Raw genomic sequence first — 107,873 nt, forward strand, 5'->3', positions numbered from 1 at the left:
GCGAAATCAAGGAGGAGGCCGAAGGCCGGGGGACATTCGCGGAGGGAAGTACCCGCTGTCCTGTGCACGCGCCCCGGCCTACCTCAAAAGAACAAGGACGAAACATGGCAAATCCAGCGAGCTTCTCCGTAGCCATAGGCAACACCGGCGAACGCTACCCTTGCAAACCCGACCAGACCCTGCTCGGCGGCATGGAGCAACTGGGCCGCAAAGGCATCCCCGTCGGCTGCCGAGGCGGCGGCTGCGGCGTCTGCAAGGTCCGCATCGAGTCGGGCCATGTGCGCCACGACCGCATGAGCCGCTGCCACGTCAGCGCCGCGGAAGAAGCCCAGGGCTACGTGCTCGCCTGCAGGGCCTATCCGCAAAGCGATCTCGCCCTGCGCGCCGTCGACAAGTTGGCCCGCTGCATCGAACGGCATGCAGCAACGGCTTCCAGAAATCCCAGTTCCCCCACCTGAAACCTTTTCAACCACCAAGGAGACTCTCATGGCAATCACCGGCGTCATCCGTCCCGGACACGTGCAACTGCGCGTGCTCGACATCGAGGCCGCGCTCAAGCACTACCGCGACGTGCTGGGCCTGATCGAAACCGCGCGCGATCCGCAAGGCCGCATCTACCTCAAGGCCTGGGACGAGCACGATCACCACAGCGTGGTGCTGCGCGAGGCCGACGAGGCCGGCATGGACTTCATGGGCTTTCGCGTCGATTCGCCCGCCACGCTCGAGAAGCTCGCGGCCGACGTCAAGGCCAGCGGCCTCGCGACCGAGCCGCAGTGGATCGAGGCCGGCGAGCATCTGCGCACCGGCCGGCGCTTCCGCTTCACCGTGCCCACCGGCCATGCGATCGAACTGTTCGCCGAGAAGGAGAAGGTCGGCAACGGCATGTCCTACGAGAACCCCGAGGTCTATCCCGACGACCTCAAGGGCATGGCGCCCTCGCGCTTCGACCATTGCCTGCTGTACGGCGACGACCTCGACGGCACCATGAAGCTGTTCATCGACGTGCTGGGCTTCCAGCTCGCCGAGAGCGTGGTGGCTGGTCCCGAGCGCATGTACATCGCGGCCTTCCTGACCTGCTCGACCAAGCCGCACGACATCGCGTTCATCCGCCATGCCGAGAAGAACAAGTTCCACCACGCATCGTTCCTGCTCGACAACTGGGGCGAGGTGCTGAAGGCGGCCGACATCATCTCGAAGAAGCGCGTGTCGCTCGACATCGGCCCCACGCGCCACGGCATCACGCGCGGCGAGACCATCTACTTCTTCGACCCGAGCGGCAACCGCAACGAGGTGTTCTCGGGCGGCTACATCTACTACCCCGACAAGCCGCCGCTGGTGTGGACCGACGACGAGCTCGGGCGCGCGATCTTCTATCACGACCGCAAGCTCAACGAGAACTTCCTGAGCGTGCTGACCTGAGGAGCGCTCGATGAAGCAGTTCATGAACTTCATCGGCGGCGAGTTCGTCGCCGGCGCGAAGACCTTCGAGAACCGGGCGCCGGTCGACAACCGCCTGATCGGCCTCGTGCACGAGGCCGGCGCGGCCGAGGTCGATGCCGCCGTGCGCGCGGCCCGCGCCGCGCTCGACGGCGAGTGGGGCCGCATGAGCGTCGCGCGCCGCGTCGAGCTGCTGCATGCGGTGGCCGACGAGATCAATCGGCGCTTCGACGACTTCCTCGCCGCCGAGATGGCCGACACCGGCAAGCCGCATGCGCTGGCCTCGCATGTCGACATCCCGCGCGGCGCGGCCAACTTCAAGGTGTTCGCCGACATCGTGAAGAACGTGCCCACCGAGAGCTTCGAGATGGCCACGCCCGACGGCGGCCAGGCGCTCAACTACGCAGTGCGCTCGCCGCTGGGCGTGATCGGCGTCGTCTGCCCCTGGAACCTGCCGCTGCTCCTGATGACCTGGAAGGTCGGCCCCGCGCTGGCCTGCGGCAACACCGTCGTCGTCAAGCCCTCGGAGGAAACGCCCGCCACCGCCACCCTGCTCGGCGAAGTGATGAACGCCGTCGGCATTCCGGCGGGCGTCTACAACGTCGTGCACGGCTTCGGGCCCGACTCGGCCGGCGAGTTCCTGACCCGGCATCCGGGCGTGAACGGCATCACCTTCACCGGCGAGACCCGCACCGGCGAGGCCATCATGGCCGCGGCCGCCAAGGGCGTGCGGCCCGTATCCTTCGAGCTCGGCGGCAAGAACGCCGGCATCGTGTTCGCCGATGCCGACTTCGACAAGGCCGTGGCCGGCATCACGCGCTCGGCCTTCGAGAACTGCGGCCAGGTTTGCCTGGGCACCGAGCGGGTCTATGTGCAGCGGCCGATCTTCGAGAAGTTCGTCGCGGCGCTCAAGGCCAAGGCCGAGGCGTTGAAGCCAGGTCCTTCGGAAGAACCCGGCGTCGGCCTCGGCCCGCTGATCTCGCGCGAGCACCAGCGCAAGGTGCTGTCGTACTACGAGAAGGCCGTGCAGGAGGGTGCCACCGTCGTCACAGGTGGCGGCGTGCCGGCCATGAAGGGGGCGTTGGCCGAAGGCAACTGGGTGCAGCCCACCATCTGGACCGGCTTGCCCGAGACGGCCGCGGTGATCCGCGAGGAGATCTTCGGCCCCTGCTGCCACATCGCGCCCTTCGACACCGAGGAGGAAGCGATCGCGCTCGCCAACGCCACCGACTACGGCCTCGCCACCACCGTATGGACCGAGAACCTCGGCCGCGCGCACCGCGTCGCCAAGCGCGTCGAGGTCGGCATCTGCTGGGTCAACAGCTGGTTCCTGCGCGACCTGCGCACCGCCTTCGGCGGCGCCAAGGCCTCGGGCATCGGCCGCGAGGGCGGCGTGCATTCGCTGGAGTTCTACACCGAGCTCCGCAACGTCTGCATCAAGCTCTGAGGACGCCGCGGTGACCAACCCCGAGATCGCCCACAGCGTGCGCACCGGCGGCTTCGCCACCAACGTGCACGACCTGGGGCAGGGCGCGCCCGTGCTGCTGATCCACGGCTCGGGCCCGGGCGTCAGCGCCTGGGCCAACTGGCGGCTCGTGCTGCCGGTGCTGGCTGCGAGCCGGCGCGCGATCGCGCCCGACATGGCCGGCTTCGGCTTCACGGAGCGCGTGTCGGGCGCGCGTTACGACATGGACGGCTGGGTGCGCCAGGCGCTCGACCTGCTCGATGCGCTCGACATCGAACGCACCGACCTGATCGGCAACTCCTTCGGCGGCGCGCTCGCGCTGGCGCTGGCCATCCGCGCGCCGCAGCGCGTGCGCCGGCTGGTGCTGATGGGCAGCGTGGGCGTCCCTTTCGCGATCACGCCGGGCCTCGACGCCGTCTGGGGCTACACGCCCTCGTTCGAGAACATGCGCCGCATCATGGACGTGTTCGCCTTCGACCGCACGCTGGTCAACGACGAACTCGCGCAGCTGCGCTACGAGGCCAGCATCCGGCCCGGCTTCCAGGAGTCCTTCGGCGCCATGTTCCCGGCACCGCGCCAGCGCTGGGTCGATGCGCTCGCCAGTCCCGAGGCCGACATCCGCGCGCTGCCGCATCGCACGCTGCTGATCCACGGCCGCGAGGACCGCGTGATCCCGCTCGCCACCTCGCTGACGCTGTCCCAGTGGATCGCCGACAGCCAGCTCCATGTGTTCGGCCGCTGCGGCCACTGGACCCAGATCGAGCATGCCGCGCGCTTCGCGCGGCTGGTCGGCGACTTCCTGGCCGAGGCCGACTGATTTCTTCCATTCCAACGCAAAGAGAGACCATGGACCCCACACTGATCCAGCAGCTCGGCGACGAGCTCTACGAGGCGCTGCGTGCGCGCAGCGTCGTCGATCCGCTCACCAGCCGCCACGAGGGCATCACCGTGGCCGATGCCTACGGCGTGCAGCAGCGCATGATCGCGCGCCGCCTCGAGGCCGGCGAGCGCATCGTCGGCAAGAAGATCGGCGTGACCTCGCGCGCCGTGATGAACATGCTCGGCGTGTTCCAGCCCGACTTCGGCTACCTGCTCGACGGCATGATCGTCGGCGAGGGCGAGTCGATCGACAGCACCACGCTGATCCAGCCCAAGGCCGAGGGCGAGATCGCCTTCATCCTCAAGCGCGACCTGATGGGCCCGGGCATAGTCAACGCCGACGTGCTGGCCGCCACCGAATGCGTGATGCCCTGCTTCGAGATCGTCGACTCGCGCATCCGCGACTGGAAGATCAGGATCGCCGACACCGTGGCCGACAACGCCTCGTGCGGCGTGTTCGTGCTCGGCGACAGCGCGGTCGATCCGCGCCGCGTCGACCTCTCGACCTGCGGCATGGTGGTCGAGAAGAACGGCGAGATCATCGCCACCGGCGCGGGCGCCGCCGCGCTCGGCTCGCCGGTCAACGCGGTCGCGTGGCTGGCCAACACCCTCGGCGCGCTCGGCATCGGCCTCAAGGCCGGCGAGGTGATCCTCTCGGGCGCGCTCGCCGCCATGTTCCCGGCCCAGGCCGGCGACAACTTCCGCGTCTCCATCGGCGGCCTCGGCGGCTGCTCGGTGCGCTTCCATTGACGGAGAAAAACCCATGACGAACAAGATCAAGTGCGCGCTGATCGGCCCGGGCAACATCGGCACCGACCTGCTTGCGAAGCTGCAGCGCAGCCCGGTGCTCGAGTCGGTGTGGATGGTGGGCATCGACCCCGAGTCCGACGGCCTGAAGCGTGCCCGCGAGATGGGCCTGAAGACCACTGCCGAGGGCGTGGACGGCCTGCTGCCGCACGTGAAGGCCGACGGCGTGCGGATCGCCTTCGATGCCACCAGCGCCTACGTGCATGCCGAGAACAGCGCCAAGCTCAATGCGCTCGGCGTGCTGATGATCGACCTCACGCCCGCGGCCATCGGCCCGTTCTGCGTGCCACCGGTCAACCTGCAGGCGCTGATGGCCGATGCCGGCGAGCGGCCCGCCAACGTCAACATGGTCACCTGCGGCGGCCAGGCCACCATCCCGATGGTGGCGGCGGTGTCGCGCGTGCAGCCCGTGGCCTACGGCGAGATCGTGGCCACGGTGGCCAGCCGCTCGGTCGGCCCGGGCACGCGCAAGAACATCGACGAGTTCACCCGCACCACGGCCGACGCGGTCGAGCGCGTGGGCGGCGCCGCGAAGGGCAAGGCCATCATCATCGTCAACCCCGCCGAGCCGCCGCTGATCATGCGCGACACGGTGCACTGCCTGACCGAGGACACGCCCGACGAGGCGCGCATCACCGCCTCGGTGCACGCCATGATCGCCGAGGTGCGGCGCTACGTGCCGGGCTACAAGCTGGTCAACGGGCCGGTGTTCGACGGCAAGCGCGTGTCGATCTACCTCGAGGTCGAGGGCCTGGGCGACTACCTGCCCAGGTACGCCGGCAACCTCGACATCATGACCGCCGCCGCGGCGCGCACCGCGGAGATGTTCGCCGAGGCGATGCTCGCTGGCGCCCCGCAACCCGAAGCCGTCGCGGCATAGGAGCACCCACCCCATGAACACCACCACCCTCAAGGGCCGTCGCATCACCGTGCACGACATGACCCTGCGCGACGGCATGCATCCCAAGCGCCACCTGATGACGCTCGAACAGATGAAGCACATCGCCACCGGCCTCGACGAGGCGGGCGTGCCGCTGATCGAGGTCACGCATGGCGACGGCCTGGGCGGCAGCTCGGTCAACTACGGCTTTCCGGCCCACTCCGACGAGCAGTACCTCGGCACCGTGATCCCGCTGATGAAGCGCGCCAAGGTCTCGGCGCTGCTGATCCCGGGCATCGGCACCGTCGACCACCTGCGCATGGCGCACGGCCTGGGCGTGCACACGGTGCGCGTGGCCACGCACTGCACCGAGGCCGACGTGTCGGAGCAGCACATCGCGATGGCGCGCAAGCTCGGCCTCGACACGGTCGGCTTCCTGATGATGGCCCACATGGCCTCGCCCGAACTGCTGGTGCGCCAGGCGCTGCTGATGGAAGGCTATGGCGCCAACTGCATCTACGTGACCGACTCGGCCGGCCACATGCTGCCCGAAGACGTGAAGGCGCGGCTGGGCGCGGTGCGCGCGGCATTGAAGCCCGACATCGAGCTGGGCTTCCATGGCCACCACAACCTCGCGATGGGCATCGCCAACTCGATCGCCGCGGTGGAGGCGGGCGCGAACCGCATCGACGCCGCCGCCGCGGGGCTGGGCGCTGGCGCGGGCAACACGCCGATGGAGGTGTTCGTCGCGGTCTGCGACCGCATGGGCATCGAGACCGGCGTCGACGTGTTCGGCATCCAGGACGTGGCCGAGGACCGCGTGGTGCCGATCATGGACCACGCGATCCGCGTCGACCGCGACTCGCTGACGCTGGGCTACGCGGGCGTGTACTCGAGTTTCCTGCTGTTCGCCAAGCGCGCCGAGAAGAAGTACGGCGTGCCGGCGCGCGAGATCCTGGTCGAGCTGGGCCGGCGCGGCATGGTCGGCGGGCAGGAGGACATGATCGAGGACACGGCGATCACGCTGGCGCGCTCGCGTCAGGAGGTGGCGGCATGAAGCTCGATGCGAAGACCATCGCCGCGCTCGCCGAGCACCTCGAGACCTGCGAGCTCGAGGCGCGCGACACGCCCAAGATCACCGACGAATACCCGCAGATGGACTGGGACGACGCCTATGCGATCCAGGACGAGATCCGCCGCCGCAAGACCGCGCGCGGCCTGCGCATCGTCGGCCTCAAGGCCGGCCTGACCTCGCACGCCAAGATGAAGCAGATGGGCGTGACCACGCCGGTCTTCGGCTTCATGGCCGAGAACTACGCCGTGCCCGAGGGCGGCGAGTGCCGGGTGAGCGAGCTGATCCATCCGAAGGTCGAGCCCGAGATCGCCTTCGTGACGAAGCGCGCGCTCAGGGGTCCGGGCTGCCACATCGGCGCGGTGCTCACGGCCACCGACTTCGTGCTGCCGGGCATCGAGGTGATCGACAGCCGCTACCGCGACTTCAAGTTCGACCTCAAGAGCGTGGTGGCCGACAACACCTCGGCCTCGCGCTTCGTGGTCGGCGGCCGGGCCGTGCCCGCGAGCGAGGTCGACCTGCGCACCGTGGGCATCGTGCTCGAGAAGAACGGCCAGCCCGTGGCCTTCGGCGCCGGCGCGGCGGTGCTCGGCCATCCGGCCGCGGCCATCGCGATGCTGGCCAACCACCTGGGCGCGCGCGGCGAGGAGATTCCTGCGGGCACGCTGATCCTCTCGGGCGGCATCACCGAGGCGGTGGCCGTGCAGGCGGGCGACGCGGTCACGCTCAAGGTGCAGGGCATGGGCAGCGTCGGGCTGCGCTTCGTCTGAACAGGGAAGGAGCCGGACCATGCCATTTGCACAGATCTACCTGATCGAAGGCCGCACCGAGGACCAGAAGCGCGCGCTGATCGAGAAGGTCACGGCCGCCATCGTCGAGGCCGTCAACGCGCCGAAGGAGAACGTGCGCGTGTGGCTGCACGACGTGCCGAAGGAGAACTGGGGGATCGCCGGGGTGTCGGCGAAGGACCTGGGGCGCTAGCAGTCTCGCCGGTGCCGGTGCCGGCCAGCGCGCGGCGCAGCGCCGACGCCTCGGCCTCGATATGGGCCCAGAGCCGGCTCGCGACCGGCCCCGGCGAGCGGTCGCGCCGACGCGCCGCCACCAGTTCCTCGACGCTGCCGGGCAGGTGGCGGCCCGCGATGGAGCGCAGCCGGCCGTCGCGCAGCTCCTCCTCGATCAGGAAGCGCGGCATGTGGCCCCAGCCCAGGCCCAGCAGGATCACTTCCTTCTTCATGAGCTGGTCGGCCACGGTGCACTGGTGCGCGCCCTCGATCAGGAAGTGGTCCTGGGGCGGCGTGTGGCGCGCTGTGTCGCGCATCACGCACTGGGTGTAGGCGCGCATGCGCTCGGGCCCCGGCGCGCGCGGCAGCGGCTCGGCCAGCAGGGCCGGCGCCACCACCGGCACGAAGGGCACCTTGCACAGGTCGATCCACTCGAGCCGCGGATCGCGCTTGTCGATGCCGTGCAGGATCAGGTCGGCCTCGCCGTCGAACAGTCGCTCGGCCGGACCGGCCACCGCCTCGAAATAGAGCGCGAGCCGCGTGCCCGGGCAGCGGGCGAAGAAGCGCGCCAGCATCGCCAGCACCTGCGGCCGCGGGCACAGGTCGCCGATCACCACGCGCAGCTCGCTTTCCTCGCCCACCGCGAGCTGGCGCGCATGGCCGCGCAGGCCCTCGAGTTCGCGCAGCAGCGACTGCGCGCGCGCATGGAAGGAGCGGCCGGCCTCGGTGGGTTGCACGCGGTAGCCGCCGCGGTCGAGCAGCACCAGGCCGAGCTGGCGCTCGAGCTTGGCCACGGCCGCGAACACCGCCGGGTGCGAGCGATGCAACTGCGTGGCGGCGGCCTGGAAGCCGCCCGCGCGCACCACCGCGTCGAAGCATTGGAGGTCGTGCAGGGTGAATTCGCTCATGTTCGATTTGCTGACAAGGATTGATCAAACTTTGTAATTTCTTTCGCCGGGAGGCGCAACTACGATTTGACTCACGGTGATCGCCGTTGCAGGGGCCGAGGCTCCGAAGCCATGCCAAGGAAAGCACGCCATGAGCCACTTCACCCACACCACCACCGCCGGCGACGGCGCCCGCATCGCCTACCGCCTCGATGGCGATGCCGGCAAGCCCGTGCTGCTGCTGTCGAACTCCATCGGCACCACGCTCTCGATGTGGGACGGCGAGGTCGAGGCGCTGGGCCGGCATTTCCACGTGCTGCGCTACGACACGCGCGGCCATGGCGGCTCGGGCGTCACGCCGGGCGCCTATTCGATGGACCGGCTCGGCCGCGACGTGATCGAGCTGCTCGACGCGCTGAAGATCGAGCGCGCGCATTTCCTCGGCCTCTCGCTCGGCGGCTTCCTCGGCCAGTGGCTGGGCGTGCACGCGCCCGAACGCATCGACCGGCTGGTGCTGGCCAACACCTCCTCGTGGCTTGGCCCGGCCAGCGTGTTCGACGAGCGCATCGTCGGCGTGCTCGCCGCCCCCGACATGAAGGAGACGGCCGAGGGCTTCCTGCGCAACTGGTTCCCCGAGCGGCTGCTGATCGAGAACGGCCCCGTGGTGCAGGCCTTGCGCCAGGTGCTGCTCGAGATCGACCCGCAGGGCCTGGCCGGCGCGCTCGCCGCCGTGCGCGACGCCGACCTGCGCCGGCCCATCGCGCTGATCGAGCGGCCCACGCTGGTGATCGCGGGCGAGTTCGACCCGGTCACGGCCGCGAGCCATGGCGAGCTGATCGCGGCCACCGTGCCGGGTGCGCGGCTGCTGACCCTGCCCGCGGTGCACCTGTCGAACGTGGAGTTTCCGAAGGAGTTCGTGGGCGCGGTGGTCGATTTCCTCGAGGGCCGATGAGGAGGAGGCAGAAGGGGGCAGGAGGGGGCAGGAGGGTCGCGGGCGATCGATTGTTTCCTTCCCGTGAACGCCGCGGTTCCATTTGCCTAGGGTTTTTACCTAGGTTCGAGGCGCACAATTCATCTCACGGACCAGCCGCCGACTCCAAGACAAGCAGAAGGCAGCGACTGATCTGGGTGAACAGGCACTGACGAGGTGGCCGCCCCCGAAGGGACGGCGCCCCACCAAGACCGGTTCGAATCATCCAAAGTCAAGTCACAAGAATTGAAGGAATACTCAAATGAACGCCTCGAAGCTCCTCTCCGCCGTTGCCCTCTCCCTGCTGGCCGCTGCCGGTGCAGCCCATGCCGAAACCTATGAGGGTGTGCATCCCCTGACCTCGGCCGCCAGCCGCGCCGAAGTCGCCGGCCAGGCCGTCATCGCCGCCCGCAGCGCCGACCCCTATGCCGAAGGCGCGAACGCCGGCCCGGCCCAGGTGATCGTGTCGCAGACCAGCCGCGCTGCCGTGCGTGCCGAGGCGGTTGCCGCAGCACACAGCGACAATCCCTACGCCGAAGGCGCTTCGTCGGGCGTGGCCCCGCTGGTCGCCAGCACCGTGGACCGCAATGCGGTGCGCGCACAAGCCCGCGCTGCTGCTCGCGGCGACTCGCTGCCGCTGTAATCAGCGCATAGAACCAGGTCGCATCGCGGGGGCAGCCCCGCGTGAGGCCCGCGGTTCAGCCAACAAGAAGCCGGCCCTTGCGAAAGCAGGGGCCGGTTTTTTCATGGGAGGCGCCCGCGCGCCGCGCGCTTCACGCGCCCAGCTTGCGCGCGATCAGGTCCTTCATGATCTCGCTGGTGCCGCCGTAGATGCGTTGCACGCGCGCATCGGCATACATGCGCGCGATCGGGTACTCGACCATGTAGCCGTAGCCGCCGAACAGCTGCAGGCACTCGTCGGTCACCTTGCCCTGCTGCTCGGTGCACCACAGCTTGGCCATGTAGGCGGCCTCCTGGTCGAGGGTGCCGTCGACCAGGCGCTGGATGCAGTCGTTGACGAAGCTGCGCACCACGTGCGCGATGGTGGCGCACTCGGCGAGCTTGAAGCGCGTGTTCTGGAAATCGAACACGCTGTGGCCGAAGGCCTTGCGCTGCCGCGTGTATTCCACCGTCAGTTCCACCGCGCGCTCGATCACCGCCGCGGCCGGCACGCACAGGAACAACCGCTCGTACGAGAGCTGGCTCATGAGCTGGATGAAGCCGTCGCCTTCCTTGCCGCCGAGCAGATGGTCGGCCGGCACGCGCACGCCGTCGAAGAAGATCTCGGCCGTGTCCGACGCATGCTGGCCCAGCTTCTCGAGCCGCCGTCCCACGCGAAAGCCCGGCAGGTCTTCGGTCTCGAGCACGACCAGCGACACGCCGCGGCTGCCCGCCTCGCCGGTGCGCACCGCCACCACCAGCAGGTTGCCCGAGAAGCCGTTGGTGATGAAGGTCTTGGCGCCGTCGATCACGTAGTGCTCGCCTTCGCGCCGCGCGCGGGTGCGCAGCGCCTTCAGGTCCGAGCCGCAGCCGGGCTCGGTGAGCGCGATGCCGGCCAGCAGCTCGCCGCTCGCGAGCCGCGGCAGCCAGCGCTGCTTCTGCGCCTCGGTGCCGTAGTCGAGGATGTAGTGCGCGGCGAGGTTGTGCACGCCGGTGTTGGCAGGGAACTCGGCCTTCGCCAGTTCGTCCTGCACCACCATCTGGTAGGCGAGCGAGGCACCGGCGCCGCCGTAGGCCTCGTCGATCTCGGGCAGCAGGAAGCCCATCCGGCCGAACGGGCGCCAGACCTCGCGCGGAATGAAGCCTTGGCGGCGCCAGCCTTCCAGTTGCGGCGAGAGCTCGGCCGCGATGTAGCGGCGCACCTGTTCGCGAAAGGCATCGATGTCTTCGTCCATCCAGCGATGGCGCAGCAGTTGGGGCAGCATGGTTCTTTCGGGTGTTCGTTCAGGTCCTGGCGCGCGCGAGAAAGCGCGCGCAGGCGTTGTTGAAGAATTCGCCGGCCACGTGCCGGCGCTGGGCTTCGCATTCGCCGGCCAGTTGCTCGGCCAGCGTGCGGTCGGTGGCCGCGTCGATCAGCTGGCGCGTGTCGCGCAGCGCCGCGGCCGATGCGCTGCCCAGCCGCCGGGCCAGTGCATGCGCCTCGTCGAGCAGGGCGGCATCGTCGACGCAGCGCCAGATCAGCCCCCATTGCTCGGCCCGCGCCGCGTCGATGCGTTCGCCGAGCAGCGCGATGCCGAGCGCCCGGCTGCGCCCGACCAGCCGTGGCAGCGACCAGGTCGCGCCCAGGTCGGGCACTGCCCCGAGCTGCGCCACCTGCGGCACGAGGAAGTAGGCCGAGCGCGCCGCGATCACGACGTCGGCCGCCAGCGCGATGCCGACGCCCGCGCCCGCGCAGGGCCCGTTGACGGCCACCACCACCGGCACCGCGCTGTCGGCGATGGCCTGCGCGATGGGGTTGCCCACCTGTTCCATGCCGCGGCCGATCTGCTCCTGCGCATGCTGCGGACCACCGGCCAGCACGTCGCCGAAGTAGCCGATGTCGCCGCCGCCCGAGAAGGCGCGGCCCGCGCCGGTCAGCACGATGGCACGCACCTGCGCATCGGCCTGGCAGGCGCGCAGCGCCGCCAGCAGCGCATCGAGCAGCGGCGGGCCCAGCGCGTTGAGCGCCTCGGCCCGGTCGAGCACCAGGGTCGCGATGCCTTCGCGCACCTCGCTGCGCACAGCGGCAGCCATCGCTCAGAACCCCGTGAGGCCGCCGCTGCACACCAGCGTCTGGCCGCTCACGTAGTCCGATTCCGGAATGCACAGCAGGTACACCGCGCCGGCCGCTTCCTCGGGCGTGCCGCCGCGGCCCAGCGGAATGCCGCGCTCCATCGCGGCCATCAGGTCGGGGTTGACGCCCACCTTGATGTCGCGGCCGTCGATATGGGCCGTGCCGCCCTCGGCCGCATTGCCGGTCAGCCGGGTCTTGATCAGGCCGTAGGCCACGCAGTTGACGGTGACGTTCATGCGCCCCCATTCCTTGGCCAGCGTCTGCGTCATGCCGACGATGCCGGCCTTGCCCGCCGCGTAGTTGGTCTGGCCCGGGTTGCCGAACAGGCCCGCCATCGACGAGATGTTGACCACCTTGCGCATCACGCGCTGCCCGGCCTCGGTCTCGGCCTTGCCGAGCGCGCGGATCACCGGCTGCGCGGCGCGCAGGATGCGGAACGGCGCCGTCAGGTGGCAATCGATCATCGCGTACCACTGCTCGTCGGTCATCTTCTGGATCACGTTGTCCCAGGTGTAGCCGGCGTTGTTGATGACGATGTCCAGGCCCTTGAATTCGCTCACCGCCGTGCCGACGAAGCGCTCGGCGAAATCGGGCGCCGTCACGTTGCCCACGCAGGCCACGGCCTGGCCGCCGGCCTCGCGGATGGCCTGCACCGCTTCCTGCGCGGGTTCGGCGTCGAGGTCGTTGACGACGATGCGCGCGCCTTCGCTGGCGAGCTTGAGCGCGATCGAGCGGCCGATGCCGCGGCCCGAGCCGGTGATGAGGGCGACCTTGCCTTCGAGTTTGCGTGTCATGGTGTTCTCTTTTCTTTGCGGGGGATGGGGTGTCAGGGCAGGGCGACGAAGGCTTCGCCGACGATCCTGGTCTGGCCGAACTGGTTGGTGCTCTGCAGCTCGATGCGCACGCCGCGTTCGCCGTTGCGCTCGGTCTTCTCGGCGATGCGGCCGCTGCAGCGCATGGCGTTGCCCAGGTGCGTGATGCCCTGGAAGCGCGCCTCGAAGTGGCGCAGCCGGCTCTGCGGCGCCCACTGCGTGAGCACGCGGCCCAGCCAGGCCATGCCCAGCATGCCCTGCGCGAACACGTCGGGCATGCCCGAGCGGCGCGCCATGTCGGTGTCGATGTGGATCGGGTTGTGGTCGCCCGAGGCGCCCGCGAACAGCGCGAGCGTGGTGCGGTTCACGGCCGGCAGCTGCACGGCGGGCAGCGCGTCGCCGACCTGCACGGTGTCGAAGGTGGGGGAGGTCATGGGCGTGTTCCTTCAGTTGCGGCAGACGATGACGGTGCGCAGTTCGGCCACCAGTTCGTTGCGCTGGTTGGTGGCGCGCGAGGTCTTCACCACGAACTCGAGCGCGCCGTTCTTCTTGTCGTAGATGTCGCCGATGGTGGAGCGCACCGTCACGGTGTCGCCCACGCAGGCAGGGCGGTGGTAGCTGAAGCTCTGGTCGCCATGCAGCAGCTTGGCCAGCGGGATCTGCAGGTCGGCCAGCAGCCGGTCGGACGCACCCGAGTCGAGCTCGGCCGCGAACAGGAAGGTGGGCGGTGCCGGCAGGTCGGGATAGCCGGCATCGCGCGCGGCGGCGGCATCGGTGTAGATCGGGTCGGTCTCGCCGATCGCCTTGGCGAAGAACTGCAGCCGGCTGCGCTCGATCGGCAGCACCGAGGCCGGCAGCTCGTGGCCGATCCATTTCTTGTCGATCATGGGAAGGTCTCCTTTGTCGTTGATGAAGTTCAGACGCGTTCGTAGAGCGTGACCACGCAGGCGCCGCCCAGGCCCAGGTTGTGCTGCAGCGCGAGCCGCGCGCCCTCGACCTGGCGCTTGTCGGCCGTGCCGCGCAGCTGCTCGACCAGCTCGGTGCATTGCGCGAGCCCGGTGGCGCCCAGCGGATGGCCCTTGGACAGCAGCCCGCCCGAGGGATTGGTCACGACCTGGCCGCCATAGGTGTTGTCGCCATCGACCACGAACTTCTCGGCCCCGCCCACCGGGCACAGGCCCAGCGCCTCGTAGCTGATCAGTTCGTTGTGCGCGAAGCAGTCGTGCAGCTCGACCACGTCGATGTCCTGCGGACCGACGCCCGCCGCCTCGTAGACCTTCTGCGCCGCCTCGCGCGCCATGCTGAAGCCGACCACCTCGCGCATGTCGCGCGCCTCGAAGCTCACCGGGCGGTCGGTGGTCATGGCCTGGGCCTTGATGCGCACGCTGCGGTCCAGGCCGTGGCGCTGCGCGAACTCGGCCGAGCAGACGATGGCGGCGGCCGCGCCGCAGGTCGGCGGGCAGGCCATCAGCCGCGTCATCACGCCGGGCCACATCACGGGCGTGGCGAGCACCTCGTCCTCGCTCACCACGTTGCGGAACAGCGCGACCGGGTTGTTGGCCGCATGGCGACTGGCCTTGGCGCGGATCTTCGCGAAGGTCGAGAGCTTGGTGCCGTACTGCTGCATGTGGGCCAGCCCCGCGCCGCCGAAGTAGCGCAGCGCGAGCGGAATGCCGGCTTCCTCGACCAGCTCGTCGGTGGCCCGGTCGAAGCGCTCGAAGGGGCTGGGGCGGTCCTTGAACACCGCGCCCAGCGCGCCCGGCGTCATCTGCTCGAAGCCCAGGGCCAGCACGCAATCGGCGGCGCCGCTGGCCACGGCCTGGCGCGCCAGGAACAGCGCGGTGGAACCGGTCGAGCAGTTGTTGTTGACGTTGACCACGGGGATGCCGGTCATGCCGACCGCGTAGAGCGCGCTCTGGCCCGCGGTCGAGTCGGCATAGACATAGCCCACGTAGGCCTGCTGCACCTGCTCGTAGCCGATGCCGGCATCGGCCAGCGCGCGGCGCGTGGCCTCGGCCGCCATCGCCTGGTAGGACTCGCTGGCACCGGGCTTGGTGAAGGGGATCATGCCGACCCCGCTGACGAACACATCGTGATGCATGGAGATTTCCTGAAAGTGGAGAGGAAGGGGAGGGGTGAAAAGGCTCAGGCGACGTTGCGCTGGCGACCTTGCCAGAACGGCTCGCGCAACTGGGTCTTGAGCACCTTGCCGGCGCCCGACATCGGCAGGGCATCGACGAAGGCCACGCTGCGCGGGCACTTGTAGCCCGCGATCAGCGCCTTGCAGTGGGCGATGACCTCGTCGCCGGTGACGTCGCGCCCCGGCTTGAGGATCAGCGCCGCGTGCACGCTCTCGCCCCACTCGTCGCTGGGGATGCCGATGACCGCGCAGGCCGCCACGGCCGGGTGCTGGGCGATGGCGTTCTCGACCTCGGCCGAGTAGACGTTCTCGCCGCCGCTGATGATCATGTCCTTGATGCGGTCGACCACGTAGATGTAGCCGCCGTCGTCCATCCAGGCGCCGTCGCCGGTGTGCATCCAGCCCTCGCGCACCGCCGCGGCCGTCTGCTCGGGCTTGCCCCAGTAGCCCTGCATCACGTTGGGACCGCGCACCGCCACTTCGCCCACCGTGCCGCGCGGCACCTCGATGCCCTCGGGGTCGAGGATGCGCACTTCCATGCACACGCTCGCGCGCCCCGCGGAGCGATGACGGCCCAGCGCGTGGCCCTCGGCCGTGTAGGAGCTCGGCGGATTGATGGTGGCCAGCGGCGCCAGCTCCGTCATGCCGTAGCCCTGCACGAAGGCCGCGTGGGGCAGCGCGGCCATCGCGCGTTCGAGCACGGCCTCCTGCATCGGCGAGGCGCCGTAGAAGATGCACTTGAGGCTGGAGAGGTCGCGCGGCTCCTTCATGCACGGGTGGTCGACCAGCATCTGGATCATGGTCGGCACCAGCAGCGTGTTGGTCACGCGGTCGCGCTCGATCGCATCGAGCACGCCCTGCGGGCTGAACATCGGGATGATCGTGTGCGTGTTGCCCGCGGGCCAGTGCGGCATCGCGAGGCCCATGTCGCCGAGGTGGAACATCGGCGCCGCATGCAGGTAGTTGCCGCCCGATGCCGCCAGCCCTTCGGCCTGCATCGCCATCGCCGAGCTGCACAGGTTGGCATGGCTCAGCATCACGCCCTTGGGAAAGCCCGTGGTGCCGCCGGTGTAGAAGATGCCGGCCAGGTCCTCGTCGCGCCGGACCGCGTCGGCGACGGGCGAGGCCGCCGCCAGCAGCGCCTCGTAGCCATGCATGCCGCGCGGCACCTCGCCGTCTTCCACGCCGCTGCCGCAATAGATCACTTCGCGCAGGCTCCCGGACTCGGCGCGCACCTTCTCGACCATCGGGCGGAAGGTCTCGTCGACCAGCAGCAGGGTCGAGCCCGAGTCCTCGAGCGAGTAGAGGATCTCCGCGGCCGACCAGCGGATGTTGCAGGGATTGAGCACGCCGCCGCCCCAGGGCACGGCCATCTGGTATTCGAGGTAGCGGTCGGAGTTGAGCGCCAGCATGGCCACGCGGTCGCCCGGCCGCATGCCGAGTTGCTGCAGCGCACCGGCGAGGCGGGCGACGCGCTCGACATAGGCGCCGAAAGTGCGCGTGCGGCCGGCGAAGCGTACCGCCACCTTGTCGGGGTGCTGCTGCACCGCGCGGTGCAGTGCCTGGGTCACGTACATGGCATCGTCTCCTTCTATTTGGTCTTGGTTCGCGGGCTCATGCCCATGCCGCCAATGCTAGGAATCGATCGCCGTTTGCACGATGCCGCTTTGCGTTGTTCGGATGTCAGAAGACCTCAATCCGATGTCGCCCTCGCGCCCTTGTGCGGGTTGCGGCGCTTGCCTCGGCGGTGCCTGCCGGTGCACAGTCGATGCCGTTCCGTTCCAGCGCCTTGCCTTCGATGCTTCATCCTCCCCAGACGGTTTCCATCAGCTTCGTGCACGGCATGCTGTCGGGCGTCCGCGCCAGCGGCCGGCCCTGCGAGCCCTTCCTCGCCGCGGCCGGCATCGCCCCCGAACTGCTCGCGCAGGCCGATGCGCGCGTCACGGCGCAGCAGTACGCGAAGCTGTTCCGTGCGCTCACCGAAGGCCTGGACGACGACTTCATCGGCTTGCTGAGTCGCCCCCTCAAGCGCGGCAGCTTCGCGCTGATCGCGCGCTCGACGCTGGGCGCCCCGACCCTGGAGGTCGCCATCCGCCGCGCCACGCGAACCTTTCACTTGCTGCAGGACGATGTGGTGCTCGAGGCCGTGTGCAGGGACGACCTGGCCGGCGTGGTGATGCGCTTCAACGGTCCCGCCGCCTTGCAGACCGTGTTCCTGCAGGAGGTGCTGCTGCGCACCACCTGGCGCCTGATGGCCTGGGTGGTGGGCGGCCAGCTGCCGGTCGTGCGCTTCGACTTCGCGTTCGGTCCGCCCGCGCATGCCGGCGGCTACGGAAAGATCTTCCCCGCGCTGCAGCAGTTCGACAGCGAGCGCTCGGCCTTCTGGTTCGATGCCAGGCGCCTGAACGACGCCGTGCGCCGCGACGAGGCCGCGCTGCGCAGCTTTCTCGCCGATGCGCAGCTCCACATGCTCGTGCCGCGCCGGGGCAGCGACGCGGTCAGTGCGCGCGTGCGGGCCCATCTTCAGTTCATGCAGCCCGCATGGTCCGACCTCGTGGCCACGGCGAACGCGCTGCATGTCACGGTCTCCACCTTGCAGCGGCGGCTCGCGCTGGAGGGGACTTCGTTCCAGGCCCTGAAGGACGAGCTGCGCCGCGACACCGCCATCGTCCGGCTCAGCACCAGCGCCGTTCCGCTGGCCGAGCTGGCCGACGAGCTTGGCTTCGCCAACAGCTCGGCATTTCAGCGGGCCTTCAAGGTCTGGACCGGGAGCGCGCCGGGGGTCTATCGGCGGGGTGGGGGCGCGTGAGCCGTGGTGTCGGCTTCGGGCCGGGTAGGTGATTCATCGAGATAGTGGGCCGTGACGCCGCCGTAGGCGAGCAGCAAACCCAGCAGCAAGGCAAGCCCTAGATCGATGCCCAGCGAGACCTTGGGCGGTCTTCGCTGCAGGAGCACTTGCGCCACCGTACCGACGATGAAGTAGACGAGCGCAACGCCCATGCCGACCAGGAAAAACATCAGCACCATCCCGAAGGACTTTTGGCCTTCGCCTGGATAGGGCTCTCCCCATTCGACATGCGCCAAGGGCAGCGCGGCGGCCACGCACAGGGCCAGGATCGCGCGGAGGAAGACCTGGAGGGCGTGGCGGAGGGCGGGGTTCATTCGATGCCGAGCTCGATGCGAGCAGCTCCCTCGATGTACTCGAGAACGACGTCCTCGCCCCCGCTTCGGCTCATGACCTCGTCCAGCGACGATCTGGACAGGCCGACCCGAACCCGGTGGGCGCGCATTTCGTTCCAGAGCAAGTGGAGGTCCACGTTCTGGCGGTGGTCGTCCGGAAGCACGAGGATTTCCGGTTCGCCGGATACGACGCATCGCCACCTGCAATCCTGGTTCGACTTCGGTCGCGCCGCCAGCCAGGTGATGTCCTCCCCGGAAGCGACGAGATCGGTCGGCATGTCCTCGGACGACGTCTCGTCATCGATGGCGGGCTGCCTGGGCGATGAAGCCGAACCTTCCTCGAACGAGAAGACGATGCGGTCACCCTTGCGCAACGCATGCGCCATCTCCCAGATCAGGAAGTCGAAGGAGCCGTCGGAGCGTCGTTTTCCGCCGCCCGTGACCGTGAGTTCGGAGCAAGCCGGCCCCCAGATGTCTGCGTGGACGGAGGCGGAGAACATCCACACGTCGTCCGAGCCGACGCTGCAGAGGTGGATGTCGTTCTTCGTGATGTGCAGTACGGGCATGAAGCGCTGAAGTGAGTCTGTGGCCCCTCTGGAAAGAGCCGGTGAACGAAACGGTCCGTCACGTCTCTTCCGCACGCCGCTCTCTTCAAGTCCTGTGCAGTACCTGCTCGGCCAGCTCTTGCGCACGTGCCACCGAGATGCCTCGGGTCTGGTCGATGACCAAGGGGTCATCCTCCGAGTCTCTCTTGTGCAGGATCACCTTGGGGCGTTGGTTGCCGAGTTGAACCCGGACATCGGCGGGCCGCGTCGACGGATACGGATAGACGTCGATGTCATTGCAGACCCAACCGAAGAATCCTTCTCCCTCGACCGGATCGTCGAAGGTCTCGTCATAGCGATCGAAGCTCTTCTTGCTCAGCGAAACCCAGACTCCCCAGAGGAATGGCTCCTCGACCCCGTGAATGGGGATTTCGAGGATGGCTCGGACAAAGTAGTCGGTACCCTCGTCGTGCGTGATGGTGCAGAAATCATCGCTGAGTTTCCCCAAGGAGGCCTTCTGCTCGTCCGAGAGGCAGGCATAGTGGTCGGGCGCTCTGAAAGCAAAGCTGGGCGAACCTTCGTGGATGTCGCCACAACGGCTGCACTTGAAGGTGAAGATGGCGGTCATCGGTTGTGAATCCTTTGCTCGGGTGCTGTATCGATGTCTGCTTGCCGTTCAGAAGCTCGGCACGTCGATGCGTTCCAAACGGGCGGCCAAGCCAATGTCCGCGAGTGCCTCGAACAGCGGCGGTGTGAGGAAGATGCCCATCTGATCGTTGGCATAGGGTCTGAAGGCATAGAGCCGCTCCTGCGATCCGACAGACGCCAGCAGGCCGTTCACCATGGAAAAGAATCCCCGTGAGAAGTCGGCCCAGCTGTCCAGGGAGGAGAAAGGATGCGCGCACAAGGGCCAGCATTTTCCGTCGACCCTCAGGATGGTTTCATCTTTGAGAGGATCGTATTCCACTGTCGGATTGCCGATCGCCACCCCATTCATGGCGAGCACGCGCTCGAGGTCCTTCAGCGCAATGTCGGCCGCGCCCTCGGCCAGGGTTTCGGCATCGAGATAGTAGGAACGACCGGCACTGCAGGCCTCCAGCAGGCCGTAGCGATCGACCTCGTCTTTCCACTGGTCGATCGAATGGGAGGGGTCTGCATACAGCAGAAAGAACCGGGCTTCCAATGCAGCGTAATGTTCACGGTCGATGGTGGGGGGCATGAGTCCTCGCCTGAATCGTTGAAGCAATGGCTATCCGATGGAGACGGAGACAACGCAAGTATCCTTGCGCGCTTCCCGCAAGGTTTGGGCGACCATCGGAATGCAGGGCGGGGCCTTCGAACTCAAGGCTGAGAAAACCCGCGACGACAACGCGTTTTCCGTCGAACTGCTCCGAGTTGGCGATCAGGTCCACCAGCGATACGTTGTACCGGCCGCATGTACCTTCCTTGGGCAAGAAGTCGGCGCAACGCGGGGCGGCGATGGCATTGCTTGCGAGCCACCGCGACAGCAGTTTCATGGCGATCCACTTGGCGGACCGGCGCAGGGTCGAGGATGCTCTGAGCGAGGGCTGACGTTCCGGTTCAAGAGACGGGAACGCGGCGAGAAGATTCGCCCATGACCCGGTGGATGGAACAACCGCCGCCTCTCTGGTGCACATGGCACGTCCTCCCTTGTTCGTGGCCCCGATGCTGGCTCATCGCCGGGGTTCTGCACAAGGGGGACGTTGCGGATCAGGCGAACAGCTCAGCCAGCGCGCTCCTCGACTCCATCCACCCGATCCGCATAAAACGCCACATGGTCCTTGATCCCCGCCACCGCGTCATACGGCGACTCGTAGGTCCACACCGCATTGACCGAGCGCTCGCCGCCGGCCGGGATGCTGAAGTAGTTGCACTCGCCCTTGTACGGGCAGTAGGTGGTGTGCGTGCTGCGCTCGAGCAGCGACATGTCGACGTCGGCGCGCGGGATGTACTGCACGGCTGGGTACGAGGCCTCGCGCAGGGTGAGGGCGGCGCGGGTGTCTGCGATGGTGTGGCCGGCTAGCGTCACGACCACGCGCGCGGGGTTGGGCGCGACGGTGATCGGATGGTCGGGGCCGGGGATCTTGATGCTTCGAGGGCTGTTCATGGGGCGGGCTCCTGAGGATGGCCGGCCATCTTGCCGCTGGCCGGGCGCGGGCCGCGCCGCCCGCGCGAATCCACCTGCCCGCGCCAAGGTCAAGGCGCGGGCCGCGAGCGCGCGCCGCTCAGGCTGCTGTGGCCGCCGCGTTCGCGTAGCGCGCAGCCGGCACGCTGCGCGACAGGTTCGGGCCCAGCGCCTGGCGCGCGGCGTCGAAGCGCTGCCAGTCTTCCACGTCGGGCAGCGAGGGAATGGTGATCAGCTCGCCCGCGTCGAAGCCGGCCAGCGCGCTGTCGACCAGGTCCTCGGCCGACATCACGATCTCCTGCGGCAGGTGCTCGACCGGCACGCCCGCGATGCCCCAGAAGTCGGTGCGCGTGGCGCCCGGCAGCACGGCCTGCACCTTCACGCCCTTGGCGCCGAGCTCGTGGTGCAGCGACTGGCTCAGGTTGACCACGTAGGCCTTGCTGCCGCTGTAGCTGCCGTTGAGCAGCTCGGGCGAGAGCGCGACGATCGAGGCGATGTTGATCAGCGCGCCGCCGCCGCGTGCGACGAAGCCCGGCGCCACGGCGCGCGTGAGGCGCGTGAGCGCGACCACGTTGAGCTGGATCATGGTGTCGATCTGGTCGGCGTCGGAATCGAGCAGGGTCGCGGTGGCGCCGAGGCCGGCGTTGTTGAGCAGCAGGGTGATGCGTTCGTCGGTACGCAGCCGCTCCTCGACCCGGCGCAGGTCGGTGGTGGCCGTGAGGTCGGCCGCGAGCACCTCGACGCGGCGGCCGGTCTCCCGCACCAGCCGTTCGGCCAGCGCCTCGAGGCGCTCCTTGTTGCGCGCGACCAGCACGAGGTCGTAGCCGCGGCGCGCGAGGCGCTCGGCGTAGACGGCGCCGATGCCGGTGGAAGCGCCGGTGATCAGCGCGGTGCCCTTGCCGGGGGCGGAGATGGCGATGTCTTGCGAGCTCATGGGAAAGGTCCTTGGATGTCGAAGGGGATGAGGAAAGGTGGTTTGACAGCCAGGAGTTTGGGCCGGACACTGATGTCTCAAATGACATGTTTCCCTCCTTTAAAGACATCATGACCCAGCGCATCGGCCTCGTCGTCTTTCCCGGTTTCCAGATCCTCGACCTGGTGGCGCTCTCGGTCTTCGAGCTCGCGAACGCCGAGGCGGGGCGCACGGTCTACGAGCTCGAGGTGCTGTCGGAGCACGGCGGCCCGGTGGCCAGCACGGCCGGCGTCACGGTCGATTCGCGCGCCTTCGACCGGCGCCGCTTCGACACCCTGCTGGTCGCGGGCTCGACCACGGTGCCGCCAAGCTCGGGCGGCCTGCTCGATTTCCTGCGCCGCGCGCTGCCGCGCACGCGGCGCCTGGGCAGCATCTGCACCGGCGCCTTCGTGCTGGCCGAGGCCGGCCTGCTCGACGGTCGCCGCGCCACCACGCACTGGCATTTCGCGCGCGAGCTGCAGCGCGGCTTCCCGGCCATCCGGGTGGAGGAGGACGGCATCTTCATCCAGGACGGCCCGGTCTGGACCTCGGCCGGCATGACCGCCTGCATCGACCTCGCGCTCGCGCTGGTCGAGGGCGACCTGGGCCTCGAGCTGTCGCGCGCGGTGGCGCGCAAGCTGGTGATCTACCACCGGCGCGCGGGCGGGCAGTCGCAGTTCTCGGCGCTGCTCGAGCTCGAACCGCGCACCGACCGCATCCAGCAGGCGCTCGACTATGCGAAGAAGAACCTGCACAAGAACCTCTCGGTCGACCAGCTCGCCGAGGTGGCGCACCTGAGCCCGCGCCAGTTCAGCCGCGCCTTCCTGGCCGAAACCGGCCAGTCGCCGGCGCGCGCGATCGAGAAGCTGCGCGTGGAGACCGCGCGCATCCTGATCGAGGAGGGCGGCCAGTCGGTCGATCGCATCGCGGCCCAGACCGGCTTCTCCGATCCCGAGCGCATGCGGCGCGCCTTCCACCGCGCCTTCGGCCAGCCGCCGCAGAGCCTGCGCCGCGCGGCGGCGCGCACGCACGCACCCGCGATGTAGATCGCGGCATCCGGATCGCCGCGGCGCGCGTACCTGTTGCCATGACTGCCGTTCGGATCGCCAACTTCGTCGTGTTCCAGCTCGCCTGGTTCGCGGCCGTGCTCGGCGCGGCGCATGGCCATCCGCTGTGGGGCACGGCCTGCGTCGCGGCGGCGATAGCCTGGCACCTGTGGGTATCGGCCCGGCCCGCGCAGGAGGCCCGGCTGGTGGCGATCGCCTGCGCGCTGGGTCTGGTGATCGAAACCGGCCATGCGCTCGGCGGGCTGGTGCGCTATCCCTCGGGCCAGCCGGTCGCGCAGCTCGCGCCGTACTGGATGGTCGCGCTGTGGGGCCTGTTCGCGATCGCGCTCAACGTCACCTTGCGCTGGCTGCGGCGGCGCTACCTGCTCGCGGCGGTGCTGGGCGCGGTGTGCGGGCCGGCGTCGTTCGTCGCGGGCGTGAAGCTGGGCGCAGCCCAGTTCGTCGACCGGGGGCCGGCGCTCGCGGTGCTGGCCGTCGTCTGGGCCGTGGCGATGCCGCTGCTGGTGTGGCTCGCGCAGCGCTTCGACGGCGTGGGCGAGCCGCCGCGCTAGAAGTCGCGCGCGAGTGCGTCGGCCCGTGCCCTGACACGCGCGAGGTTCGCGGCCACCGCCTCGGGTGGCGCCAGCGTCGGCGCCACGGCCAGCTCCACCACGTCGACGATGCCGAGGAATTCGAGCCAGGTGCGCATGTACGGCTTCTGGAAATCGCGCGCATGCGAAGGCAGGCCCACCGGGTAGTCGCTCGCGCTCGAATAGACCAGCGCCGCGCGCTTGCCATGCAGCAGGCCCGTGTAGCCCTCCTGCGCCGACCAGCGCCAGTTCTCGCCCGGCAGGGTCACGACGTCGATGTAGTGCTTCAGCCGGTAGGGCAGGCCGAAGTTCCACATCGGCAGGCTGAACACGTACTTGTCGGCCGCGTTGAACTCCTGCGCGAGGCGCACGGCGCGCTGCCAGTGCCGACGCTGCTCGTCGGTGGCGGTTTGCGCGCGCAGCACCGCGAACTTGGCGTCGATCATGGTGGCGTCGAAGGGCGGCAGGTCGAGCGCCCAGACGTCGAGGGTGCGGATCTCGGCCGTGGGGTCGCGCTCGCGCAGCCGCTGCAGGAAATGTTGCGCCGTGTCGATCGAGCGCGAGCGCGTGCCCGAGGGCGAGGCCTGGATGTGGAGGATCGTCGAAGCCATGCCGCTCAGCCCTCCAGCGTGCGCAGGCCGACGGTGCCCGCCACCACCAGCGCGATGCAGGCCAGGCGCGGGCCCGACAGCGCCTCGCCGAAGGCGAGCACGCCCATCAGCACCACGCCGACCGAGCCGATGCCGGTCCACACCGCATAGGCCGGGCCCAACGGCAGATAGCGCAGCGACCTGGCGAGCAGGAAGATGCTCAGCAGCGCGCTCGCCACGCCGATGACCGAGGGCCAGAGCCGGGTCCAGTCCTCCGAGCGCTTGAGCGCCGCGGCCATCGCGATCTCGACCAGGCCGGCCGCCAGCAGTAACAACCATCCCATGATCCGTTCCTCCGTTGTGTGCAGGGTTGATGTGGAAACGGATAATTCCGGCCCAGGCACCAAGCCACAAGTACGCACCTTCTGGTAACCATGGGAATCGCCATGCCCGCATCGAAGAAACCCGCCGCCGTGGCAGAGCCCGCGCCCGCCGACGTCTGGAGCGCCGGCTGCCCCTCGCGCCGCGTGCTCGAGCTCGTTGCCAACAAGTGGGCGCTGCTGATCATTCCGCTGCTGCGCGACGAGCCGCTGCGCAACAACGAACTGCTGCGCCGGGTCGGCGGCATCTCGCAGAAGATGCTCACGCAGACCCTGCGCGATCTCGAGATCAATGGCCTGGTGCTGCGCGAGGACCACCAGACCGTGCCGCCGCACGTCGAGTACCGGCTGAGCCCGCTCGGGCTGTCGCTGAGCCGCACGCTGATCGCGGTCGACCGCTGGGCCGAGGCCCACCATGCGGAGATCGATCGCGCGCGGCAGGCCGCGATCGCAGCGCTCTGAAGTCGCTGTTCAGTCGAGCGTGATGCCCACGCGCTTGATGACACTGCCCCATTTCTCCGATTCGCTGCGCATCAGCCGCGCGAAGTCCTCGGGCGTGCCCGGCATCACGTCGCCGCCCGCGCCGGCCAGGCGCTGCGCCACGTCGGGCGCGGCCAGTACCTTCTGCAGCGAGGCGTTGAGCCGGTGCACGACAGGCTGCGGCGTGCCCTTGGGCGCGAGGATGCCGAACCAGCCGATGGCCTCGAAGCCCGGATAGCCCGACTCGGCCACGGTCGGCAGCTCGGGCGCGATCGGCGAGCGCGTGGCGCTGGTGACCGCCAGCGCATGCAATCGGCCGGCCTTCACGAGCGGCATCGAGGTCACCATGGTGTCGAAGGCGAAGCTGACCTGGCCGCCCATCAGGTCGGTGAGCATCGGGCCCGCGCCCTGGTAGGGGATGTTCGAGACCTCGATGCCGGCCTGCGCCTTGAAGGCTTCCACCGCCAGGTGCGTGGTGCTCGCGCGTACGCCCGAGCCGTAGTTGATCTTGCCGGGCGCGGCCTTGGCGGCGGTCACCAGCTCCTTCATGTTCTTCGCGGCGAAGCGCGGATTGGCCACCACCATCAGCGGGGTGCGCGCGGCCGTGCCCACGGGCACCAGGTCGTTGAACACGTCGAAGCGCATGTCCTTGTAGAGGAAGTGGTTCACCACCACCGCGGTGCTGCCCATCAGCAGCGTGTAGCCGTCGGCCGTGCTCTTGGCCACGTAGTCGGCCGCGATGTTCTGCGAGGCGCCGGGCCGGTTCTCGACCAGCACCGGCTGGCGCAGGTCCTGCGCGAGCTTCTCGCCGACGATGCGCGCCGCGAGGTCGGCCGGCCCGCCGGGCGGGAAGCCCACCACCAGGTGGATCGGCTTCGAGGGATAGGCACCCTGCGCGATGGCGTGCAGGGGCGCGGCCAGCGCGAGGCCGGCGGCGAGCAGCAGCGCGCGGCGCGGCGAGGAAGGGCGGTGGCGGAAAGTCATGGCATGTCTCCAGCAAGAGGGCGTGCGGATGCGCCCTCGGGTTCGTGTTCAGGGGATGTGGCTCGGATGCGCGGTGCCCGGCGAAGGCCAGTGCGCGCGCAGGAAGGGCAGCAGCTCGGCGAGCACCGCCTCGGGTGCTTCTTCCATCATCAGGTGGCCGCAGTCGATCTCGCCGCCGCCCACGTGCGTGCCTTCGGCCGCCGCGTCGCGCCAGATGTGGACCGGCGTGCGTTCGGCCGGGAAGCGCCCGCGCTCCCACAGCACATGCACCGGGCAGCGCACGCGCTCGCCGGCGGCTCGGCCGTGTTCGTCGTGTTCGAGGTCGATCGACGCGGCGGCGCGGTAGTCCTCGATCATCGCGTGGCGCACGCTCTCGCGCGAGAAGGCGCGCAGGTACTCGGCATGCGCCTCGGGCGTCACCGCGTCGAAGCGCCGCACCATGTTGCGCAGCGTCCAGTCGAGGAAGTAGGCCGGGTCGGCCGCGAGCAGGCGCTCGGGCAGGTCGAAGGGCTGGGCCAGCATGAACCAGTGCCAGCTCTTGAGGCCGAAGTCCTTGTTCGCGCGCGCCCACATCTCGACGGTGGGAATCACGGTGATCGAGCCGAAGGCCGCGACGCGTTCCGGATGGTCGAGGCACAGCCGGTGCGCCACGCGCGCGCCGCGGTCGTGGCCGATCGCCGCGAAGCGCTCGAAGCCCAGCGCGCGCATCAGCGCCGCCTGGTCGGCCGCCACCGCGCGCTTGCTGTGGGCCGAGTGCAGCGGATCGCCGGGCGGCCCGAGGCTGTCGCCATAGCCGCGCAGGTCGGCCGCCACCACCGTGTAGTGGCGCGCGAGCACCGGCGCCACGCGGTGCCAGGCCGCATGCGTCTGCGGGTAGCCGTGGAGCAGCAGCAGGGGCGGGCCCGAGCCGCCGATCTCCGCGAAGATCCGCGCCTCGCCCACGTCGACGAGGCGCGCCTCGAAGCCGTCGATGAAGGCGCGCGTCATGCCGCCACCTCGAGCCGCTCGGGCGCGATCGCGAGGATCGCGGGTTCGAAGAAGTCGGCCATCAACCCGAGCTGCCGCTCCATCATGTGGCGGCCTTCGTGCGCGATGCAGCCGCGCTCGCGCGCCACCTGCAGCAGCGGCGTGACGGCCGGCGCCATGATGACCTCGGCCACCCAGAGGCCGGCGCGCAGCGCGCTGGCGGGCACGGGCAGCGGGTCGTCCGCGCGCATGCCGACCGGCGTGGCGTTCACCAGCAGTTCGGCCTCGCCGGGCTCGCGGCCGTTCCAGGTGCCGGCCTCGACGCCATTCCGTTGCAATTGCCGCGCGAGTGCCTCGGCCTTCGCCGTGTCGATGTCGCACACACGCACCGAGCGGGCCCCGGCATCGGCGAGCGCGAAGGCAATGGCCGAGGCCGCGCCGCCCGCGCCCGAGATGCAGGCCGCGCGCCCTTGCGGATCGAAGCCCGCGGCGCGCAGGCCCGCCACGAAACCGCTGCCATCGAGCAGTTCGCCCTGCCAGCCGCCCCGCGCGGTGCGGCGCACCACGTTGGCGGCGTTGGCACGCTCGGCACCGGGCAACAGGCCGTCGCCGAGCAGGTCCGCCACGCGCTGCTTGTGGGGCACGGTGACGATGAAGCCCGCGAGGTTGTGCAGCGTGAGCAGCGCGGGCAGCAGGGCGGCCACGTCGTCGGCGCGCACATGCATCGGCACCAGCACGGCATTGAGGCCCGCCTGCTGCAGCCGGGCCGTGAGCGGCGCGGGCGCCTTCACCTGCGCGACCGGGTCGCCGAGGATGCCGAGCACCGCGGTGCGGCCGTCGAGCCGCAGCGCGGATTGAAGAGAGACGTTCGTGTCAGTGGAGGGCATGTGCGTGTTCCTGCTGCGGTCGTGCGACGGCATCGAGCCAGCGCCTGGCCGTGGTGTACGCCAGTTCGGCGCGCCTTGCCATGCCGAGGTGATGGCGGCGCACGGCCGAGGGTGCCTCGATCGACAGCACCGCGTCGGCCGCCACCGCATCGAGCACATCCGCCATCGGCAGCGCGCCTTCGCCCGGCAGCAGGCGGTGCGCGCGTGCCTCCTCGCCGGGCGACAGGGCCGGATGGCGCCGCGCGGGCGCATCGCTGAACTGCGCCCAGCCGTGGGTGATTCCCGGCGTGCGCGCGATGCGATCGGCCGCCGCGCCGCTGCGAAAGAAGTGCAGGGTGTCGACCAGCACATGCACGTTCGATCGCCCGGTCTCGCGCACCAGCCGCAGCGCGGCATCGAGCGTGGGCACGGCCGTGTAGACCATGAACTCGAGCCCGAGCGAGAGGCCATGCGCACCCGCGATCTCGCCGAGTGCCGCGAGGTGTGCGGCGGCCCGCGCGGGATCGTCGTCGTCGCCGTTCACCACCAGCCAGCGCGCGCCCAGCGACGCCGCCACCGCCAGCATCGGCTCGAAGCGCCGCGCCTCGAAGCCGGCCGACAGCCGCACCACCTCGACGTCGTGCACCGCCACGTCCAGCGCGCTCATCAGCGCGCGCGTCTCGGCCAGCATCGGCGAGCCCGCGTGCATCGGGTGCGGCGCCTCGCCCGGCCGGGCCGGGTGCAGGCGCAGGCCGACCGAGCGGAAGCCCGCCTCGCCGGCCGCGCGCACCAGCTCGGGCGGCGTGGCGTCGATCAGGCTCAGGTGCGCGAGCGACAGCGTGCGGCCCACTACAGCGTCCCCTCGAGCACGGCGCCGTCGGCGATCAGCGTGCGGCGCAGTCGCGCGCGGTCCACGTCGCGCACGTCGCCGCTCCAGCCGTCGTCGAGCGCGCACAGCGCCGCCGCGGTGCCGGCGGCCTGGCCCATTGCCATGCAGGTGCCCATCACGCGCACCGAGCTCTGCGCCTCGCGCGTGCTCGAGATGCAGCGCCCCGCCACCAGCAGCCGGCGCTGGCCGCGCGGCACCAGGCATTCGTAGGGGATGTCGTAGGAGCCGCCCTCGGCGATGGTCTCGTGCCGGTGGCCGTCGACCGCGAGGATGTCGAGCTCGTGGCCACCCTTGGCGATGCCGTCGGCGCGCTTGCGGCCCTGCATGATGTCGGCCTCGTCGAGCACGTGCTCGCCGAGGATGCGCCGCGTCTCGCGCACGCCGATCTTCGGCGCCACCGCCGCCAGCGCCGCCTGCTCGAAGCCCGGCACGCGCCGGCGCAGGAAGGCCAGGCCCTGCGACACCTGCGCCATCAGCTGCGGCAGCGCCTCGCTCAGCGAGGCCGCGCGCGTGCCGTCCACGCCCGCGAGCTGGGTCGAGTTGATGCTGACCTCCTTGCGCGCGGTCGAGGTCGGCACGATCGCGAGCACCGAGGTCGGGTACATCTCGCCGGCATCGATCGCCTGCTTGAGCAGGCCCTGCGTGCCGCGCAGCAGTACCTTGGGCTGGCCCTGGGCGTACAGCGCCTCGGCGCACTGGCGCGCATCCATGCCCAGGCCCGGGTAGTCGCCGAGGCCGAAGTGCGCCGGGTTGTCGCGCACGAAGCGCAGCAGCGGCTCGGTCTCGACGCCGCACACGCGGTAGACCAGGCTCGGCGGCTGCAGCGCGCCGGTGCCGGGCGCGCCTTTCTCGCTCGGTGCGCCCGCGGCCACGGCCACGTCGCCGTCGCCCGAGCAGTCGATCACCACGCGCGCCGCGTACCAGGCCTCGCCGCCTTTGTGCATCAGCCGCACGCGCGTGCCGTCGCCATCGGTTTCGATGCCGCAGAAGAAGGCCTGCACGCGCAGGTGCACGCCGGCCTCGGCCACGGCCTGCATCACGGCGATCTTCATGAGCTCGGTGTCGAAGCACACCAGGTGCAGCGCGCGGTAGTCGAACACCGGGCCGATGTAGCCGCCCAGCGGCTTGAGCCGGTCGAGCAGCTCGGTGACCACGCCGCCCACGATCCAGTCGCCGCGCGTCGAGAGGCAGCCGAGCATCGAGATGCCGCTGATCAGCTCGCCGCCGATCATCGGCGCCGATTCGACCAGCAGGGTGCGCGCGCCGCCGCGCGCGGCCGAGATCGCGGCCGCCACGCCCGCGCTGCCGCCGCCGATCACGATCACGTCGAAGCGGTTCTCGCCGGGGATGTCTTGTCTGTCCTTCATGCCTTCTTTCATTGCTTGGGAGCCGGCAGCGCCGGGAAGATCGTTTCCATGCCCATCGCGATCGCGAGCAAGGCCCGGTCGCTGTTCCACAGGCCGTCGATGGCCAGGCCGATCGGGAGGCCCTCGTCGGACAGCGCGATCGGCACCGTCACGCCCGGCAGCACGGCGGTGCTGGTGGGGCCGGTGTTGGCGATGTAGGCGGCCAGGGTGCTGGTGGTGCGGCCGTTGATCGTCACGCTCATCTCGGTGCCGCGGATCGGCAGCGCCGGCGCCAGCGTCACGGGGTAGAGCAGGGCGTCGAGCCGGTTGCTCTCGAACGCACCGCGCAGCAGCGCCTGCAGCTTCGGTCGCTCGACCTTGAGCGCGGTCTCGTAGGCCTCGCGCGTCGGCGCGCTGGCCGACACGATGCGGTTGCGAAAGCCCGCCGCCACGTCGGGGCTCGCGATGTCGGCCACCAGCCGGTCGAGGCTCACGCCGGTCTTGTACTTCGCGAGAAAGGCGGCGATGCCCACGCGCGCCTCGTAGTCGGTGACCGGCGCGACCTTGGCCGCGACCTCGCGCAGCTGCGGGATCTCGATCTCGACGATCTGCGCGCCCGCGCCCTTGAGCTTGTCGAGCGCGGCATCGAAGGCGCGGCGCGTGGCCTCGTCGGCGTTGTCGTAGAAGGCCGCGCGCGCCACGCCCAGGCGCAGACCGGCGGGTGGCTTCGGTTGCACGTCGCCGCGGCTGCCCGAAAGGATCTCGTCGAGCAGCGCCAGGTCGGCCACGCTGCGCGCCAGCGGGCCGATGGTGTCGCGCGCGGTCGAGACCGGCAGCACGCCGTCGCCCGAATAGCGCCCCGCGGTCGGCCGCAGCCCCACGATGCCGTTGAGCGCGGCCGGGATGCGCACCGAGCCGCCGGTGTCGGTGCCGAGCGCGGCCGGCACGATGCGCGCGCCCACGGCCGCGCCCGAGCCGCCGCTGGAGCCGCCGGCGAAGCGGCTCGGGTCGTAGGCATTGCCCACCGCGCCATAGGCGAAGTTGTTGCCGGTGGCGCCGAAGGCCAGCTCGTGCAGGTTGAGCTTGCCGATCACGATCGCGCCCTCGGCGCGCAGCCGCGCCACGGCCGGTGCGTCCTGCGTCGCCACATAGCCCTGCAGCGCGCGCGTGCCGCCGGTGAAGGGCAGGCCCTTGACGAGGATGTTGTCCTTGATCGCGACCGGCACGCCGTGCAGCCGACCGAGCTTGCGGCCCTGCGCCACGGCGCGGTCGGCCTCGGCGCAGGCGCGGCGCGCGCCGATGCGGTCGATGGTGATGAAGGCGTGCAGGTCCTGGTGCAGGTCGGCCGCGCGCAGCGAGCGCTCGACCAGTTCGCAACTGGTGGTGGTGTGCTCGCGGATCGCGGTGGCGGCCTCGAGCAGCGTGGGCATGGGCGCGGGCTGCGCGTGCGCGGCGCCGGCCAGCGCCAGGCAGGCGATCGCGGCGGCGGGTTGGAGGATGAGCTTCATGGGAGCAGGAGGAGGTGGGATGAATCAGGCATGCGCATCGAGCAGCCGCGCGATCGTGTCGGCGTGGTCGACCATCGCGTCGTGGCCGCCCTGCACCTCGACGAAGGTCCAGGCCGGGTCGTTGCGCACCCGCGCCTTGTGCGCGTCGAACACCGGCATGGCGGGCGCCGAGGCCGCGATGTAGAGCCGCTTGCGCGCGGCCGCGCCGGGCGCGGCGCGCAGCGAGATCGGCTGCAGGTAGGTGCCGTTCGGGTGGTCGGTCAGGCGCGCGTCGACCCAGGCGATGTCGGCCGGATTGCCGAGGCCGAAGGCCTTGGCCGGCAGCTTGGGCCAGCGCGGATTGCCCGCGCGGTACGCGGCCTGCAGCTCGGCCTTGCCGGTGGCGTCGAGGTAGTCGAGCATGCGTTCGCCGTCGTGCGGCGCGAAGGCATCGAGGTACACCACCGTGTCGATGCGGCGCTCGGCCGCGAGCCGGTCGAGCGCGCCCGTGATCGGGTAGCCGCCGTAGCTGTGGCCCACCAGCACCACCTGGCGCAGGTCCTGGCTGCGGATGAAGCCGGTCACGTCGGCGATGTGGGTCTCGAGGTCGATCGCGGTCGAGATCTCGCCGAAGCGTTCGCCGACGCCCGCCAGCGTGAGCACGCGCACCTCGTGGCCCCGGGCGCGCAGCAGCGGGGTCAGCCGCTCCCACGACCAGACGCCATGCCAGGCACCGTGCACCAGCACGAAGGTCTTGCCCGAGAGGCGCGGTGCCGGCGCGGCGCTGCTGCAGCCGGGCAGGGCGGTCGCGGCCGCCGAGGCGACCGTGGCCGCCGCCGCGGCGCCGAGCGCGCCGCTGCTTTCGAGGAATCGTCTGCGTTCCATTGGGTTGTCTCCAGGTTCGAAGGTCATGAAAAAAGGGATTCAGCGCAGCGGCGACCAGTCGGCCGGCCGCAGCACCAGGCCGGTGTGCGTGCGTTCGTGCTGCCGCGCGGTGCGCGCCCAGTCGGCCCAGCCGGGCACCGCATCGGGCCGCGCCTGCAAGGCGGCGAGGGCGGCGAAGTCGTCGAAGGCCCACAGCACCAGCGCCTCGCTGCCGTTGCGCAGCGCGGTCTCGTAGGCGCCGAACAGTCGCGGCGCGCCCGGGCCCTCGATGCGCGCGGCGGCCTCGCCGAGCCGCGCGAGGTAGTCGCTCGCGCCGCCGGCCTCGAGGCCGATGGTCTGCTGCAGCACCACCGGCGCGCGCACGCCCTCGGCCAGCAGCCGCGCGCGGTCGATGCTGTAGTCGGCCGCCACCAGCACGCGGTCGAAGCCGCCCGTGCGCTCGCCGTAGAAGCGCTCGAGCGGTTCGTGGAACAGGTCGGGCGTGGCGTCGAAGTGGCGCCCGAAGCCCTCCCAGCCGCCCTGCATCTCCCAGAAGGTCACGATCTCGGGCCAGCGCCCCGTGAGGAACACCGGCACCCAGGCCGCCATGCAGCCGTTGCTGGCCGAGCCGCGCGCATTGCCCTCGGTGCGCACCAGGCGGCCCAGGGTCTCGAGGTAGCGGGTGTGGGCGCCGGGCTGGCGCACGGGGTCGAGGATTTCGTGGAAATAGAGGCGCTGCATAAGACGGCGAGGTGTTTCGATGCTTGAACGCGAGGTGGCCTGAAATCGATGTTTGTTCATGTATATGAACTGTTCCAGAATATAAACACGCAAACCGCGGCTGTCAAACACCCGGCGCGCCGATCGGCGGGGCTTCGGCCGCGCGCTTCCTAGAATCGGCGCACCTCACAGCACAGGCACCCATGGACGCAGCAGACAGCAAGCCCCCCGAATCGGCCGCCGTGAAGTCGGCGGACAGGGTGCTCGACATCCTCCAGCTCCTCGCGCGCCAGGGCGGGGCGCTGACCCATCACGAGATCGGCATCGCGCTCGGCATCCCCAAGAGCAGCCTCACGCACCTGCTGCGCAACCTGGTGGCGCGCGAGTTCCTCGGCTTCGATGGCGCGCAGAGCACCTATGCGCTGGGCCCGGCCGTGTTCGAGCTGGTGCGCGGCAGCGGCCTGCGCGAACGGCTGATGGCGCAGGCCCGGCCCATCGTCGACTGGCTCGCGCGCACCGCGGGCGAGGCCACCTCGTTCTCGGTGCTGCGCGGCGACGAGGTCGAGCGCGCCTGCGTGGCCGAGTCGCGCGCGCCGCTGTCCTACCGCATGGCGGTGGGCGACAGCTTCCCGCTCTACTCGACCTCGGCCGGCAAGGCGATCCTCGCGGCCATGCCCGCGGCGCGGCGCCAGGCCTACCTCAAGAACGTGCGGCTGCAGGCCCAGACGCCCGCCACCGCCACCACGCTCGCGGTGCTCAAGCGCCAGCTCGAGGAGGTCGGCGAAAGCGGCATCGCCTATTCGCGCGGCGAGCACACCCCGGGCGTGGTGGGCATCGCCATCGCCATCGATTCGGGCGACCCGGCCGCGCCCGCGGCCTTCAACATCGTGGTGCCCGACGTGCGCTACACGCCGGAGTTCGACGCGCGCTGCGTCGAGCTGCTGGGGCAGGCGCGCGAGCGCTTCCACGCGGCGTCGCCCGCGCGTTGAGACCGCCATGGCCCGCTTGCTCCACCGCCTCGCCGCGCTGCTGTGCGCCTGCACCCTGTCGCTGGTCGCGCAGGCGCAGGACTGGCCCGTGAAGCCCGTGCGCATCGTCGTGCCCGCGCCCGCGGGCAGCTCGCTCGACCTGATCGCGCGCACCCTGGCCGACCGCCTGCGCACCGCGTGGAAGCAGCCGGTGGTGGTCGAGACCAAGGCCGGCGCCGGCGGGCTCATCGGCATGGACGCGGTGGCGAAGGCGCCGCCCGACGGCCACGTGCTGGGCATCGGCTTCAACGGCCCGATCGCCTTCGGCCCCTACATGTACGCGCGCATGCCGTACGCGCCGGCGCGCGACCTGCTGCCGATCGTGCTGACCACCTCGCAGCCCAACGTGCTCGCGGTGCAGGCGAGCAACCCGGCGAATACGCTGCCCGAGTTCATCGCCTGGGTGAAGGGGCAGCGCGACCGCTTCAGCTATGCCTCGGTGGGCGCGGGCAGTTCCTCGCACCTCACGATGGAGCTGCTGCGCAGCGTCACGCACATCGAGGCGGTGCACGTGCCCTACGCGGGCTCGCCGCCGGCCGGGCTCTCGCTGGCCTCGGGCGACACGCAGGCCCTGTTCACCGTGGCGCCCGCGCTGCTGCCGCTGATCCAGGGCCAGCGCGTGAAGCTGATCGCGATCACCAGCGCGCAGCGTTTCGAGCTCATGAAGGAGCTGCCGACGGTCGCCGAGTCGGGCTACCCGGGCTTCGAGTCGCTGGCCTGGAACGGCCTGTTCGCGCCCGCCGGCACGCCGGGCGAGGTGGTGCGCCGCGTCAATGCCGACGTCAACGCCGTGCTGCGCGATCCCGCGGTGCGCGAACTGCTCGCCAACCAGGGGCTGGCCGTGGGTGGCGGCTCGCCCGAGGAATTCAGGGCCTTCATCGACAGCGAAGGCCGCAAGTGGGGCGCGATCATCGCCAAGGTCGGCATCCGGCTCGACCAATGATGGCGGCCCCCGATCCGTTTCCCATCGCATCACGAACAACGAACAAGAGGAGTGCCCCATGGCCGACTTTCCGCAGGACATCTACACCGAACCCGAGCCCGATCCGCACACGCTCGCCAACCTCGGCCCGCTGACCGGCCTGGCCGGCATCTGGATGGGCACCATGGGCCACGACGTGAGCCCGAAGGAGGACGGCCCCGAGGCCGAGGCCTTCATCGAGCATGCCGAGTTCCAGCCGATCGATGCGCAGACCAACGGCCCGCAGATCTTCTACGGCCTGCGCTACCACCTGCGCATCGTGAAGCCCGACGACGTCGAGACCTTCCACGACCAGGTCGGCTACTGGCTCTGGGAGCCCGCCACCGGCGCACTGGTGCAGACGCTGTCGATCCCGCGCGGTCTCACGGCCATGGCCACCGGCCAGGCCGCGCCCGATGCGCGCAGCTTCCGCCTCGAGGCCGTGCGCGGCGGCGACACCAACGGCATCGTCGCCAACCCCTTCCTCGAGCATGCGTTCAAGACCCTGCGCTACACCATCGACGTGACGATCCACGACGACGGCAGCTGGTCGTACGAGCAGACCACGCTGCTCGACGTGCGTGGCAAGCCCGAGCCTTTCGCGCACACCGACCGCAACACGCTGCGCAAGATCGGCGAGCCGACGCCGAACCCGACCGCGCAAGCCGCGCTGGCCGAGGCCGCGGGATCGGTGGCTTCGGCCGTGGCGGCCGCGGAAGCCGGTGACACGATGATTCCGATTCCGCCTGCCGACGAAAGCGTGAAGCCCGCGGTGCCGGGCGTGCCCGACGCGCTGGCCTGATTCGGCTAGGCCGTCGGCATCCGCTCGAAGGCCTGCAGCGCGGGATCGAGCCCATCCCACGCCAGCCCGCGCACGCGGTACGTGAGCACCTGCGGCGCGAAGCGTTCGGGCTCGTCGAGGCTGCCCGCATGCACCGCGATCAGCTCGGGCATGCCCGAGAAACGCACGAACAGCGGCGTGCCGCAGACCGGGCAGAAGGCATGGCTTTTCTGCTGGCCGCTGTCGGCGGCGATCTCCCATTCGCTGGCCTCGCCGGTGATCGCCATGTCGGCGCGCGCGGGAAAGGTCAGGTACGAACCATGCCCGGTGCCGCTGCGCCGCCGGCAGTCGCTGCACTGGCAATGGTTCTGGAAGATCGGCGCATGCGGCGTGCTGTAGCGGATCGCGCCGCAGGCGCAACCGCCGGTGTAGGGCTGGGTCATGGCGCTTCTCCGGGTGCGCGGCCTCAGGCCGCCTTGGGCTTCGCGAAGACGTCGATGCCCTCGCCGGTCTCGAGCAGCGACTTGAGGCTCGACAGCACGATCGGCCAGCCCTGCTGGATGCCCTTGGCCATGCCGCTGCCGGCCTCGAGCTCGTCGTGCGTGACGGTGAGCCGCACCATGTCCTCGTACGGCACGATGTCGAAGGCCACGCGGCTGTAGGCCTGGGGATCGGCCGCCTGCGAGGCGCCGGCCCAGGTGATGACCAGCCGCGTCGGCGGCGCGATCTCGACCACCTGGCCCACCAGCTCGACGGTGCGCTCGTCGCTGGCGCGCACGTGCTGCCACGGCGAGCCGGGTTTCCAGTCGGAGACGTTCTCGTGGCCCCAGTAGCGCCGCGCGATCTCGGGCCGGGTGATGGCCTCGAACACCTTCTCGGGCGTCGAGCGGATGTAGGTCACGTAGACATAGCTGATCTTCTCTGGCTTCATCGTCACTCTCCTTCGAGTTCCTTCTTGAGGTCGTGCAGCAGCGCGAGCCGCTGACGTTCGAACTTGCGCACCCAACGCTCGTAGACCTCGTGCAGCGGCACCGGGTTGATGAAGTGCAGCTTCTCGCGGCCGCGCCAGACCGTGGTCACCAGGTTGGCCGCCTCGAGCAGCCCGATGTGCTGCGTGACCGATTGCCGCGCCATGTCCAGGTGCTCGCAGAGCTCGCCGAGCGTCTGCCCGTTGTGGTCGTGCAGCAGATCGAGCAGCTTCCTGCGGGTCGGGTCGCCCAGTGCCTTGAAAACCGTGTCAGCGTCCATTCGTCGTTGTTCGTGCGTGAGCGGATGATATGCAGGTAAATGCCTGCATGTCAAGCCGACCCGTGCCGCGACGATGGCCTAGGGGTTGCTTCAGGAGATCGCCGCTTCCACGTCCGCGTGGAACTTCGCCGAGCAGCACTCGGTCGCGCCCAGGTACAGCGAGGACTGCGCGCCGCTCGCGAGCGTGGACTGTACCGACACGCCGAGCGCGAAGTCCTCGGCCAGCGCGCCCCAGTACGAGTCGAGGTTGCGGCGCCAGTGCCGCTGCGCCTTCTCGTTCGCGGGCGGCTCGGGGATCAGCATGGTCGCGATCACGCGCGAGCGCTCGGGGGCCTCGGGCAGCACGGTGAAGGCGTTCGCATGGTCGCCCTCGTGCAGGATGAAGGTGGCCGGGAAGAAGTAGTAGATGACGTTCGAATGCGGCCCGAGCTGCCACTGGTCCTCGGGCAGTTCGCGCAGCCGCTCGATGCCGCGCTTGGGCAGGAAGAGTCGCTGGTGCGCGCCCTCGTGGTCGGCGATCAGCAGGTTGTCGTGGAACAGGCCCGCGATGCTGTCGCGGTGCGCGTACTGGAAGTGGTAGGTCTCGAGGTTGGCCTCGAACGGGACCTTCCAGTTGGCGGCGTTCGCGAACTCGCGCTGGTCGAACGGCACCCAGCGGTCGTAGCCCCAGTGGCGCAGGTCGGCGCCGAAGCGGCCGAGCCAGCCTTCCATGTCGATGCGCGCATCGTCCTCGCCATTGGCCACGCGCGGAATCGCCCAGACGAAACCCAGCGCCTCGCCCACGGGTACGCGCGCGAGCTGGCAGTCGGCAGCCGGCGCATGCGGAAAATCGGCCTCGCCGGGCCGTCCGCGCAGGTTGCCGTCGAGCCCGTAGGTCCAGCTGTGGTACGGGCACACGAGCACGCGCTGGTTCGACGCGCCGGCCGGCCGCAGCCGCGCGCCGCGATGGCGGCAGGCGTTGACGAAGCCGCGCAGTTCGCCCTCGCGCGTGCGCACCAGCAACAGCGGCATGCCGGCCGCGTCGATGGCCAGCGTGTCGCCGGGCCGTGCGAGCGCGGCCGAGGGGCACAGCGCCAGCGGATGGCGGCGGAAGATGCGCTCGACCTCGCGCGCATGGCGCTCGGGGTCGAGGTAGCGCGACACCGGGCTCAGCGAGGGTTCGCCGCGCTCGGTGCCGCCGCTGGCGATCAATGCCAGCGCGCGCCGGATCAGCGCCTTCTGTTCGTCATGCTGCATGCGCCTGTGCCATCGATGCGGCCTCCACGGGTGGGGGCTTCATTGTGGCCAGCGGTGGGCGGTTCAGCTTGTCTCAACTGGTCGAGGCTTCGTCGAATCCCTCGAAGCGCGCGAAGTCCTCGACCGTCCGCCGCGGCATCGCCATCCGGTTGACCTCGGCCGACGGATCGCCCCAGCCCATCGACATGCCGCAGGCCGTGACCTCCTCGGGAGGCATGCCCAGCCGCGCGGCGATCAGCGCATGGAAGGGTGCGAACGACACCTGCGGGCAGGTATCGATGCCGCGCGCCTTGGCCGCGATCATCACGTTCTGCACGAACAGGCCGAGGTCGAGCCAGCTGTGGCGCGCGAGCCGCGCGTCGATGCCGAAGATCAGCCCGACCGGCGCGCCGAAGAAGCCGTAGTTGCGTCGCGTCTGCCGCGCGCGGGCCGCGGCGTCCGCGCGGTCGATGCCCAGCGCGCCGTAGTAGCACGCCGCGAAGGCCGACTGGTGATCGCAGAAGGGGCCGGGCAGCGGATCGGGAAAGTGCGAGGGCGCCTCGAAATCGCCCGCCACGAAGGCCGCGTCGAGCGCAGCGCCGAGCGCCTTCAGCGGCGCGCCGGCCAGCACGTGCACGCGCCAGGGCTGGGTGTTCGAATTGCTCGGCGCCGTGGCCGCCACCTGCAGGATATCGCGCACCAGCGCCTGCGGCAGCGGCCGCGGCGCGAAGGCGCGCACCGAGCGGCGCGCGCGCAGCACCGCGTCGACATGGCGTGCGCTGTCGGTGGGAGCGTCGTCCCGCTGCATCGCTCAGTCCCGTGGTGCCGGGTGGTAGGCGATGCGTCCCGCCGGCAGGAAGAACAGCGCGATCACCGCGCCGCCGCGCGCCTCGGGATAGTGGTGGCTGCCCGGCGCGGGCGCGGTCCAGCCGGCTTCGCACCAGCCGTTGGGCCCGTTGAGTGCGGCGCCTTCGTTGAGCGGCACCACCATGTTGAACTCGCCATAGGGATGGGCGTGGTACTGCCCGCGGTAGGCGTGGCCCGGGTTGCCCTGCGTGTTGCCGGTGCTGTCCATGTAGACGGCCGTGATGCTGAAGCCCAAGGTGCGCTCCGAGGGCTCGGCGATGCGGCTGCGGCGGTAGATGGGCCCGTCGAGCTCGACGTTGGCGGCCCAGCCGTCGCGCACGCCTTGCCTCACCAGCCGTGCCAGCGACTGGTAGAGCGCGCTGTCGGGGCCATGGGTGCGGTTGAGCCACTGCTCGACCTCGGTGCCCGTGGTCATGTCCTTGATCTCCTCGAGGAAGGGAAGGCTTCGCTCGATCAGTTCCTCGCGGCCGGTGTGCGTCGTGCTCATGTCTTTGCTCGTGGGGGTTGAAAGCTTCATTCGTTCGAGCGGAAGCCCGAGGCCCGCACCACGGGCCCCCAGGCTTCGCGCTCGCGCCGGATCTGGCGCGCGTAGTCGTCGGGCGCCAGCGTGTGGACCTCGAGCCCGACCTGGTCGAAGGCCGCGCGCAGGCCGGGGTCCTTGCTGGCCACGACCATCGCCTCGTGCAGCGCGCGCACGCCGGCCTCGGGCGTGCCGGGCGGCGCGAACACGCCGTAGTTCTCGGCGCCGCGGATCTGCACGAAGCCCTGCTCGGCGAAGCTGGGCACGGCCGGCATGAAGCGCGAGCGCTGCTCGCCGCTCACGGCGAGGATGCGCAGCTTGCCCTGCTGCAGGTAGGGCAGGAAGTCGGCCACGAAGCCGAGGTAGGCCGGGATCTGGCCACCCAGCAGGTCCTGCATCGCCGGCGCCGAGCCGCGGTAGCCCACGTGCTGCAGCTTCAGCCCGCCGGCCTCCGACAGCTGCCAGCCGAGGAAGTGCGCCACCGATCCAGCGGCCGGCGAGGCATAGGTCGCGCCGGTGGGCGTGGCGCGCACCCAAGCCAGGTAATCCTGCAGGCTCTTCACCGAAGCCGGCACCGCGCTGCTCACCGCCAGCGCGCAGGTCGCGATCACCAGCGGCGAGACCGGCACGAAGTCGGTGGCCGGGTCGTAGGCCAGCTTGCTGTAGACATGCGGGTAGATCGTGAGCGCCGAGGCCTGCGTGCACAGCAGCACGCTCGCATCGGGCTTCTCGCGCTTGAGCTGGCCACTCGCGATCCGCCCGGCCGCGCCTGCGCGGTTGTCGACGAGGTAGTGCCGGCCCTGCTTGCGCCAGGCCTCGGCGAGCTGCCGCGCCGTGGTATCGAGCGTGCCGCCGGCCGGGTAGCCGACCAGCAGCTTGCCCGGGCTGCCCTGCGACTGCGCGAAGGCGCGCGGCAGCCAGCCGGCGGCCGGAAGGGCGAGCGCGGCCTGCGTGAAGCGGCGGCGTGTGAGTGCGTTCATGGCGGGCCTCGTGGGTGTGAAGTGGCCGAATGATCGGCCGGCCCCGAATTGAATGGAACTGGCGCTTTTGCAAGCGCAGAATGCACGGCATTCAACTCACGAAGAAGCGCGCCATGAGCATCGGACGCATGGACCTCAACCTGCTGAAGGTCTTCGACGCGGTCTTCGAGGACCGCAACCTGATCCTGGCCGGCCGCCGGCTCAACCTCAGCCAGTCGGCCGTGAGCCATGCGCTCACGCGGCTGCGCGAGCTGGTGGGCGACGAGCTGTTCGTGCGCACCGGCAAGGGCATGCAGCCCACCGGCCGCGCGAGCGCGATGGCGCCCGCGCTGCGCGATGCGCTGCGCCGCATCGAGGCCACGCTCGGTGTCGAGCCTTTCGATCCCGCGCTGTCCTCGCGCCGCTTCACGATCGCGGCCAACGACCACATCACGGCGGTCATCGTCGCCGGCCTCACGCGTGCGCTGCAGCAGGCCGCGCCCGGCGTCGACCTGGTGATCCGCCCCTCGACCCGGCTCGACCTCGCCGAACAGATCGACCTGGGCCGCATCGACCTCGCGATCGGCACCTTCTCGCAGGTGCCGGCGCGGCTCAATGCGCGCACCCTGCTGTCGCAGGGCGAGGTGATCCTGATGCGCAAGGGCCATCCGGCGGCCAGGCGCAAGCTCGCGGTGCGCGACCTCGCGAAGTACGCGCTGGTCACCACCTCGCTCGGCGGGCAGGAGGAGGGCGCCGTCGACGGCTTCATCCTCGAGCGCGGGCTCGCGCGCCAGTCCGAGATGTTCGACCGCTCCGCGCTCGCCGAGGCCCTGGCCGCGATCGGCCAGGTGCCGCGCCTGCGCGTGACCGTGCCGCATTCGCTGGCCATTCCCGCGCTGCTGCGCGAGAGCGACATGCTGTCGATCGTGCCGGCCTCGCTCGGCGCCTACCTCGCGCGCGCCGGCGAGCTGCTGCAGCGCCAGCCGCCGTACCACGCCGCCACCGTGGTCACGCGCGCGGTCTGGCACGGGCGCAACGACCACGACGCCGCACATGCCTGGCTGCGCGAGATGGTGGCCGCGGCAGCCAGGGCGGCCGGCGGCGAGGGCTGATCAGAAGTCGTCGAGCTTGAGCTTGCCCAGCCGTGCCACGATCAGGTCGTGCAGCGTCTGCGCCGCCACCGACAGGCTGCCCTCGCTGCGCTGCACCAGGTAGACCGTGCGCGTGAGCGCGGGCAGCGGCAGCGGCCGCGTCACCAGCGTCTCGCGCCGGAAGTGGAACAGCGTGAGCGCCGGCACCACGCTGATGCCGAGCCCGGCCTCGACCAGCCCCATCACCGTGGCCAGATGCTCGACCTCGAACACCGCGTTGAGCCGCAGCGGATGCAGCGCCACGTCGAGCGCCTGCCGCACGCTGCTGTTGCGCGCCATCTGGATGAAGGGCCAGGGCGCGAGCTTCTTCGCCGTGAGCCGGGTCTCGCGCGCGAGCGGATGGTCGGTGCGGCACACCAGGTGGAAGCGGTCGGCGCACAGCCGCTGGCCGCGCAGGTCGCTGTAGGCCGCCTCGCCCGCGCCCGAGGCTGCGAGCGCGAAGTCGGCCTGGCCGCTGCGCACCAGCGCGATGCAGGCGTCGGACAGCGCATCGTCGAGGTCGATGCGGATGCCGGGCCAGGCCTGCATGAACTCGGCGAACACGCTCGGCAGCCAGCCCGCGGCCAGCGAGGGCAGGGCGGCCACGCGCACCCGGCCCTTGCGGCGCTCCACGTGGTCGGCCAGGTCGGCCATGGCGCCGCCCATGTCGTCGAGCAGCCGGCGCGCCGAGCCCTCGAACAGCCGGCCCTCGGGCGTGAGTTGCACGCTGCGCGTGTCGCGGTCGAACAGCCGCGTGCCCACCGCGTCCTCGAGCGTGCGGATCAGCGCGCTGAAGGCCGGTTGCGACAGATGGCTGGCCTGCGCCGCGCGCGTGAAGCTGCGCAGCTCGGCCAGCGCGAGGAAGGCGCGCAGCTGGCGGGTCGAGAGATCGGGTGTCTTGCGCGCGGCGGCGCTGCTGGTGCTCATCGCTTGTCTCCGGGGCTCGGTCGTTGTTATTCGAAATCCAGATCAATCGATCTGAACTTTCGATTTTACGGATCAGGTACGGGTGCCTACAGTCGCCGGCCATGGACTCCCCCGCATCGCCGCCCCTCCTGATCGGATGCGCCGCCGGTTTCTCCGGCGACCGCACCGACGCCGCCGGACCGGTGGTCGACACCCTGATCGCGCGCCTGCGCCACGGCCCCGCCGGGCAGCGCGCCTTCCTGATCTTCGAGACGCTGGCCGAGCGCACCCTCGCGCTGGCCCAGCTGCGCCGCCGTGCCGACCCCGAGGCCGGCTACGAGCCGCTGCTCGACGCCATGCTGCGCCCGGTGCTCGCGCGCTGCCTCGCCCACGACATCCGCATCGTCAGCAACTTCGGCGCCGCCAACCCGCGCGCCGCCGCGCGCCACATCGCGCGCATGGCCCGCGAGCTCGGCGCGCCGGTGCCGCGCATCGCGGTGGTGGAGGGCGACGACCTCTCGGGCCCGGCCCACCGCGCGCTGCTGCGCGAGGCGCTCGGCGCCGCGATGGACGGGCTTCGGGTGGTCAGCGCCAATGCCTACATCGGCGCCGAGCCGATCGCCGCCGCGCTCGACGCGGGCGCCCAGGTGGTGGTGTGCGGCCGCGTGGCCGATCCCTCGCTGACCGTCGGCCCCGTGCTGTCGCACTTCGGCTGGCGCGCCGACGACTGGCACCGGCTCGGCCGCGCGACCATGGCCGGGCACCTGCTCGAATGCGGCGCGCAGGTCTGCGGCGGCTATTTCGCCGACCCCGGCTACAAGGACGTGCCGGGCCTCGCGGCCGTGGGCTTTCCCATTGCCGAGATCGATGCCGACGGCCACTGCACCATCGGCAAGGCCGACGGCACCGGCGGCCTCGTGAGCGAGGCCACGGTGAAGGAGCAGCTGCTCTACGAGGTGCACGATCCCGCCGCCTACCTCACGCCCGACGTGGTGGCCGACATCGCCGAGGCCGAGGTGCATGCGCTGCCCGGGCCCGACCGCGTGGCGCTCTCGGGCGTGCGCGGCCATGCGCGGCCCGCGCACTACAAGGTCAACGTCTGCCACGAGGGCGGCTGGCTCGCCGAGGGCGAGATCTCCTATGCCGGGCCGCGCGCCGAGGCACGGGCACGGCTCGCGGCGCAGGTGCTGCGCGAACGGCTCGATGGACTCGCGCTGCGCGTGGACCTGATCGGCGCGCTGAGCATCTTCGGCGACGACGCCGGCCAGGCGCTCGCAGCCACGCCCGACAGCGGATTGCGCGACGTGCGGCTGCGCGTGGCCGCCACCCATGCCGAGCGCGCGCAGGCCGAGCGGCTGGCGCGCGAGGTCACGGCCCTCTACACCTGCGGGCCCGCGGGCGGCGGCGGCGTGCGCACAGCGCTCACGCCGCGGCTCAACACCATCTCGTGCCTGCTGCCGCGCGAGGCGGTGCCGGTGCGTTTCGAGTTGCTCGATGAAGGAGAGGGCGCATGAGCAAGCCCGTGTCTTTCTCCCTCCCCCGCTGGGGGAGGGCCGGGGTGGGGGCACCGGGCCTTCGCGACCGCCGTTGCCTCTCCACCGCCCGCTGCCCCCATCCCGACCTTCCCCCAGAGGGGGAAGGAGCCAAGCCATGAACCTCGAAGTCCCTCTTTACCGCGCCGCCCACGGCCGCACCGGCGACAAGGGCGATCGCTCGAACATCAGCGTCATCGCCTGGCATCCCGCGCTCTATGCCGTGCTCGCCGAGCAGCTCACGCCCGAGCGCGTGGCCGAGCAGTTCCGCCACCGCGCGCCTTCGCAGGTGCAGCGCTTCCTGCTGCCGAAGCTGCACGCCATGAACTTCGTGCTCGACGCCGTGCTCGACGGCGGCGTCAACGATGCGCTCAACCTCGACACCCACGGCAAGGCGCTCTCGTTCCTGCTGCTCGACATGCCCGTGCGCGTGCCGAGCGAGCTTGCGCACCACCTGGCCGGCCCCTGAGCGCCGAAGCAACCCTTCACCGAATTTCCAACCATCGATCCCGGAGACAACAAGATCATGAACCGACGTTCCCTCACCCTGCTCGGCGCCGCGCTGGCCCTGGCCCCGCTGCTGGGCCAGGCGCAGTCCTTCCCCGAGAAGCCGATCACCTTCGTCGTGCCCTTCGCGGCCGGCACCGCCACCGACCAGATCGCGCGCGCCCTCGGCAACGTCATCACGGCCGAGACCAAACAGGCCGTCGTCATCGACAACCGCGCCGGCGCCAGCGGCTTCATCGCCTCGCAGTTCGTCGCCAAGGCGCCGGCCGACGGCTACACCGTGCTCGTCACCACCAACACCACGCACGCGGCCAACGAGCATCTCTACAAGAAGCTGCCTTACGACCCGGTGAAGGACTTCGCGCCGCTCGCCGGCCTGGGCAAGGGCGGCCAGATCATGGTGGTGAACCCGGCCTCGAACGTGAAGAGCGTGGCCGACTTCATCGCGCTCGCGAAGAAGGAGCCGGGCAAGCTGAGCTTCGGCAGCGGCAGTTCGTCGAGCCGCATGGCCGGCGAGCTGCTGCAGCAGATGGCCGACATCAAGCTGCTGCACGTGCCCTACAAGAGCAACACCCTGGCCGTGACCGACCTGCTCGGCGGCCAGATCGACATGATGATCACCGACACCGCCACCGGCCTGCCGCAGGTCAAGGGTGGCAAGCTGCGCGCGCTCGGCATGTCGAGCGCCAGCCGCTCGCCGCTCGCGCCCGACGTGCCCACCATCGCCGAGGCCGGCGTCAAGGGCTACGAGATGGGCTACTGGTTCGCCGCCTATGCGCCTGCCAAGACACCGCCGGCCGTGGTCAAGCGCCTCAACGAACTGCTGGTGAAGGCCGCGAAGAGCGACAGCGCGAAGACCACCTTCTACGAGCCGAGCGGCACCGAGGTCTTCACCACCTCGCCCGAGGAACTGGCGAAGTTCCAGGCCGGCGAATCGCAGAAGTGGGGCCGCATCGTGAAGGCGGCCGGCATCGAGGCCGAGTAAACGAGTTCCAGGGCCGGGGGATTCCTCCCCGGCCCCACCACACCCGCCGACCGGCTTGCCGGCCGCGCGGCGGCGGCGCGCATCGTGCCGCACACAGGCGCCCGGCGCCGATACATCACAACCACAGGAGACAGACATGAATCGATGGAGCCTCGCGGCTGCCAGCGCGGTCACGGCCGCGCTTTTCCTGACCGCCTGCGGCGGCAGCGGTGGAGGCGGCGGCGGCCTGCTGCTGCCCCCGCCCGCCAGCAACCCGCCCGCACCGCCGCCGCCCGCGGCCAGCGCGCCCAAGTACACGCTCTCGATCGCCAGGACCGAGGACGTGCCCGGCAGCTTCGGCAGCGCCGGCGCCTACGAGAAGATCACCGGCACCTTCACCGGCGAGGTCGACCCGAAGGACACGCACAACGCCATCATCCAGGACCTCGCGCTCGCGCCGACCAATGCCAACGGCAAGGTCGAATACAAGTCCGAGTTCGTGCTCTTCAAGCCCAAGGACATGAGCAAGGCCAGCGGCGTGCTGCGCTACGACGCGCCCAACCGCGGCAACATCGTCAACCTCGATCCCTACTTCGCATCGCGCGGCTACGTGTTCCTCACCGCCGCCTGGCAGGGCGACGTGCCCGCCGCCGCCGGCAAGGTCACGCTGACCGTGCCCGTGGCGAAGAACCCCGATGGCAGCACCATCACCGGCCCCTACCGCGCCGAGCTGCTGCCCACCGTGGCCACCGGCGATTCGCTGCCGCTGCCCGGCGGCCCGTTCAATGCCGCGATGCAGGCCTACGCCACCGCCAGCCTCGACAACACGAAGCCGGGCTACGTGCTCACGCGCCGCATCAACGAGGAAGACGCGCGCCAGCTCATCCCGGCCAGCGAATGGAAGTTCGCCAAGTGCGCCGCCGGCACCCCGTTCCCGGGCACGCCCGACGAAACCAGCGTGTGCCTCAAGGCCGGCTGGGACCCGGCCTACATGTACGAGCTCGTCTACGTCGCTAAGGACCCCAAGGTCATGGGCCTGGGCCTCGCGGCGCTGCGCGACATGATCGCCTTCTTCCACCACGAGGCCAGCGATGCCGCCGGCACCGCCAATCCCGTGGCCAGCGCCATTCGCAACACCATTGCATCGGGCGTGTCGCAGTGCGGCAACTTCATGAAGACCTTCGTGCATCTCGGCTTCAACGAGGACCGCGCGGGCCGCAAGGTGTTCGACGGCGTGTTCGCGCAGATCGCCGCGCGCCAGACCAACATCAACACCCGCTTCGCCATTCCGGGCGGCGGCGGTGGCGTGCGCAGCGACCACACCGCCTTCGGCCAGGCCGGCACGCGCGGCCTGTCGAAGGACTACGTCGACGACGTGGCCCAGCGCCGTGGCGGCATCCTGTCGCGCTGCGAAGCCAGCGGCACCTGCCCCAAGCTCTTCATCGGCTTCAGCGGCACCGAGTTCTACGTGCTGCAGGGCTCGCCGCTGCTGACCGACGCCTGGGGCACCACCGACCTCGCGCAGCCCGCCAATGCGCGCGTGTACTACTACGCCAGCAGCCATCACCTGCTGGGCCTGCCCTCGATGCCCGGCAGCGCGGCCGGCGCGCTCTATGCCACCAACGGCAATGCCGGCGTGATCCCCGTGGTGCGCGCGCTCTACCAGAACCTCGAGGATTGGGTCGTGAAGGGCACCAACCCGCCCGACAGCCAGGTGCCCAGGCTCGCCGACAGCACCCTGGTGCGGCCGCAGCAGGTGAAGTTCCCGGCCATTCCGGGCGTGGGCTACACCGGCCTGGTCAACACCTTCTCGCTGCTCGACTGGGGCCCGAGCTACCGTCCGCAGGACGAGAGCGGCATCCCCACCCAGGTGCCGCCGGCCTACCTGGGCCGCGACTACGCCATCCTCGTGCCGCAGGTCGATGCCGACGGCAACGACATCGCCGGCATCCGCAGCCTCGACGTGGCCGTGCCCCTGGGCACCAACACCGGCTGGAACTACACCAGCAAGCCCGCCACCATCGACCAGGCCGGCCTGTTCGGCGCGTACTTCCCGTTCGCCAGGACCACGGCCGCGCGCACCGGCAGCGGCGACCCGCGCCTGTCGCTGCAGGAGCGCTACACCGACCAGGCGGGCTACGTGTCGGCCGTGACCGCCGCCGCCAACGACCTCGTCGCCCGGCGCTTCATGCTGCGCGTGGATGCCGACGCCGCGATCGCCGCCGCGGCCGCCACGCCGGTGCTGCCCTAAGCCTCGGCGACAGCCTGGGCTTCGGCCGGTGCCTGGTGCACCCCGAAGCCCGAGCAGCCCGGCGCGATGTCGGGCCGCAGGGTGAGGGCGGGAATCTCGTAGTCGCCATGGTTCTGGCGGCGAAACGGGATCGGCGCCGTGCTGAACAGCGTGTCCATCCTCGCCCCCAGTTCCTGCTCGATGCGCGCGTAGGCGGCCGCGTCGACCTTGCCCGTGCGGTGCACCACGTAGGGCGGCAGCACCTCGAAGCCCGGGTAGTAGAGGATCCCGTGATGGATCGGGAACAGCAGGTCGTCCATCGGCCCGTTGATGCCGCGCGGCGCGTAATGCGAGGCCCAGCCGCCCGTCGTGGTGACCACCATCGCGCGCTTGCCCGCCATCGAGCCTTCGCCGAAGCGGTCGCCCCAGTGGCTGTCGGAATGCTCGCCGACTCCGTAGGCGAAGCCATAGGCATAGATGCGCTCGATCCAGCCCTTGAGGATCGCCGGCATCGAATACCACCAGAGCGGAAACTGCAGGATCACCGCGTTGGCCCACAGCAGCTTCTGCTGCTCGGCCTCGATGTCGGCCGCCTGCGTGCCGGTTTCGAAGGCGCGCAGCGAATCGAGCGCGGGGTCGAAGGGAGCGGCCGCGTCGCGCGCCGGAAAGTCCGCCGCTTCGAGCGTGGGCTTCCAGCGCATGGCATAGAGATCGGAGGTGCGCACCGAATGACCCTGCGCCTCGAGCCGATCGCGCATGAAGCGATGGAGCGAGCCGTTGAGCGAGGCGGGTTCGGGATGCGCGAGCACGAGGAGTACGTTCATGGATTCACCTGAAGTCATGAGGAAAGAAGAGGAGCGATGACCGCAGGTTAGGCAGCGTGGCGATATATTGGAAATGAATAGTTCGAATTCCAGGAATTGCCATGAACAATTTGAGCCGCCTCGACCTCAACCTGCTGCTCACCCTCGACACCCTGCTGGCCGAGCGCAACGTCACCCGCGCGGCCGAGCGCCTGAACCTGTCGCAGCCTTCGGTGAGCGTGCAGCTCGCCAAGCTGCGCGAGGTGTTCAAGGACCCGCTGCTCGTGCCCGCCCAGCGCGGCATGCGGCCCACCGCGCGCGCCGACGAGTTGCGCGAGCCGCTGCGCGAGGCCCTCGAATCGCTGGGCCGCGCCGTCGCGCCCAGCAAGCCCTTCGACCCCGCCGAGGCCACCACCACCTGGCGCGTGGCCGCCGCCGACTATGCCGAGTCGGCCATCCTGCTGCCCGCGCTCGCCGCCATCCGCGTCGCCGCGCCCCACACCCGTCTGGCCGTGGTCGAGGCCGTGCCGCTGCGCATGGCGCGGCAGCTGGAGCAGGGCGAGTTCGACCTGTTCTTTCACACCAGCGTGGGCGCGCCGCCGGGCCTGCACCGGCGCGTGCTGTTCCACGAGCGTTATGTGCTCGCCGGCCGCGCCGGCCACCCGCGCCTGAAGCGCCGGCCCACCCTGGCGCAGTTCTGCGCGCTCGAGCACGTCGTGGTGTCGCTCAGCGGCGGCGGCTTCAGCGGCCCCACCGATGAAGCGCTGGCCGAGAAGGGCCTCACGCGGCGCGTGGCTCTCTCGGTGCCGCACTTCCTTTTCATGATCTCGGTGCTGCAGACCACCGACATGGTCGCGATGCTGCCCGAGCGGCTTGCGCGCGGGGCTGCGGGGCTACGCGTGGTGGAGGCGCCGCTGGAGGTGCCGGGGTATGAGATGGCGATGCTTTGGCATGAGAGGAAGCATCGGGATGCGGGGCATCGGTGGGTGAGGGAGAGGGTGGTGGAGGGGGTGGAAATTTAGGCACCAGCTCCCATCGCAAGCTTCTTGTGCAGCTTTGCAGCAAGATCAAGCCTCGCGGCTTGCAGCAGTTCGTCGGACGGAGCAGGGTCAGACAACGGTTTGAACATCTCGGTGATGTTGGCCAGTATTTGGGCGGGAGTCATGATGACTCCCCAAGGAATGGCCCACCAGCCAAGCAATGTGCAGAAGACGATGGAGCCCAGGTTTGCTTTTCTTCCGCACGAATGGCAGCAGATGTGCGTTCGGTTGGTCCATTGAGTGAAGATGCCTGCCGACCAGACCCGGTAGTAGCGCCGCACTTCTGTCTTTGAGCCCGCTTGCTGGCATTCCGGACACGTACCGTTCTTTATGGTGAACGCGTGGCTAAGAATCTCTTCTTTCGAGATGTCCTCTGATATTTCAAGCAGACGCGCATTCCGCAAACATGCCTTGCTGCAGAAGCGCTGCCCTTCATCTAAAAGCGCAGAGAACCTGGCGGAGCTTCCACAGAAATCGCACTCGCTTGTACCTTTGGTCTGCCGATACGAGGCCTTCCTTGCTTGCAGCACGAGCGGCTGCAAAGTCGAGTCTTCGATTCCACGGGATTTGAGCAACAAGAGGATCGCCTCTTTTGCTTCGTCCGCCAAGTCTGTGGTTGCGTATCGTCGCAAGAGGTCCTCGGTTTCGTCATTCCGAAACCGCTCCAAGAAGTATTCCTTTGGATACACGCCTCGATCCCTCGGTGAGCTATAGAAATATTTAACGAAGTGTATCCGGCGACGGCTGCAAGGCATTCCAGCCGGAGCGTTGATCGCCCCCGGGAGATTGAGTTGCTCTTGGGCGGTGTTGGTGAATGAGCGGATGCGGCTTGCTAATGTGGTTGGCCAGTGGTTGGTGACCAACGGAACATGGAGCGCGGGAATGCTGCTGAAATGGGTGCGCCGTCGCGCGCTCACCTTGAGCAAGTTGCCGAGCGTTGAAATAGCTCCCTCGCTTCTCGGGCCAATTCATAGGCCAGTCAGATCACGTTGTTGAAATGCGTTCCTTCCGCATCCTCACGCCAATGACTTCCGCTTCCATGGCAACACCAAAGCAGCGAGTTCAACTGCTCCAGCTTGTTCTCCAGAAGATCCTCCGGCCCCGGCCCCGTGCATGTGGGCGCTACCGCGCTGCGAGATACCGGCGTGCGACGCCGGGCCATAATCCGTCTAGCCATTTGGTGTGCTCCTTTCAAGGTGTTGCACGTCTTGTGGCTAGGCGGCCAGGGTGTGTCAGCATCTTGGCCGTCGCCTTTTGCGCCCCACGTTCGCCGCGATGCCCGATGCATCGACGGCCCGCCGCGAGGCGAAGCGGTTGATTCATTCATCCGCCCGTTCAAGGGGGCGTGTGTGCGGCCTTTCTTGCCCACACAAGCGCATGAAAACTTATCCCCCAAAATGCGCGAAATAAGAAAAAGCAAGGTTCTCCACGCTCGGGTTTCGGCATCACCCTACGACGAGCACTACGAGATGGCTTTCGTCTACTGTGTCGACGTTGCCACGAAATACTGCTTCTCACTGACACGCCTTCCAGATCAGGGCGAAATCGAAGTGATGGTGCTCGATCAGCTCAACGCCAGCGTGGAAGACCTGAACTTGACGCTCAACGGGGACGTTCTCACGGCGCACCTGGATCCGGAGACGGCTAGTCAGCTAGACGGGTTCGATGAGTACGTTGTGAACCTCGGCGTTTCCCATGAAGAACGACGACAGCTGATCACGGCTCTGAAGAAGATCTTCGAAGGCAAGCGAGGCTTCAGGGTGGAGTCTTCGTGAAGGATGGGGAGCCGTCGATCAGGTCGAAACTTTAGTCAGACCCCATGGAATCCATTGAAAAATTTTCATACCTTTGGGACGGCTCAGAGCCTGGCTGGGTTGTTGTGCACCACTTTGAAGACAGAGAAGTGCTCCATGCCGTCTTCGCGGATGGCGGGCCGAGCGTTTCCGAAGTCAAGGCCCTGCGATCGGTTGTGCCAGATCTCGCAGAGCGAGCTGCAGCCTAAGTGCTTGCTCTTCTGAGAGGAAAGACGGAATTCGGCCTGGGTGAGTTTGAATCGAGTCGCGCGAAGGTGCTTTGCAAGCAATGCAAGGCGCTTGGCCTTCGAGTCGCAGGTCGTAGGTACGAGGCGATAAGCTTCAGCCTCATCAATGTGAAAGCATGACAACCGGATTGCCACCGCTATGGGTCAAGCATCCCGATCTCCCTTGGGGGAGTTTGGGATGGCGCATGGGCTGGGGTGAGGTCTACTGGGAGGATTGGAGAAGCTTCTTTCTGGCATTGGGCGAAGAGGACCGTCGGCGCTATAGAGAGGTTTGGCCAGAACCCGAACCCTGGCAGGGTCTGTATGCATTCATCGAGACCGGCGAGCCTCCGCCCCGGGTCGTCGAGCACAAGAGGAAACTGGCCGGCCCCTATCCTTTGCCGAGCACGGACGAGGCCCACATCTCCGAGTACTACCGAGTTGTCTGGCTGATCAGGCAGCACTTGATCGAGCTGAGCAGTCAAGAAGTGCATGCGCGAGTTTCTGAGTCCGTTCTCAAGCAGGCGGGTGGCGAAGACCATCTGGCTTTCTATGCCGAGCCGAATGGTTCATGGTGGCGTTTCTCCACGCTGAAGGCGGGAGGGTGGCTGCTGCAGAGACTTGCTGTTCCCCACGAGTCCCACGCTCCGTCGGAGCAGTGAGGTTCGATCGGTGCAGGTCCTGGGCGCATGAGCTGTCCAGCTATGCTTTGGCAGGAGTGGAGCTGCCGCATTGGTGACGGAGACATAGCGTGCAGTGGGTCTTGCGATCGGCTTGCCCCGGCGCTCTCTGCCTCAGCCGGCGATTCGAACCTGCACCAGTACCACATTGGACGAAAGCACGCCTCGTTCGACATGCACCCGGTAGTCCGCATTCCTCTGAGGTAGGCGAAGTACCGCCATCAGGTCCAGGTAGAAGCGCACCTGTCCCGTCATCCCGAAAACCTCATGTGGCTGCCTGGGCGGGCGCTGCATGGGATTGGGTATCTCGTTGTCTTGCGGTGCCGGCGCGGGAACGGGGCCGGCGTAGCGCTGGCCGGTGGTGCTGTTCACCGCAACAAGCCTCATCTCGGGCGGGGTGGGCACGATGATGGGCATGACTGCCAGCCCGCACACCCACACAACGGCGGTCTGGCCAGGCTTCGACTGGACCAGGGGAGGTGCCTCGATGACGATGCCTTGTCACCCCGGATCGCGAGGGGCGGCCGGCGCGCACGCCGATGTCTGGGACAACGGCATGCCCATGATGCCCAGGCATGCGGCTGCCAGAAGCCATCGGAGTCTCTCGTGCGATGTCACAGCGCGTCACTGTGCGCACGGCGACCGGCGCGCGCCAGTATCGAAAGTCACGCCGGCCTTTGCCACCTCGCTGCTGCCTGAGGCCCAACGTGAGCAATGGCTGTAGGCCGCCGTTTTCAGCTTCGAGCCCAAGCGATGAGCTTCCATACCGCAATTGCCGCCGACACGACGAGGAGGGCGAGGGAGACAAGTGATGTCGTGATCAGCGCGCTGCCATAGCCGGAAACGGGATCGTTGCACTGAAAGCCACCGAAGCCGAAGGCGCAGTAGCGCTCGTATATCGTGTTGGATGCGGTGAGAACGACGGCCAGGACCACCGTCACCGCAATGCTTATCGTGGGGAATCGCTTTGCACTCATCGGTGTGTGGCGTCAGTGATTTCTTGTACCTGGCGCGAGGAATGATCGCCGCATAGGAACCATCGGACAAGGCCGACCGTGGCAGAACTCGCGAGTCGCACAGAGGAATGACTTTAGGCACTGGGAGGCTCATGAAAAAGAAGCTAGCTTCGTTGGTGCCCGAGAGATGAGCGGGCTGCCTGCAGGTCTGCGGGGTGGCTGCCGCCTATGTCCGATCTGGCGAGAACATCGGGCCCGCCTTGCGCATCGTCAAGAACAGAGAGGATGAGGAGTTGGACGTCGACCCCGTGCCGCCGGCCCCTTCTGGCGATGGGCTTGTCCTGTCGATGGATTCGGTACGGCTGCAGACGCTGCCGCACGGCAACATGTCTTCGGCGATCAAGAGCATCGTTCTTTTTCTGGGGCTCATGCCGCTGGGGATCGCGGCGTGGTTCTGCTCGATGCTCGCCGACGCATTTCGGCAAGACATGGCCGACACGGCCTTCGTGCTGATCATGTCGGTATCGATCGCGGTGTTTGCGCTGATTGCCGTTGCCGCGCTGGTGCAGGCAGTGACCGCGCCCTATGCGTTTCCTACGCTCTTCAATCGGGCGACCGGCAAGGTCGTTCAGCTCAGGGGCAGGGAGCGCTTCGAGGCGCCGTGGGCGCAACTGGTTCCCCAGGTGGACTCAATCACGGTGGGCGGCGCGCTGCGCTACCGTCTTTGCCTGAAGGGGCCAACGGAAGTCGGTGCCGCGCAGATGATCCTTGTGAGCAACGCAAACAACAGTCCCGCCGATTGTCTTGAGCACTACGAGTTTCTGCGCAGGTACATGGCAGGCGATTGGCAGTGGCTGCCGAAGGTCGAATGCCTGGAAGGCATCAGAAGGCCGCTGTTGCGGGAGTTCGGCAACAACCTGTGGACGCAGATGACGAACTATCGGCCATGGGATGAAAGATCCGTGCTGGGAAGGGTGCTGTCTTCGGCCGCGTTGCTGCTGATCTCGCTGCTCTGGTGGCCGATGCTGTTGCTGACGCTGATCGGCTCTCGTCTTGGAAGGCTGCCTCGCCTATCGGCGGCCGACCTGGGTACCTGCTCGGAGTCGCTGCAAGACGTCGCGCAAGAACCTCTCCCAGTGTGCATTCGCCCGGCGCCTGCATTGGGGGGCACGGAGCGAGCGGTCTATGTCGCGATCGCAGCGATCTCCACGGCGGCGTGGTGCTGGCCTGGTGTGGGTGTACTGGCGAGAATCGCGGACATGGCCCGCGCGATGTAAGGTACTCGACCCACTGTCCACGCCAAACATGAAAACTCGCAAGCTTCTCGAGGCCGACCTGCCAGCGTTGCTCGATCTCTACCAGCACCTTCACGAGACGGACGATCCACGGCCCGCCCCGGTTGTCGTCGAGGCAGTCTGGCAGGAGATCCTGGCAAGTCGTCACTTCCACTACTTCGGTGGATTCGAGGGTGCCGACCTGGTCTCCAGCTGCAATCTGACCGTGATCCCCAACCTCACGCGCGGCTGCAGGCCCTACGGCGTGATCGAGAACGTGGTGACGCATGCAGCGTACCGCGGCAGAGGCTACGCAAAAGGCTTGTTGGCCCAAGCGCTCGACACGGCCTGGGCTGCGGGCTGCTACAAGGTGATGCTGATGACCGGTCGCAAGGACGAGGCGACGTTGAAGTTCTACGAGTCGGCCGGCTTCGATCGGCACGGAAAGCAGGCCTTCATTGCGAAGCCTCCTTCGAAGGCCGGTTAGTCTTCTCACGCAAAGTGCCGGCGGCCATCGCAGGTGCCTGCGACCCCACCTAGGTCAGATTCAACCCGCCGTCCGACAGCAGCACTTCGCCGGTGAGGTAATCCGAGGCAACCAGCATCGCAACGGCGTGCGCAATGTCGTCCGGGCTGGCGGCCCGGTGCATGGGCGCACGCTCGCGCCACAGCGCCTGTGCGGCGGTCCAGTCGACGGTGAGCGGCGTGTCGACCAGACCTGGCGCGACGGCGTTGACGCGAATGTCCGGCCCCAGCGACAGCGCGAGCAGGTGGGTCATGTGGTTGAGCGCGGCCTTGCTGACCGCATAGGGAATGGATGCGCCCTTGGGGCGAACGCCCGCGTGCGAGCTGATGTTGACGACGCAGCCCGCTCGGCGGCGCAGGGCGGCGTCACGCAGGGCCGACTCGGCCAAGGCAACCAGATGGAACGGCGCCACGACATTGACTTCGTGGAGCTCATGCCACACCGCGGAAGTGGCGGCGGCGAGGTCTGCGTGCGGAATGACTTTGCTGATGCCGGCGTTGTTGACCAGCACGTCGAGTTGGCCCCACGCGGCAATGGCTTCGCTGATGAGCCGCACCCTGTCGGCTTCCAGGGCAAGGTCTGCTTGAACGTAGATGGCCTGCTTCATCTCGGCAGCCATTGCACGGCCTGTCTCCGCGGAACTTCGAGAGTGAAGGACCACGGCATAACCCGCGTGATTCAGCTTGCGCGCGATGGCGGCACCGATGCCGGATGTGGATCCGGTGACCAGCGCGACACGGAGCGTGGGATCGATGGTCGGATTGACGTTCATCTGGAAAACCTCAGTCTGGTTGCGATCGAATGCACCGTTGCCGCCGCTCCGAACGAGCGATGAACACGGCGATGCCCAATGAAAGCAGCGATGTGGTCGACATTGCCGCGAGCAGGGCAGTGCGTGGATGGGCTTCGTCGACGAACAGCCCGGCCGCAAAGGCGATGGCACCGGCACCGATGGCCGTCATGGCCGAAGCCAGGCCCAAGGCGGTGCCTGCGAAGCCCGCGTGGATCGACAGCACCCGGCCGTTGGCCGCGGGCATCGTCAATCCGTTGCCGAGGCCCACGCACACGCAGGGGCCGAAGAACGCGAGCGGATGAGCAAACCCCAGCACTGCCAACGCCACGCCAACCAGCAGGCCTGCGCAGGTCAGCAACCGCCCGGCAACGATGAACCGGATGGGCTGCCACCGTTGCCCGCAGCGCGCGAGCGTGAAGCTTCCGACGATGAAGCCCGCGGGAACCAGTCCCATGTAGGCGCCCACCATCGCGGCGGAGGTTCCATAGGTCTGCATGGCCACGGCTGGCGCGCCGCCGATGAAGACGTAGAGCGTGCCGATGGAAGAGGCCATGCAGAGTCCATAAGCCCACAACTGCGCGGAGCGAAGCAGTTGGCCGTACCCGTCGAGCTGTTTAGACATCGTCGTGGAGCGATGGTGGTGGGTCTCCGGCAGGTAGCGCAGGGCCAGACAGAGAGCCGCTGCGCCCATGAGCGCGAAAGCGGCGAAGTTCGCGCGCCAGCCCAGCCAGCTGTCGAGAATGCCACCCGCGGTGGGGCCGAGCATCGGGGCGATCGCCCAGGCGGACGAGACATAGCCGATCTGACTGATCATCCGCTCGCCCGCCGTGTCGCGGATCGCGGCCAGCGACATGGCGTATCCGGCAATGGCGCTGCCCTGGAGCAGCCTGCAGGCCAGGAACACTTCGACGCTGCGCGCGAAGAAGCATCCGATCGAGCCGATCACGAAGACGAGCAGCGCGACGATCAGAACGGGCTTGCGCCCGAACCGGTCGGACAGCGCGCCGGCGATCAGGTGCGTCAACGCCGTGACGATGGCGTACCCGGCCACGGCGACATTGACCGTCGCGAACTCGGCGTCGAACTCCCTCGCGATGCTTGGCAAGGAAGGAACGAACATGTTCAGCGGCAGAACGCCGAGCGCCGACAGCGCGATCAGCAGCCAGAGGGGTGGGGCGTTTCGATGATGGGGCGGCACGGGGCGACTCCTTTGCGCGCACCCCTCTTGCGGGGATGCGGTGACCTGACAACAAGAGCCATCCGTCGAGGATGGGTACGTGGTGGCTCTCGTCGGGTCAACAGGAGCTGGGGTTCATCGGGCCTTTGGGGCTGGATGATGGTGCGTGCGATTTGCTACGCGGCGAGTTTGTGGGCTCGGCGGGGTGGACTTTACACCAGGGCGACGAAACCGTATCGGTGCAAAGACTGATCAGCAAGCTTGAATGGAGCGCTGGCGAATGCCGAACATGCCGGCGCGCACCTCGGTGCATATCCGCCGGCCGACCTTATAGCTCGAAAGGGAGTCCGCGGGCACTACCAGTTCCACCTTGCTTCCTTCGATCGATGCAACCACGACGTGGCGCCATGGCTTCGTTGACGTGTATGTGCTGGAGACGACTCCTCGCTCGACGTAGCCATGCGCTGGGAGGGTCAGCGCGTTCAAGTGAAGCAAGATGGCTGGTCCCAGGGCCATGCCGATTCCTGCCGCGATCAAGAACGACGCCCGCCGGACGATGACCCACAGGAACAATGCGTACGGCAAGCCCACGAGCAAGCCGAGGAAGATCGCTTTGAAAATGTCGTCCGTGCTCGTATCCAGAACCGCGCGCCAGACCAGCGCAGCCGTCAGGCAGGACAACGGCTCGGTCATGTTGATCCTGGCCTTGTCCGTAAAACCCTCGTCGCCTTTCAAACGGAAATAGTCGTTCGCGAAAAGTGGTGCGACAGTGATGCAAAGGAGCGTGGCATAGGCCGTGGAGATCGCCACCCAGTAAGGGCGTGGGCGTGCCACCAACCATATGAAGATGGCAACGATCGCCAGCGCACCGTAGAACTTGACGCGTCGACCGAAAGGGCCGAACGTGGGGTTGAGTTCTGGGAGGGCGAGGCCGCGTTTCATGGTGTTCCTGGCGCAGGGGCGAACGTCCTGAAAGCCGAGTCGTTCTTGAAGACGATTTCTCCTGTCGCCTGGCAGACGCCTATTCGCCCGACTGGAGTGACAGACGGCACCATGCGTGTTGCCTTGGTCCAGAGAATCTCGACGGTTTGAGCAATACGCATGAAGTTGGGCAGAACGCCAAGGTTGGCATTCGGTACGTCGCTTGAACTCTATACCTTGAGCAGCCCTCGGCTTGAATTCCGGCCCCCGGGGAGCCGAGGTCGACTAAACGACCTGGCACATTGTTCCTTCGTGCTGACTGTTGCACTCGATTGCTTGCCTGCGATGTTCGCCCGGGCGCGGCTTGGGGCGTTCAGAAGGCGTGGCTATCATGCACGCTGCCGATCGGAAGCGGCCAGTCGACCGCTCCGAAGAATTCTCTCTATCGCTGACGGTTGCGTCGCAGGAACTGCATTTCTTGTCAGACAGCGGAGTTGGACACGAAAAGCGCGTGCACGTCAGCGAAACGAATGCAGGCAAGGGATGCACCCGCTCATCGAGCTCACCGGTTCAGAAAAGACAGTTCAGAAAAATTCCCATGCAAGCATCGCTTCTGAGAGCCATCTGCGCACAGGTCATCGTCGTTGCCCTGTTGGGTGGGTGTGCTGCGACCGGACCCGTCTTCCGTCCGGTGGAGAAAGTCAACCAGGGCGACGGGTTGATATACGTCTATAGAGCAGACGCGTTTGCGGGGGGAGGAAGGTCAACGCCTGTTTATGTGGACGACGTACATGTATTCGATCTAAGAGCGGGTGGCTACTCTTGGTTTTCGGTTCCCGCCGGAAGGTACAAGCTTAGGCAAGACCTGCCTTGGGATCTTGTGACACAGTCAAATGAACTCGTGCTTGATGTCAGGCCCGGTGAGACGAGCTTCTATTCGGTGTCAACTGAGGTGGGGGACTGCAAGATCGCATCGAAATGCATTCGCTGGATACTGAGAAACGTCAACGGCCATGTTGGACGAAGCGAGATTGAAGACAAGAGATTCCAAGAGAACGCGGGGTTGGAGCAACTTCGACAGAAATTGAAAGATCGAAAGTGAACCGAGCCAGAAGCCGACTCTCGCCATCTACCTCAACTTGACCCGTATCCTGTCCAACTCCTTCAGCGGGCCTGCCGTGACTGATCGCTCCAATGAAATCGAGGTGGTCATCCTTCAGTTGAACGAGCTTTTTGCCTCGATTGGAGTTGTGGAACGCCAACTTGATGTATACGAGGCTACTGACGAGCAACTCGAATCGGCATACCTTCGACTTCTTCAGTTCCTGCAAGAAAACTCGGCGCACCAGACGCAGCTGGAGGGCGAGCTCCAGGCGATGGTGGCCGAATTTCGTCATGCAAGAGTTCGGCCGCCTCGACTTTCAATCGACGCGCTGGCCTTCTGCATGCACTCGCTCAGATGGCCCGAGGTCTTGCTCGCGATGCAGCGCGAGCACCGTGAGTTCTTCGCGCCGAGGCAAGACGACTTCCCCTGGCGCCTGATGGATGCTTACTCGTCCGATTGGAGCGAAAGGCATCGCTATGCGCACTATGCTGCGCCGATACAAGATCGCAACGCGACATGAGTCGGCCATTGAGAGTTTTTCCGTCGCTTGAGGCTTAGCACTCAGAAGTGCTACCGATCTGGGGCGCCTCATTCAGCTTGTGATGCCAAGAGAATTCACCTCGCGCATCTATAACGGGTACATAAATTCTGGGGCTCCTCAGACACGGCCATTGCTGCGCGCACGCAACGCTTCGGTTGCCGCAACGCAATTGCAGTGTTAGCCTCCGTCCCCCCAACATTGATCAGCCATAGCACCGCGGCGAAGAACCAGCCGCACCAGAACACCATGAAGCAGTTCCCGACCACCGGACAAGCACCGAAGACCCGCGAAGCCGCGGCCGTCTCGCTGCGTGCCGAATTCGCAGAACTGCTTTCCTAGAGCCTTTCATACCTGGAGGCTCGGCCTCCGTGTTCCACAAGACCCGGTAGGCCTCGAGCCACCGGGTTTTTTGTTTTTCGCCTGCCCCTTTTTGGAGATCTGGACATGAGCCTCGAACGAGAACGTCTTCCTTCCGCCGCATTCGCTGCCGGCGCGGCGTCGTGCGTCGAATCCGTGGAGTGGTTCGTGTAGAGCTTCCAGGCCCTCGTGTGCCTGGAGGTCCATCCTTCAGGCCGAAAAGAAAGCCTGTCGGGTGGTCCACCCCGGCAGGCTTTTTTTTGCCCGCATGGCGGGCATCGCGAGTTTGGTGCGCGCGCACCGACAACCCGCCGAGCGTTTCACCTGGCCAGCGAATCGCATCGGCTTTTCAACTCTGAAACTGGAGAAAAACATGATGAACAACAAGGTTCATGTGAATGTCGGAACCATCGGTCACGTCGACCATGGCAAGACGACGCTTACGGCTGCGCTCACCTTCGTGCAGGCCGCTCGCATCGGCGGCCGTGCGCTGTCCTACGGGCAGATCGATAACGCGAAGGAAGAGCGCGAGCGCGGCATCACGATCAATACCTCGCACGTCGAGTACGAGTCGGACAGCCGCCACTACGCACACATCGACTGCCCTGGTCATGCCGACTACATCAAGAACATGATCACCGGCGCCTCGCAGATGGACGGCGCGATCCTGCTGGTGGACGGCACCGAAGGCGCCGCGCGCCAGACCATCGAGCATGTGCTGCTGGCGCGCCAGGTGAACGTCGGCCACATGGTGGTGTTCGTGAACAAGATGGACCTGGTGGCCGCGAGCGACCGCGCGGAGATCGAGCAACTGATCGAGATGGAGATCGGCGCGTTGCTGGCAGCGCACGGCTACGACGACGCCCGCTTCGTCTTCGGCAGCGCGCTGAAGGCGCTGGCCGCCGCCGAACGCGGCGACCTCGCAGGTGCCGACGTGCAATGCATCGTCGAGCTCGTGAACGCGCTGGACTCGCGCATTCCGGATCCGGTGCGCGACTACGCCGCGCCGTTCATGATGCCCGTCGAAGGCGTGCACACCATCACGGGCCGCGGCACCGTGATCAGCGGCCGTGTCGAGCGCGGCGTGATCCGCGTGGGCGACAGCCTGGAGATCGTCGGGCTCAGCTCGGTGGGCGACGAGAAGGTGGTCGTCACCGGCGTGCAGTCCTTTCACAAGGACGTCGCCGAGGGGCGTGCCGGCATGAACGTCGGCCTGCTGCTGCGCGGGGTCAAGCGCGACGATGTCGTGCGAGGCCAGGTGGTCGTGAAGCCCGGTGCGCTGAAACCGTACCGGACGGGGCGTGCGCAGGTCTTCGTTCTGAGCAAGGACGAGGGCGGCCGTCATACGCCGTTCGGTTCGGGCTACCAGCCGCAGTTCTTCTTCGGCACGACCGACGTGACGGGTGTCATCCGCGTCGACACCGAAACCGGCCTGATCGAGCCGGGCGCGCAGGCGCAGATCAGCTTCGAGCTGAACAAGCCCGTGGCGATCGAGAACGGCATGCGGTTCGCGATGCGCGAAGGCGGCAAGACCGTCGGCGCGGGGATCGTGACCGAGGTGCTGGGCTGAAAGGCTGAGGCCCGTTTTCCCCTGTCGTCCGCTTGGCGGGCGGCAGGGTTTTTTTCCTACCCGCCAGACGCACATGCGTGGCCCTGCAGAGAGCGGAGAGAGAGTGCTGGAGGACTGGCGGATACCTATCGCGCCAACAAGGCATTCGTAGATGAATCGACCGCAACTGGTCAGTTCGCGTCGGAAGAGGAAGCGCTTGCGACAAAGGTTGGAAAAACCCCGATTCCGGAGCAACAAACTTCGACAACCTGGGTCACGAGCGACTGCAGATGTCGAGATTCTGTCACTTGGTCTGGCGCTACTTGATCGGAATCCCCCTCGCAGCGCAACCACCAGTCATGACCCACTGCTAACAATGCCAACGTTGCCTCAAGGAAATCCTGTCCTGACGGCCAATCGTATGTACGCCGCCGGTCCAGGGTCGGTGCAAGTCGGATGACAAGTGGCTCCTCATCTGTTGACCCACCGATCAGGACGCCGCGAAATCTGCAAAGCAACTCGTCAGTCGTGCCCCAGTCTGATTCGAATGGTGTGATGACCAAGCCTTCGATGTGGCGGTTGAGGGAGAGTGTGAAATGGTCGGGAGCACTAGCGAATGGAGACGTGGTCATCTTGGAACGGCGCCTCGGTGCCGCCTGTATGTTCGGGGATTGGCCTTCCCTCTAGGCGAGTCGGTCGGTGGCTCAAGGCATCGTGCGTCGAGGAAAGTGGTGCTTGTGCCTGAACTCTTCAAGAGATTCCGGCAGGGAGTCTGGATGCTCCGCCTGACTTGCTTGATCGGGGCGCTTAAGCCGTTGTCGACCAGCGGTATCGAATGAATTTCGTTGGCGCGCATATGACCAAATGCGTTTCGTTCCACAGCTCCCTCGACAGAAGGTAAGCAGGCCAGTCGCAATGCGGCGGGAGTTCGATCTGGGCAGTCGACGGTCGATTCGACAAACGCCTTCACGTTCGGGGGGGAAACTTGAATCGACCCGACACATCGATCTCAAGGGATTCCTCGCTGCCAGGATCATCGAATTCGAACTGATCGATGCGGAATGAAATCATCTGACTCGAGAAAGTATGTGCTTGAGCGGTGTGCCAGCTCCTACCCGAGCTGCTCGGCCAGCCCCACGATGATGCCCTCGGGCCCGCGAATGTAGGCGAGCCGGTACGACTCCCCATACTGCATCTGGCCGATGATCTCGGCACCATGGGCCTTGATGCGCGCGACGACATCATCGAGGCCATCGACGGCGAACATGACGCGGCGAAAACCCAGGGCGTTCACCGGCGTTTCCACGGGCCCGAACCTCACGGCCTCCGGCGTGTGGAACTTGTCGAGCTCGATGGCTTGCCCATCGGGCGTGCGCAGCATCGCGATGGTGGATTTCACGTTGCCGAGCCCGACGAGCTTGCCGACGTCGGGCCCTTCCACCGTGGTCTGGCCTTCGAGCGCGAGGCCCAGTTCGATGAAGAAGGCTTTCACGGCCTCGAGATCGTCGACGACGATCAGGACGTTGTCCATTCGCTTGATGGTCATGGCTGGGGTTCCTTTGTCAGGCGTGCGCCTGTCTGGCGCGGTTCAGTTCGCTCAGGTAGGAGCCGGGCTTCTGCTCGACCTCGCTCTCGGGTCCCAGCACGGCGATGACGGGCCCGTTGATGTAGACCTGAAGGTCCGCCGGCACGGCGAAGAACTTCACCAGGTCAGGTCGGTCGATGGCCAGTTGATAGAGCGAGGTCTTCGTGAAGCGCGACGGGTCTTGAGAACCTTCCTTGTCGTCGAGGTCGCTGAGCCACCAGCCCGAGTCGTTCGCGTCGTGAGGTTCCGCACGCGTGAGCAGGATGCGCGACGCGGTCTTGTATTGCACGTGCACCACGACGCTCTTCTGCAAGGAAGGAAAGTCCGGCGCGACTTCCGCGACGAGACTCTCGACGACGTCCTTCTGGTTGCGCAGGTGCATCAAGGTGCTGTCCACCGAATCGATGAAGCGCACAGGGATCTGCTGCATGTCCGGCTCGGTGATCCGCAGGAAACCGTCGTCGGTGTCCTCGATCATCGTGTACATCCAGCCGACCTGAAGGCTTTGGCCGCCACTGAACTTCTCTCCCTCTGCCACTCGACTTTCGAGGAAGTGTAGGAACCAGGCGACGTCCGCATCGGGAATGGCCTTGTTGCTGACGCGAATGCGGAATTCGGGGTGGCCGAAGCGTTGGCAGCCTTGGGTCGTGTGAACCGCCTCGGCTTGGGGTTCGGCGGGCTTGCTCTTGCCGAGCGATGAGAAGAGGGAGCGCAGGGACATGGGGATCTGTTCGGAGCGGGTGGTGCCGGCGCGAGCGCGGCAGGCCAACGAATGAATCTCATGGTTTTCCGAGCCATGGCAGACCCGGGACGCGTTCTTCATCCTAGCCGACCCCGTGACGCGTTCGGCTTTTCGAACCTTCTTATTACCAACAACGTCGTCGCCTTTCAGGAGCGCCGAGCGCTAGACTGCTGCTCCCTTTTCAGGAGACAACAGCATGTCCCGATTGCTCGTGCGCAGCTTCGGTGTTTCGCTCGACGGTTTCGCCGCCGGCCCCGATCAGAGCTTGCAAAACCCGCTGGGCGTTCGCGGCCCCGAACTCATGAGCTGGTTCATGCCCACGCAGGTCTGGCAGCGCATCCAGAAGGGGAGCGAGGCCCAGGGCGAGACCGGCGTCGACAACGAGATCGCCGAACAGGGCTTCGCCTCGATGGGCGCCTGGATTCTCGGGCGCAACATGTTCGGTCCGGTGCGCGGCCCGTGGCCCGACGAGAACTGGAAGGGCTGGTGGGGCGACGAGCCGCCGTACCACGTGCCGGTCTTTGTGCTGACCCACCATGCGCGCGCGCCGCTGACCATGCAAGGCGGCACCACCTTCCACTTCGTGACCGGTGGCATCCACGAGGCGCTGGCACTGGCGCGCGATGCCGCGGGCGGGCGCGATGTGCGCGTGGGCGGCGGCGTTGCCACCGTGCGCGAATACCTGAAGGCCGGATTGCTCGACGAATTGCATCTGGCCGTGCGGCCGGTGCTGCTGGGCCAGGGCGAGGCGCTGTTCGAAGGACTGGATCTGCCGGCGCTGGGCTATAGCTGCGAGCGGCAGGTGGCGGGGGAGCGGGCTACGCACATGTTTTTGCGGCGCAAGGCGGCTTGAGGCGGTCGAACTCGATCGCGGGCCGTTTCTGCTCTGCCTGCAATCTATGAGCCTTGACGAACCCAGCGCCGAGCCAAGGCAACACTTCTGTGTCGAAGCTGCTGAGGAAAGTGCCGTGTCTGCGCGATGTTCCTGAGCATCTCGACGATCTCTTCGTCGAGCGGGAAACCTTGCTCCAGCCATCCAACAGCAAGGGCCGTCCAGTAATCCATCGTCGAAGTCAGGCCAGCCACAACGACTGTTCGAACAGGAAAGTCCCCTCTGTATTCGGCGCAGGGCTTCTCCAGGAAGATCAGCGGGCGAGGGTCCATGGGGATTTCGATGTCCTCACCACTACCGGCAGGCCGCATACAAGAGGCAGTCGCGTGGCTCGGCACCTAGGTTCGGATGAACCGTGAAGCGGGCGAGCCGGCCTTCCAGCAGGAAGCCGCTTTTCTCCAGCACCCGCGCCGACGCGCGGTTGTCTACATCGCAGGTCGCCTCGACACGGAATATCTCTGGCAGTCCTAGTGCCTCTGCCGTCAAGGCACGAACGGCTTCCGGCATCAGGCCCTTACCCCAATGCTTGCGTGCAAGCACGTAGCCGATGTTCACGATGTGCCCCTTGGTACGCGCCTCGAGCATTCCCACGAGCCCACCGCTTGTCTTCAGGGTGATGACGTAGGGACGGGCTGAACCTGTGTGCCAATGAGCGACGCATGCAGCGACGAAATCGCGCGTTGCATCCTCGGATACGTGGGGACGCCACACCATGTACCGTGCGACTTCCGCATCCTGCGTGTACGAGGCATACATCGCCGATGCATCGGAAAGCTCGGGTGCACGGAGTTCGAGGCGCGCGGTCTGGATGCGGTCGGGAAGCGCGGGAGGAGTCGGGGTCATCGGTCATGCTCGCTGGGAGAACGGCAAATGGGTCATTCGACCGCTTGAAACGGTGGAAACGCAAACCGTTTTTCGTGATCGTGGTAGTGGTTCCACATGAAGGCCTCGAAATCAACGTTGCAAAGATGAATGTCCGAGGCATCGAAGTCGTGCTCGTGGTTTCTCGCAAAGAGTTCTGGCGTTGCGTAGAGCGCGTCGGTGTAAGAAGCATCGGCCCACACGATCTCGTACGTTCTGCTCCCGGGCGTGAGATGCATGAGATAGAAATGGCAGTACTGCTGGTCGGATATGAATGGGATCAGATAGCCATGGGTCGTCGGACACCTGACGGGTTGCCGGCGAAGATCGAAGAAGCCGCCGTTCACGCTCCTGAATTTCTTCCAGAGGCTGGGAGAATCCATGAAGAAGAGGAAGCCCTGGGGCAACTCGAGTTGAAGTGCGGAACAGGATGCCCGAAGTGACTGCAGGTCTGCCGCCAATGTCTCTTCCTGTTCTGCTCCCATGTGATGCGCGTGAGTGGCGCTCTCTGCCAGCCAGAAGTAAGGCGGCCCCTTGGGCAACGGGGGGTGATCCGTTGGCCACATGTCGAGCTTGAATGGGCTCCCGGCCATCTTTCGGAAATGGTGCGCTTCGTCGGGATCCGCGCGCCTGGCATCGAGCTCTGCGCTGAGGATGGCCTGTGCTTCTTCCGCGAGGTCGTCGAGCTCGAAGCTCAGCAGCTCCTCGGTGGCCAGTTGCGCATAGTGCTTTCTCAAATGGGCGGTGTCTGCCACATGTCCTCCAATCGTCGAGCAAGACCCGCGTGATATCGGTGAGCGCAAGGTCTGCAATGGGCCGCATTGTGCCGGCACCGCGAACGACAGGCCGTGAGAGCCAGCAGCCCCGCGGGCTGCCGTCGATACCGTGATGGCCGATTCGCACTCGCGAGCCGCGCATCACATCCGTTGGGCGCTCGTCACACAACACCCCCGACAATCCGCTAACCCCTCACCACCCAGATTCGGAACCATGCGCCTCCCGCCCAAGTCGCTCCGTCCTCTCCTGCTCGCGGCCCTGCTGCTGTGCGCCCCGGCGCTTGCACCGCTGCCTGCGTTCGCACAGGCACAACAGGCCGCCGCACCCGCCACTGCCCCCAAGCCCGGCACCCCCGTGCCCGCAGGCTCGCCGCTGCAAGCCGGCCCGGTCCACGCGCAGTTCGCGATCTACTACGCGCCGCGACCCAAGGCCGATCCCATGGCCACGTTGCGCAGCCGGCTCGCCAAGCTCGGCGACGCTCCCAAGCTGCTGGCATCGTTGCCGAAGCCTTCCGAGGTCTCCACTCCCGTGCTGTTCGCGAACTGGAACACCACGACCGTGCAACAGACCTATCGTGCACCCGAGATGGAGATGCTGCAGCGTTTCGGCCATGGCATCACGCGTGAGCAGGCCGAGGCGTTGCAGGGCAGCAGCCAGGCGCTGATCATCGATTTCGCGCATCCCTCGAAGCTGTCGCTGCCGGCCATGCGCAAGGCGCTCGAACTCACGCTGCAGGTGGCGCGCGACACCAACGGCTTCGTCTGGGACGAGGAGACGCGCGAGCTGTTCACGCCCGACGAATGGCAGAAGCGGCGAGTCGACTCCTGGGCCGGCGGCATTCCCGACATCGCCTCGCAGATCGTGATCCATGCCTACCAGGCCGACAACAAGCTCGCGCGCGCCATCACGCTCGGCATGGGCAAGTTCGGCCTGCCCGACGTGGTGGTGAGCCAGTTCTCGTGGTCGATGAACGGGCCGATGGGAACGCTGGTCAACGGCTTCGCGCAGGCGATGGTAGAGGGTGCGCAGATCGCGCGGCCCGGCCAGTTCGACCTGGACCTGCGCACGCTCAAGCAGGGCGGACTGCGCGACCCGAAGGACAGGGACGCGAAGGGCACCACGCCCGCCAGGCTCTCGCTGGTGGCGGGCACCTGGGAGAGCGGCGATCCGCGCAACCGCCTCTACGAGATCGGCTTCGACCGCTACCCGGGCCCCGACCGCTCGGCGCAGCAGGTGGCCCTGCTCAAGAGCACCTTCGGCGCCGCCGACGATTCGGTGTCGCGCATCAAGCACAACGAGGAGATCCTCGCGGCCAGCAAGCTCGCCCGGGCGCAACTGCCCGCGCTGCGCGACGCGTTCGCCAAGGGCCTCGCGCCCGGCGAATACATCCTCGTGAAGGCGCCCTTCGTCACCCGCAGCGGCGGCAACGAGTGGATGTGGGTCGAGGTCACGGGCTGGAAGGGCGACGCGATCGACGGCATGCTGAAGAACGAACCGGTCGAAGTGGCCGACCTGCACGCGGGGCAGATGGTGAAGGTGTCGCAGGCGAAGGTGTTCGACTACATGCGTCGCTATGCGGACGGGCGGGAGGAGGGGAACGAGACGGGGAAGGTGATTCAGCGTGGGGTGGCGGGGAAGCGGTGAGCGCAGGACCGCCCAGGGTTTCGTGTGCCATGGAAAACAAGAAGCCAAACGAAGTGGAGGCGTTTGTTCGAATGCCTGACGAGGCACCGCTGATCGCCGCTCTTGTGCTGGACGTGGGGCTTCTTGTCCCGGACTCACGGAACAACTCCGACTTGAGAATCTACGAGTGCGGGCGTGTGACGCTCGTGGTCATGCCCAGCGAAGATGACTTTCTCAGCATCTCTCTCCACGGTGCGACCCGATGGAATTCCGACGTCGATTTCTCCCGGTTCGTTGCCGAAGCACTGGACTGCCAAGTCCGCTGCGATCCAGGTTCCGAGTTTCCAGAGGTTTCGCCCTACTCGAACATTTTTTTGAATCTGCAGAAGGGCAAGGAAACGCTCGTTGCCTGGGGCTGAACCTACGGCCAGGCACTGATTTTTTTGCAAAGAGCTGCGGGCTCGCCTACACCCGCCCCGCCTTGAACGCCTGCAACCGCTCCCGCCGCTCCGCATCGAACGACCCACTGAGCCGCGCCGACAGTTCCTCCCGCCGCATCTCCTTCCCGCACGACTGACAGGCCGGCCCCAGCCCCGGGTCCTGCCCGCAAGGGATGTGGGTATAGCGAATCGCGACCTCCTCGTGTTCGCCCTTGCACCATGTCTCGCCCCAGGCGCGCAGTGCGAGGAACACCGGGTGGAACGAGATGCCCATCGGCGTGAGGTGGTACTCGTGCCGCGGCGGGCGCTCGCTGTAGAGGCGGCGCTCGATCAGCCCTTCGGCTTCCAGCTTCTTGAGACGGCTCGCCACCATCTGCGGCGTGGCCTGGGTCTGCACCTGGATCTCCTCGAAGCGGCGATTGCCGAGGAATAACTCGCGCAGCACGAGCACGGTCCAGCGGTCGCCGACGATGACCTGCGCGCGCGCGATCGGGCACAGGGTCGAGTGCGCATGCGTCGCCTCGTGCTCGGCGGCCGCGGGTGGGGGCGATTTCTTGGTCATTGCCGGCATCATACCGCTTGTCACTATGAGAATCATAGGTATAGTCGCCACCGTTCGCGAGGCGACTTGAAAACCGCCTCGCGCACCGCGGAGTCGATAGGACTTCCGCGAATGCAATCGACCCCCATCGAAAGGCTTCTCATGTCTGAACCTGTCAAATTGGATCTCGCCGCCATTGCCGATCGCTACGCCTCGGCCTGGCTCTCCCACGACCCCGAGGCGATCGTGGCGCTGCATGCGCCGGACTCGACCTTCCAGGCGCACGGCCGCGGCACGGCGGTGCGGGGCAACGACGCGTTGCTGAAGGAGTTCGGCGAAGTCTTCGAGCGCTATCCGGGCTTCGGCGTGGAAACGCGCCGCCTGCTGCTCGGCGACCGGCACTGGACGCTCGACTGGACGCTGACCTTCCAGCCGCCGGGCAAGGAGCGTCGCGGCTTCCATGCGCTGGACGTGGTCGAGGTGGACGGCGACGGGCTCGTCACGCGCAAGGACACCTTCTTCGACTACGCGGAAATCAAGGCCGCCCTGAGCTGACCCCATGAGTGCCATCCTCCACAAGCAGCCACTCTTCGAGCAGCCGCTGTTCGAAGCGCTGCCGATCCGCCATCTGTGCGACCTGCAGGTCGACCTCGAAACGCCCATCGTGGTGCCCACGCCGCGCGGCACGCTGGTGCCCTACATCGGCAAGGGCGGCCGGCTCGACGGGCCGAAGCTGCACGGCCGGTTCCTGCCAGGCAGCGTCGACTGGGTCGTGATCGGCGCGGACGGCATCAGCCGGCTCGACATCCGCGGCGCCTTGCGCACCGACGACGGCGCGCTCATCTACTTCGAGAGCAAGGGCATCGCCAGGCTGCCGCCCGATGGCCGTGCGCGGCTGGCCAAGGGCGAGCGGCTCGCGTTCGACGAGACCTACCTGCGCACCACGCCCAAGCTCGAGACCTCGGACGAGCGCTACACCTGGGTCAACGACCTGGTGCTCGTGGGCTACAACGAGCTGTCGGCAGGGCGGATCGACTTCCGCATCTATCAGCTGCTTTGATGCCGTGCGGCCCCGCGCGAGCCATCGCACGGGGCCTTCGGCGCGGGCGCGCTACTTGCCGTCCGCAGTCCCGAGATGGGGCCGAAGCTCCTTGACCCTGGCATCGAGGTTGGCCGGCGTGACCTGCCAGCGCCGAGGATCCTCGTACTCGAAATCCGCGCGGACCCGCCGCGTCTGCCGGTTGAATTGAAAGAGCATCTTGATGAGGCCCTTGTCGCCTTTCCTGCCCTTGTGCAGCAGCCAGTCGCGATAGGCCTTCACCTCGCGCTCGATCGGGTCCTCGAGAAAGGCGGCCGCATGGGCCTGGCCCTGCGCGTCGTAGACATAGCCGTAGCTGCCGTTGACATCGCCATCGGCATCGAGAGAGAAGATCGCGGAGACCTCGACCCAATCGACGCCTTGCGGCTCGCCGCTGTTCACGATCTCGCGGGCGATCGCGCCCATCAGTTCCATGTTCTGCGAGACAGGCTGGGCGGGCGCCGGCGCGACCATGCCGGCCACGGTGATTGCCGCGGTCAGGAATTTGGAGAAGGGGAGTTTCATGCGTCGGTGCGTGCTGGCGGATGGTGATCGTGAGGCAGGCGATCAGGTGTTCGAGGGAGGCCGTGTTTCGTACCGAGGCAAGGAGTCGGTGATCTCGAACCACGGCGCCTTCGACCCCACGTACACATGGCACAGCGGCCGCACACCCGGATCGCCATCGAGCACGCCGAGCGCGACACCCAACACGGCCGGCTTCGCATCGAGCTTGCTGATCAGGCTCGAGCCGCACACCGAGCAGAACCCGCGGTGGTCGCCCGGCGAAGACTCGTAGAACCGGACCAGTTCCTTACCCCTGAGCCAGCGGAAGTCCTTCGCCAGAATCTTGCCGCGCGCGCGAAAGGCGGTGCCGTGTGCCTTCTGGCACATCGAGCAGTGGCAGTACAGCGGGTCCTTGATCGTGCCGTCGATCTCGAACGCGACACCTTGGCAGAGGCAGCTTCCTCTCAGCATCGGTCACTTCCTTTGAACGCGTGTTTGGAGGTGGCGGCCAGTATGCGTCAAGGCGCGTCCGTGGGGCACGGACCTTGCAGCGCGGGCCGTCCCTCTGTCGTTCGGTTCAGTAGAGGGAGGCCGCGTTTGCCCTGAGCGCGAAGGTCGCGCTCCACGCCATGGACCGCGAGACGGATCGTCACGAAGCGCTGATAGAGTCGTGCGCCCATGGGGCATGCGGCACCGTCATGCTTCGCTCGGAGCGCCGGCACGGCAGTGATGGCGATGAAATTTTCCTTGCGCATCCAAGACCATGACAGCCTTCTCGATACTCGGCCGGGCGTTCTGCGCTGCATTGCTCGTCTTCGCTGCGTCGGCCCATGGCCTGTCGCCGGCCCAGTCCAGCGAAGAACTGAAGATCGGCTACCCGCCCCAAGGCATTGCTCTCGAGGAAGACCAGCGTGCGCGAGTCGTCGCAGCACTCCTGAAGACCCGAGCTTGGCCTCAGACCAGGTTGGTTGTCATGGTCATGGCCGGCTCGTCCTTCTCCGAAGGCAAAAGCACCCATCGCCGCAATCTCGCCGTGGCGAGAGCAGGGTATCTGGTCGAACTCCTGAAGACGCATGGTGTCGCCGAGGCCGAAATCCATGTGGCGGCGGTCGCGAACAATCGCATGGAGTATCTCCCAAAGGGGCCTGTTCACCCCGTCGCGGACGAGCCGGAGAAGGGTGCCTCCACGTCGCTGTATTTCATGGGCTATCCGGAAAGACCGTGATAGTCAGGCCGGCAAGAGCCATTTGAAAGACGGCTGTGGCATTGCGCGAGATCGCCGTATCGACTTGAGGACACGGCCGATTCGTTGCAAAGCTGGAGCCGGGGGCTCACCGCTCCTCTGTACGGCATGTCGCCGCCGCCAACATGCGCGCAGCGCGCAGGAACGCCACCGGACCGACCCAGCTGGGATTCCAATCGCTCCCCACCGGCACCTGCCGCTTGTGCGCGATGACCAGCTCGCGTTTCGGAACGACCAGGATGTACTGGCCGTGCACGCCCCATGCCATGTAGGCGCCGTGCAGTGGCGAGTCGGACGGCTCCTCGAGCAGCCACCAAAGATAGCCATAGCCGAAGCCGCGTCGTGCCGTGTGCGGCGGATGCATCTGGGCGGACGGCGTGGTTTCGCGCGTGATCTGTCCGATCCAGTCGGCCGGCACCAGTTGCTGCCCGCGCCAGTTGCCCTGGCGCAGCATCAGGTAGCCCAGGCGCGCCATGTCGCGCGTGGACAGGTAGAACGGATAGGCGAGGTGCCGGGACCGCCTCGCATTGCCGGTGCGGGCATGGCGGGCGAGATCGAAGTCCTCGAGCTGCAGCGGCGTCGCCAGGTCTTGCGAGAAGGCCTGGTAGATGCTCTGGCCGGTCAGGCGCTCGAAGGCCGTGCCGGCGGCGTTGAAGTCCCAGTTGTTGTAGAGGAAGTAGCTGCCGGGCGCCTGCGACCCACGCGGAGGCGCGGCGGCCGAGTCATCTCCGCCATTGGCGGCCGGATGGTAGACACCCGAACGCGCGGCGAGCAGGTCGCGCAGTCTCGCTTGCCTTTCGATCGGCAGCAGGCCGCCGATGTCATCGATGCCCAGCTCGGCCAGCGTGCGGTCGAGGTCGATGGTGCCGTTGGCGATGTACTTGCCGTACATCATCGACAGCACGCTCTTGCGCACCGAGAACACGATGCTCACGGCCTGGACCGGGCCTTCGCTGAGCAGCACGCGACCGTCCTGCACAGCCATGAGCGCGGTCGTGTCGAGCGTGCGGACGTAGGCGCGGGTGGCGTCGAGGCTGCGGCGGCAAGCGCTGGTTGCTGCAGGTTCGGGGGCGGTTGCCCAGGAGGCTTCGGGGAAGGTTGGCGATGCAGCGGGTGGTGCGGTCGTGCAGGCGCTGGCGAGCAGCAGGGCAAGGCCGCATGCGCACCAAGAGGGCAATCGGCGTTTGGTGTCGCTATCGGACTGCATGCGATTCGAGTCTACCGAGGTGCGATGATCGTCCTCATCCGGATGGAACAAGACGATCCGGACGCTTGGTCTCTTGGAGACGAATTGCCTCTTGTCCTGGCTTCCCGCTTGCCACCCCAATCGATGAACATGACGGGCCTTCCCTCGCTGCCGCTGGAACTTCTGGAGCACGTGCTTCCCGGCGCGAAGCTCCTGCCGGACTCGATCCTGCAAGCCGCTGATCGCCTCGGGATCGCCTACGAGTTCGTCATGGTCACGGATTGGCCTGATCTCGATGCACCGGATGCCAAGCTCCAACTCTTCGATCTGGTGTTTGCGGGGAAGTCTTTCCCCGAGGGGGAAGTTGTCGTCGTGACCGATGAGAGCTTTCGCAGCGGGCAATCGATTCAATGCCAGGGAGGCGAACTGCGTCGAACGGTGGATTGCTCATCGCAGTTCCTTTTCGACGGAGACGTCATTTTTCTCTGGCGTGAGATCGCCGCTCTGAGCGTCTTCCATCATGAGGGTGGATTTGCGCACATCGGGTGGTGAGGTGGCTTGCCTCCTTCGGCAAGGATGGGTTGGCCGGGTGAATTCCGTCCCGGCATGCGGCAGTCTCCGCCGCCTGGTCGAGGTGGATTCCTAGAAAGCGGATGGTGCCCGCCTACAAGTCCGCGTGGCGCGCGTAACTAGAACGGCTGAAGACAACAAGGACCTCCAGCCATGACCCTCGAACACACGATCGACAAGTTCAAGCAGGTCGACGCCGCCCGCGCCGACTATCCCGGCGAGCATCTGATCGTGCTCGGCGCCGGCGTGTTGCTGCTGCTGGCCGCCGGCCGCAGCCGCTCGTTCCTCACGCGCATCGTCGCCGGTGCGGCCGGCGGCGCCCTGATCGGCCGGGCCGCGAGCGGCACGGGTGGCATCGCGAAGCTGGCGGGCGCATTGCAGTCCGGAGGTCTGGCATGGCCGCGCCGCTGACGGAATCGCTGCGCGTCGTTCGCGCGCCCAGGTACTGGGCCGTGGGGCTGGGGGTCGCCTTGCTCGCGGTGTTCCTGTTCTACCTCGCGCTTAGCAGCCTGGTGCGCGAAAGCGCCGGGCGTGCGCCGCGCTTGCCGCCGTCGATCATGCCGGAGCACGTGAAGGCGCCCGGGTCGACGATCGACAACAACAACCCGGTCGAATCGGTCCGCGCATCCGTCGCGCCACCGATCGCCAGAATGGACACCACGATGGCCAGCGCCGAAGCAGCCACGAAGAAGGCCGCCCCGGCCTTCATCGAGGTCCAGAAGTGCGTCATGCCCGAAGGCGATGCGGTCTACTCCGATGCACCGTGCCCGCCCGATGCCCAGGCCAGCACGCTGCGCCTGCCGAGCCAGCCGAACGCCGCGGCACGTCTCTGAGCAACAGCGCGGCCGAGGCTCAGGCCGTGGCGGGCGCGGTCTCGCGTTCGATCGGCAGCCACAGCGTGAAGCGCGTGCCTTCGCTGCCCGACTGCCATCCCACCGTTCCGCCGATCGCCCGCGCGCGCTGCTGCTGATTGCGCAGCCCGCGCCCGCCATGCTGCAGCGCCTCGGCCACGTCGAAGCCCGGCCCGTTGTCCTCGATGGTCACGCATACGAGATCGTCGGTGGCCGCGGTGCTCACGCGCAGGGTGGTGGCGCGCGTGTGGCGCATCACGTTGGCGATGCACTCCTGCATGATGCGCAGGATGTGCAGCGCGCTGCCCGGGTCGAGCCAGGGCAGGGGCGGCACGGGCTGCACCTCCCAGCGCAGCGCGATGCCGGCGCCCTCGATGCGCGGCGCGAGCCGGAAGCGCAGGGTCGCGAGCAGCAGCAGCAGGTCGGCGTCGACGCTCTCCATCGAATCGATGGCGAGCTTGAGGTCGTCCATGCAACCCTTGAGCATGTCGGCGATCCCGGCATCGCTCATGCTGCCTTGCTCCACCGAGCGGATGGCGCCGATCAGCGAGGAACCCAGGCCGTCGTGCATGTCCTGCATGAGGCGGCGGCGCTCGGCGTTGAGCATCTGCTCGTTCTCCACCACGCGCAGCCGTTCGTAGCTCTGCTTGAGTTCGTCCTCGCGCTCGCGCAGCCGGTGCGCCAGGCCCTTGTTGAGCCGCGCCACTTCGGCGAAGGCGCCGGTGTAGCGCAGGAACATGATGTACGAGAAGACGAAGAACAGGCCGATGATGGCGTAGGGCGAGGTATAGACGCTCTCGGGGCCCACGAGGTTGTTCTGCAGCAGGGCGTCGTAGCCGGTGAAGGCGACGGCGATCATGGTCCAGGCCGCGACCAGCCGGCCCTCGGGCAACTGCACGCGGTAGGCCTTGCGCAGGTTCACCGAGAAGATCAGCACGGCCACGGGCAGCACGGCGAGGTTCAGCAGCGGGGTGAACAGGTAGAGGCTGACGATCGAGCGCGAGACGTGGGGCAGGGTCGCGAGGTTGCAGGCCAGCACGAGACCGACCGACAGCCGCGTGAGCCAGGGCGAGGGTTGCCGGTGCAATCGCTCGAGGAACAGGTGGACGAACAGGATCAGCCACAGCAGGCTGGCCACGGTCATCCACTCGAACCAGTCGTCCGACATCGGGATGTAGCTGCCGCCCACGTAGTAATGGAGCATGCGCAAAAAGGCGGCCGCCGAGATGGCGAAGAACAGCAGGTAGAGCGGCTCGCGCCGCTTGCCCAGCCACACGGCGAAGGCGAAGGCGCCGACCGCGAGGAAGGCGGCGCTGCCCATGAACGGCAGCTGCACCTGCAGCAGATGGCGCGCCTGGTAGCGCCAGGACAGGTCTTCCTCGTGGCCCACCCACACGGTCGAGACACCGCTGCCGCTGTTGCGCAGCCGGTCGACACGGATCAGCACCGAGGCGGGCGTGGGTGCCTGGGCCGCGGGATTGAGCGGCAGCAGCAGCGGATGGTTGTAGCCGTTGTGGATCGGGCTGCCGTGCGACTGGTAGATGAGCACGCCGTCGCCGTACACGGCGATGTGGCCCAGGGTCTTCCAGCGCGGCAGGTAGAGCAGGCGCGGCTGCGTCGAAGGCGGCAGCCTGCCAAGGTCGAGGCGGTACCAGTCGGTGACGGTGCGCATGCCACTGGAAGCAGTGGGCACGAGCTCGCGGTCGGCGGTGTAGGGCAGGCCGACCGGTTTCCAGCCGCCGCGCGGCAGTTCGGCATCGACCGACAGCAGCGGCGGGGCCGTGAAGCCGGAGCCGGGCACCGACTGCAGCTCGGCCTCGGTGATGTGGATGGGCTGGTCGCCGGGCAGCACGGGCGCCGCGACGGGAGCGCGCGCACAGCACAGCAGCAGCACGATCAGCGGCAGCGCGCGCCAGAAGGCCGCGATCCCCCGACCGGCTCGCCCGCCGTCGTTGTTGCCCTGTCTCATCGAACGCTTGCGCCTTGGAACTCGCTGTCGGCTCGCGGCGTGCGCCGGTCGGGCGCCGGCCGCTTGCAGCGAGGGGCGCACCCGTGGGCCGCCGGTTTCTCCCCGATCGAACGGCCGCGCGCACCGGCGGCTCGTTCGCTGTCCCGTCTTCGCGGGTCGACGGCAATTATCGGCGCGCTATCGCCCCCGCGGCCCTTGCCCTCACATAGAACGCGGGCCAAAGGTGTGCGCGCGCCACATTGGAATCGGAGCCGACCGTGCCGAGACTCGTGGTTGGTCGTCGGTCCTCGGGCCGGCGGCCATCACCACTGGAAAAAACAGGAGACTTCATGACGATTCGCCCTCTGCGCGCCGGTGCCGCCTGCGCCGTTCTCGCCCTGCTGCAACTCACGGCCTGCGGCGGCGGTGGAGGCGGCAGTGCCGGCTTCGTGGCCTTGCCCCCACCCACGACGAGCAACCCGCCGCCCGACACGCCGCCCGCGCAGTCCCCGGTGCTGCGCACCACGGCCTACGGACCCGTGCAGGGCAACGACGACTCCGCGACCAACGGCACCTACAGCTGGAAGGGCGTGCCCTTCGCCAAGCCGCCGGTCGGCGCGCTGCGCTGGAAGGCGCCGGTGGATCCCGAACCGTGGACCGCGACGAAGACCACGCAGAAGCTCGGCAACGCCTGCGCGCAGACGGGCCGGCTCTACGGCCCGGGCCAGAACAACCGCTACGACGAGACCATCGGCAGCTCGATCGGCAAGACCACGGGCTCGGAAGACTGCCTGTACCTCAACATCTGGACGCCCTCGACCGCGGCCGCGACCGACAAGCTGCCGGTCATCGTGTTCGTCTACGGCGGCAGCAACATCACGGGCTACACCGGCGACCCGGTCTACGACGGCGCGGCGCTCGCGAAGGCGGCCAACGCGGTGGTGGTGTCGATCAACTACCGGCTCGGCATCCTCGGCTTCCTGGCCTCGCCGCAGCTCAAGGCCGGCGTGGATGCGAACGACGACTCGGGCAACTACGCGATCCTCGACCTGATCAAGGGTATGAAGTTCGTCAACGCGAACATCGCGCGCTTCGGCGGCGACCCGGCCAACGTGACGCTGATGGGCCAGTCGGCCGGCGCGGTCAACATCTATGCGCTGATGGTCTCGCCGCTGGTGGTCAACACCAAGCCCGCGCTGTTCCAGCGCCTGGTGCCGCTGAGCGGCGGTGTCGCCACCGCGACCACGGTGCCGAACCAGAACAACGCGCTGCTGGCGGCGCTGCTGGTGGCCGACGGCACGGTGAAGGACACGGCGGCGGCCACCGCCTACATCGCGTCGCAGAGCAATGCCGACCTCGCGGCCTACCTGCGCTCGAAGAGCGCCGACACGCTGCTGCAGACCGTGCTCAACAAGCTGGTGCCGCTGGGGCTGTCGGCCTCGAATCCGCTCAACGACGGCGTGGTGGTGCCGACCAACCCGATCGCGGCGATCAACGCGGGCGAGTTCCTCAAGGTGCCGGTGCTGGCCGGCTACACGCGCGACGAGACCAAGCTGTTCCCGCAAAACCTCGCGAGCTCGCCCGCTTTCGGCGGCATCAGCGGCCGGCTGCTCGACGACCCAACGGTGTTCTCGATGGCCTACAGCTACGATCCGAACGCGGCGCCGGCGACCTCGCTCGAGCAGTGGATTCCGGGCCAGTACCTGCCGGTGACGACGCCGGTGACCGGCTTCAACGCGCGCACCGACCTCTACAACCAGTACTTCTTCATCGCGCTGCGCAAGCAGATCTTTCCGGTGCTCGCGGCGCAGAAGGTGCCGCTGTGGTGGTACCAGTTCAACTGGGACAAGTCGCCGGCGCCGTTCAACGACATCTTCGGCGCGGCCCACACCTTCGACCTTCCGTTCGTGTTCGGCAACTTCGGGCCGTCGCTCTATTCGAAGTTCGCCAATTCGAAGGCCAACGAGCCGGGGCGGCTGCAGCTGTCGGACGCGATGATGAAGAGCCTGGCGGCGTTCGCGCGCGGCGGCGATCCGAACAACGCGGCGCTGGGCGTGAACTGGCCGCAGTATCCGGCGATGCTGAACTTCGATGCCTCGCTGACGGCGAAGGCGATCACGGTGCAGCAGTAAGGCCGCGGCGCGCGAGCGCCCGAGCCGCCCGGGGCCGGTCCCGCCGGCCCGGGGCGGCTTTTTTTTCTTTCAGAGGATCGGCATGCTCGCTTCCTTCAGCACCCGCAGCACGAAGTGCGACTTGCTGTGCCGGATGCCGGGGATCTTGTAGAGCTTCTCGCGCAGCAGCCGCTCGTAGTCGCGCGTGTCGCGCACCGCGATGCGGATGTAGTAGTCGTAGTCGCCCGAGACCAGGTAGGCCTCCTGGATCTCGGGGATGGTGGCCAGGGTGCGGCCGAAGTCGTAGAGCGTCTCGTCGGTGTGGCTCTCGAGCGTGACCTGCACGATCACCGAGTCCTGGTAGCCGAGCTTGGCCGGATCGATGTCGACCGTGTAGCGCTTGATCACGCCCTGTGCCTCGAGCTTCTTGATGCGCGTCCAGCAGCTGGTGGGCGAGAGGCCGACCTCGGCGCTGATGTCCTGCAGGGTCTTGCGCGAATCGAGCAGCAGCACCCGGAGGATCGCCATGTCGATCTTGTCGAAAAGTCCTTCGTCATCTTGCGAGGATTTGCGATTGATTTTCATGTTTGAGGCCTGAATATCCAAAAATCAGAAGCAAATTCTGCCTCAAACCCGGAAGAATTGACGGCATGAGACTGCTCGACCTCCCCAACGACCTCGCCCTGACGCTGGATGCCGAAAATCTTTCGGACATCGGCGCGGCCACCGATCTGCCCCTCGATGCCGCGCTCGCCATCGACACCGCGCCGCGCGTGCGCAACGGCGCCGAGGCGCTGCTCGACACGCTGGTGGCCTGCGGCGTCGACACCCTCTTCGGCTACCCGGGCGGCGCCGCGCTGCCGCTGTACGACGCGCTGCACGGCGAGCCGCGGCTGCGCCACGTGCTGGTGCGCCACGAGCAGGCGGCCGTGCACGCGGCCGAGGGCTATGCGCGCACCACGGGCCGCGTGGGCGTGGTGCTGGTCACCTCGGGCCCGGGCGTGGGCAACACCATCTCGGGCCTGCTCGACGCGATCAGCGATTCGGTGCCGCTCCTGTGCATCAGCGGCCAGGTGTCGACCGCGGTGATCGGCACGCAGGCCTTCCAGGAAAGCGATGCGCTGGGCATGTCGCGCCCGGTGACCAAGTGGAACCACCAGGTGCGCACGCCCGACGAGGTGCCGACGATGGTGCGGCGCGCGCTCGAGATCGCGGCCGCGGGCCGGCCGGGCCCGGTGCTGCTCGACGTGCCGAAGGACGTGCAGCTCGCGCTGCCGGGGCAGGGCGCGCCGGTGCCCGTGCCGCGCCCGCTGCGCACGCACCGCTCGCCGGTGCCGCCGCGCGCCTGCATGCAGCGCGCGGCCGACCTGATCTCGACCGCGCGCCGGCCGGTGCTCTATGGCGGCGGCGGCCTCATCAATGCCGGCCCCGCGGCCTGCGAGGCCTTCACGCAGCTGGTGCGGCGGCTGCATGCGCCGTGCACGCTCACGCTGATGGGGCTGGGCGCGTTCCCGGCCTCGGACCCGGCCTTCCTCGGCATGCTCGGCATGCACGGCACGCTCGAGGCCAACCTCGCGATGCACGAGGCCGACCTCGTGGTCTGCGTGGGCGCGCGCTTCGACGACCGCGTGACCGGCAAGCTCGACCGCTTCTGCCCGCATGCACGCAAGATCCACATCGACATCGACCCGAGCAGCATCAACAAGGTGGTGCAGGTCGACGTGCCGATGGTGGGCGACTGCGCCGCCGTGCTCGAGGCGCTGCTCGCGCTGCTGCCCGAGCGCTTCGAGGCCGCGCGGCTCGCGCCCTGGTGGCAGCGCATCGAGCGCTGGCGCGCCGAGGACTGCCTGGGCTTCGCGCCGCGCGCCGACGCGATCCTGCCGCAACGCCTCATGGCCTCGCTGCAGCAGGCGATCGCCGACACGGGGCGCGACACCATCGTCTCGACCGACGTGGGCCAGCACCAGATGTGGGCCGCGCAGTACCTGCGCTTCGACCGGCCGCGCCGCTGGCTCACCTCGGGCGGCGCCGGCACCATGGGCTACGGCCTGCCCGCGGCGATCGGCGCGCAGGTGGCGCATCCCGAGGCGCTGGCCGTGTGCGTGAGCGGCGATGCCTCGGTGCTGATGAACATCCAGGAGCTCTCGACCGCGGTGCAGCACCGCGCGGCGGTCAAGCTGGTGCTGTGCAACAACGGCTACATGGGCATGGTGCGCCAGTGGCAGGAGCTCAACCACGGCAACCGCCTGAGCCACAGCTGGAACGAGGCGCTGCCCGATTTCGTGGCGCTGGCCAAGGCCTTCGGCTGGGGCGCGCGGCGCGTGAGCGATCCCGCCGAGCTGCCCGCGGCGCTGGCCGAATGCCTGGCGAGCGAGGGGCCGTTCTTCCTCGACGTGCAGGTGGCGGCGCAGGAGAACTGCTTTCCGATGATGCCGGCCGGCGCGGCGCACAACGAGGTGATGCTGGCCAAGGACCGTTGGTACGAACAGAAGGAGGCCTGAGCCCACGATCCTCCGCGCTGCGCTATCTTCCCCAACGCGCGCCGCTTACCCGCGGCGCGTGTTCCGCCCGCAGGCCGCTTACCGGTGGCCGAACGGGCATCTCTCGCGACTCTTACCGGAGCCTTCTCTCATGTCCCACGATCTCGCCAGCGTCTCGCTGGACGACAAGTACACCTCCACGTCCGGCCGCGTCTACCTGAGCGGCATCCAGGCGCTGGTGCGCCTCATGCTCGTGCAGCGATGGCGCGACCAGGCCAACGGCCTCAACACTGCAGGCTTCGTTTCCGGCTACCGCGGCTCGCCGCTCGGCGGGCTCGACGAGGCGCTGTGGAAGGCGCAGCCGCATCTCGATGCCAACCACGTCAAGTTCCTGCCCGGCGTGAACGAGGAACTGGCGGCCACCGCCGTCTGGGGCACGCAGCAGGTGCACCTGACCGGCGAGAGCGCGGTCGATGGCGTGTTCGCCATGTGGTACGGCAAGGCGCCCGGCGTGGACCGCTGCGGCGACGTCTTCAAGCACATGAGCCACGCGGGCACCTCGCCCCATGGCGGCGTGCTGCTGGTGGCGGGCGACGACCACGGCGCCTATTCGTCGACGCTGCCGAACCAGAGCGACCACCTGTTCGCGGCCTCGATGATCCCGATGCTCTATCCGCAGAGCGTGGAGGAGTACATCGAGCTGGGCCTGCACGGCTTCGCGATGTCGCGCTTCGCCGGGCTGCCCGTGGGCTTCAAGGCGCTGGCCGACACGGTGGAGTCGTCGGGCTCGATCCCGGCCGACGCGCAGAACGTGCGCACCCTGCTGCCCGAGGACTTCGTGGCGCCCGCGGGCGGCATGCATGCGCGGCTGTCGACCGACACGCTGGGCGTGCAGGCGCGCAAGCAGGAGGCGCTGATGCAGGACGCGAAGATCTACGCGGCCATCGCCTATGCGCGCGCCAACCGGCTCAACCGCGTGACCATCGACGCGCCCTCGGCGCGGCTGGGCATCGTGGCCTCGGGCAAGTCGTACCGCGACGCGCTGGAGGCGCTCGAGGAACTGGGCATCGACGCGGCCGAGGCGGCGCGCATCGGCATCCGCGTGTTCAAGGTGGCGATGCCCTGGCCGCTGGAGCCCGACTCGATCCGCGAGTTCGCCGACGGGCTCGACGAGATCCTGGTGATCGAGGAGAAGCGCCAGATCGTCGAGTACCAGCTCAAGGAGCATCTCTACAACTGGCGCGAGGACGTGCGCCCGCGCGTGATCGGCAAGTTCGACGAGCGCGGCGAATGGGGCGCGCATCCGCGCGGCCAGTGGCTGCTGCCGGCCACGGCCGACTTCTCGGTGGCGCAGATCGCGCGCGTGATCGCCGCGCGGGTGGCGCGCTTCCACACCAGCGACATGATCCGCACGCGGCTGGCGATCCTCGACGCCAAGGACGTGGTGCTCGGCAAGGCCGTGGCCACGCCGGCGCGGCAGGCCTGGTACTGCTCGGGCTGCCCGCACAACACCTCGACCAAGGTGCCCGAGGGCAGCCTGGCGCTGGCCGGCATCGGCTGCCACGTGATGGCGACCGCGATCTATCCCGAGCACAACCGCACGACGACCCACATGGGCGGCGAGGGCGCGCCCTGGCTCGGCCAGGCCTGGTTCTCGAAGCGCCACCACGTGTTCGCCAACCTCGGCGACGGCACCTACTACCACTCGGGCTCGATGGCGATCCGCGCCGCCGTGGCCGCGGGCGTGAACATCACCTACAAGATCCTCTACAACGACGCGGTGGCGATGACCGGCGGCCAGCCCGTCGACGGGCCGGTGAGCGTGCCGCGCATCGCGCACCAGGTGGCGGCCGAGGGCGTGCGCCGCATCGCGCTGGTGGCCGAGGACCCGACGCGCTGGCGCGACCGCTCGCCGCTGCCGGCCGATGGCGGCGGCTTCGTCCTCACCGTCCACCACCGCGACGAGATGGACGCGGTGCAGCGCACGCTGCGCGACTACGAGGGCGTGTCGGTGCTGATCTACGACCAGGTCTGCGCGGCCGAGAAGCGCCGGCGCCGCAAGAAGGGCGAGTTCCCGCAGGCCTCGCACCGGGTGTTCATCAACGAGGCCGTGTGCGAGGGCTGCGGCGACTGCGGCGAACAGTCGAACTGCACCTCGCTGCTGCCGCAGCCCACGCCCCATGGCCTGAAGCGCCGCGTGGACCAGAGCGCGTGCAACGCCGACTACTCGTGCGTCAAGGGCTTCTGCCCGAGCTTCGTGAGCGTGGAAGGCGTGAAGCCGCGGCGCATCGAGCCGGTGGCCGCGCGCGGCGCCGAGGCCGATGCGGCGCTGCCCGAGCCGCCCGTGCATGCGATCGAGGGCATGCACAACATCCTGATCACCGGCATCGGCGGCACCGGCGTCATCACCATCGGCGCGCTGATCGGCATGGCCGCGCACCTCGAGGGCCAGGCTGCGAGCGTGCTCGACATGACGGGCATGTCGCAGAAGAACGGCTCGGTGACCTCGCACGTGCGGCTGGCGCGCGACGCGGCGCAGCTCAAGGCGCAGCGCATTCCCACCGGCGAGGCCGACCTGGTGCTGGGCTGCGACATGCTGACCGCGGGCGCGCCCGACGCCATCGCCAAGATGCGCCCGGGCCGCAGCTATGCGCTGGTGAACACCTTCGAACAGCCGACCGGCCATTTCGCGCAGGACCCCGACTGGACCTTCCCGGCCGGCCAGGTGCGTGCGCTGATCGAGGAGTCGGTGGCCGGCAAGGCCGACTTCATCGACGCCACGGGCCTCGCGACCCGGCTCATGGGCGACGCCATCGCGGCCAACCTGTTCCTGTTGGGCTTCGCGTTCCAGAAGGGCTGCGTGCCGCTGAGTTCGGCCGCGCTGCTGCGCGCGATCGAGATCAACGGCGTGGCCGTGAAGGCCAACCAGCAGGCCTTCCACTGGGGCCGGCGCGCCGCGCTCGACCTCGCGGCCGTGGCGCGCGAGGCCTCGCCCGCGCAGCCGGTGGCGCTGCAGCTGCCGCAGGGGCTCGATGCCTTGCTCGCGGACCGCACGGCCTTCCTCACGGCCTACCAGGACGCGGCCTATGCGCGGCGCTTCTCGGACTTCGTGGCGCGGGTGCGTGCCGTGGAGCAGGCCCGCGGCCGCGGTGATCGCTTCACGCGCGCGGTGGCGGCCAACCTGTTCAAGCTGATGGCCTACAAGGACGAGTACGAGGTCGCGCGCCTGTACACCGACGGCGCCTTCATGAAGAAGCTGCAGCAGGAATTCGAGGGCACGCCCAAGCTGCGCTTCCACCTCGCGCCGCCGATCCTGGGCCAGCGCGATGCGCAGGCCCGGCCGGTCAAGCGCGCCTTCGGGCCGTGGATGCTGCAGGGCTTCCGCGTGCTGGCCGCGCTGCGCCGGCTGCGCGGCACGGCCTTCGATCCCTTCGGCCGCACCGAGGAGCGCCGGACGGAGCGCCGCCTGATCGAGGAGTACCGCGCGGGCATCGAGGACATCCTCGCGCGCTGGGACGAGGTCGATGCCGAGACGGCGCTGGCGCTCGCGAAGCTGCCCGAGCAGATCCGCGGCTACGGCCATGTGAAGGAGGCGAGCATCGCCGCCGCGCAGGTGAGGCGCGATGCGTTGCGTTCGCGCCTCGTGGCGCCGCGCGCCGAAGCGGACCCGGTGGCGCGCGAGGCGGTGCCGGCCTGAGGAGGAAGGGCGAGGGCGATTCCGGAATCACCTGTTTTGGACAGGGTGATCCGGAATCGCTAGACTCGCCCGCCATGGCCCGACCCAAAGCCTTCGACCGCAACGCCGCGCTGCAGGGCGCGATCGCCGTGTTCTGCGACCACGGCTACGACGGCACCTCGACCGAGATGCTGCTCGCCGCCATGGGCATCAGCCGCCAGAGCATGTACGACACCTTCGGCGACAAGCGCAGGCTCTATCTCGAGGCGCTGCAGCAGTACGCCGTGGGCCATGTGTCGCAGCACATCCGCGCGCTGCATGGCGCGGCCTCGCCGAGCGCGGGGCTAGCGGCCATGCTCGACGGCATGGCGACGCATTTCGGCGCGCAGGGCCAGCCGGGCTGCATGGGCATCGGCGCGGTCTGCGAATTCGGCCGCGGCGATGCCGAGGTGAGCCTGCTGACCGACACCGCGGGCCGCATGCTGCAGTCGGCCATCGAGGGCCGCATCGGCGAGGCCCAGACCGCGGGCGAGATCGATGCCGCGCTTGCGCCGCGCGCGGCCGCGCAGTTCCTGATGGCCACGCTGTCGGGGCTCAAGCTCTCGGGACGCGGCGGTGCTTCGGTCGAGGACCTGCGCGACATCGCGCGCATGGCGATGCGCGGCCTGCGTTGAATGCGTGTGTGCGCGCCCGGTTTCGGGTGCGCTTTTTTTGCTCTATTCTGGATCGATCGATCCGTTAAAAAAGGAAGTCGACATGACGAAATCTCTCTCCGGCAAGGCCGCCCTCGTGATCGGCGGCTCGCGCGGCATCGGTGCGGCCATCGTGCGGCGGCTCGTGAACGATGGCGCGGCCGTGGCCTTCACCTATGCGTCGTCGGACGCGGCGGCGCAGGCGCTCGTGGCCGAGATCGAAGGGCAGGGCGGCCGCGCGCTCGCGCTGCGCGCCGACAGCGCCGATGCACAGGCCGTGTGGCAGGCGGTCGACGCCGCGGCCGAGGCCTTCGGCGGACTGCACCTGCTGGTGAACAACGCCGGCATCCTGGTGGGCGGCATGGTCGAGGACTACGCGCTCGCCGACTTCGACCGCATGTTCGCGGTCAACGTGCGCTCGACCTTCGTGGCGGTGCAGGCGGCGCTCAAGCACATGGAGCGTGGCGCGCGCATCGTCATCACGGGCAGCGTGGTGGCCGATCGCGTGGGCTTCGCGGGTTCGTCGGTCTATGCGATGACCAAGGGCGCGGTGGCCTCGATGGCGCGCGGCCTCGCGCGCGACCTCGGGCCGCGTGGCATCACGGTGAACGTGGTGCAGCCCGGGCCGACCGATACCGACATGGCGCCGAAGTCGGCCTACGGCGAGCGGCTGGAGCCGCTGATGGCGCTGGGCCGCATGGGGCACGACAGCGAGATCGCGGGCATGGTGGCCTACCTCGCGGGGCCCGACGCCAGCTTCGTCACCGGCGCGGCGCTGACGGTGGACGGCGGCTACCTGGCCTGATCAGGCCGGCGGGCGGGTCGCGCGGTAGCCGCCCGGCGTGGTGCCGAAGCGGTCGCGGAAGGCGCGGCTGAAATGGCTGGGGTCGTTGAAGCCGTTGCGGAACGCGATCTCGGTCACGCTGAGCTGCGCCAGCCGCTCGTTGGCCAGTTCCTCGGCCGCGCGCTCGAGGCGGCGCTCGCGCAGGTAGGCGCCGTACTGCGTCTGCTGCGTGGCGAACAGGCGGTGCACCAGCCGCTTGGAGATGCACAGCTCGCGCGCGATCGCCTCGACCGAGAGCTCGGGGTCGCAGAGGTTGGCCTCGACATAGGCCGCGAGCCGCTGCCAGCGGTCGCGTTCGTGGCGTTTGGCCGCGCCCGCATCGCCGGCCTGCGGCGCGCCGGCCACCGCTTCGCAGTAGATGGCCGCGAGCAGCGAGACGAAGGATTGCTCCGAGAAATAGGCCAGCGCCGGATGCGGCTGCGCCTGCACCGCGAACAGGCGGTCGAGCTGCTGGCGCGCCGATTCGGCCAGCGTGGAGTCGGCCTGGGCCAGCGAAGGTTCGAAGTTGTCGCGCAGGTCGGCATAGATGCCGAAGAAGCGCCCGGCCGGCAGCCGCAGCTGCACCAGCCGGCCCGATTCGTCGAGCGCGCAGGTCGAGGGCAGACGCGTGGTGCGGAACACGATGTCGCCCTTGCGGAAGGGCAGCCGGCGGCCGGCCTGCTCGATCGTGCCCTGGCCGTCGACCGCGATCATCGCGAGCACCTCGCCCGCGCCGTCGTGGCCGGACTGGCCCGCCGCATGGCGCACCTGCATCGGCGTGGAATCGAAGCTGACCGCGATGCCGCCGCCCACGAGCCGGCAGGCCTCGAGGTTCATGCGCGGATGGCTGTGCTGCACGCTGAGTTCGCCAGGGTAGACCAGCGCGTCGAGCGTGGTCGAGTAGCCGCGCAGGTCGCCCGGGTAGAAGGGGCGCAGGTGCGGCGCGAAGCTCAGGTGCGGGGTCGGGTCGTGGTGCATGGTGGGGTGGGAGCCGGGCCGCGTGCATGGTTCGTGCCAAGGGCCCGCGCCCGCAGTCTGGAGGGGGCGCCGCGGCCGCACATCGAGACTTTCCACTAGCGGGCGGGATCGGGGTCCCATCGCATTGGCGCGCTGGATCAATGCGCGTGCGCGCAGGCGCAAGGCCCGGCGCGGCATCGCTTCCTACATTGGCGGCCATCGACCACCGATGAAGGAAAACCGCGTGAACCCCACCGTCACAGACGCCCCCTCCGCCGACGCGCCCCTGAAGCTCGACGGCCTCACCGTCGGCCACTGGAGCGATGCCGAGAAGCTCGCGCTGAGCTGCCGCATCCTCGCGAAGGAGGGCCATTCCGAAACCCTGGCCGGTCAGATCACGGTGCGCCAGGCCGACGGCAGCTTCCTCACCACGCCGCTGGCGCATGCGTTCGGCGAGATCCGCGCGGGCTCGGTGATGCGCATCGACGATTCGCTGCGCGTGCTCGAGGGCCGCGGCGTGCCCAACCCGGCCGTGCGCTTCCACCTCTGGGTGTACCGGCGCCGGCCCGACGTCCACTGCGTGATCCATACCCATCCGCCCTATGTGTCGGCGCTGTCGATGACCGGCGAGCCGCTGCAGGTCGCGCACATGGATGCCACGCCCTTCTTCGACGACTGCGCCTTCCTCGCCGAATGGCCGGGCCTGCCGATCGCCGACGTGGAGGGCGAGATCATCTCGGCCGCGCTCGGCGCCAAGCGCTGCGTGCTGCTGGCCAACCATGGCTTCCTGGCCGCCACCTCGAGCGTGGAGGAGTCGCTTTACCTCTCGGTGCTGATCGAGCGCGCCGCGCGCAACCAGTTGATCGCGCAGAGCGCCTACGGGCGGCTCAAGCTGGTCGATCCGGCGCTGGCACGCGAATCGCACGACTTCCTGCTGCAGCCGAGCATCGTGAAAGCCAGCTTCGCGATGTTCGCGCGGCAGGTCGAGGCCAAGGAGATCTGAGATGAGCGAGGACCTGCATTTCCTGGAACTGACCGAGGTGGCGCAGCGGCTGCGCGAGCGCGCGCTGTCGCCCATCGAGCTGACCGAGCGCATGCTGGCGCGCATCGAGGCTGTCGACCCCGCGCTGCATGCCTATGCGCGCACCATGCCCGAGAGCGCGCGCGCCGAGGCGCGCCGTGCCGAGGAGGAGATTACGCGCGGCGGCTGGCGCGGCCCGCTGCACGGCGTGCCAGTGGCGGTCAAGGACAACTGCCATGCGGCCGGCGTGGTCTGCGCCAACGGCACCGAGGTCTACGCCGACTTCAGGCCCGAGCGTGACTCGACCGTGGTGCGCAAGCTGCGCGAGGCCGGCGCGGTGATCCTCGGCAAGCTGCAGCACACCGAGGGCGCGTTCGCCGAGCACCACCGCAGCATCGTCGCGCCGGTCAATCCGTGGAACGCGGACCAGTGGCCCGGCGCCTCCTCGAGCGGCTCGGGCGTGGGCACGGCCGCGGGCCTGTGCTTCGGCTCGCTGGGCACCGACACGGGCGGATCGATCCGCTTTCCCTGCGCGGCCAACAACCTCACGGGGTTGAAGCCGAGCTGGGGCCGCGTGTCGCGCTTCGGCGTGTTCGAGAACTCGGCCTCGCTCGACCACGTGGGGCCGATGACGCGCAGCGCGGCCGATGCGGCGGCGATGCTCGCCGCGCTGGCCGGTGCCGACGAGGACGATCCCACGGCGCTGCCCGATGCCGTGCCCGACTACCTGGCGCTGTCGGCCCAGGGCGCGGCGGGGCTGCGCATCGGCATCGATGCCGACCACATCGCACGCGACGTCGATGCACCCACGCGCGCCGCGATGCAGGCGGCGCTGGCCACGCTCACCGGGTTGGGCGCCACCTTGCGCGAGGTGCGGCTGCCCGATCCGTCGGAGGTGATCGCAGGCTGGCTGCGCTTCTCGGCCGTGGAGATGGCGGCCGCGCACGAGGCCACGTACCCGGCGCAGAAGGAGCGCTACGGCCCGGTGCTCTCGGGCTTCATCGAGGTGGGCCGCGCGCAGTCGGGCATCGAGCTGCAGAAGCTGCTGATGCAGCGGCTGAACTTTCGCGGCGCGCTGGTCAAGCTGTTCGGCGACATCGACCTGCTCGCGATTCCCGTGACCTGCGACGCCGGCTTCAGCAATGCGCGCATGGCCACGCTGGGCACCGACGAGGGTGACCTGCTCAAGCTGCTGCGCTTCACCGCGCCCTACGACATGAGCGGCCATCCGACGCTGACCTTGCCCTGCGGCTTCACGCCCGAGGGCCATCCGATCGGCTTCCAGCTCGTGGCGGCGCACCTGCAGGAGGCCACGATGCTGCGCGCCGGCCGCGCCTACCAGGGCGCGACCGATTGGCACCGGCGCCATCCGGCATCGATTCAGGACCACAACGAGGAGCTCCCCGCATGAACACCATCGCCACACCGGTGGGCGCCGCCGCGCCCGCAGCCGCCAAGCCGCAGAGCGTCTGGAAGGTCGGCGCCGCCACCATGGCCGGCACCGCCATCGAGGGCTTCGACTTCCTGGCCTACGGCACGGCGGCCGCGCTGGTCTTCAACAAGCTGTTCTTTCCGAACTTCGATCCGGTGACCGGCACGCTGGCGGCCTTCGGCACCTTCGCGAGCGGCATGCTCGCGCGGCCGATCGGCGGCATCGTGTTCGGCCACTACGGCGACCGGCTGGGTCGCAAGGCCATGCTGACGCTGAGCCTCTTGATGATGGGCATCTGCACGGTGCTGATCGGCGTGCTGCCGACCTACGAGTCGATCGGGCTCTGGGCCGCGGTGCTGCTGGTGCTGCTGCGCATCGGCCAGGGGCTGTCCTTCGGCGGCGAACTCGGCGGCGCGATGCTGATGGCGGTCGAGCATGCGCCGCCGCGCTGGCGCTCGCTGGTGGGCAGCATGCCGCAGATGGGCGCGCCGATCGGCGTGCTGCTGTCGTCGGGTGCGTTCGCGCTGGTCACGCAGCTGCCCGAGGACGCCTTCCTGCACTGGGGCTGGCGGCTGCCGTTCCTGGCCAGCGCGCTCTTGATCGCGGTGGGCATCTTCATCCGCACGCGCATCGACGAGTCGCCCGAGTTCGAGGCCGTGAAGGCGCACCGCAAGACCGCCGCGCTGCCGGCGCGCGAAGTGGTGCTGGCGCACTGGCGGCCGCTGCTGCTGACCATCGGCGGCAAGCTGGCCGAGGTCACGCTGATCTACACCCTCCTGGTGTTCTCGATCTCCTACGCGGTCACGCGGCTGGGCTTCTCGCGCGGCGATGCGCTGCATGCGCTGGTGCTGGGTTCGTCGCTGATGGTGCTGACCATTCCGCTGTTCGGCTGGCTGGCCGACCGCGTCGGCGCGCGGCGGCTCTACGTGTTCGGCGGCGCGCTGCTGGCCTTGATGGCGCTGCCGTTGTTCCAGGCCATCGGCAGCGGCTCGCTCACGGCCTACACGGTGGCGATGGTGGTGGCGCTCGCGCTCAACTACCCGCTGATGTTCGCGCCGCAGTCGAACCTCTACGCGGCGCAGTTCCCGGCCGAGCTGCGCTACTCGGGCATCTCGATCGGCATCCAGATGGCGGCCGCGCTCGGCGGCGGGCTGGCGCCGATCATCGCGGCGACGCTGGTGGCGAAGTACGGCAGCATCGTGCCGGTGGGGGCGTATGTGGCGGTGCTGGGGGCGGTGGCGGCGCTGTCGGCGTGGAAGATGCGGCCGGCGGCGAACGAGGGGTGACTCCTTCCCCAACTCCTTCCCCCTCTGGGGGAAGGTCGGGATGGGGGCACCGGGCGGTCGACGGCGGCGGGGCGATGGATGCGCCCGGTGCCCCCACCCCGGCCCTCCCCCAGCGGGGGAGGGTGAAAGTCAGGAGTGGCCGTCCACCCGCATCTGGAACAGGAAGTAGGGCGGGATGCAGGCCCCGCGCCCTTCGGCCTGGCTCTCGGCCTGCGCGCAGATGTAGTCGTCGCGGCAGGGCGCGGTGGCCGAGCAGCTGCGCAGGTTGCCGGGGCGCGTGTGCTTCGCGAGGCATTCGCCGAAGGGCCGCCTGGCCGCGAGGCACTGGTTGAAGTCGCTGAGGATCGCGATGCCGCCACACGTGCCGTTCGGGTCCCTGGGATCGCAGGGGCCCGAGCACATGCCGCCCGGGAAGCCGACCGCGGTCTTCTCGCAGACCGAGGCGGCGCCTTCGCAGGCGGTGCGCGGCAGCTTCTCGGCGCGGTCGAGCCAGGGGTTGGCCGAGGCCGTGATGCGCGTGGGTTCGCAGCGCGCGCCGACGATCGCCGGCTCCGGTCGTGTGTTCGCATCGAGCGGCTCCGCGAGCGGCCGGAAGGGATCGGGCTTCGGCGTGGTCAGCGCGGCCTGCAGGTAGCGCGCACGGCGCGCGAGTTCGTCCTGCAGATGCGGCGAGTGCGGCACCGCGAGCGCATTGCCGGGCGTGAAGCTGCGCGAGGCACCGCGGCGATCGACGCCCAGCAGGTGGAAGCCCGCGACCGCACGGCTCTGGTGGCAGCCCATGCAACTGAGGTCGTCGAGCCGGCGCAGCAGGGCCCGCGGCGACTGCAGCGTGCGGCTGCCGGGCACGGCCTGCCATTCGCTTTCGGGGAAGAGCTGCTCGAACGGACGGTTGGCGAGGCGCTCGAGGCCGCGCGGCGCGACCGAGATGGCCTCGGTGGCGAGGAAGCGCTCGGGGATCCTGAGCGTGGCTTCGTCGAGCGCGCGCAGGTTCTCGGGCTGGCGGAGCCATTGCTTCAGCTCCTGGCGCAGCGGTGCGCTGGCCTTGAGCTTCGCGACATCGGGCGTGTTCTCGAGCGGGCCCACGTCGTAGCGCTTCGCGGCTGCATTCCAGCGGAAGGCACGCAGCATGTATTCGGCATGGCCGCCGAGGTCGGGCCGCACGGCCGAGGGCCAGCGCACGCTCTGCAGGTTCACCGTGAGCTGCGAGATGCGCGCGGGCGCGAGCCGCTGCGGCGCGAGCGGGCCGTCGGCGGACACCAGCCAGCGGCCCAGCGCCACGTCGGCCATCGCGGACTGCGGCGGCTGCCAGCGCTGCGCGGCCGAGGCGCAGCCGCCGTCGGCATCGTGCGCGTCGCCGCGCAGCTCGACGTTGACGGTCATCGGCAGCCGCGACTGCATCGCGCTCGTGCGGTAGGCGAGGCGGTACACGAGCCGGGTCTCGCCGCAGGCGCCGTCCTGGAACGGGCGCCGGTCCATGCGGTTGGCCACGCCCACCAGTTCGAAGAAGGCATCGGGGCTCGCGAGCCAGCGCGCGTCGAACAGGCGGTGCGGGTACTTCGCGATGCCGACGCCGGCCTGCTTGTCGCGGCGCTGGATGGCCGCGAGGCTGGCGCCGAGGGGCTCGGCGATCGAGCGCCAGGCCTTCGAGCGCATCAGCACCTGGTTGCTCGCGATGCCGTCGGCGGCCGGCGTGTCGGCCAGCCAGTGGGCGAAGTCGGCGCCGGACTTCTCGGCCGCCTGCAGCGCCGCGGGCGCGGTGACGAGCAGCAGCGGCTCGGTCGCGTGGGCGGTGGCGAAGAGGGAGGCCAGCGCGAGGCCGGCGAACAGGCGGTGAAGAAGCGGCACGCGGATCATTGTGCCGCGAGGCTTCAAGCGCTCGTGGTGGTCTCCAGCCGCTCGCGCATCATCCGCGCCACGGCCACGCCCTGCGGCTCGCCGAGCCGCTCGAGCGCGGCGATCACGCCGCGCCGGTCCTCCTCCGAGCGGTCCTGATTGAGCTTGAACTTGCCCTCGAGCGATTGCACGGGAATCTCCACCGCCGCGATCATGTCGAGCCGCGGCGCGACGAAGTCGAAGGGCATGGCGTCGAAGTCCCAGCGGCCCGCGCATTCGGCGCGCAGCGGCGTGTCGTAGACCGCGACGGTGCGGCGCAGCACGGCGTGGATCGCCATGCGCTCCTCGATCACGCGCGGCGTGCCGCGCGCATGGATCGCGCTGTAGTTCCAGGTCGGAAAGGTGCTCTGCTTGACGTACCAGCTCGGTGTGACGAAGGCATGCGGGCCCTGGAAGATCACCAGCGCCTCGCGGCCCGCGCGCAGGTCCTCGAGCTGCGGGTTCTTCCGCGCGAGATGGGTGGTGAGCAGGCCGGCCTCGCCCTCTTGCGCATCGAGCAGGAAGGGCAGGTGGGTGGCACTGGCGCCGGCCGGGCCGACCGTGACCAGTGTGGCGAAGCTCCAGGCGCGCATGCCTTCGTGCAGCGTCGCGAGCTCGGCCTCTACATAGGGCTTGGGCGTGTACATGCGGCGGCTCAGCGCGTGGCGAGGTCGCGCAGCCAGCGCACCGAATCGTCGAAGGCGCGGCCGGCCACGTCGGCGACCGAGACCGCCTCGAGGAAGCCGTGGATGGTGCCGGGGTAGAGCGTCTCGCTGACCACCACGCCGGCCTCGCGCAGCCGCGCGGCCATCAGCCGGTTGTCGTCGTACAGCGGGTCGCATTCGGTGACCACCATGCAGGCCGGCGGCAAATCTTCGAGCCGGGCCGAGAGGCTGTGCAGGCGCGGATCGGCGAAGTCGGCGGGCCCGCGCGCATAGAGGCCGTAGAACCACAGCATCATGTGCAGCGAGAGGCCGTACTCGCCCGCGCCGTAGCGCACCACCGATTCGCGGTAGAGCTCGGTGCTGTAGGCGCCGTAGTTCAGCAGCATGCCCAGCGGCAGCGCATCGCCCTCGTCGCGCAGCACCAGGCAGGCGCCGACCGAGAGGTTCGCGCCGGCCGAGTCGCCGCCGATGAAGAGCTGCGCGGGATCGATGTCGAGCGTGCCCGCATGGGCGGCCAGCCAGCGCATCACGTCCACGCATTCGTCGTGCGGCTGCGGAAAGCGCGCCTCGGGGGCGCGCGTGTAGTCGATGCCGATCACCGCGATGCCGGCGCGGCCCGCGTACTCGCGCATCACGCGGTCGTGGGTGTCGAGGCTGAACAGCACGAAGCCACCGCCGTGGATGTAGACCAGCGCACCCTGCAGCGCGCGCTGCGCGGGGTAGTGCACGCGGATGCGCACCTCGCCGTGGCGCGTGGGCACGCGGTGGTCGACGCTGCGCGCCATCTCGGGCCCGCCCTGCGTCCACGGCGCGCGCACCTTCTCGGCATTGGCGCGGCCCTCGGCGATGGGAATGGTGTGGCGCTTCGGATAGCGCGCGCCCTCGGCGCCCATGAGGCGCATGAACTCGACGATCTGCGGGTCGAGCGGCGGCGGGGCGCTGGGATGCTGCCAGCTGTAGGGCAAGGGGGAGGTCACGCGAAGGCTTTCTCGGGAACGGGTTGGATGTCGACGGCAGGCTCGGCCAGTTCGTGCAGCGGCCGCGGCGTGGCCGCCAGCAGCGCCTGGGTGTAGGCATGGCGCGGCTGGTCGAACACCGCGTCGCGCGCGCCTTGCTCCACGATGCGGCCGCGCTCCATCACGATCACGCGGTCGGCGATCTGCTCGACGGCCGCGAGGTCGTGGCTGATGAACAGGCAGGCGAAGCCGTGATGCTGCTGCAGGCTCTGGAACAGCCGCAGCACCTGGGCCTGGATCGTCATGTCGAGCGCGGACACCGGCTCGTCGGCCACCACGAAGGCCGGCCGGCGCACCAGCGCGCGCGCGATCGCCACGCGCTGGCGCTGGCCGCCCGAGAGCTCGTGCGGATAGCGCGCGCCCAGGCCGTCGAGGCCGACCTCGTCGAGCGTCTCGGCCACGCGCCGCAGGCGTGCCGCCGCATCGAGCTCGGGCAGGTGGCGCAGCGGCTCGGCCACGATCTCCTGCACGCGCATGCGCGGGTCGAGCGAGGAGAAGGGGTCCTGGAACACGAGCTGGCAGGCCAGCCGGAAGCGGTGCAGCGCGGCGCGGCCGGCGGTGCGCACGTCCTCGCCGCGGAACAGGATCTGCCCGGCGTTCGAGGGCGCGAGCCGCAGGATGGCGCGGCCCAACGTGGTCTTGCCCGAGCCGCTGCCGCCCACCAGCGCGACCATTTCGCCCGGGTGGATGTCGAGGTCGAGCGCATCGATGACGGGCACCGGCGGCTGGCGCTTGAAGAAGCCCAGGCGCGCGCCGGGATAGCTCACGCCGAGGCCGCGCACCTGCAGCAGCGGCTGGCGGGTTTCGGTGGCCGTCGGCTTGGCGGCCTGGCGGCGCGGCAGCGCGTCGACCAGCTTGCGCGTGTAGGCCTGCTTCGGCGCGACCAGGATCGAGGGCACGTCGCCGGTCTCGACCAGCCGGCCCTTCTCGAGCACGATCGCGCGCTGCGCATAGCGGCCCACCAGGCCGAGGTTGTGCGTGATCAGCAGCACGGCCGTGCCGTTGTCGCGCGCCAGTTCGACCATCAGGTCGAGCACCTCGCGCTGGCTCAGGGTGTCGAGCGCGGTGGTGGGCTCGTCGGCGATCAAGAGGCGCGGCTTCAGCAGCATCACGCTCGCGAGCATGATGCGCTGGCGCATGCCGCCCGAGAACTCGTGCGGATAGGCCTGCATGCAGCGCTCGGGGTCGGCGATCTGCACGCGGCGCAGCATCTCGAGGCTGCGCGCGCGGATCTCGGCGGCCGACAGCCGGTGGTGCATGCGCAGGCCCTCGGCCATCTGCTCGCCGATGCGGTGCACCGGGTTGAGCGAGACCATCGGCTCCTGGAACACCATGCCGATGCCCGGGCCGCGGATCGGCCGCATGGCCTGCGCGTCGTGCCGGCTCAGGTCCTGGCCGTCGAACACGATGCGCCCGCCGGTCTGCGCGATGCCGGGCGGCAGCAGCTGCAGGATGGCGCGCGCGGCCATGGTCTTGCCGCTGCCCGATTCGCCGACCACGGCGAGGAACTCGCCGGGCCGGACCTCGAACGAGAGGTCGTGCACCAGCGGCTGGGTGCCGTGGCGCAGCGCGATCCGCAGGTGCTCGACCGAAAGAACAGGAGAGGGGTTGGAAGGCGCGCTCATGACTTCTCCGTCCGCGGATCGAGCCGGTCGCGCAGCGATTCGCCCAGCAGGTTGATGCCCAGCAGCGTGAGCGCGATGCACAGGCCCGGCACCACGCACAGCCAGACGGCCGAGACCATGTAGGGGCGCGCGCTCGAGAGCATGTTGCCCCAGGTGGGCGCGGGCGGCGGCACGCCCAGGCCCAGGAAGCTCAGCGCGCTCTCCGACAGCAGCACCCAGCCGAACATGCTGGTGGCCAGCACGGCGACCGGCGCCACGCAGTTCGGCAGGATGTGGCGCCACATGGTGTAGATCTCGCCGTTGCCGATCATGCGCGAGGCCTCGACGTACTCGCGCTCGCGCAGCGACAGCACGGTGCCGCGCACCACGCGCACCACCGAGGGCGCATAGGCCAGGCTCAGCGCGAGCACGATGCCCCACTGGTTGGCGCCCACGATCACCATCACGGCCAGCGCCAGCAGCAGGCCCGGGAAGGCCAGCAGCGTGTCGTTGAAGGCCATCAGCACGCGGTCGGTCCAGCCGCGCACGAAGCCCGCGACCACGCCCACCACCAGCCCGATGGCGGTGGCCAGCGCGACCGTGAGCAGCGCCACCAGGCAGCTGGTGGAGGCGGCGCGCATGGCGCGGCTGGCCACGTCGCGGCCGAACTCGTCGGTGCCGAGCCAGTGCGCCATCGAGGGCGCCTGCAGCTTGGACTTGAGGTCGATGCCGACCGGGTTGTAGGGCGTCCAGACGGCCGCCACCACGGCCAGCACCAGCAGCGTGGCGATCAGCACGCCGCCCACCAGGGTATGGGTCTTGATCTTCATCACTGCACCGACACCCGCGGATCGAACAGGGGATAGCACATGTCCACGACCAGGTTGATGACCACGTAGATGCAGGCGGTGAACAGCAGGCAGCCCTGCAGCACCGGGTAGTCGCGCGCGAAGATCGAATCGATCATCAGGCGCCCGAGGCCGGGCAGGGTGAACACCGTCTCGAGCACCGCGATGCCGCTGAGCAGGTGGCCGAGGATCAGCCCGATCATGGTCAGCGTGGGATTGAAGGCATTGGGCAGCACGTGGCGGCGCAGCACCTGCGACTCGGGCACGCCCTTGGCGCGCGCATGCGTCACGTACTCGAGCCGCAGGATCTCGATGGTGCTGGCGCGCGACATGCGCGTGAGCACGCCGGTCTCGACCAGCACCAGCGTGACGATCGGCAGGATCACGTAGAGCACGCCCTGCGAGAAGCTCTCGGACAGCGGCACGTAGCCCACCACCGGCAGCCAGTGCAGGTACTGGCCGAAGAACATCAGGAGCAGCAGGCCGAGCCAGAAGCTCGGCACCGAGAGCATCAGCGTGGCCGCGCCGATGATGGCGAGGTCGGCGGGGCGGTCCTTGCGCCAGGCGGCGACCAGGCCGGCGGGCACGGCGATCAGCGAGGCCAGCGCCACCGCGACCAGCACGATGACGGCGCTGACCTGGAAGCGTTCCCAGATCAGCGGCAGCACCGGCAGGCCGTTGGTGGTCGAGACGCCGAGGTCGCCGCCCAGCGCCTGGCGCAGCCAGACCAGGTACTGCAGCGGCAGCGGCTGGTCCAGGCCCATCTGGCGGCGCATCGATTCGAGCTGGGCCGGGTCGGCCCCTTCGCCGAGCATCAGCAGCACCGGGTCGCCCGGGATCAGCCGCATCAGCGCGAAGACCGCGATGGAGACCAGCAGCAGCGTCGGGATCGTCATCGCGATCCGGCGCAGGAGGTAGGCGGGCATGAAGGCGCGGCCTCCGCTCAGCCGCCGGCGGCGGCCAGCCGCACGTTCCAGAAGCGCGGCTTGGCCGGCGCCCAGCCCTTGAAGCCGACCACGTTCTTGCGCATGGCGGTGGCGTCGCTGGCGTTGAACAGCACGATCATCGGCACGTCCTGCAGCATCTGCTGGTGCATCTCGTCGAACAGCACCTGGCGGCGCGCCTTGTCGCGCGAGACCATGGTCTCGGCCAGCCGGGTCTGGGCGAAGGCGCTGTCCCAGACCTTGCGCGGCTGCGCGGCCTTGTCGCCCGAGACCATCTCGTAGTTGAGCGCGGGATCGATGCGCGCCGAGTAGACGAAGGCCATGCTCTGGTACTGGCCCTTGGTGTAGCGGTCGAGCTGGGTGGCCCAGTCGAGCACCTCGAGCTCGATGTTGATGCCGGCCTCGGTCGCCATGGCCTGCACCAGCACGGCGGCCGAGTAGAGCGCCTCGTAGCGCTTGTTGGCGATCATGCGGATCGGCTGGCCGCGGTAGCCGGCCTCGGCCAGCAGCTTCTTGGCGGCGGCGATGTCGCGCTTGAAGCCGCCGGCCTGCGCCGCGTCGTAGTAGGGGCTGGTCGAGGGCACGACCGAGTTGTTGACGGCCGACAGGCCCTCGGTGACCGAGCGCGCGATCTCGGGCGTGTCGAGCGCCAGCGCCAGCGCGCGGCGGATGCGCACGTCCTTGAGCACCGGGTCGTTGGTCTGCAGCAGCAGCGCGACCATGGTCATCACGGGCGTGGTGTCCACGCGCACGTCGGCGCGGCCGCGCATCTCGATCACGTCCGACGGGCTGGGGCTGATGAAGGCGTCGATGCCGCCGCTGTAGAGCGCGGCCTTGGCCGCGGCCGAGTCGGGGATGACGACGAAGCGCAGGTTCTCGACCTCGGCCTTCTTGCCGCCCGTGAGGCCGTCGCGCGGCTCGGCGCGCGAGGTGTAGCCGTCGAAGCGGGTCAGCTCCACGTACTGGCCGCGCTTCCATTCCTTGAGCTTGTAGGGGCCGGTGCCCACCGGCTCCTTCCACTGGCCGTCGGCGCCGACCGAACTGCGGTGCAGGATGGCCGCGCCGCCGCAGTCGGGCCGCGCCATCATGGTGAGGAACAGCGCGCTCGCGCGGTCGAGCTTGAACACCACCGTCTTCGGGTTCGGCGCCTCCACCGAGAGCACCTTGGTCATGCCCTTGCCGTCGAACTCGCTGAGGCAACGCCAGCCGCTGCTGGGCTTGAGGTAGCGCTGCCAGCTCCAGACCACGTCGTCGGCCGTGAGCGTGGCGCCGTTCTGGAACTTCACGCCGTCGCGCAGCGTGAAGGTGTAGCTCAGGCCGTCGGCCGAGGTGTCGACCTTGCTCGCGAGCATGGGGCCGACCGAGGTGTCCTCGCGCAGCGCGACCAGGCCCTCGCCGATGTGCAGCAGCACGTTGTCGGTGTTGTCGTCGCGGTTGCCGCCGGGGTCGGTGCTGCGGATGTCCGAGTTGATCTGGATGCGCAGCGTCTGGCCGGCGCCGGGCGCGCCCTGGGCGAAGGCGGTGCCGGCGGCGAGGCCGAGCGCGAGCAGGGCGGCGGCGCGCGAGACGGAAGGCGGGCGGGCGGGGGGCACGGGTGGGTTCATGGCAAACACTCCTGGCGGGGGCTGGGCCGGTCGGGATCGGATCGGGAGGAACTCAGAGGGAATATTCGGTGAAGCGGTGGGCCTTGAAGGGCGCCGGCGCGATGCGCATCTTCCGTGCCGCCGGGTCCATCACGATGGTCGCCACGGTGGCCGAGGACGCGCCGCCCGGGCCCGCGCTCGGGCTGCGGCAGACGGCGCGCGGCGCGCCGAAGCGGTCCTGTAGCGCGTCGAGCACGTCCTGCTCGGTGAGGTCGCCGGCGCGCTTGCGCAGGGCCTCGGTCACGCGGCGGTCGCGGTAGAGCGAGTCGGGCGTGGTCTCGAGGCTGCGGTCGACCACGCGCGCCAGCGCGGCCGGCGTCTTGAAGTGGTTGGCATGCACCAGCACGCCGTCCTCGGGCTGCTGCCAGAACACCTGCTCGGGGCAGGTCTCGAGGCTCACGGCCTCGCCCTCGGCATGGGTGAGGATCATGTTGTTGGAGATCGAGCGCGCGCTGCGGCAGACCACGCCGAGCGCATTGGCGTAGAGCTCGGACTGCAGGATGCCGCGGCGGATCAACGCCAGCGGCACGCCCTGCTGGCGGCCGTCGCTGTCGGCCTTGATGAAGTTGCCGGTGACCGCGATGCCCGCGCTGTTGAGCCCGGCGCGCGCCAGCGTGCCCGCCTCGGCGAAGGTCAGGATGGCCGGGCCCTGGGCCGGCTGGATGCGCAGCACCACGCCGAGCTCGAGGCTCTCGACGCGCCAGTCCCAGTTCTGCGCGTGGATCAGCTTGCCGTCGCGCGCGGCCGAGGGCATGACGACCACGCCGGTGCAGCCGTCGGGCGGCTCGGTGGCCTCGAGCTGCTGGAAGGCATAGAGCATCTCGCTGCGCGCGTTGAGCGCCACGATGTCCTCGGCCGGCACGCCCGCGCCCTCGGCCACGCCCTCGATCTCGCGCAGCATGCCGGCGTCGAAGGCCTCGATCAGCGGCATGAAGCGGCGCGCCAGCGCGCGCGTGCGCTCCCAGTTCAGGCCCACGCGCTCGAAGGCGGCGCGGTAGGTGCGCAGGCTCAGGTCGATGCGGTCGCCGGCCGCGCGGCCGTACTGGCGGCCGCACTGGGCGGCGTCGCCCTCGATGTCGTAGAGGGGGAAGGATTCGATGTCCATGGGGTGCGGTCCTCGGGAATTCAGGCGGGCGTGTCGGTGGGCTGGGCGGTCTGGGCGATGGCCTGGCGCAGGCTGTCGACGATCTGGTCGACGTGGCGGCGCTCGAGCGTGAACGGCGGCGACAGCGCGATCGTGTCGCCGACCGAGCGCACCAGCACGCCGGCGTCGAGGCAGTGCTGCGCCACGGCCTGGGCGTGCGTGCCCGGGCCGGCGGCCCAGGGCTGCAGCTCGATGCCGGCCAGCAGGCCGACGTTGCGCACGTCGATCACGCCGGGCAGGCCGCGCAGCGCGTGCAGGCATTCCTCGAAATAGGGCGACAGCGCCGCGGCCTGGGCGATCAGGCCGTCGTGCACATAGGCGTCGAGCGTGGCCATGGCGGCCGCGCAGGCCAGCGGATGGCCCGAGTAGGTGTAGCCGTGCGAGAGCTCGACCGCGCTCACGCTGCCCTGCATGAAGGCGTCGTGCACCGCGTCGCGCATCAGCACCGCGCCCATCGGCACCGCGCCGTTGGTCAGGCCCTTGGCGGTGGTGATGAGGTCGGGCTTCACGCCGAACAGGTCGGCCGCGAAGTTGGTGCCCAGGCGGCCGAAGCCGGTGATGACCTCGTCGAAGATCAGCAGCACGCCGTGCCGGTCGCAGATCTCGCGCAGGCGTTTCAGGTAGCCGCGCGGTGGCGGCAGCACGCCGGTGGAGCCGGCCACCGGCTCGACGATGACGGCGGCCACGGTCGAGGCGTCGTGCAGCGAGATCAGCGCCTCGAGCGCGTCGGCCTTGTCGAGGCCGTGCGGCGGCTCGCCGCGCGAGAAGGCGTTGCGCGCCAGGTCGTGCGTGTGCGGCAGGTGGTCCACGCCGTTGAGCAGCGGCCCGAAGGTGCTGCGCTGGCGGCCGATGCCGCCGACCGAGATGCCGCCGAAGCCCACGCCGTGGTAGGCGCGCTCGCGGCCGATCAGCCGGTAGCGGCCGGCCTCGCCGCGCGCACGGTGGTAGGCCACCGCGATCTTCAGCGCGGTGTCGACCGACTCGGAGCCCGAGTTGGTGAAGAACACGTGGTTCATGCCCTCGGGCGCCATCCCGGCGAGCCGCTCGGCCAGCGTGAAGGCGGCCGGGTGGCCGATCTGGAAGTTCGAGGCGTAGTCGAGCACGTCGATCTGCGCCTTCAGCGCGGCGCTGATGCGCGGGTTGCGGTGGCCGGCGTTCACGCACCACAGGCCGGCGATGGCGTCGAGCACGCGGCGGCCGTCGGCGAGCTCGTAGTAGAGGCCTTCGCTGCCGACGATCAGGCGCGGCGATTGCTTGAACTTGCGGTTGGGGGTGAAGGGCATCCAGAACGCGTCGAGCGACGCGGGCAGGGCGGGCGACGCCGCGGCGGCGTCGGGGTTCGAAAGGGTGTCGGCTGCGGCCACGAGGGTTTTCTCCGTTGGGACGCGACCCGGCGCTCGGGTCGTCGTGGGCCGATCTTGGAGCGTGGATTGTATTTTTGTCGCAAGATGTACATGGTTTTTTGCGGTCAAAAATACAAAGCCGGCGCGATGATCGGCGCCGATCCCGCGATTCCTCCCCGGAGAACCTTGGATGGCCGAAGCACAGATGGACACGCCCCCGGCGCCGCCGATCGCGCCGCTCGCGCAGCGCGTGAGCCGCTACATCCTCGACCAGGCCCTGGCCGGCGGCTACGAGAACGGCCGGCACATGACCGAGGCCGATCTCGCGAGCCGGCTCGGCATCTCGCGTACGCCGGTGCGCGCGGCGCTGCGCTTCCTGCACGAGCGCGCCTTGCTGGCCCACGTGCCCAACCGCGGCTACACGCTGGTGGCCGACCGCGAGGCGCTGGGCCGCGCGCGGCGCGAGATGCCCGAGGACGAGGAGAAGACCCTCTACTACCGGCTGCTGCGCGACCGCCTCGCGGGCAAGCTGCCCACGCGCGTCAACGAGCTCGAGCTGGCGCAGGCGTACGACGCGCCGCGGCCCCTGCTGCGCACCGTGCTGACCACGCTGCTGCAGGACGGCGTGCTGCGCGGTCGCCACTACCAGCGCTGGGAGTTCACCGAGACCCTCGACTCGGTCGAGAGCGAGCGCGAGAGCTACCGCTTCCGCCTGATCGTGGAGTGCGCCGCGCTGCGCGAGCCGGGCTTCCGCATCGACCACGAGCGGCTGCTGGCCTGCCGCGAGCGCCAGCAGAGCCTGCTGGCCCAGGCCGCGCGCTACAACTGGATGGACTTCTTCGAGGCCAACGCGCAGTTCCACGAGCTGCTGGCCAGCTTCTCGGGCAACCGCTTCGTGCTCGACACCGTGCAGCAGCAGAACCGGCTGCGCCGCATGTCGGATCTCTCGGACTATCCGCTCGTGAACGTCGACCTGCTGCACAAGTCCTGCCGCGAGCACCTCGAGATCCTCGACGCGGTCGAGGACGGCGACCTGGCCCGCGCCGCCGAAGGCATGCGGCTGCACCTGAGCCGCGCCAGCGACCTGCTGGAACGGCGGGTGATGGGCGTGCTCGGCGACTGACCGCATCCGCAACCCACCCTTCCTCTTCTTTCTCTCCCTCTCTCTTCATGACGCAAGACAACACAGCGCTGGCCGCCGGCTGGCGCGACGGATTCCCCACGGCCGGCGCGCCCGTCACGAGGCCGCGCGAATGCCCGGTGTTCCAGCCGCCGCACAACCGCTGGGCCTTCTCGCACCTGCGCGAGCTGCAGCCCACGCGCAGGGTGGGGCGCGGCAACGCGCCGGTGGCCGAGCTGCCGCGCGCGATGCGGCCCGAGATCGATGCGCTGCCCTTCGCGCGCTTCGGCGACGGCGTGCCCACGACCTGGCTCGCGGCGCTCGAGGCCATCCATGCCGACGGCGCCGTGGTGCTGCACCGCGGGCGCATCGTCTACGAGCGCTACTTCGGCGCGCTCGACGCGCACGGCGAGCACATGGCGATGTCGGTCACCAAGTCGGTGGTGGGCACGCTCGGCGCCATGCTCGCGGCCGACGGCACGCTCGACGAGAACGCCTTCGTCACGCACTACATCCCCGAGCTGGGCGACAGCGCCTTCGGCAGCGCGACGGTGCGCCAGGTGATGGACATGACCACGGCCATCGACTATTCGGAGGAGTACGCCGACCCCGATGCGGGCGTGTGGAAGCATGCGCGCGCCGGCGAACTGCTGCCGCGCCCCGCGGGCTATGTGGGCGCCGAGGGCTACCGGCAGTTCCTGCAGAGCGTGGGCGCCGCGCGCGACGGCACCGTGCACGGCCAGGCCTTCGCCTACCGCACCGTCAACACCGACGTGCTGGGCTGGCTGATCGCGCGCGCTGCGGGGCAATCGGTGGCGAGCCTGCTGGGCGAACTGATCTGGTCGCGCCTGGGCGCCGAGCAGGACGCCAGCTTCGCGCTCGACGGCCAGGGCGCCGAGTTCGCGGGCGGCGGCTTGTGCACCGGCCTGCGCGACCTCGCGCGCTTCGGCGAGGCGATGCGGCTGGGCGGCTTCTACAACGGCGCGCAGATCGTGCCCGAAGCCGTGGTGACCGACATCCGCCGCGGCGCCGACCCGGCGCGCTTCGCGCTCGCGGGCTACACCCGGCTGGCCGGCTGGAGCTACCGCAACATGTGGTGGGTAGCGCACGACGCGCATGGCAGTTTCACCGCGCAGGGCATCCATGGCCAGGCGCTGCACATCGATCCGGTGGCCGAGATGGTGGTGGCGCGCTTCGCCTCGCATCCGCTGGCTGCCGATGCGCACCTGCCGACCTCGATGCCGGCCTTTCGCGCGCTGGCCGCGCACCTCATGGGCGAGGGTTGATCAGCCGGCGATCAGCGCGGCATCGACCACCCGCACGCGGTGGTCGATGTAGTAGCCGCCGAACTCGGTGTAGCGCAGCACCAGGCGCGCGCAGGCGCTGCAGCGGTAGACGTCGCAGCGGTTGTACGGAAAGTGCGCGACCGAGATCGGCGCCTCGGGCGAGTCGTAGCGCGTGCCGGCCAGATGGAACTCCTCGAACGTGGGTTCGTAGGCCTCGGGGTCGCGCAGCGTGCCGACCTGCTCCATCAGCGCCTTGGGCCAGCGTTCCTCGGTGATGCTTTCCCAGGCCCTGGCGTCCTGCAGGCGGCAGGCGCAGGTGGGGCGCGTGGGCGTGGCGGCTTCGGCGAGCCGGCGGAGGGCGGGGGTGTCGAGCAGGGTCATGCGCGAAGGGAGTCTAGTGCGCGCGCCATGTCCGAGCATGGCGCGGGCTCAAGGCGGGTCGTCGAGCAGCACCGCGCCCGGCCCCGTGGCGCCCAGCTTGTCGCCGGGATTGCGCAGCGGGCAGTCGGTCATCGACAGGCAGCCGCAGCCGATGCATTCGCCGAGGTCGTCGCGCAGCCGGGTCAGCACGCGGATGCGCGCGTCGAGCTCGTCGCGCCAGTGGGCGGACAGCGCCTTCCACTGCGCGGCGTTGAGGATCCGCCCCTCGGGCAGCCGCGACAGCGAATCGCGGATGGTCTCGAGCGGAATGCCCGTGCGCTGCGCCACGCGGATCACCGCGATGTGGCGCAGTACCTCGCGCGGATAGCGGCGCTGGTTGCCCTCGCTGCGCCAGCCCTTGATCAGCCCCTTCGATTCGTAGAAGTGCACCGTCGAGACGGCGACGCCGCTGCGCCGGGCGACCTCGCCGACGGTCAGGACCTTGGCGGGCTCGGCGGGATGGTTCTCTGGCATGGCGGAAAGGCTCGGAGTCGGATCGGCGTCTTATAGGCGATGTGGTGCTCAGCCGCCGAGCTGCCGCCGCAGGTGGCTCGCGATCGCCGCCGCGAGCAGCCCGCCGATGATGGAGACGTGCTCGAGCGCGAAGTACAGCGACAGCGTGGCGCGCGGCTCGGGCAGCGACCAGAAGCGATGCACGATCGCGATCGTGAGCAGCAGGAACACCGAGAGCGCGCCGGCGCCCAGCCACACGGCGCGGTCGACCAGCAGCAGCAGCGAGCCGGCCAGCAGCACGAAGATGGTGGCGACGTTGAAGGCCCAGGCCGGCTCGAGGCCCGCCGCGCGCATCTCGCCCACCCCGCCCGCGAAGTTCAGCGCCTTCGCAAGACCCGACGCGGCAAAGACCACGGCGAGCAGTATCCGGGCGGCCAGCCACAGCAGTTGGCTTTCCAACGCGGCATCGATCCACGACCTCATCAACATAGCTCCTGATTTCGGCGGGACATTCGTTGCCGCCATGGGTTCATCGGTGAAGCCCACGCGGTATTCGGGTGAGCGCGGCGGACTGTAAAACCTCAACCAAGCTTGAGGTCAAGCGTTGTCGGCAGGGATCGAAATGGCCGGGTGCGCTACGCTCGCGCCCTGCGCGCTTGCAACCGAGAGAAGCGGCGGCGCCCAAAGACATCGAATGACACCGAACGAGAACCCAGAAAACGCCGGGCCCGGGCCCGATCCAGTGCGAGGCCCTGAAGCGGCCCAGGCGCTCGACGCCATGCGCCTGTCCGTGGCGCCCATGATGGACTGGACCGACCGCCACTGCCGCTACCTGCACCGCCTGCTGAGCCGCCACGCGCTGCTCTACACGGAGATGGTGACGACTGGCGCGCTGGTGCATGGCGACGTGCCGCGGCACCTGCGCTTCAACGCCGAGGAGCATCCGCTGGCGCTGCAGCTCGGCGGCAGCGAGCCGGCCGATCTGGCGCATTGCGCAAAGCTCGGCGAGCAATGGGGCTACGACGAGATCAACCTCAACTGCGGCTGCCCGAGCGAGCGCGTGCAGCGCGGCGCCTTCGGTGCCTGCCTGATGAACGAACCGCAGCTGGTGGCCGATTGCGTGAAGGCGATGGTCGACGCGAGCAGCGTGCCGGTGACGGTGAAGCACCGCATCGGCATCGACAAGATCGAGAGCTACGAGTTCGTGCGCGACTTCGTGGGCCAGGTCAGCGAGGCCGGTTGCGACACCTTCATCGTGCATGCGCGCAATGCCTGGCTCAAGGGACTGAGCCCGAAGCAGAACCGCGAGATCCCGCCGCTGCGCTATGCGCTGGTGCACCGGCTCAAGCACGACTTTCCGGCGCTGAAGTTCTCGATCAACGGCGGCATCGCGCTCAATGCGCAGGTGCACGAGCACCTGCGGCTGCTCGACGGGGTGATGGTGGGGCGCGAGGCGTACCACAACCCCTGGTGGCTGGCCGAGTGGGACGCCGAGTTCTTCGGCGCGGCGCCCTCGGAACGCACGCGCGAGGAGGTCGAGACCCTGATGTGCGACTACATGGTGCGCGAGGCGGCCGAGCACGGCACGCCGTGGTCGAACATCGCGCGCCACATGCTGGGCCTGCGCAACGGGCTGCCGGGCGCGCGCCGCTGGCGCCAGGTGTGGAGCGACCACCGCATGAAGAGCAAATCGCCGCACGAGGTGATGGCGATCGCGCACGAGCCGGTGGCGCAGGCGGCCTGAGCCGCCTTCCTGCTTCTTCTCAGGCGGCCATCAGCGTGGCCTCGGGCACGTCCTCGATGGTGGTGCGGCGCAGCTCGCGGCGCTCGGCGATGTCGTAGCGCCGGCCGCGGTGCAGGGTGCTGCGGTTGTCCCACATCACGAGGTCGTGCACCTGCCATTCGTGGCGGTAGACGAACTCGCGCTGGGTCGCGTGCTCGAGCAGGTCCGACAGCCGCATGCGGGCCTCGGCCACGGGCCAGCCGACGATCTCGCGCGCATGCACGCCCACGAACAGCAGCTTGCGCCCCGAGCCCGGATGCGTCTGCACGAGCGGCCAGGTGGCCGGCGGGATGGTCTTCTTCTGCTCGTCGGTGTAGGCCTCGTCGCCCAGCAGGATGCGCGTGTGCAGCGCGTAGTGCTCGGCGCTCAGGCCCTCGAGTTCGGTCTTGTCGCGCTCGGGCAGGGCGTCGTAGGCGGCGCGCAGGTCGGTGAACTCGGTGTTGCCGCCCCAGCTCGGCAGCACCAGCGCATGCAGCATCGAATAGGCGGCGCGCGGGTTCTGGAACGAGCTGTCGCTGTGCCAGAGCTGGTTGGCGAAGTTCGAGAGGTTCTTCGGCGAATCGCGGCGCGCGACGTTGCCTTGCGCATCGACGTTCGAGATGTCGATCAGGCGCTCGTCCTCGAGCCGTTCGGGGCGCTTGAACACCTTCTTGAGGCCGAGGTCCAGCG

At 68.7% G+C, this 107,873-nt stretch carries 114 protein-coding genes and 2 pseudogenes (1 of these 116 running past the window's edge); 51 read left to right on the plus strand and 65 right to left on the minus strand.

Annotated elements, in window-relative coordinates:
- From AC07RM_RS04725 to thmT, 9 genes are all read left to right on the plus strand, one after another.
- Positions 1-458 (plus strand): 2Fe-2S iron-sulfur cluster binding domain-containing protein (locus AC07RM_RS04725; protein ID WP_495333445.1); only part of this gene is annotated, 458 nt, incomplete at its 5' end.
- A 28-nt stretch (positions 459-486) separates the two neighbouring features.
- Positions 487-1,419: a catechol 2,3-dioxygenase gene (locus tag AC07RM_RS04730; RefSeq protein ID WP_431512349.1), complete on the plus strand. Its 933-nt coding sequence runs from the start codon at positions 487-489 to the stop codon at positions 1,417-1,419.
- Positions 1,420-1,429: 10 nt separating this feature from the next.
- Positions 1,430-2,884 (plus strand): 2-hydroxymuconic semialdehyde dehydrogenase, encoded by a 1,455-nt coding sequence (locus tag AC07RM_RS04735; RefSeq protein WP_495333447.1) that lies wholly within the window; start codon positions 1,430-1,432, stop codon positions 2,882-2,884.
- A gap of 10 nt (positions 2,885-2,894) precedes the next feature.
- On the plus strand, positions 2,895-3,719 hold the full coding sequence (locus AC07RM_RS04740; protein WP_495333449.1) for an alpha/beta fold hydrolase: 825 nt from the start codon (positions 2,895-2,897) through the stop codon (positions 3,717-3,719).
- A gap of 29 nt (positions 3,720-3,748) precedes the next feature.
- Positions 3,749-4,531, plus strand: a complete 783-nt coding sequence (dmpE, locus tag AC07RM_RS04745) for a 2-oxopent-4-enoate hydratase (protein ID WP_495333451.1) — start codon at positions 3,749-3,751, stop codon at positions 4,529-4,531.
- A gap of 13 nt (positions 4,532-4,544) precedes the next feature.
- Positions 4,545-5,468, plus strand: coding sequence for an acetaldehyde dehydrogenase (acetylating) (locus tag AC07RM_RS04750; RefSeq protein ID WP_495333453.1), 924 nt, complete (start codon positions 4,545-4,547; stop codon positions 5,466-5,468).
- 13 nt (positions 5,469-5,481) lie between these two features.
- Positions 5,482-6,525, plus strand: a complete 1,044-nt coding sequence (dmpG, locus tag AC07RM_RS04755; protein ID WP_495333455.1) for a 4-hydroxy-2-oxovalerate aldolase — start codon at positions 5,482-5,484, stop codon at positions 6,523-6,525.
- Positions 6,522-7,310: a 2-oxo-3-hexenedioate decarboxylase gene (dmpH, locus tag AC07RM_RS04760; RefSeq protein ID WP_495333457.1), complete on the plus strand. Its 789-nt coding sequence runs from the start codon at positions 6,522-6,524 to the stop codon at positions 7,308-7,310. The genes dmpG and dmpH overlap by 4 nt, the downstream gene beginning before the upstream one ends.
- 19 nt (positions 7,311-7,329) lie before the next feature.
- Positions 7,330-7,521 (plus strand): 2-hydroxymuconate tautomerase, encoded by a 192-nt coding sequence (thmT, locus tag AC07RM_RS04765; protein WP_057597602.1) that lies wholly within the window; start codon positions 7,330-7,332, stop codon positions 7,519-7,521.
- 25 nt (positions 7,522-7,546) lie between these two features.
- Here thmT and AC07RM_RS04770 read toward each other — a convergent pair.
- Positions 7,547-8,449: pseudogene (locus tag AC07RM_RS04770) on the minus strand (LysR family transcriptional regulator); the annotation flags it as partial.
- A 130-nt stretch (positions 8,450-8,579) separates the two neighbouring features.
- Here AC07RM_RS04770 and AC07RM_RS04775 point away from each other — a divergent pair.
- Positions 8,580-9,380, plus strand: a complete 801-nt coding sequence (locus AC07RM_RS04775; protein WP_495333458.1) for an alpha/beta fold hydrolase — start codon at positions 8,580-8,582, stop codon at positions 9,378-9,380.
- A gap of 280 nt (positions 9,381-9,660) precedes the next feature.
- The gene (locus AC07RM_RS04780) at positions 9,661-10,041 is read left to right on the plus strand and encodes a hypothetical protein (RefSeq protein ID WP_057598380.1); all 381 of its coding nucleotides are present in this window, start codon (positions 9,661-9,663) and stop codon (positions 10,039-10,041) included.
- 130 nt (positions 10,042-10,171) lie between these two features.
- On the opposite strand, the gene AC07RM_RS04785 is transcribed toward AC07RM_RS04780, so the two are convergent.
- Genes AC07RM_RS04785 through AC07RM_RS04815 form a run of 7 tightly spaced genes read right to left on the minus strand, consistent with a single transcriptional unit; the run spans position 10,172 to position 16,700 of the window.
- The gene (locus AC07RM_RS04785; protein ID WP_495333460.1) at positions 10,172-11,323 is read right to left on the minus strand and encodes an acyl-CoA dehydrogenase family protein; all 1,152 of its coding nucleotides are present in this window, start codon (positions 11,321-11,323) and stop codon (positions 10,172-10,174) included.
- 19 nt (positions 11,324-11,342) lie between these two features.
- Entirely contained in the window at positions 11,343-12,131 is a 789-nt protein-coding gene (locus AC07RM_RS04790; RefSeq protein ID WP_495333462.1) for an enoyl-CoA hydratase/isomerase family protein, read from the minus strand.
- A gap of 3 nt (positions 12,132-12,134) precedes the next feature.
- Entirely contained in the window at positions 12,135-12,965 is an 831-nt protein-coding gene (locus tag AC07RM_RS04795; protein ID WP_431512359.1) for an SDR family NAD(P)-dependent oxidoreductase, read from the minus strand.
- Between the two features lie 32 nt (positions 12,966-12,997).
- Complete coding sequence (locus tag AC07RM_RS04800; protein WP_431512360.1) at positions 12,998-13,417, minus strand: MaoC/PaaZ C-terminal domain-containing protein; 420 nt, start codon at positions 13,415-13,417, stop codon at positions 12,998-13,000.
- 12 nt (positions 13,418-13,429) lie between these two features.
- Positions 13,430-13,870 (minus strand): MaoC family dehydratase N-terminal domain-containing protein, encoded by a 441-nt coding sequence (locus AC07RM_RS04805; RefSeq protein ID WP_495333465.1) that lies wholly within the window; start codon positions 13,868-13,870, stop codon positions 13,430-13,432.
- Between the two features lie 29 nt (positions 13,871-13,899).
- On the minus strand, positions 13,900-15,084 hold the full coding sequence (locus AC07RM_RS04810; protein ID WP_495333467.1) for a lipid-transfer protein: 1,185 nt from the start codon (positions 15,082-15,084) through the stop codon (positions 13,900-13,902).
- 44 nt (positions 15,085-15,128) lie between these two features.
- Entirely contained in the window at positions 15,129-16,700 is a 1,572-nt protein-coding gene (locus AC07RM_RS04815; protein ID WP_495333469.1) for a long-chain-fatty-acid--CoA ligase, read from the minus strand.
- Between the two features lie 221 nt (positions 16,701-16,921).
- Between AC07RM_RS04815 and AC07RM_RS04820 the strand changes: the two genes are divergently transcribed.
- Positions 16,922-17,932, plus strand: a complete 1,011-nt coding sequence (locus AC07RM_RS04820; protein WP_495333471.1) for an AraC family transcriptional regulator — start codon at positions 16,922-16,924, stop codon at positions 17,930-17,932.
- On the opposite strand, the gene AC07RM_RS04825 is transcribed toward AC07RM_RS04820, so the two are convergent.
- From AC07RM_RS04825 to AC07RM_RS04855, 7 genes are all read right to left on the minus strand, one after another.
- A complete protein-coding gene (locus AC07RM_RS04825) occupies positions 17,908-18,285 on the minus strand; it encodes a hypothetical protein (protein WP_296775302.1) in 378 nt (125 codons plus the stop codon). The genes AC07RM_RS04820 and AC07RM_RS04825 overlap by 25 nt on opposite strands.
- Positions 18,282-18,869, minus strand: coding sequence for a hypothetical protein (locus AC07RM_RS04830; RefSeq protein ID WP_495333473.1), 588 nt, complete (start codon positions 18,867-18,869; stop codon positions 18,282-18,284). Before AC07RM_RS04830 ends, AC07RM_RS04825 begins: the two co-directional genes overlap by 4 nt.
- A gap of 85 nt (positions 18,870-18,954) precedes the next feature.
- Complete coding sequence (locus AC07RM_RS04835) at positions 18,955-19,476, minus strand: DUF2199 domain-containing protein (RefSeq protein ID WP_495333475.1); 522 nt, start codon at positions 19,474-19,476, stop codon at positions 18,955-18,957.
- A gap of 48 nt (positions 19,477-19,524) precedes the next feature.
- Positions 19,525-20,067 carry a hypothetical protein gene (locus AC07RM_RS04840; RefSeq protein WP_495333477.1) on the minus strand — a complete coding sequence of 181 codons (543 nt, stop codon included), beginning with the start codon at positions 20,065-20,067 and terminating at the stop codon, positions 19,525-19,527.
- Positions 20,045-20,365 carry a hypothetical protein gene (locus tag AC07RM_RS04845; protein ID WP_495333479.1) on the minus strand — a complete coding sequence of 107 codons (321 nt, stop codon included), beginning with the start codon at positions 20,363-20,365 and terminating at the stop codon, positions 20,045-20,047. The genes AC07RM_RS04840 and AC07RM_RS04845 overlap by 23 nt, the downstream gene beginning before the upstream one ends.
- Before the next feature lie 227 nt (positions 20,366-20,592).
- Entirely contained in the window at positions 20,593-20,976 is a 384-nt protein-coding gene (locus tag AC07RM_RS04850) for a DUF427 domain-containing protein (RefSeq protein ID WP_495333481.1), read from the minus strand.
- Positions 20,977-21,094: 118 nt separating this feature from the next.
- On the minus strand, positions 21,095-21,928 hold the full coding sequence (locus tag AC07RM_RS04855) for an SDR family NAD(P)-dependent oxidoreductase (protein WP_495333483.1): 834 nt from the start codon (positions 21,926-21,928) through the stop codon (positions 21,095-21,097).
- A gap of 110 nt (positions 21,929-22,038) precedes the next feature.
- Between AC07RM_RS04855 and AC07RM_RS04860 the strand changes: the two genes are divergently transcribed.
- Positions 22,039-22,992, plus strand: a complete 954-nt coding sequence (locus tag AC07RM_RS04860) for a GlxA family transcriptional regulator (RefSeq protein WP_495333485.1) — start codon at positions 22,039-22,041, stop codon at positions 22,990-22,992.
- Between the two features lie 41 nt (positions 22,993-23,033).
- Entirely contained in the window at positions 23,034-23,564 is a 531-nt protein-coding gene (locus tag AC07RM_RS04865; protein WP_495333487.1) for a DUF2878 domain-containing protein, read from the plus strand.
- Here the strand turns inward: AC07RM_RS04865 and AC07RM_RS04870 are convergent.
- Both AC07RM_RS04870 and AC07RM_RS04875 read right to left on the minus strand, forming a co-directional pair.
- A complete protein-coding gene (locus tag AC07RM_RS04870) occupies positions 23,561-24,193 on the minus strand; it encodes an FMN-dependent NADH-azoreductase (RefSeq protein ID WP_495333489.1) in 633 nt (210 codons plus the stop codon). The two genes, AC07RM_RS04865 and AC07RM_RS04870, sit on opposite strands and share 4 nt — an antisense overlap.
- Before the next feature lie 5 nt (positions 24,194-24,198).
- Positions 24,199-24,516 carry a DMT family transporter gene (locus AC07RM_RS04875; protein ID WP_495333491.1) on the minus strand — a complete coding sequence of 106 codons (318 nt, stop codon included), beginning with the start codon at positions 24,514-24,516 and terminating at the stop codon, positions 24,199-24,201.
- A 102-nt stretch (positions 24,517-24,618) separates the two neighbouring features.
- On the opposite strand from AC07RM_RS04875, the gene AC07RM_RS04880 reads away from it, so the two are divergent.
- Positions 24,619-25,014 carry a winged helix-turn-helix transcriptional regulator gene (locus AC07RM_RS04880; RefSeq protein ID WP_093343451.1) on the plus strand — a complete coding sequence of 132 codons (396 nt, stop codon included), beginning with the start codon at positions 24,619-24,621 and terminating at the stop codon, positions 25,012-25,014.
- A 9-nt stretch (positions 25,015-25,023) separates the two neighbouring features.
- On the opposite strand, the gene AC07RM_RS04885 is transcribed toward AC07RM_RS04880, so the two are convergent.
- The 8 genes from AC07RM_RS04885 to AC07RM_RS04920 are packed head-to-tail and all read right to left on the minus strand — an operon-like array spanning position 25,024 to position 33,175.
- Complete coding sequence (locus AC07RM_RS04885; RefSeq protein ID WP_495333494.1) at positions 25,024-26,016, minus strand: tripartite tricarboxylate transporter substrate binding protein; 993 nt, start codon at positions 26,014-26,016, stop codon at positions 25,024-25,026.
- 48 nt (positions 26,017-26,064) lie between these two features.
- Positions 26,065-27,003, minus strand: a complete 939-nt coding sequence (locus tag AC07RM_RS04890) for an alpha/beta fold hydrolase (protein ID WP_495333496.1) — start codon at positions 27,001-27,003, stop codon at positions 26,065-26,067.
- The gene (locus AC07RM_RS04895) at positions 27,000-27,869 is read right to left on the minus strand and encodes a shikimate dehydrogenase family protein (protein ID WP_495333498.1); all 870 of its coding nucleotides are present in this window, start codon (positions 27,867-27,869) and stop codon (positions 27,000-27,002) included. The genes AC07RM_RS04890 and AC07RM_RS04895 overlap by 4 nt, the downstream gene beginning before the upstream one ends.
- Entirely contained in the window at positions 27,856-28,698 is an 843-nt protein-coding gene (locus AC07RM_RS04900; protein WP_495333500.1) for a sugar phosphate isomerase/epimerase family protein, read from the minus strand. The genes AC07RM_RS04895 and AC07RM_RS04900 overlap by 14 nt, the downstream gene beginning before the upstream one ends.
- Positions 28,698-30,104, minus strand: coding sequence for an FAD-dependent oxidoreductase (locus AC07RM_RS04905; protein WP_495333502.1), 1,407 nt, complete (start codon positions 30,102-30,104; stop codon positions 28,698-28,700). The genes AC07RM_RS04900 and AC07RM_RS04905 overlap by 1 nt, the downstream gene beginning before the upstream one ends.
- An 8-nt stretch (positions 30,105-30,112) precedes the next feature.
- Positions 30,113-31,591, minus strand: coding sequence for an indoleacetamide hydrolase (gene iaaH, locus AC07RM_RS04910; protein ID WP_495333504.1), 1,479 nt, complete (start codon positions 31,589-31,591; stop codon positions 30,113-30,115).
- A 24-nt stretch (positions 31,592-31,615) separates the two neighbouring features.
- The gene (locus AC07RM_RS04915; RefSeq protein ID WP_495333506.1) at positions 31,616-32,455 is read right to left on the minus strand and encodes an alpha/beta fold hydrolase; all 840 of its coding nucleotides are present in this window, start codon (positions 32,453-32,455) and stop codon (positions 31,616-31,618) included.
- 39 nt (positions 32,456-32,494) lie between these two features.
- Entirely contained in the window at positions 32,495-33,175 is a 681-nt protein-coding gene (locus AC07RM_RS04920; protein ID WP_495333508.1) for a hypothetical protein, read from the minus strand.
- A gap of 182 nt (positions 33,176-33,357) precedes the next feature.
- On the opposite strand from AC07RM_RS04920, the gene AC07RM_RS04925 reads away from it, so the two are divergent.
- The 3 genes and pseudogenes from AC07RM_RS04925 to AC07RM_RS04935 all read left to right on the plus strand — a co-directional run.
- On the plus strand, positions 33,358-34,143 hold the full coding sequence (locus tag AC07RM_RS04925) for an IclR family transcriptional regulator (protein WP_057596327.1): 786 nt from the start codon (positions 33,358-33,360) through the stop codon (positions 34,141-34,143).
- Positions 34,144-34,150: 7 nt separating this feature from the next.
- A complete protein-coding gene (locus AC07RM_RS04930) occupies positions 34,151-35,125 on the plus strand; it encodes a Bug family tripartite tricarboxylate transporter substrate binding protein (RefSeq protein ID WP_495333510.1) in 975 nt (324 codons plus the stop codon).
- A 58-nt stretch (positions 35,126-35,183) separates the two neighbouring features.
- A pseudogene (locus tag AC07RM_RS04935) lies at positions 35,184-35,816 on the plus strand (FABP family protein); the annotation flags it as partial.
- Between the two features lie 134 nt (positions 35,817-35,950).
- Here the strand turns inward: AC07RM_RS04935 and AC07RM_RS04940 are convergent.
- From AC07RM_RS04940 to AC07RM_RS04970, 7 genes are all read right to left on the minus strand, one after another.
- Positions 35,951-36,367 carry a GFA family protein gene (locus AC07RM_RS04940; RefSeq protein WP_495333512.1) on the minus strand — a complete coding sequence of 139 codons (417 nt, stop codon included), beginning with the start codon at positions 36,365-36,367 and terminating at the stop codon, positions 35,951-35,953.
- 23 nt (positions 36,368-36,390) lie between these two features.
- Positions 36,391-36,855 carry an SRPBCC family protein gene (locus AC07RM_RS04945; RefSeq protein WP_203205444.1) on the minus strand — a complete coding sequence of 155 codons (465 nt, stop codon included), beginning with the start codon at positions 36,853-36,855 and terminating at the stop codon, positions 36,391-36,393.
- Positions 36,856-36,857: 2 nt separating this feature from the next.
- Positions 36,858-37,172, minus strand: coding sequence for an ArsR/SmtB family transcription factor (locus AC07RM_RS04950; RefSeq protein ID WP_495333514.1), 315 nt, complete (start codon positions 37,170-37,172; stop codon positions 36,858-36,860).
- A gap of 90 nt (positions 37,173-37,262) precedes the next feature.
- The gene (locus AC07RM_RS04955) at positions 37,263-38,408 is read right to left on the minus strand and encodes an aromatic ring-hydroxylating oxygenase subunit alpha (protein WP_495333516.1); all 1,146 of its coding nucleotides are present in this window, start codon (positions 38,406-38,408) and stop codon (positions 37,263-37,265) included.
- Between the two features lie 73 nt (positions 38,409-38,481).
- Complete coding sequence (locus AC07RM_RS04960; RefSeq protein ID WP_495333518.1) at positions 38,482-39,195, minus strand: nitroreductase; 714 nt, start codon at positions 39,193-39,195, stop codon at positions 38,482-38,484.
- A gap of 3 nt (positions 39,196-39,198) precedes the next feature.
- Complete coding sequence (locus tag AC07RM_RS04965; protein WP_495333520.1) at positions 39,199-39,741, minus strand: 4-hydroxylaminobenzoate lyase; 543 nt, start codon at positions 39,739-39,741, stop codon at positions 39,199-39,201.
- A 26-nt stretch (positions 39,742-39,767) separates the two neighbouring features.
- Positions 39,768-40,754, minus strand: coding sequence for a tripartite tricarboxylate transporter substrate-binding protein (locus AC07RM_RS04970; RefSeq protein ID WP_495333522.1), 987 nt, complete (start codon positions 40,752-40,754; stop codon positions 39,768-39,770).
- Positions 40,755-40,867: 113 nt separating this feature from the next.
- Between AC07RM_RS04970 and AC07RM_RS04975 the strand changes: the two genes are divergently transcribed.
- Positions 40,868-41,845 carry a LysR family transcriptional regulator gene (locus AC07RM_RS04975; protein WP_495333524.1) on the plus strand — a complete coding sequence of 326 codons (978 nt, stop codon included), beginning with the start codon at positions 40,868-40,870 and terminating at the stop codon, positions 41,843-41,845.
- On the opposite strand, the gene AC07RM_RS04980 is transcribed toward AC07RM_RS04975, so the two are convergent.
- The gene (locus AC07RM_RS04980; RefSeq protein WP_398496640.1) at positions 41,846-42,790 is read right to left on the minus strand and encodes a LysR family transcriptional regulator; all 945 of its coding nucleotides are present in this window, start codon (positions 42,788-42,790) and stop codon (positions 41,846-41,848) included.
- Positions 42,791-42,891: 101 nt separating this feature from the next.
- Here AC07RM_RS04980 and AC07RM_RS04985 point away from each other — a divergent pair, with 101 nt between their 5' ends.
- The 4 genes from AC07RM_RS04985 to AC07RM_RS05000 all read left to right on the plus strand — a co-directional run bounded on the left by AC07RM_RS04985 (position 42,892) and on the right by AC07RM_RS05000 (position 48,023).
- The gene (locus AC07RM_RS04985; RefSeq protein ID WP_495333526.1) at positions 42,892-44,283 is read left to right on the plus strand and encodes an acyclic terpene utilization AtuA family protein; all 1,392 of its coding nucleotides are present in this window, start codon (positions 42,892-42,894) and stop codon (positions 44,281-44,283) included.
- Between the two features lie 136 nt (positions 44,284-44,419).
- On the plus strand, positions 44,420-44,770 hold the full coding sequence (locus tag AC07RM_RS04990; protein WP_495333528.1) for an AtuA-related protein: 351 nt from the start codon (positions 44,420-44,422) through the stop codon (positions 44,768-44,770).
- A gap of 57 nt (positions 44,771-44,827) precedes the next feature.
- The gene (locus tag AC07RM_RS04995; RefSeq protein ID WP_495333530.1) at positions 44,828-45,793 is read left to right on the plus strand and encodes a Bug family tripartite tricarboxylate transporter substrate binding protein; all 966 of its coding nucleotides are present in this window, start codon (positions 44,828-44,830) and stop codon (positions 45,791-45,793) included.
- 136 nt (positions 45,794-45,929) lie between these two features.
- Positions 45,930-48,023: an alpha/beta hydrolase domain-containing protein gene (locus tag AC07RM_RS05000; protein WP_495333532.1), complete on the plus strand. Its 2,094-nt coding sequence runs from the start codon at positions 45,930-45,932 to the stop codon at positions 48,021-48,023.
- On the opposite strand, the gene AC07RM_RS05005 is transcribed toward AC07RM_RS05000, so the two are convergent.
- Entirely contained in the window at positions 48,020-48,826 is an 807-nt protein-coding gene (locus tag AC07RM_RS05005; RefSeq protein ID WP_495333534.1) for an NAD(P)H-dependent oxidoreductase, read from the minus strand. The two genes, AC07RM_RS05000 and AC07RM_RS05005, sit on opposite strands and share 4 nt — an antisense overlap.
- A gap of 101 nt (positions 48,827-48,927) precedes the next feature.
- On the opposite strand from AC07RM_RS05005, the gene AC07RM_RS05010 reads away from it, so the two are divergent.
- A complete protein-coding gene (locus AC07RM_RS05010; protein ID WP_495333536.1) occupies positions 48,928-49,827 on the plus strand; it encodes a LysR family transcriptional regulator in 900 nt (299 codons plus the stop codon).
- Here AC07RM_RS05010 and AC07RM_RS05015 read toward each other — a convergent pair.
- Positions 49,824-50,771 (minus strand): hypothetical protein, encoded by a 948-nt coding sequence (locus tag AC07RM_RS05015; RefSeq protein ID WP_495333538.1) that lies wholly within the window; start codon positions 50,769-50,771, stop codon positions 49,824-49,826. The genes AC07RM_RS05010 and AC07RM_RS05015 overlap by 4 nt on opposite strands.
- A 543-nt stretch (positions 50,772-51,314) precedes the next feature.
- On the opposite strand from AC07RM_RS05015, the gene AC07RM_RS05020 reads away from it, so the two are divergent.
- Both AC07RM_RS05020 and AC07RM_RS05025 read left to right on the plus strand, forming a co-directional pair.
- A complete protein-coding gene (locus tag AC07RM_RS05020) occupies positions 51,315-51,620 on the plus strand; it encodes a transcriptional repressor (RefSeq protein ID WP_495333540.1) in 306 nt (101 codons plus the stop codon).
- A 382-nt stretch (positions 51,621-52,002) separates the two neighbouring features.
- Positions 52,003-52,527 carry a hypothetical protein gene (locus AC07RM_RS05025; RefSeq protein ID WP_495333542.1) on the plus strand — a complete coding sequence of 175 codons (525 nt, stop codon included), beginning with the start codon at positions 52,003-52,005 and terminating at the stop codon, positions 52,525-52,527.
- 132 nt (positions 52,528-52,659) lie between these two features.
- On the opposite strand, the gene AC07RM_RS05030 is transcribed toward AC07RM_RS05025, so the two are convergent.
- Both AC07RM_RS05030 and AC07RM_RS05035 read right to left on the minus strand, forming a co-directional pair.
- On the minus strand, positions 52,660-52,962 hold the full coding sequence (locus AC07RM_RS05030) for a hypothetical protein (RefSeq protein ID WP_495333544.1): 303 nt from the start codon (positions 52,960-52,962) through the stop codon (positions 52,660-52,662).
- 317 nt (positions 52,963-53,279) lie between these two features.
- Positions 53,280-53,522, minus strand: coding sequence for a hypothetical protein (locus tag AC07RM_RS05035; protein ID WP_495333546.1), 243 nt, complete (start codon positions 53,520-53,522; stop codon positions 53,280-53,282).
- Between the two features lie 239 nt (positions 53,523-53,761).
- Between AC07RM_RS05035 and AC07RM_RS05040 the strand changes: the two genes are divergently transcribed.
- Together AC07RM_RS05040 and AC07RM_RS05045 are read left to right on the plus strand one after the other, a co-directional pair.
- A complete protein-coding gene (locus tag AC07RM_RS05040; RefSeq protein ID WP_495333548.1) occupies positions 53,762-54,778 on the plus strand; it encodes a hypothetical protein in 1,017 nt (338 codons plus the stop codon).
- A gap of 28 nt (positions 54,779-54,806) precedes the next feature.
- A complete protein-coding gene (locus AC07RM_RS05045; RefSeq protein ID WP_495333550.1) occupies positions 54,807-55,262 on the plus strand; it encodes a GNAT family N-acetyltransferase in 456 nt (151 codons plus the stop codon).
- Between the two features lie 49 nt (positions 55,263-55,311).
- Here the strand turns inward: AC07RM_RS05045 and AC07RM_RS05050 are convergent, their stop codons facing one another.
- The 3 genes from AC07RM_RS05050 to AC07RM_RS05060 form a co-directional block, all read right to left on the minus strand.
- Complete coding sequence (locus AC07RM_RS05050) at positions 55,312-56,073, minus strand: SDR family NAD(P)-dependent oxidoreductase (protein WP_495333552.1); 762 nt, start codon at positions 56,071-56,073, stop codon at positions 55,312-55,314.
- Positions 56,074-56,083: 10 nt separating this feature from the next.
- Positions 56,084-57,292, minus strand: coding sequence for a multidrug effflux MFS transporter (locus AC07RM_RS05055; RefSeq protein ID WP_495333554.1), 1,209 nt, complete (start codon positions 57,290-57,292; stop codon positions 56,084-56,086).
- A gap of 231 nt (positions 57,293-57,523) precedes the next feature.
- Positions 57,524-58,213: a hypothetical protein gene (locus AC07RM_RS05060; protein WP_495333556.1), complete on the minus strand. Its 690-nt coding sequence runs from the start codon at positions 58,211-58,213 to the stop codon at positions 57,524-57,526.
- Positions 58,214-58,583: 370 nt separating this feature from the next.
- Between AC07RM_RS05060 and AC07RM_RS05065 the strand changes: the two genes are divergently transcribed.
- The 3 genes from AC07RM_RS05065 (at position 58,584) to tuf (ending at position 61,765) form a co-directional block, all read left to right on the plus strand.
- A complete protein-coding gene (locus AC07RM_RS05065; protein WP_495333558.1) occupies positions 58,584-59,294 on the plus strand; it encodes a DUF2846 domain-containing protein in 711 nt (236 codons plus the stop codon).
- Positions 59,295-59,370: 76 nt separating this feature from the next.
- Positions 59,371-59,817 (plus strand): hypothetical protein, encoded by a 447-nt coding sequence (locus AC07RM_RS05070; protein ID WP_495333560.1) that lies wholly within the window; start codon positions 59,371-59,373, stop codon positions 59,815-59,817.
- Between the two features lie 751 nt (positions 59,818-60,568).
- A complete protein-coding gene (gene tuf / locus AC07RM_RS05075; protein WP_495334165.1) occupies positions 60,569-61,765 on the plus strand; it encodes an elongation factor Tu in 1,197 nt (398 codons plus the stop codon).
- A 1,090-nt stretch (positions 61,766-62,855) separates the two neighbouring features.
- Here tuf and AC07RM_RS05080 read toward each other — a convergent pair.
- Positions 62,856-63,290 carry a VOC family protein gene (locus AC07RM_RS05080; RefSeq protein ID WP_495333562.1) on the minus strand — a complete coding sequence of 145 codons (435 nt, stop codon included), beginning with the start codon at positions 63,288-63,290 and terminating at the stop codon, positions 62,856-62,858.
- 16 nt (positions 63,291-63,306) lie between these two features.
- Complete coding sequence (locus tag AC07RM_RS05085) at positions 63,307-64,050, minus strand: immunity protein Imm33 domain-containing protein (RefSeq protein WP_495333564.1); 744 nt, start codon at positions 64,048-64,050, stop codon at positions 63,307-63,309.
- Between the two features lie 217 nt (positions 64,051-64,267).
- Here AC07RM_RS05085 and AC07RM_RS05090 point away from each other — a divergent pair, with 217 nt between their 5' ends.
- Complete coding sequence (locus tag AC07RM_RS05090; protein ID WP_495333566.1) at positions 64,268-64,924, plus strand: dihydrofolate reductase family protein; 657 nt, start codon at positions 64,268-64,270, stop codon at positions 64,922-64,924.
- Positions 64,925-64,968: 44 nt separating this feature from the next.
- Here the strand turns inward: AC07RM_RS05090 and AC07RM_RS05095 are convergent, their stop codons facing one another.
- From AC07RM_RS05095 to AC07RM_RS05105, 3 genes are read right to left on the minus strand one after another with little or no spacing between them, the layout of a single operon-like run.
- Positions 64,969-65,235, minus strand: coding sequence for a hypothetical protein (locus AC07RM_RS05095; RefSeq protein ID WP_398496163.1), 267 nt, complete (start codon positions 65,233-65,235; stop codon positions 64,969-64,971).
- A gap of 22 nt (positions 65,236-65,257) precedes the next feature.
- Positions 65,258-65,806 (minus strand): GNAT family N-acetyltransferase, encoded by a 549-nt coding sequence (locus tag AC07RM_RS05100; RefSeq protein ID WP_495333568.1) that lies wholly within the window; start codon positions 65,804-65,806, stop codon positions 65,258-65,260.
- A 32-nt stretch (positions 65,807-65,838) separates the two neighbouring features.
- On the minus strand, positions 65,839-66,579 hold the full coding sequence (locus AC07RM_RS05105) for a hypothetical protein (RefSeq protein ID WP_296788927.1): 741 nt from the start codon (positions 66,577-66,579) through the stop codon (positions 65,839-65,841).
- A 235-nt stretch (positions 66,580-66,814) separates the two neighbouring features.
- Between AC07RM_RS05105 and AC07RM_RS05110 the strand changes: the two genes are divergently transcribed.
- Positions 66,815-68,245 carry a DUF2314 domain-containing protein gene (locus AC07RM_RS05110; protein ID WP_495333570.1) on the plus strand — a complete coding sequence of 477 codons (1,431 nt, stop codon included), beginning with the start codon at positions 66,815-66,817 and terminating at the stop codon, positions 68,243-68,245.
- Positions 68,246-68,274: 29 nt separating this feature from the next.
- Complete coding sequence (locus AC07RM_RS05115; RefSeq protein ID WP_495333572.1) at positions 68,275-68,643, plus strand: hypothetical protein; 369 nt, start codon at positions 68,275-68,277, stop codon at positions 68,641-68,643.
- A gap of 46 nt (positions 68,644-68,689) precedes the next feature.
- Here the strand turns inward: AC07RM_RS05115 and AC07RM_RS05120 are convergent, their stop codons facing one another.
- Positions 68,690-69,226 (minus strand): winged helix-turn-helix transcriptional regulator, encoded by a 537-nt coding sequence (locus AC07RM_RS05120; protein ID WP_495333574.1) that lies wholly within the window; start codon positions 69,224-69,226, stop codon positions 68,690-68,692.
- A gap of 111 nt (positions 69,227-69,337) precedes the next feature.
- Between AC07RM_RS05120 and AC07RM_RS05125 the strand changes: the two genes are divergently transcribed.
- Positions 69,338-69,760, plus strand: a complete 423-nt coding sequence (locus AC07RM_RS05125; RefSeq protein ID WP_495333576.1) for a nuclear transport factor 2 family protein — start codon at positions 69,338-69,340, stop codon at positions 69,758-69,760.
- Positions 69,761-69,764: 4 nt separating this feature from the next.
- Positions 69,765-70,265: a DUF3237 domain-containing protein gene (locus AC07RM_RS05130; RefSeq protein ID WP_495333578.1), complete on the plus strand. Its 501-nt coding sequence runs from the start codon at positions 69,765-69,767 to the stop codon at positions 70,263-70,265.
- A 51-nt stretch (positions 70,266-70,316) separates the two neighbouring features.
- On the opposite strand, the gene AC07RM_RS05135 is transcribed toward AC07RM_RS05130, so the two are convergent.
- On the minus strand, positions 70,317-70,808 hold the full coding sequence (locus AC07RM_RS05135) for a hypothetical protein (RefSeq protein WP_495333580.1): 492 nt from the start codon (positions 70,806-70,808) through the stop codon (positions 70,317-70,319).
- A gap of 42 nt (positions 70,809-70,850) precedes the next feature.
- Complete coding sequence (locus tag AC07RM_RS05140; protein ID WP_495333581.1) at positions 70,851-71,258, minus strand: GFA family protein; 408 nt, start codon at positions 71,256-71,258, stop codon at positions 70,851-70,853.
- A gap of 292 nt (positions 71,259-71,550) precedes the next feature.
- Between AC07RM_RS05140 and AC07RM_RS05145 the strand changes: the two genes are divergently transcribed.
- On the plus strand, positions 71,551-72,012 hold the full coding sequence (locus AC07RM_RS05145) for a hypothetical protein (RefSeq protein ID WP_495333582.1): 462 nt from the start codon (positions 71,551-71,553) through the stop codon (positions 72,010-72,012).
- Positions 72,013-72,118: 106 nt separating this feature from the next.
- On the opposite strand, the gene AC07RM_RS05150 is transcribed toward AC07RM_RS05145, so the two are convergent.
- The gene (locus AC07RM_RS05150) at positions 72,119-73,237 is read right to left on the minus strand and encodes a serine hydrolase domain-containing protein (RefSeq protein WP_495333584.1); all 1,119 of its coding nucleotides are present in this window, start codon (positions 73,235-73,237) and stop codon (positions 72,119-72,121) included.
- Positions 73,238-73,261: 24 nt separating this feature from the next.
- On the opposite strand from AC07RM_RS05150, the gene AC07RM_RS05155 reads away from it, so the two are divergent.
- The 3 genes from AC07RM_RS05155 to AC07RM_RS05165 all read left to right on the plus strand — a co-directional run bounded on the left by AC07RM_RS05155 (position 73,262) and on the right by AC07RM_RS05165 (position 74,619).
- Positions 73,262-73,768 (plus strand): hypothetical protein, encoded by a 507-nt coding sequence (locus AC07RM_RS05155; protein ID WP_495333586.1) that lies wholly within the window; start codon positions 73,262-73,264, stop codon positions 73,766-73,768.
- Between the two features lie 171 nt (positions 73,769-73,939).
- The gene (locus AC07RM_RS05160) at positions 73,940-74,197 is read left to right on the plus strand and encodes a hypothetical protein (RefSeq protein ID WP_208514054.1); all 258 of its coding nucleotides are present in this window, start codon (positions 73,940-73,942) and stop codon (positions 74,195-74,197) included.
- A complete protein-coding gene (locus AC07RM_RS05165) occupies positions 74,182-74,619 on the plus strand; it encodes a hypothetical protein (protein WP_495333588.1) in 438 nt (145 codons plus the stop codon). The genes AC07RM_RS05160 and AC07RM_RS05165 overlap by 16 nt, the downstream gene beginning before the upstream one ends.
- Positions 74,620-74,638: 19 nt before the next feature.
- Here AC07RM_RS05165 and AC07RM_RS05170 read toward each other — a convergent pair whose 3' ends face one another.
- A complete protein-coding gene (locus AC07RM_RS05170; protein WP_495333590.1) occupies positions 74,639-76,606 on the minus strand; it encodes a sensor histidine kinase in 1,968 nt (655 codons plus the stop codon).
- A 329-nt stretch (positions 76,607-76,935) separates the two neighbouring features.
- Between AC07RM_RS05170 and AC07RM_RS05175 the strand changes: the two genes are divergently transcribed.
- On the plus strand, positions 76,936-78,717 hold the full coding sequence (locus AC07RM_RS05175) for a carboxylesterase/lipase family protein (protein ID WP_495333592.1): 1,782 nt from the start codon (positions 76,936-76,938) through the stop codon (positions 78,715-78,717).
- 69 nt (positions 78,718-78,786) lie between these two features.
- On the opposite strand, the gene AC07RM_RS05180 is transcribed toward AC07RM_RS05175, so the two are convergent.
- Positions 78,787-79,224, minus strand: a complete 438-nt coding sequence (locus AC07RM_RS05180; protein ID WP_057595424.1) for an Lrp/AsnC family transcriptional regulator — start codon at positions 79,222-79,224, stop codon at positions 78,787-78,789.
- 122 nt (positions 79,225-79,346) lie between these two features.
- Here AC07RM_RS05180 and ilvB point away from each other — a divergent pair, with 122 nt between their 5' ends.
- The 4 genes from ilvB to AC07RM_RS05200 all read left to right on the plus strand — a co-directional run bounded on the left by ilvB (position 79,347) and on the right by AC07RM_RS05200 (position 86,349).
- Positions 79,347-81,197, plus strand: coding sequence for a biosynthetic-type acetolactate synthase large subunit (gene ilvB / locus AC07RM_RS05185; protein WP_495333594.1), 1,851 nt, complete (start codon positions 79,347-79,349; stop codon positions 81,195-81,197).
- Positions 81,198-81,327: 130 nt separating this feature from the next.
- Positions 81,328-84,873 carry an indolepyruvate ferredoxin oxidoreductase family protein gene (locus AC07RM_RS05190; RefSeq protein ID WP_495333596.1) on the plus strand — a complete coding sequence of 1,182 codons (3,546 nt, stop codon included), beginning with the start codon at positions 81,328-81,330 and terminating at the stop codon, positions 84,871-84,873.
- Positions 84,874-84,947: 74 nt separating this feature from the next.
- On the plus strand, positions 84,948-85,526 hold the full coding sequence (locus AC07RM_RS05195; protein WP_495333598.1) for a TetR/AcrR family transcriptional regulator: 579 nt from the start codon (positions 84,948-84,950) through the stop codon (positions 85,524-85,526).
- Positions 85,527-85,608: 82 nt separating this feature from the next.
- Positions 85,609-86,349, plus strand: a complete 741-nt coding sequence (locus AC07RM_RS05200; RefSeq protein ID WP_495333600.1) for a 3-oxoacyl-ACP reductase family protein — start codon at positions 85,609-85,611, stop codon at positions 86,347-86,349.
- On the opposite strand, the gene AC07RM_RS05205 is transcribed toward AC07RM_RS05200, so the two are convergent.
- Positions 86,350-87,345 carry an AraC family transcriptional regulator gene (locus AC07RM_RS05205; RefSeq protein WP_489042721.1) on the minus strand — a complete coding sequence of 332 codons (996 nt, stop codon included), beginning with the start codon at positions 87,343-87,345 and terminating at the stop codon, positions 86,350-86,352.
- Positions 87,346-87,568: 223 nt separating this feature from the next.
- Between AC07RM_RS05205 and AC07RM_RS05210 the strand changes: the two genes are divergently transcribed.
- From AC07RM_RS05210 to AC07RM_RS05220, 3 genes are read left to right on the plus strand one after another with little or no spacing between them, the layout of a single operon-like run.
- Complete coding sequence (locus AC07RM_RS05210; RefSeq protein WP_495333602.1) at positions 87,569-88,327, plus strand: aldolase; 759 nt, start codon at positions 87,569-87,571, stop codon at positions 88,325-88,327.
- A gap of 1 nt (position 88,328) precedes the next feature.
- Positions 88,329-89,756 (plus strand): amidase, encoded by a 1,428-nt coding sequence (locus AC07RM_RS05215; RefSeq protein WP_495333604.1) that lies wholly within the window; start codon positions 88,329-88,331, stop codon positions 89,754-89,756.
- A complete protein-coding gene (locus AC07RM_RS05220) occupies positions 89,753-91,063 on the plus strand; it encodes an MFS transporter (protein WP_495333605.1) in 1,311 nt (436 codons plus the stop codon). The genes AC07RM_RS05215 and AC07RM_RS05220 overlap by 4 nt, the downstream gene beginning before the upstream one ends.
- A 129-nt stretch (positions 91,064-91,192) precedes the next feature.
- Here AC07RM_RS05220 and AC07RM_RS05225 read toward each other — a convergent pair whose 3' ends face one another.
- The 9 genes from AC07RM_RS05225 to aptA are packed head-to-tail and all read right to left on the minus strand — an operon-like array spanning position 91,193 to position 102,163.
- Positions 91,193-92,908, minus strand: coding sequence for a hypothetical protein (locus AC07RM_RS05225; RefSeq protein WP_495333607.1), 1,716 nt, complete (start codon positions 92,906-92,908; stop codon positions 91,193-91,195).
- A 23-nt stretch (positions 92,909-92,931) separates the two neighbouring features.
- Positions 92,932-93,582 carry an FMN-binding negative transcriptional regulator gene (locus AC07RM_RS05230; protein WP_495333609.1) on the minus strand — a complete coding sequence of 217 codons (651 nt, stop codon included), beginning with the start codon at positions 93,580-93,582 and terminating at the stop codon, positions 92,932-92,934.
- Positions 93,583-93,590: 8 nt separating this feature from the next.
- Positions 93,591-94,577: an alpha/beta hydrolase fold domain-containing protein gene (locus AC07RM_RS05235; protein WP_495333610.1), complete on the minus strand. Its 987-nt coding sequence runs from the start codon at positions 94,575-94,577 to the stop codon at positions 93,591-93,593.
- On the minus strand, positions 94,574-96,241 hold the full coding sequence (locus AC07RM_RS05240) for an ABC transporter ATP-binding protein (protein ID WP_495333612.1): 1,668 nt from the start codon (positions 96,239-96,241) through the stop codon (positions 94,574-94,576). Before AC07RM_RS05240 ends, AC07RM_RS05235 begins: the two co-directional genes overlap by 4 nt.
- Positions 96,238-97,050 carry an ABC transporter permease gene (locus AC07RM_RS05245; protein WP_057595421.1) on the minus strand — a complete coding sequence of 271 codons (813 nt, stop codon included), beginning with the start codon at positions 97,048-97,050 and terminating at the stop codon, positions 96,238-96,240. Before AC07RM_RS05245 ends, AC07RM_RS05240 begins: the two co-directional genes overlap by 4 nt.
- Positions 97,050-97,994, minus strand: a complete 945-nt coding sequence (locus AC07RM_RS05250; protein WP_422097319.1) for an ABC transporter permease — start codon at positions 97,992-97,994, stop codon at positions 97,050-97,052. Before AC07RM_RS05250 ends, AC07RM_RS05245 begins: the two co-directional genes overlap by 1 nt.
- Positions 97,995-98,011: 17 nt before the next feature.
- The gene (locus AC07RM_RS05255) at positions 98,012-99,616 is read right to left on the minus strand and encodes an ABC transporter substrate-binding protein (RefSeq protein WP_495333614.1); all 1,605 of its coding nucleotides are present in this window, start codon (positions 99,614-99,616) and stop codon (positions 98,012-98,014) included.
- A gap of 52 nt (positions 99,617-99,668) precedes the next feature.
- Positions 99,669-100,760, minus strand: coding sequence for a C45 family autoproteolytic acyltransferase/hydrolase (locus tag AC07RM_RS05260; RefSeq protein WP_495333616.1), 1,092 nt, complete (start codon positions 100,758-100,760; stop codon positions 99,669-99,671).
- Between the two features lie 20 nt (positions 100,761-100,780).
- The gene (gene aptA / locus AC07RM_RS05265) at positions 100,781-102,163 is read right to left on the minus strand and encodes an omega-aminotransferase AptA (protein WP_495333617.1); all 1,383 of its coding nucleotides are present in this window, start codon (positions 102,161-102,163) and stop codon (positions 100,781-100,783) included.
- A gap of 169 nt (positions 102,164-102,332) precedes the next feature.
- Between aptA and AC07RM_RS05270 the strand changes: the two genes are divergently transcribed.
- Positions 102,333-103,265 carry a GntR family transcriptional regulator gene (locus AC07RM_RS05270; protein ID WP_208512252.1) on the plus strand — a complete coding sequence of 311 codons (933 nt, stop codon included), beginning with the start codon at positions 102,333-102,335 and terminating at the stop codon, positions 103,263-103,265.
- Positions 103,266-103,312: 47 nt separating this feature from the next.
- Positions 103,313-104,548 carry a serine hydrolase domain-containing protein gene (locus AC07RM_RS05275; RefSeq protein WP_495333619.1) on the plus strand — a complete coding sequence of 412 codons (1,236 nt, stop codon included), beginning with the start codon at positions 103,313-103,315 and terminating at the stop codon, positions 104,546-104,548.
- On the opposite strand, the gene AC07RM_RS05280 is transcribed toward AC07RM_RS05275, so the two are convergent.
- The 3 genes from AC07RM_RS05280 to AC07RM_RS05290 are packed head-to-tail and all read right to left on the minus strand — an operon-like array spanning position 104,549 to position 105,904.
- Positions 104,549-104,929 carry a hypothetical protein gene (locus AC07RM_RS05280; RefSeq protein ID WP_495333620.1) on the minus strand — a complete coding sequence of 127 codons (381 nt, stop codon included), beginning with the start codon at positions 104,927-104,929 and terminating at the stop codon, positions 104,549-104,551.
- 48 nt (positions 104,930-104,977) lie between these two features.
- The gene (gene soxR / locus AC07RM_RS05285) at positions 104,978-105,442 is read right to left on the minus strand and encodes a redox-sensitive transcriptional activator SoxR (protein ID WP_495333621.1); all 465 of its coding nucleotides are present in this window, start codon (positions 105,440-105,442) and stop codon (positions 104,978-104,980) included.
- A gap of 48 nt (positions 105,443-105,490) precedes the next feature.
- Positions 105,491-105,904, minus strand: coding sequence for a DoxX family protein (locus AC07RM_RS05290; RefSeq protein WP_093343438.1), 414 nt, complete (start codon positions 105,902-105,904; stop codon positions 105,491-105,493).
- Between the two features lie 211 nt (positions 105,905-106,115).
- Between AC07RM_RS05290 and dusA the strand changes: the two genes are divergently transcribed.
- Positions 106,116-107,165: a tRNA dihydrouridine(20/20a) synthase DusA gene (dusA, locus tag AC07RM_RS05295; protein ID WP_495333622.1), complete on the plus strand. Its 1,050-nt coding sequence runs from the start codon at positions 106,116-106,118 to the stop codon at positions 107,163-107,165.
- A 19-nt stretch (positions 107,166-107,184) separates the two neighbouring features.
- Here dusA and AC07RM_RS05300 read toward each other — a convergent pair whose 3' ends face one another.
- Positions 107,185-107,873, minus strand: the 3' portion of a protein-coding gene (locus tag AC07RM_RS05300) for a TauD/TfdA dioxygenase family protein (protein WP_495333623.1). Its footprint extends 190 nt past the window's final position; the window shows 689 of its 879 coding nt (coding positions 191-879); its start codon lies off the right edge, out of view; the stop codon is at positions 107,185-107,187.

The sequence above is a fragment of the Variovorax sp. GW821-FHT09B05 genome (assembly GCF_059418265.1).

Coding starts and splice junctions, on each gene's coding strand:
- AC07RM_RS04845 (WP_495333479.1), bottom strand. CDS start 20,365: ATGAAACTGCTGTCGCGGTGGCTCGCAAGCAATGCCATCGCCGCCCCG.
- tuf (WP_495334165.1), top strand. CDS start 60,569: ATGATGAACAACAAGGTTCATGTGAATGTCGGAACCATCGGTCACGTC.
- AC07RM_RS04940 (WP_495333512.1), bottom strand. CDS start 36,367: ATGACCCAGCCCTACACCGGCGGTTGCGCCTGCGGCGCGATCCGCTAC.
- AC07RM_RS04820 (WP_495333471.1), top strand. CDS start 16,922: ATGCTTCATCCTCCCCAGACGGTTTCCATCAGCTTCGTGCACGGCATG.
- AC07RM_RS04990 (WP_495333528.1), top strand. CDS start 44,420: ATGAACCTCGAAGTCCCTCTTTACCGCGCCGCCCACGGCCGCACCGGC.
- AC07RM_RS05200 (WP_495333600.1), top strand. CDS start 85,609: ATGACGAAATCTCTCTCCGGCAAGGCCGCCCTCGTGATCGGCGGCTCG.
- dusA (WP_495333622.1), top strand. CDS start 106,116: ATGACACCGAACGAGAACCCAGAAAACGCCGGGCCCGGGCCCGATCCA.
- AC07RM_RS05065 (WP_495333558.1), top strand. CDS start 58,584: ATGCACGCTGCCGATCGGAAGCGGCCAGTCGACCGCTCCGAAGAATTC.
- AC07RM_RS05160 (WP_208514054.1), top strand. CDS start 73,940: ATGACCCTCGAACACACGATCGACAAGTTCAAGCAGGTCGACGCCGCC.
- AC07RM_RS04880 (WP_093343451.1), top strand. CDS start 24,619: ATGCCCGCATCGAAGAAACCCGCCGCCGTGGCAGAGCCCGCGCCCGCC.
- AC07RM_RS05205 (WP_489042721.1), bottom strand. CDS start 87,345: ATGCACCACGACCCGACCCCGCACCTGAGCTTCGCGCCGCACCTGCGC.
- AC07RM_RS04800 (WP_431512360.1), bottom strand. CDS start 13,417: ATGACCTCCCCCACCTTCGACACCGTGCAGGTCGGCGACGCGCTGCCC.
- AC07RM_RS05140 (WP_495333581.1), bottom strand. CDS start 71,258: ATGCTGAGAGGAAGCTGCCTCTGCCAAGGTGTCGCGTTCGAGATCGAC.
- AC07RM_RS04775 (WP_495333458.1), top strand. CDS start 8,580: ATGAGCCACTTCACCCACACCACCACCGCCGGCGACGGCGCCCGCATC.
- AC07RM_RS05115 (WP_495333572.1), top strand. CDS start 68,275: ATGGAAAACAAGAAGCCAAACGAAGTGGAGGCGTTTGTTCGAATGCCT.
- AC07RM_RS05260 (WP_495333616.1), bottom strand. CDS start 100,760: ATGGACATCGAATCCTTCCCCCTCTACGACATCGAGGGCGACGCCGCC.
- AC07RM_RS04850 (WP_495333481.1), bottom strand. CDS start 20,976: ATGAACAGCCCTCGAAGCATCAAGATCCCCGGCCCCGACCATCCGATC.
- AC07RM_RS05020 (WP_495333540.1), top strand. CDS start 51,315: ATGGCTTTCGTCTACTGTGTCGACGTTGCCACGAAATACTGCTTCTCA.
- AC07RM_RS04925 (WP_057596327.1), top strand. CDS start 33,358: ATGGACGCAGCAGACAGCAAGCCCCCCGAATCGGCCGCCGTGAAGTCG.
- thmT (WP_057597602.1), top strand. CDS start 7,330: ATGCCATTTGCACAGATCTACCTGATCGAAGGCCGCACCGAGGACCAG.
- AC07RM_RS05095 (WP_398496163.1), bottom strand. CDS start 65,235: ATGGACCCTCGCCCGCTGATCTTCCTGGAGAAGCCCTGCGCCGAATAC.
- AC07RM_RS04840 (WP_495333477.1), bottom strand. CDS start 20,067: ATGCCCCCCACCATCGACCGTGAACATTACGCTGCATTGGAAGCCCGG.
- AC07RM_RS04895 (WP_495333498.1), bottom strand. CDS start 27,869: ATGCCCTCCACTGACACGAACGTCTCTCTTCAATCCGCGCTGCGGCTC.
- AC07RM_RS04965 (WP_495333520.1), bottom strand. CDS start 39,741: ATGAGCACGACGCACACCGGCCGCGAGGAACTGATCGAGCGAAGCCTT.
- AC07RM_RS04835 (WP_495333475.1), bottom strand. CDS start 19,476: ATGACCGCCATCTTCACCTTCAAGTGCAGCCGTTGTGGCGACATCCAC.
- AC07RM_RS05125 (WP_495333576.1), top strand. CDS start 69,338: ATGCAATCGACCCCCATCGAAAGGCTTCTCATGTCTGAACCTGTCAAA.
- AC07RM_RS05000 (WP_495333532.1), top strand. CDS start 45,930: ATGAATCGATGGAGCCTCGCGGCTGCCAGCGCGGTCACGGCCGCGCTT.
- soxR (WP_495333621.1), bottom strand. CDS start 105,442: ATGCCAGAGAACCATCCCGCCGAGCCCGCCAAGGTCCTGACCGTCGGC.
- AC07RM_RS04885 (WP_495333494.1), bottom strand. CDS start 26,016: ATGACTTTCCGCCACCGCCCTTCCTCGCCGCGCCGCGCGCTGCTGCTC.
- AC07RM_RS05255 (WP_495333614.1), bottom strand. CDS start 99,616: ATGAACCCACCCGTGCCCCCCGCCCGCCCGCCTTCCGTCTCGCGCGCC.
- AC07RM_RS04980 (WP_398496640.1), bottom strand. CDS start 42,790: ATGAGCACCAGCAGCGCCGCCGCGCGCAAGACACCCGATCTCTCGACC.
- AC07RM_RS05035 (WP_495333546.1), bottom strand. CDS start 53,522: ATGAGTGCAAAGCGATTCCCCACGATAAGCATTGCGGTGACGGTGGTC.
- AC07RM_RS05280 (WP_495333620.1), bottom strand. CDS start 104,929: ATGACCCTGCTCGACACCCCCGCCCTCCGCCGGCTCGCCGAAGCCGCC.
- AC07RM_RS04875 (WP_495333491.1), bottom strand. CDS start 24,516: ATGGGATGGTTGTTACTGCTGGCGGCCGGCCTGGTCGAGATCGCGATG.
- ilvB (WP_495333594.1), top strand. CDS start 79,347: ATGAGACTGCTCGACCTCCCCAACGACCTCGCCCTGACGCTGGATGCC.
- dmpG (WP_495333455.1), top strand. CDS start 5,482: ATGAACACCACCACCCTCAAGGGCCGTCGCATCACCGTGCACGACATG.
- AC07RM_RS04955 (WP_495333516.1), bottom strand. CDS start 38,408: ATGCAGCATGACGAACAGAAGGCGCTGATCCGGCGCGCGCTGGCATTG.
- AC07RM_RS04975 (WP_495333524.1), top strand. CDS start 40,868: ATGAGCATCGGACGCATGGACCTCAACCTGCTGAAGGTCTTCGACGCG.
- AC07RM_RS04795 (WP_431512359.1), bottom strand. CDS start 12,965: ATGACACGCAAACTCGAAGGCAAGGTCGCCCTCATCACCGGCTCGGGC.
- AC07RM_RS05045 (WP_495333550.1), top strand. CDS start 54,807: ATGAAAACTCGCAAGCTTCTCGAGGCCGACCTGCCAGCGTTGCTCGAT.
- AC07RM_RS05270 (WP_208512252.1), top strand. CDS start 102,333: ATGGCCGAAGCACAGATGGACACGCCCCCGGCGCCGCCGATCGCGCCG.
- AC07RM_RS05090 (WP_495333566.1), top strand. CDS start 64,268: ATGTCCCGATTGCTCGTGCGCAGCTTCGGTGTTTCGCTCGACGGTTTC.
- AC07RM_RS05005 (WP_495333534.1), bottom strand. CDS start 48,826: ATGAACGTACTCCTCGTGCTCGCGCATCCCGAACCCGCCTCGCTCAAC.
- AC07RM_RS05030 (WP_495333544.1), bottom strand. CDS start 52,962: ATGCCCATCATCGTGCCCACCCCGCCCGAGATGAGGCTTGTTGCGGTG.
- AC07RM_RS04810 (WP_495333467.1), bottom strand. CDS start 15,084: ATGCATCACGATGTGTTCGTCAGCGGGGTCGGCATGATCCCCTTCACC.
- dmpE (WP_495333451.1), top strand. CDS start 3,749: ATGGACCCCACACTGATCCAGCAGCTCGGCGACGAGCTCTACGAGGCG.
- AC07RM_RS04970 (WP_495333522.1), bottom strand. CDS start 40,754: ATGAACGCACTCACACGCCGCCGCTTCACGCAGGCCGCGCTCGCCCTT.
- AC07RM_RS05145 (WP_495333582.1), top strand. CDS start 71,551: ATGACAGCCTTCTCGATACTCGGCCGGGCGTTCTGCGCTGCATTGCTC.
- AC07RM_RS05085 (WP_495333564.1), bottom strand. CDS start 64,050: ATGTCCCTGCGCTCCCTCTTCTCATCGCTCGGCAAGAGCAAGCCCGCC.
- AC07RM_RS04790 (WP_495333462.1), bottom strand. CDS start 12,131: ATGGCTGCCGCTGTGCGCAGCGAGGTGCGCGAAGGCATCGCGACCCTG.
- AC07RM_RS05190 (WP_495333596.1), top strand. CDS start 81,328: ATGTCCCACGATCTCGCCAGCGTCTCGCTGGACGACAAGTACACCTCC.
- iaaH (WP_495333504.1), bottom strand. CDS start 31,591: ATGAAGCTCATCCTCCAACCCGCCGCCGCGATCGCCTGCCTGGCGCTG.
- AC07RM_RS04825 (WP_296775302.1), bottom strand. CDS start 18,285: ATGAACCCCGCCCTCCGCCACGCCCTCCAGGTCTTCCTCCGCGCGATC.
- AC07RM_RS04815 (WP_495333469.1), bottom strand. CDS start 16,700: ATGTACGTGACCCAGGCACTGCACCGCGCGGTGCAGCAGCACCCCGAC.
- AC07RM_RS05180 (WP_057595424.1), bottom strand. CDS start 79,224: ATGGCGATCCTCCGGGTGCTGCTGCTCGATTCGCGCAAGACCCTGCAG.
- AC07RM_RS05195 (WP_495333598.1), top strand. CDS start 84,948: ATGGCCCGACCCAAAGCCTTCGACCGCAACGCCGCGCTGCAGGGCGCG.
- AC07RM_RS04855 (WP_495333483.1), bottom strand. CDS start 21,928: ATGAGCTCGCAAGACATCGCCATCTCCGCCCCCGGCAAGGGCACCGCG.
- AC07RM_RS04905 (WP_495333502.1), bottom strand. CDS start 30,104: ATGAAGGACAGACAAGACATCCCCGGCGAGAACCGCTTCGACGTGATC.
- AC07RM_RS04865 (WP_495333487.1), top strand. CDS start 23,034: ATGACTGCCGTTCGGATCGCCAACTTCGTCGTGTTCCAGCTCGCCTGG.
- AC07RM_RS05215 (WP_495333604.1), top strand. CDS start 88,329: ATGAGCGAGGACCTGCATTTCCTGGAACTGACCGAGGTGGCGCAGCGG.
- AC07RM_RS04730 (WP_431512349.1), top strand. CDS start 487: ATGGCAATCACCGGCGTCATCCGTCCCGGACACGTGCAACTGCGCGTG.
- AC07RM_RS04860 (WP_495333485.1), top strand. CDS start 22,039: ATGACCCAGCGCATCGGCCTCGTCGTCTTTCCCGGTTTCCAGATCCTC.
- AC07RM_RS04985 (WP_495333526.1), top strand. CDS start 42,892: ATGGACTCCCCCGCATCGCCGCCCCTCCTGATCGGATGCGCCGCCGGT.
- AC07RM_RS04915 (WP_495333506.1), bottom strand. CDS start 32,455: ATGGAACGCAGACGATTCCTCGAAAGCAGCGGCGCGCTCGGCGCCGCG.
- AC07RM_RS05155 (WP_495333586.1), top strand. CDS start 73,262: ATGATCGTCCTCATCCGGATGGAACAAGACGATCCGGACGCTTGGTCT.
- AC07RM_RS04735 (WP_495333447.1), top strand. CDS start 1,430: ATGAAGCAGTTCATGAACTTCATCGGCGGCGAGTTCGTCGCCGGCGCG.
- AC07RM_RS05120 (WP_495333574.1), bottom strand. CDS start 69,226: ATGACCAAGAAATCGCCCCCACCCGCGGCCGCCGAGCACGAGGCGACG.
- AC07RM_RS04750 (WP_495333453.1), top strand. CDS start 4,545: ATGACGAACAAGATCAAGTGCGCGCTGATCGGCCCGGGCAACATCGGC.
- AC07RM_RS05165 (WP_495333588.1), top strand. CDS start 74,182: ATGGCCGCGCCGCTGACGGAATCGCTGCGCGTCGTTCGCGCGCCCAGG.
- dmpH (WP_495333457.1), top strand. CDS start 6,522: ATGAAGCTCGATGCGAAGACCATCGCCGCGCTCGCCGAGCACCTCGAG.
- AC07RM_RS04780 (WP_057598380.1), top strand. CDS start 9,661: ATGAACGCCTCGAAGCTCCTCTCCGCCGTTGCCCTCTCCCTGCTGGCC.
- AC07RM_RS05275 (WP_495333619.1), top strand. CDS start 103,313: ATGACGCAAGACAACACAGCGCTGGCCGCCGGCTGGCGCGACGGATTC.
- AC07RM_RS04830 (WP_495333473.1), bottom strand. CDS start 18,869: ATGCCCGTACTGCACATCACGAAGAACGACATCCACCTCTGCAGCGTC.
- AC07RM_RS04950 (WP_495333514.1), bottom strand. CDS start 37,172: ATGGACGCTGACACGGTTTTCAAGGCACTGGGCGACCCGACCCGCAGG.
- AC07RM_RS05170 (WP_495333590.1), bottom strand. CDS start 76,606: ATGAGACAGGGCAACAACGACGGCGGGCGAGCCGGTCGGGGGATCGCG.
- AC07RM_RS05050 (WP_495333552.1), bottom strand. CDS start 56,073: ATGAACGTCAATCCGACCATCGATCCCACGCTCCGTGTCGCGCTGGTC.
- AC07RM_RS05110 (WP_495333570.1), top strand. CDS start 66,815: ATGCGCCTCCCGCCCAAGTCGCTCCGTCCTCTCCTGCTCGCGGCCCTG.
- AC07RM_RS04920 (WP_495333508.1), bottom strand. CDS start 33,175: ATGCAGCGCCTCTATTTCCACGAAATCCTCGACCCCGTGCGCCAGCCC.
- AC07RM_RS04945 (WP_203205444.1), bottom strand. CDS start 36,855: ATGAAGCCAGAGAAGATCAGCTATGTCTACGTGACCTACATCCGCTCG.
- AC07RM_RS05010 (WP_495333536.1), top strand. CDS start 48,928: ATGAACAATTTGAGCCGCCTCGACCTCAACCTGCTGCTCACCCTCGAC.
- AC07RM_RS04785 (WP_495333460.1), bottom strand. CDS start 11,323: ATGCTGCCCCAACTGCTGCGCCATCGCTGGATGGACGAAGACATCGAT.
- AC07RM_RS05025 (WP_495333542.1), top strand. CDS start 52,003: ATGACAACCGGATTGCCACCGCTATGGGTCAAGCATCCCGATCTCCCT.
- AC07RM_RS04890 (WP_495333496.1), bottom strand. CDS start 27,003: ATGACGCGCGCCTTCATCGACGGCTTCGAGGCGCGCCTCGTCGACGTG.
- AC07RM_RS04960 (WP_495333518.1), bottom strand. CDS start 39,195: ATGCAGCGGGACGACGCTCCCACCGACAGCGCACGCCATGTCGACGCG.
- AC07RM_RS04870 (WP_495333489.1), bottom strand. CDS start 24,193: ATGGCTTCGACGATCCTCCACATCCAGGCCTCGCCCTCGGGCACGCGC.
- AC07RM_RS05240 (WP_495333612.1), bottom strand. CDS start 96,241: ATGAGCGCGCCTTCCAACCCCTCTCCTGTTCTTTCGGTCGAGCACCTG.
- AC07RM_RS05175 (WP_495333592.1), top strand. CDS start 76,936: ATGACGATTCGCCCTCTGCGCGCCGGTGCCGCCTGCGCCGTTCTCGCC.
- AC07RM_RS05250 (WP_422097319.1), bottom strand. CDS start 97,994: ATGCCCGCCTACCTCCTGCGCCGGATCGCGATGACGATCCCGACGCTG.
- AC07RM_RS05080 (WP_495333562.1), bottom strand. CDS start 63,290: ATGACCATCAAGCGAATGGACAACGTCCTGATCGTCGTCGACGATCTC.
- AC07RM_RS05150 (WP_495333584.1), bottom strand. CDS start 73,237: ATGCAGTCCGATAGCGACACCAAACGCCGATTGCCCTCTTGGTGCGCA.
- AC07RM_RS05245 (WP_057595421.1), bottom strand. CDS start 97,050: ATGAAGATCAAGACCCATACCCTGGTGGGCGGCGTGCTGATCGCCACG.
- AC07RM_RS04930 (WP_495333510.1), top strand. CDS start 34,151: ATGGCCCGCTTGCTCCACCGCCTCGCCGCGCTGCTGTGCGCCTGCACC.
- AC07RM_RS05230 (WP_495333609.1), bottom strand. CDS start 93,582: ATGTACACGCCCAAGCCCTATGTAGAGGCCGAGCTCGCGACGCTGCAC.
- AC07RM_RS04995 (WP_495333530.1), top strand. CDS start 44,828: ATGAACCGACGTTCCCTCACCCTGCTCGGCGCCGCGCTGGCCCTGGCC.
- AC07RM_RS05130 (WP_495333578.1), top strand. CDS start 69,765: ATGAGTGCCATCCTCCACAAGCAGCCACTCTTCGAGCAGCCGCTGTTC.
- AC07RM_RS04805 (WP_495333465.1), bottom strand. CDS start 13,870: ATGATCGACAAGAAATGGATCGGCCACGAGCTGCCGGCCTCGGTGCTG.
- AC07RM_RS05135 (WP_495333580.1), bottom strand. CDS start 70,808: ATGAAACTCCCCTTCTCCAAATTCCTGACCGCGGCAATCACCGTGGCC.
- AC07RM_RS05100 (WP_495333568.1), bottom strand. CDS start 65,806: ATGACCCCGACTCCTCCCGCGCTTCCCGACCGCATCCAGACCGCGCGC.
- AC07RM_RS05290 (WP_093343438.1), bottom strand. CDS start 105,904: ATGAGGTCGTGGATCGATGCCGCGTTGGAAAGCCAACTGCTGTGGCTG.
- AC07RM_RS05060 (WP_495333556.1), bottom strand. CDS start 58,213: ATGAAACGCGGCCTCGCCCTCCCAGAACTCAACCCCACGTTCGGCCCT.
- AC07RM_RS05220 (WP_495333605.1), top strand. CDS start 89,753: ATGAACACCATCGCCACACCGGTGGGCGCCGCCGCGCCCGCAGCCGCC.